General features: G+C 60.0%; 101 protein-coding genes, 4 tRNA genes, 1 pseudogene and 1 riboswitch (2 of these 107 only partly in view). Of the genes and pseudogenes, 47 read left to right on the top strand and 59 right to left on the bottom strand.

The annotated features are described in order from the left end of the window. Positions 1–255 carry the 5' portion of an aminotransferase-like domain-containing protein gene (locus tag ACXX9E_RS14290; RefSeq protein ID WP_458555578.1) on the bottom strand. The gene continues 912 nt to the left of window position 1, outside the view, so 255 of the gene's 1,167 nt are visible here — the first part of the coding sequence; the start codon lies at positions 253–255; the stop codon falls past the left edge of the window. Positions 256–337: 82 nt separating this feature from the next. Here ACXX9E_RS14290 and ACXX9E_RS14285 point away from each other — a divergent pair, with 82 nt between their 5' ends. The 5 genes from ACXX9E_RS14285 (at position 338) to ACXX9E_RS14265 (ending at position 8,984) form a co-directional block, all read left to right on the top strand. Further along, complete coding sequence (locus tag ACXX9E_RS14285; RefSeq protein WP_128616531.1) at positions 338–784, top strand: MarR family winged helix-turn-helix transcriptional regulator; 447 nt, start codon at positions 338–340, stop codon at positions 782–784. Between the two features lie 315 nt (positions 785–1,099). Then, complete coding sequence (locus tag ACXX9E_RS14280; RefSeq protein ID WP_003223176.1) at positions 1,100–2,449, top strand: NCS2 family permease; 1,350 nt, start codon at positions 1,100–1,102, stop codon at positions 2,447–2,449. A gap of 89 nt (positions 2,450–2,538) precedes the next feature. Then, a complete protein-coding gene (locus tag ACXX9E_RS14275) occupies positions 2,539–3,168 on the top strand; it encodes a LysE family translocator (RefSeq protein ID WP_128616525.1) in 630 nt (209 codons plus the stop codon). A 206-nt stretch (positions 3,169–3,374) separates the two neighbouring features. Beyond that, entirely contained in the window at positions 3,375–6,893 is a 3,519-nt protein-coding gene (locus tag ACXX9E_RS14270; RefSeq protein WP_458555577.1) for a calcium-binding protein, read from the top strand. 183 nt (positions 6,894–7,076) lie between these two features. After that, entirely contained in the window at positions 7,077–8,984 is a 1,908-nt protein-coding gene (locus ACXX9E_RS14265; RefSeq protein WP_458555576.1) for a hypothetical protein, read from the top strand. Between the two features lie 143 nt (positions 8,985–9,127). On the opposite strand, the gene uraH is transcribed toward ACXX9E_RS14265, so the two are convergent. Beyond that, entirely contained in the window at positions 9,128–9,481 is a 354-nt protein-coding gene (uraH, locus tag ACXX9E_RS14260; protein WP_003223171.1) for a hydroxyisourate hydrolase, read from the bottom strand. Positions 9,482–9,912: 431 nt separating this feature from the next. On the opposite strand from uraH, the gene puuE reads away from it, so the two are divergent. The 8 genes from puuE to ACXX9E_RS14220 all read left to right on the top strand — a co-directional run bounded on the left by puuE (position 9,913) and on the right by ACXX9E_RS14220 (position 18,047). Further along, positions 9,913–10,839: an allantoinase PuuE gene (gene puuE / locus ACXX9E_RS14255; RefSeq protein ID WP_222833359.1), complete on the top strand. Its 927-nt coding sequence runs from the start codon at positions 9,913–9,915 to the stop codon at positions 10,837–10,839. Beyond that, a complete protein-coding gene (uraD, locus tag ACXX9E_RS14250) occupies positions 10,836–11,351 on the top strand; it encodes a 2-oxo-4-hydroxy-4-carboxy-5-ureidoimidazoline decarboxylase (protein WP_186747529.1) in 516 nt (171 codons plus the stop codon). The genes puuE and uraD overlap by 4 nt, the downstream gene beginning before the upstream one ends. 87 nt (positions 11,352–11,438) lie before the next feature. Beyond that, complete coding sequence (alc, locus tag ACXX9E_RS14245) at positions 11,439–12,434, top strand: allantoicase (protein ID WP_128616521.1); 996 nt, start codon at positions 11,439–11,441, stop codon at positions 12,432–12,434. Positions 12,435–12,555: 121 nt separating this feature from the next. Next, a complete protein-coding gene (locus ACXX9E_RS14240) occupies positions 12,556–13,059 on the top strand; it encodes an ureidoglycolate lyase (RefSeq protein WP_016773758.1) in 504 nt (167 codons plus the stop codon). 51 nt (positions 13,060–13,110) lie between these two features. Next, positions 13,111–14,421, top strand: coding sequence for a urate hydroxylase PuuD (locus ACXX9E_RS14235; protein WP_267804584.1), 1,311 nt, complete (start codon positions 13,111–13,113; stop codon positions 14,419–14,421). A 168-nt stretch (positions 14,422–14,589) separates the two neighbouring features. Next, positions 14,590–15,948 carry a nucleobase:cation symporter-2 family protein gene (locus ACXX9E_RS14230; protein WP_123467409.1) on the top strand — a complete coding sequence of 453 codons (1,359 nt, stop codon included), beginning with the start codon at positions 14,590–14,592 and terminating at the stop codon, positions 15,946–15,948. A gap of 155 nt (positions 15,949–16,103) precedes the next feature. Continuing rightward, positions 16,104–16,889 carry an outer membrane protein OmpK gene (locus ACXX9E_RS14225; protein WP_186747523.1) on the top strand — a complete coding sequence of 262 codons (786 nt, stop codon included), beginning with the start codon at positions 16,104–16,106 and terminating at the stop codon, positions 16,887–16,889. 372 nt (positions 16,890–17,261) lie between these two features. Then, on the top strand, positions 17,262–18,047 hold the full coding sequence (locus ACXX9E_RS14220; protein ID WP_123467415.1) for an outer membrane protein OmpK: 786 nt from the start codon (positions 17,262–17,264) through the stop codon (positions 18,045–18,047). Positions 18,048–18,184: 137 nt separating this feature from the next. Here the strand turns inward: ACXX9E_RS14220 and ACXX9E_RS14215 are convergent, their stop codons facing one another. Together ACXX9E_RS14215 and ACXX9E_RS14210 are read right to left on the bottom strand one after the other, a co-directional pair. Further along, positions 18,185–19,357, bottom strand: coding sequence for a patatin-like phospholipase family protein (locus ACXX9E_RS14215; RefSeq protein ID WP_186747521.1), 1,173 nt, complete (start codon positions 19,355–19,357; stop codon positions 18,185–18,187). Positions 19,358–19,393: 36 nt separating this feature from the next. Beyond that, positions 19,394–20,326, bottom strand: coding sequence for a lipid A biosynthesis lauroyl acyltransferase (locus tag ACXX9E_RS14210; RefSeq protein ID WP_123467419.1), 933 nt, complete (start codon positions 20,324–20,326; stop codon positions 19,394–19,396). Positions 20,327–20,443: 117 nt separating this feature from the next. Here ACXX9E_RS14210 and minC point away from each other — a divergent pair, with 117 nt between their 5' ends. The 8 genes from minC to ACXX9E_RS14170 all read left to right on the top strand — a co-directional run bounded on the left by minC (position 20,444) and on the right by ACXX9E_RS14170 (position 28,496). Then, positions 20,444–21,181 carry a septum site-determining protein MinC gene (minC, locus tag ACXX9E_RS14205; RefSeq protein WP_038367080.1) on the top strand — a complete coding sequence of 246 codons (738 nt, stop codon included), beginning with the start codon at positions 20,444–20,446 and terminating at the stop codon, positions 21,179–21,181. 169 nt (positions 21,182–21,350) lie between these two features. Continuing rightward, a complete protein-coding gene (gene minD / locus ACXX9E_RS14200) occupies positions 21,351–22,163 on the top strand; it encodes a septum site-determining protein MinD (protein WP_096822931.1) in 813 nt (270 codons plus the stop codon). Continuing rightward, positions 22,163–22,417 (top strand): cell division topological specificity factor MinE, encoded by a 255-nt coding sequence (gene minE, locus ACXX9E_RS14195; RefSeq protein WP_003223146.1) that lies wholly within the window; start codon positions 22,163–22,165, stop codon positions 22,415–22,417. Before minD ends, minE begins: the two co-directional genes overlap by 1 nt. Before the next feature lie 91 nt (positions 22,418–22,508). Further along, positions 22,509–23,144 (top strand): RluA family pseudouridine synthase, encoded by a 636-nt coding sequence (locus ACXX9E_RS14190; RefSeq protein WP_007960625.1) that lies wholly within the window; start codon positions 22,509–22,511, stop codon positions 23,142–23,144. A 116-nt stretch (positions 23,145–23,260) separates the two neighbouring features. Further along, the gene (locus tag ACXX9E_RS14185; RefSeq protein ID WP_123467421.1) at positions 23,261–24,550 is read left to right on the top strand and encodes a M18 family aminopeptidase; all 1,290 of its coding nucleotides are present in this window, start codon (positions 23,261–23,263) and stop codon (positions 24,548–24,550) included. A gap of 137 nt (positions 24,551–24,687) precedes the next feature. After that, positions 24,688–24,864, top strand: a complete 177-nt coding sequence (locus ACXX9E_RS14180; RefSeq protein WP_177490707.1) for a hypothetical protein — start codon at positions 24,688–24,690, stop codon at positions 24,862–24,864. A gap of 77 nt (positions 24,865–24,941) precedes the next feature. Next, positions 24,942–27,095 (top strand): mechanosensitive ion channel family protein, encoded by a 2,154-nt coding sequence (locus ACXX9E_RS14175; RefSeq protein WP_123467423.1) that lies wholly within the window; start codon positions 24,942–24,944, stop codon positions 27,093–27,095. 66 nt (positions 27,096–27,161) lie between these two features. After that, positions 27,162–28,496, top strand: a complete 1,335-nt coding sequence (locus ACXX9E_RS14170) for an amidohydrolase (protein WP_429541273.1) — start codon at positions 27,162–27,164, stop codon at positions 28,494–28,496. A 496-nt stretch (positions 28,497–28,992) separates the two neighbouring features. Here the strand turns inward: ACXX9E_RS14170 and ACXX9E_RS14165 are convergent, their stop codons facing one another. Further along, entirely contained in the window at positions 28,993–29,706 is a 714-nt protein-coding gene (locus ACXX9E_RS14165; RefSeq protein WP_123467427.1) for a UTRA domain-containing protein, read from the bottom strand. A gap of 351 nt (positions 29,707–30,057) precedes the next feature. Here ACXX9E_RS14165 and ACXX9E_RS14160 point away from each other — a divergent pair, with 351 nt between their 5' ends. The 6 genes from ACXX9E_RS14160 to ACXX9E_RS14135 all read left to right on the top strand — a co-directional run bounded on the left by ACXX9E_RS14160 (position 30,058) and on the right by ACXX9E_RS14135 (position 35,488). Then, complete coding sequence (locus ACXX9E_RS14160) at positions 30,058–31,125, top strand: ABC transporter substrate-binding protein (protein WP_123467429.1); 1,068 nt, start codon at positions 30,058–30,060, stop codon at positions 31,123–31,125. A 176-nt stretch (positions 31,126–31,301) separates the two neighbouring features. Further along, positions 31,302–32,108: an alkaline phosphatase family protein gene (locus ACXX9E_RS14155; protein WP_123467431.1), complete on the top strand. Its 807-nt coding sequence runs from the start codon at positions 31,302–31,304 to the stop codon at positions 32,106–32,108. Positions 32,109–32,113: 5 nt separating this feature from the next. Beyond that, positions 32,114–32,950, top strand: a complete 837-nt coding sequence (locus ACXX9E_RS14150) for an ABC transporter permease (RefSeq protein ID WP_177490697.1) — start codon at positions 32,114–32,116, stop codon at positions 32,948–32,950. Further along, on the top strand, positions 32,937–33,737 hold the full coding sequence (locus tag ACXX9E_RS14145) for an ABC transporter permease (RefSeq protein ID WP_007965346.1): 801 nt from the start codon (positions 32,937–32,939) through the stop codon (positions 33,735–33,737). The genes ACXX9E_RS14150 and ACXX9E_RS14145 overlap by 14 nt, the downstream gene beginning before the upstream one ends. Further along, the gene (locus tag ACXX9E_RS14140) at positions 33,734–34,723 is read left to right on the top strand and encodes an ABC transporter ATP-binding protein (RefSeq protein WP_458555575.1); all 990 of its coding nucleotides are present in this window, start codon (positions 33,734–33,736) and stop codon (positions 34,721–34,723) included. The genes ACXX9E_RS14145 and ACXX9E_RS14140 overlap by 4 nt, the downstream gene beginning before the upstream one ends. A 111-nt stretch (positions 34,724–34,834) precedes the next feature. Then, positions 34,835–35,488, top strand: a complete 654-nt coding sequence (locus ACXX9E_RS14135) for an HAD family hydrolase (protein WP_123467437.1) — start codon at positions 34,835–34,837, stop codon at positions 35,486–35,488. Between the two features lie 143 nt (positions 35,489–35,631). On the opposite strand, the gene ACXX9E_RS14130 is transcribed toward ACXX9E_RS14135, so the two are convergent. Then, positions 35,632–36,594: a zinc-binding dehydrogenase gene (locus ACXX9E_RS14130; RefSeq protein WP_123467439.1), complete on the bottom strand. Its 963-nt coding sequence runs from the start codon at positions 36,592–36,594 to the stop codon at positions 35,632–35,634. Positions 36,595–36,732: 138 nt separating this feature from the next. Here ACXX9E_RS14130 and ACXX9E_RS14125 point away from each other — a divergent pair, with 138 nt between their 5' ends. Beyond that, positions 36,733–38,817 carry a carboxy terminal-processing peptidase gene (locus ACXX9E_RS14125; protein WP_185015818.1) on the top strand — a complete coding sequence of 695 codons (2,085 nt, stop codon included), beginning with the start codon at positions 36,733–36,735 and terminating at the stop codon, positions 38,815–38,817. Positions 38,818–38,951: 134 nt separating this feature from the next. Beyond that, positions 38,952–40,742, top strand: coding sequence for a bifunctional diguanylate cyclase/phosphodiesterase (locus ACXX9E_RS14120; RefSeq protein WP_458555574.1), 1,791 nt, complete (start codon positions 38,952–38,954; stop codon positions 40,740–40,742). A 78-nt stretch (positions 40,743–40,820) separates the two neighbouring features. On the opposite strand, the gene ACXX9E_RS14115 is transcribed toward ACXX9E_RS14120, so the two are convergent. The 7 genes from ACXX9E_RS14115 to bamJ all read right to left on the bottom strand — a co-directional run bounded on the left by ACXX9E_RS14115 (position 40,821) and on the right by bamJ (position 48,878). Continuing rightward, on the bottom strand, positions 40,821–41,180 hold the full coding sequence (locus tag ACXX9E_RS14115) for a hypothetical protein (protein ID WP_128616336.1): 360 nt from the start codon (positions 41,178–41,180) through the stop codon (positions 40,821–40,823). Further along, positions 41,177–45,943, bottom strand: a complete 4,767-nt coding sequence (locus ACXX9E_RS14110) for an RHS repeat-associated core domain-containing protein (RefSeq protein WP_458555573.1) — start codon at positions 45,941–45,943, stop codon at positions 41,177–41,179. Before ACXX9E_RS14110 ends, ACXX9E_RS14115 begins: the two co-directional genes overlap by 4 nt. A 239-nt stretch (positions 45,944–46,182) precedes the next feature. Continuing rightward, complete coding sequence (locus ACXX9E_RS14105) at positions 46,183–46,590, bottom strand: SEL1-like repeat protein (protein WP_123465962.1); 408 nt, start codon at positions 46,588–46,590, stop codon at positions 46,183–46,185. Further along, the gene (locus ACXX9E_RS14100; protein WP_003223109.1) at positions 46,591–46,962 is read right to left on the bottom strand and encodes a hypothetical protein; all 372 of its coding nucleotides are present in this window, start codon (positions 46,960–46,962) and stop codon (positions 46,591–46,593) included. After that, positions 46,959–47,300, bottom strand: coding sequence for a helix-turn-helix domain-containing protein (locus ACXX9E_RS14095; RefSeq protein WP_123465960.1), 342 nt, complete (start codon positions 47,298–47,300; stop codon positions 46,959–46,961). The genes ACXX9E_RS14100 and ACXX9E_RS14095 overlap by 4 nt, the downstream gene beginning before the upstream one ends. Positions 47,301–47,412: 112 nt before the next feature. Continuing rightward, positions 47,413–47,868, bottom strand: a complete 456-nt coding sequence (locus tag ACXX9E_RS14090) for a YkvA family protein (RefSeq protein WP_123465958.1) — start codon at positions 47,866–47,868, stop codon at positions 47,413–47,415. Positions 47,869–48,161: 293 nt separating this feature from the next. Further along, entirely contained in the window at positions 48,162–48,878 is a 717-nt protein-coding gene (gene bamJ, locus ACXX9E_RS14085; RefSeq protein WP_123465956.1) for a BamJ family beta-barrel-assembly machinery protein, read from the bottom strand. Positions 48,879–49,149: 271 nt separating this feature from the next. Here bamJ and ACXX9E_RS14080 point away from each other — a divergent pair, with 271 nt between their 5' ends. Together ACXX9E_RS14080 and ACXX9E_RS14075 are read left to right on the top strand one after the other, a co-directional pair. Continuing rightward, positions 49,150–50,958 carry a di-heme-cytochrome C peroxidase gene (locus ACXX9E_RS14080; protein ID WP_458555572.1) on the top strand — a complete coding sequence of 603 codons (1,809 nt, stop codon included), beginning with the start codon at positions 49,150–49,152 and terminating at the stop codon, positions 50,956–50,958. Further along, positions 50,955–52,124 carry a catalase family protein gene (locus tag ACXX9E_RS14075; RefSeq protein WP_458555571.1) on the top strand — a complete coding sequence of 390 codons (1,170 nt, stop codon included), beginning with the start codon at positions 50,955–50,957 and terminating at the stop codon, positions 52,122–52,124. Before ACXX9E_RS14080 ends, ACXX9E_RS14075 begins: the two co-directional genes overlap by 4 nt. Positions 52,125–52,326: 202 nt before the next feature. Here ACXX9E_RS14075 and ACXX9E_RS14070 read toward each other — a convergent pair. The 4 genes from ACXX9E_RS14070 to ACXX9E_RS14055 form a co-directional block, all read right to left on the bottom strand. Further along, positions 52,327–52,404 (bottom strand) — tRNA-Asp (locus tag ACXX9E_RS14070). A 19-nt stretch (positions 52,405–52,423) separates the two neighbouring features. Then, a tRNA-Val gene (locus ACXX9E_RS14065) sits at positions 52,424–52,499 on the bottom strand. Between the two features lie 198 nt (positions 52,500–52,697). After that, a tRNA-Asp gene (locus ACXX9E_RS14060) sits at positions 52,698–52,774 on the bottom strand. 19 nt (positions 52,775–52,793) lie between these two features. After that, a tRNA-Val gene (locus ACXX9E_RS14055) sits at positions 52,794–52,869 on the bottom strand. A gap of 159 nt (positions 52,870–53,028) precedes the next feature. On the opposite strand from ACXX9E_RS14055, the gene rdgC reads away from it, so the two are divergent. The 3 genes from rdgC to sugE all read left to right on the top strand — a co-directional run bounded on the left by rdgC (position 53,029) and on the right by sugE (position 55,511). Beyond that, positions 53,029–53,949 carry a recombination-associated protein RdgC gene (gene rdgC / locus ACXX9E_RS14050; protein ID WP_047600223.1) on the top strand — a complete coding sequence of 307 codons (921 nt, stop codon included), beginning with the start codon at positions 53,029–53,031 and terminating at the stop codon, positions 53,947–53,949. A 162-nt stretch (positions 53,950–54,111) separates the two neighbouring features. Continuing rightward, positions 54,112–55,077 carry a bile acid:sodium symporter family protein gene (locus tag ACXX9E_RS14045; protein WP_458555570.1) on the top strand — a complete coding sequence of 322 codons (966 nt, stop codon included), beginning with the start codon at positions 54,112–54,114 and terminating at the stop codon, positions 55,075–55,077. Between the two features lie 119 nt (positions 55,078–55,196). After that, positions 55,197–55,511, top strand: a complete 315-nt coding sequence (sugE, locus tag ACXX9E_RS14040; RefSeq protein WP_123465948.1) for a quaternary ammonium compound efflux SMR transporter SugE — start codon at positions 55,197–55,199, stop codon at positions 55,509–55,511. A 97-nt stretch (positions 55,512–55,608) separates the two neighbouring features. Here the strand turns inward: sugE and ACXX9E_RS14035 are convergent, their stop codons facing one another. From ACXX9E_RS14035 to ACXX9E_RS14020, 4 genes are all read right to left on the bottom strand, one after another. Continuing rightward, the gene (locus ACXX9E_RS14035; RefSeq protein ID WP_458555569.1) at positions 55,609–57,483 is read right to left on the bottom strand and encodes an MFS transporter; all 1,875 of its coding nucleotides are present in this window, start codon (positions 57,481–57,483) and stop codon (positions 55,609–55,611) included. A gap of 99 nt (positions 57,484–57,582) precedes the next feature. Continuing rightward, positions 57,583–58,734, bottom strand: coding sequence for a TDT family transporter (locus ACXX9E_RS14030; protein ID WP_123465944.1), 1,152 nt, complete (start codon positions 58,732–58,734; stop codon positions 57,583–57,585). A 105-nt stretch (positions 58,735–58,839) separates the two neighbouring features. Further along, positions 58,840–59,151, bottom strand: coding sequence for a cupin domain-containing protein (locus ACXX9E_RS14025; RefSeq protein WP_458555568.1), 312 nt, complete (start codon positions 59,149–59,151; stop codon positions 58,840–58,842). Between the two features lie 52 nt (positions 59,152–59,203). Continuing rightward, a complete protein-coding gene (locus ACXX9E_RS14020; protein WP_322374009.1) occupies positions 59,204–60,403 on the bottom strand; it encodes an MFS transporter in 1,200 nt (399 codons plus the stop codon). 91 nt (positions 60,404–60,494) lie between these two features. Here ACXX9E_RS14020 and ACXX9E_RS14015 point away from each other — a divergent pair, with 91 nt between their 5' ends. Together ACXX9E_RS14015 and ACXX9E_RS14010 are read left to right on the top strand one after the other, a co-directional pair. Next, complete coding sequence (locus ACXX9E_RS14015) at positions 60,495–61,037, top strand: TetR/AcrR family transcriptional regulator (protein WP_458555567.1); 543 nt, start codon at positions 60,495–60,497, stop codon at positions 61,035–61,037. A 245-nt stretch (positions 61,038–61,282) separates the two neighbouring features. Next, positions 61,283–64,753 (top strand): hybrid sensor histidine kinase/response regulator, encoded by a 3,471-nt coding sequence (locus ACXX9E_RS14010; protein ID WP_267805523.1) that lies wholly within the window; start codon positions 61,283–61,285, stop codon positions 64,751–64,753. A 34-nt stretch (positions 64,754–64,787) separates the two neighbouring features. On the opposite strand, the pseudogene ACXX9E_RS14005 reads toward ACXX9E_RS14010, so the two are convergent. After that, positions 64,788–66,154 (bottom strand): annotated as a pseudogene (locus ACXX9E_RS14005) (DNA recombination protein RmuC). A 175-nt stretch (positions 66,155–66,329) separates the two neighbouring features. Then, positions 66,330–66,653, bottom strand: coding sequence for an SEL1-like repeat protein (locus ACXX9E_RS14000; protein WP_186748347.1), 324 nt, complete (start codon positions 66,651–66,653; stop codon positions 66,330–66,332). Between the two features lie 1,023 nt (positions 66,654–67,676). Here ACXX9E_RS14000 and ACXX9E_RS13995 point away from each other — a divergent pair. From ACXX9E_RS13995 to ACXX9E_RS13985, 3 genes are all read left to right on the top strand, one after another. Continuing rightward, positions 67,677–67,901 carry a hypothetical protein gene (locus ACXX9E_RS13995; RefSeq protein WP_108589715.1) on the top strand — a complete coding sequence of 75 codons (225 nt, stop codon included), beginning with the start codon at positions 67,677–67,679 and terminating at the stop codon, positions 67,899–67,901. A gap of 276 nt (positions 67,902–68,177) precedes the next feature. After that, complete coding sequence (locus ACXX9E_RS13990) at positions 68,178–68,660, top strand: hypothetical protein (RefSeq protein WP_186748351.1); 483 nt, start codon at positions 68,178–68,180, stop codon at positions 68,658–68,660. A gap of 146 nt (positions 68,661–68,806) precedes the next feature. Then, on the top strand, positions 68,807–70,078 hold the full coding sequence (locus tag ACXX9E_RS13985) for an OmpP1/FadL family transporter (RefSeq protein WP_458555566.1): 1,272 nt from the start codon (positions 68,807–68,809) through the stop codon (positions 70,076–70,078). Positions 70,079–70,210: 132 nt separating this feature from the next. Here ACXX9E_RS13985 and ACXX9E_RS13980 read toward each other — a convergent pair whose 3' ends face one another. From ACXX9E_RS13980 to cobO, 14 genes are all read right to left on the bottom strand, one after another. Further along, on the bottom strand, positions 70,211–70,771 hold the full coding sequence (locus ACXX9E_RS13980; RefSeq protein ID WP_457237443.1) for a glutathione peroxidase: 561 nt from the start codon (positions 70,769–70,771) through the stop codon (positions 70,211–70,213). 54 nt (positions 70,772–70,825) lie between these two features. After that, positions 70,826–70,948: a hypothetical protein gene (locus ACXX9E_RS13975; protein WP_256591474.1), complete on the bottom strand. Its 123-nt coding sequence runs from the start codon at positions 70,946–70,948 to the stop codon at positions 70,826–70,828. Beyond that, positions 70,945–72,153, bottom strand: coding sequence for an MFS transporter (locus tag ACXX9E_RS13970; protein ID WP_123465924.1), 1,209 nt, complete (start codon positions 72,151–72,153; stop codon positions 70,945–70,947). The genes ACXX9E_RS13975 and ACXX9E_RS13970 overlap by 4 nt, the downstream gene beginning before the upstream one ends. A 52-nt stretch (positions 72,154–72,205) precedes the next feature. Beyond that, positions 72,206–72,610 (bottom strand): MarR family winged helix-turn-helix transcriptional regulator, encoded by a 405-nt coding sequence (locus ACXX9E_RS13965; protein WP_123465922.1) that lies wholly within the window; start codon positions 72,608–72,610, stop codon positions 72,206–72,208. Positions 72,611–72,802: 192 nt separating this feature from the next. Then, positions 72,803–73,534, bottom strand: coding sequence for an adenosylcobinamide-GDP ribazoletransferase (locus tag ACXX9E_RS13960; protein WP_447808530.1), 732 nt, complete (start codon positions 73,532–73,534; stop codon positions 72,803–72,805). A 1-nt stretch (position 73,535) separates the two neighbouring features. Continuing rightward, positions 73,536–74,111, bottom strand: coding sequence for an alpha-ribazole phosphatase family protein (gene cobC, locus ACXX9E_RS13955; protein WP_123465918.1), 576 nt, complete (start codon positions 74,109–74,111; stop codon positions 73,536–73,538). After that, positions 74,108–75,163, bottom strand: a complete 1,056-nt coding sequence (gene cobT / locus ACXX9E_RS13950) for a nicotinate-nucleotide--dimethylbenzimidazole phosphoribosyltransferase (protein ID WP_458555565.1) — start codon at positions 75,161–75,163, stop codon at positions 74,108–74,110. The genes cobC and cobT overlap by 4 nt, the downstream gene beginning before the upstream one ends. Next, a complete protein-coding gene (gene cobU / locus ACXX9E_RS13945) occupies positions 75,160–75,681 on the bottom strand; it encodes a bifunctional adenosylcobinamide kinase/adenosylcobinamide-phosphate guanylyltransferase (RefSeq protein WP_340133428.1) in 522 nt (173 codons plus the stop codon). Before cobU ends, cobT begins: the two co-directional genes overlap by 4 nt. A gap of 149 nt (positions 75,682–75,830) precedes the next feature. Then, positions 75,831–77,282: a cobyric acid synthase gene (locus ACXX9E_RS13940; RefSeq protein ID WP_458555564.1), complete on the bottom strand. Its 1,452-nt coding sequence runs from the start codon at positions 77,280–77,282 to the stop codon at positions 75,831–75,833. After that, the gene (gene cobD, locus ACXX9E_RS13935) at positions 77,279–78,271 is read right to left on the bottom strand and encodes a threonine-phosphate decarboxylase CobD (RefSeq protein WP_123465910.1); all 993 of its coding nucleotides are present in this window, start codon (positions 78,269–78,271) and stop codon (positions 77,279–77,281) included. The genes ACXX9E_RS13940 and cobD overlap by 4 nt, the downstream gene beginning before the upstream one ends. Further along, positions 78,264–79,172 carry an adenosylcobinamide-phosphate synthase CbiB gene (cbiB, locus tag ACXX9E_RS13930; RefSeq protein ID WP_458555563.1) on the bottom strand — a complete coding sequence of 303 codons (909 nt, stop codon included), beginning with the start codon at positions 79,170–79,172 and terminating at the stop codon, positions 78,264–78,266. The genes cobD and cbiB overlap by 8 nt, the downstream gene beginning before the upstream one ends. Further along, entirely contained in the window at positions 79,169–79,819 is a 651-nt protein-coding gene (gene bluB / locus ACXX9E_RS13925) for a 5,6-dimethylbenzimidazole synthase (protein WP_128615176.1), read from the bottom strand. Before bluB ends, cbiB begins: the two co-directional genes overlap by 4 nt. A 47-nt stretch (positions 79,820–79,866) precedes the next feature. Next, on the bottom strand, positions 79,867–81,216 hold the full coding sequence (locus ACXX9E_RS13920) for a cobyrinic acid a,c-diamide synthase CobB (protein ID WP_222833382.1): 1,350 nt from the start codon (positions 81,214–81,216) through the stop codon (positions 79,867–79,869). After that, positions 81,213–81,824 (bottom strand): cob(I)yrinic acid a,c-diamide adenosyltransferase, encoded by a 612-nt coding sequence (gene cobO, locus ACXX9E_RS13915; protein WP_123465901.1) that lies wholly within the window; start codon positions 81,822–81,824, stop codon positions 81,213–81,215. Before cobO ends, ACXX9E_RS13920 begins: the two co-directional genes overlap by 4 nt. Positions 81,825–81,905: 81 nt before the next feature. After that, positions 81,906–82,137, bottom strand: a riboswitch (cobalamin riboswitch). 163 nt (positions 82,138–82,300) lie between these two features. On the opposite strand from cobO, the gene ACXX9E_RS13910 reads away from it, so the two are divergent. Continuing rightward, positions 82,301–82,885: a hypothetical protein gene (locus tag ACXX9E_RS13910; protein ID WP_123465899.1), complete on the top strand. Its 585-nt coding sequence runs from the start codon at positions 82,301–82,303 to the stop codon at positions 82,883–82,885. Positions 82,886–82,951: 66 nt separating this feature from the next. Beyond that, a complete protein-coding gene (locus ACXX9E_RS13905; protein WP_458555562.1) occupies positions 82,952–84,265 on the top strand; it encodes a PQQ-dependent sugar dehydrogenase in 1,314 nt (437 codons plus the stop codon). Positions 84,266–84,393: 128 nt separating this feature from the next. On the opposite strand, the gene ACXX9E_RS13900 is transcribed toward ACXX9E_RS13905, so the two are convergent. The 5 genes from ACXX9E_RS13900 to ACXX9E_RS13880 form a co-directional block, all read right to left on the bottom strand. Continuing rightward, positions 84,394–84,930, bottom strand: a complete 537-nt coding sequence (locus ACXX9E_RS13900; protein WP_123465896.1) for a C40 family peptidase — start codon at positions 84,928–84,930, stop codon at positions 84,394–84,396. 219 nt (positions 84,931–85,149) lie between these two features. Then, entirely contained in the window at positions 85,150–85,764 is a 615-nt protein-coding gene (locus ACXX9E_RS13895) for a C40 family peptidase (RefSeq protein WP_458555561.1), read from the bottom strand. A gap of 227 nt (positions 85,765–85,991) precedes the next feature. Then, a complete protein-coding gene (hda, locus tag ACXX9E_RS13890; protein WP_007919828.1) occupies positions 85,992–86,696 on the bottom strand; it encodes a DnaA regulatory inactivator Hda in 705 nt (234 codons plus the stop codon). A gap of 206 nt (positions 86,697–86,902) precedes the next feature. After that, positions 86,903–87,976: an AI-2E family transporter gene (locus tag ACXX9E_RS13885; protein WP_123465892.1), complete on the bottom strand. Its 1,074-nt coding sequence runs from the start codon at positions 87,974–87,976 to the stop codon at positions 86,903–86,905. 35 nt (positions 87,977–88,011) lie between these two features. After that, positions 88,012–89,070 (bottom strand): DUF2066 domain-containing protein, encoded by a 1,059-nt coding sequence (locus ACXX9E_RS13880; protein ID WP_458555560.1) that lies wholly within the window; start codon positions 89,068–89,070, stop codon positions 88,012–88,014. Positions 89,071–89,444: 374 nt separating this feature from the next. On the opposite strand from ACXX9E_RS13880, the gene purM reads away from it, so the two are divergent. The 3 genes from purM to ACXX9E_RS13865 are packed head-to-tail and all read left to right on the top strand — an operon-like array spanning position 89,445 to position 91,875. Then, positions 89,445–90,503, top strand: a complete 1,059-nt coding sequence (gene purM / locus ACXX9E_RS13875) for a phosphoribosylformylglycinamidine cyclo-ligase (protein ID WP_128613558.1) — start codon at positions 89,445–89,447, stop codon at positions 90,501–90,503. After that, positions 90,503–91,153: a phosphoribosylglycinamide formyltransferase gene (purN, locus tag ACXX9E_RS13870; RefSeq protein WP_322374001.1), complete on the top strand. Its 651-nt coding sequence runs from the start codon at positions 90,503–90,505 to the stop codon at positions 91,151–91,153. Before purM ends, purN begins: the two co-directional genes overlap by 1 nt. A gap of 8 nt (positions 91,154–91,161) precedes the next feature. Continuing rightward, positions 91,162–91,875 carry a DUF3108 domain-containing protein gene (locus ACXX9E_RS13865; protein WP_458555559.1) on the top strand — a complete coding sequence of 238 codons (714 nt, stop codon included), beginning with the start codon at positions 91,162–91,164 and terminating at the stop codon, positions 91,873–91,875. 274 nt (positions 91,876–92,149) lie between these two features. On the opposite strand, the gene ACXX9E_RS13860 is transcribed toward ACXX9E_RS13865, so the two are convergent. Both ACXX9E_RS13860 and ACXX9E_RS13855 read right to left on the bottom strand, forming a co-directional pair. Then, a complete protein-coding gene (locus ACXX9E_RS13860) occupies positions 92,150–93,775 on the bottom strand; it encodes a methyl-accepting chemotaxis protein (protein ID WP_186748375.1) in 1,626 nt (541 codons plus the stop codon). Positions 93,776–93,905: 130 nt separating this feature from the next. Next, positions 93,906–94,961: an amidohydrolase family protein gene (locus ACXX9E_RS13855; protein WP_123465880.1), complete on the bottom strand. Its 1,056-nt coding sequence runs from the start codon at positions 94,959–94,961 to the stop codon at positions 93,906–93,908. A 128-nt stretch (positions 94,962–95,089) separates the two neighbouring features. Between ACXX9E_RS13855 and ACXX9E_RS13850 the strand changes: the two genes are divergently transcribed. After that, on the top strand, positions 95,090–95,506 hold the full coding sequence (locus tag ACXX9E_RS13850) for an OsmC family protein (protein ID WP_123465878.1): 417 nt from the start codon (positions 95,090–95,092) through the stop codon (positions 95,504–95,506). Between the two features lie 61 nt (positions 95,507–95,567). Continuing rightward, positions 95,568–96,434 carry a pirin family protein gene (locus ACXX9E_RS13845; RefSeq protein WP_222833388.1) on the top strand — a complete coding sequence of 289 codons (867 nt, stop codon included), beginning with the start codon at positions 95,568–95,570 and terminating at the stop codon, positions 96,432–96,434. A 78-nt stretch (positions 96,435–96,512) separates the two neighbouring features. Here the strand turns inward: ACXX9E_RS13845 and ACXX9E_RS13840 are convergent, their stop codons facing one another. The 4 genes from ACXX9E_RS13840 to ACXX9E_RS13825 form a co-directional block, all read right to left on the bottom strand. Continuing rightward, positions 96,513–97,241 carry a dienelactone hydrolase family protein gene (locus tag ACXX9E_RS13840; protein WP_458555558.1) on the bottom strand — a complete coding sequence of 243 codons (729 nt, stop codon included), beginning with the start codon at positions 97,239–97,241 and terminating at the stop codon, positions 96,513–96,515. A 67-nt stretch (positions 97,242–97,308) separates the two neighbouring features. Beyond that, positions 97,309–99,213 (bottom strand): molecular chaperone HtpG, encoded by a 1,905-nt coding sequence (gene htpG, locus ACXX9E_RS13835; protein WP_123466006.1) that lies wholly within the window; start codon positions 99,211–99,213, stop codon positions 97,309–97,311. Positions 99,214–99,294: 81 nt separating this feature from the next. Further along, on the bottom strand, positions 99,295–99,747 hold the full coding sequence (locus tag ACXX9E_RS13830) for a PaaI family thioesterase (RefSeq protein WP_123465872.1): 453 nt from the start codon (positions 99,745–99,747) through the stop codon (positions 99,295–99,297). Next, entirely contained in the window at positions 99,744–100,220 is a 477-nt protein-coding gene (locus ACXX9E_RS13825; RefSeq protein WP_123465871.1) for a PaaI family thioesterase, read from the bottom strand. Before ACXX9E_RS13825 ends, ACXX9E_RS13830 begins: the two co-directional genes overlap by 4 nt. 158 nt (positions 100,221–100,378) lie before the next feature. Here ACXX9E_RS13825 and ACXX9E_RS13820 point away from each other — a divergent pair, with 158 nt between their 5' ends. Further along, complete coding sequence (locus tag ACXX9E_RS13820; protein ID WP_123465870.1) at positions 100,379–100,615, top strand: hypothetical protein; 237 nt, start codon at positions 100,379–100,381, stop codon at positions 100,613–100,615. A gap of 75 nt (positions 100,616–100,690) precedes the next feature. Here the strand turns inward: ACXX9E_RS13820 and ACXX9E_RS13815 are convergent, their stop codons facing one another. The 11 genes from ACXX9E_RS13815 to sdhD all read right to left on the bottom strand — a co-directional run. Further along, on the bottom strand, positions 100,691–101,092 hold the full coding sequence (locus ACXX9E_RS13815) for an MAPEG family protein (protein WP_458555557.1): 402 nt from the start codon (positions 101,090–101,092) through the stop codon (positions 100,691–100,693). Next, positions 101,092–101,829, bottom strand: a complete 738-nt coding sequence (locus ACXX9E_RS13810) for a DUF599 domain-containing protein (RefSeq protein WP_123465868.1) — start codon at positions 101,827–101,829, stop codon at positions 101,092–101,094. The genes ACXX9E_RS13815 and ACXX9E_RS13810 overlap by 1 nt, the downstream gene beginning before the upstream one ends. Positions 101,830–102,087: 258 nt before the next feature. Further along, positions 102,088–103,401: a branched-chain amino acid transport system II carrier protein gene (gene brnQ, locus ACXX9E_RS13805; protein WP_123465867.1), complete on the bottom strand. Its 1,314-nt coding sequence runs from the start codon at positions 103,399–103,401 to the stop codon at positions 102,088–102,090. Between the two features lie 362 nt (positions 103,402–103,763). Beyond that, positions 103,764–104,645 (bottom strand): succinate--CoA ligase subunit alpha, encoded by an 882-nt coding sequence (sucD, locus tag ACXX9E_RS13800; protein ID WP_007919877.1) that lies wholly within the window; start codon positions 104,643–104,645, stop codon positions 103,764–103,766. Beyond that, positions 104,645–105,811 (bottom strand): ADP-forming succinate--CoA ligase subunit beta, encoded by a 1,167-nt coding sequence (sucC, locus tag ACXX9E_RS13795; protein WP_085732277.1) that lies wholly within the window; start codon positions 105,809–105,811, stop codon positions 104,645–104,647. Before sucC ends, sucD begins: the two co-directional genes overlap by 1 nt. A gap of 202 nt (positions 105,812–106,013) precedes the next feature. Then, positions 106,014–107,450: a dihydrolipoyl dehydrogenase gene (gene lpdA, locus ACXX9E_RS13790; RefSeq protein WP_123465866.1), complete on the bottom strand. Its 1,437-nt coding sequence runs from the start codon at positions 107,448–107,450 to the stop codon at positions 106,014–106,016. A 108-nt stretch (positions 107,451–107,558) separates the two neighbouring features. Then, complete coding sequence (gene odhB / locus ACXX9E_RS13785; protein ID WP_186748379.1) at positions 107,559–108,779, bottom strand: 2-oxoglutarate dehydrogenase complex dihydrolipoyllysine-residue succinyltransferase; 1,221 nt, start codon at positions 108,777–108,779, stop codon at positions 107,559–107,561. A gap of 42 nt (positions 108,780–108,821) precedes the next feature. Continuing rightward, a complete protein-coding gene (locus ACXX9E_RS13780) occupies positions 108,822–111,653 on the bottom strand; it encodes a 2-oxoglutarate dehydrogenase E1 component (protein WP_267805554.1) in 2,832 nt (943 codons plus the stop codon). Between the two features lie 259 nt (positions 111,654–111,912). Beyond that, positions 111,913–112,617, bottom strand: coding sequence for a succinate dehydrogenase iron-sulfur subunit (locus ACXX9E_RS13775; RefSeq protein ID WP_038364054.1), 705 nt, complete (start codon positions 112,615–112,617; stop codon positions 111,913–111,915). An 11-nt stretch (positions 112,618–112,628) separates the two neighbouring features. After that, positions 112,629–114,401 (bottom strand): succinate dehydrogenase flavoprotein subunit, encoded by a 1,773-nt coding sequence (sdhA, locus tag ACXX9E_RS13770; RefSeq protein ID WP_123465862.1) that lies wholly within the window; start codon positions 114,399–114,401, stop codon positions 112,629–112,631. 3 nt (positions 114,402–114,404) lie between these two features. Continuing rightward, positions 114,405–114,605 carry the 3' portion of a succinate dehydrogenase, hydrophobic membrane anchor protein gene (sdhD, locus tag ACXX9E_RS13765; protein ID WP_007919900.1) on the bottom strand. It continues 168 nt past the right edge of the window, so 201 of the gene's 369 nt are visible here — the last part of the coding sequence; the start codon falls outside the window, past its right edge; it ends in the stop codon at positions 114,405–114,407.

Here is a 114,605-nt window from a genome sequence, read left to right as displayed (position 1 = left end):
CAGCACCTGACGCGCCTCACACGCCAGGCCGAGCGCCCTCGCCTCTGCCGCCAACGCCTCGCGCAACGCCGGCTCGCCTTCGCTCATGCCGTATTGGCCAAGCGACAGCGGCATGTCATCCCATTCGACCTTCGGCAGCATGGCTTCAGCCGGGAGGCCACCGGCGAACGACATCATTTCCGGACGCTGGGCGGCGGCAAGGATTTCGCGGATCAGAGAACTTTTAAGGCGCGAGACACGTTCGGAAAAAGCCATGGTGGTCACCGGTAGCGAGGCAGGGAAAAAATGAGTCAAACTGGTTGACTGAAACTACGACAGCTTGAGCGAGTACGTCAATATGCTTGACCTTAAAAATCCAGCTAGCCAGCAACAAGCGATGGAAGCGTTTTTCTTCGGCTATCAGGCCTTCACCGCCAAGGCCGATGAAATGCTCGAGCGTCGCGGCCTGTCGCGGGTGCATCAGCGCATCGTGTTTTTCATCGCGCGCTACCCGAATCTCAGTGTGAAGGAATTACTGGGATTGCTTGGAGTGAGTAAACAGGCGCTGAACATGCCGTTGCGTCAGTTGCAGGAAATGCATTTGGTGGACAGCGTGGCGTCCGAGACCGACAAGCGGAAACGTCTGCTGGCGTTGACCGCTGAAGGCGCCAGGTTCGAGCAGGCGTTGCGGCGTGAACAGGTGAAACTGCTCGAGCGGGTGTTTGCCGAGGCTGGGGAGGCGGCGGTGAATGGATGGTTGGCGGTGAATATGGCCCTCGGGAACACTCAGTCACATCTTGATTGACTGAACCGGCCGCATCGCTGGCAAGCCAGCTCCCACAAAGACAATGGCGTCCGCAGATAGGGAGAAACCCGCAAATCCTCTGGGAGCTGGCTTGCCAGCGATGGGGCACTTGAGGGCGATATATCCCTATCGCCTGATCTTTCGTAAACAAAACCAAAAACAATATTTGCTTTATTTGTACACAAAAGCATAATCCACAGCGTGCGAGTTCCTGACCGCATGGTCAACAAATTCGCGTATGCCTCAAAGGGCCGCTGCCACCCCTCATGGGTCCGGCCCTGGAAATAACAATAAAACTCTTGAGGAGTACTCGCTGTGGAAAGCCGCAAATCCGAAGCATCGACGTTGGAACTCTCACCGCCCTTACGCACCGGCGTGCTGGAGCGCATCTTCAAACTCAGCTTGCACGGCACCACGGTGAAGACCGAACTGATTGCCGGTCTGACAACCTTCATCACCATGGCTTACATCATCTTCGTCAACCCGAACATCATGGCCGATGCCGGGATCGATCACGGTGCCGCGTTCGTCGCCACCTGCATCGCCGCCGCGTTGGGCTGCCTGCTGATGGGCCTGTACGCCAACTGGCCGGTGGGTCTGGCCCCGGGCATGGGCCTCAATGCGTTCTTCACCTACACCGTGGTCGGCACCATGGGCTACAACTGGGAAACCGCGCTGGGTGCGGTGTTCGTCTCCGGGGTGCTGTTCATGATCCTGACCTTCTCGCGCATTCGCGAGTGGCTGCTCAACAGCATTCCAGTCAGCCTGCGCTTTGCGATGGGTGCCGGTGTCGGTCTGTTCCTCGGGCTGATCGGCCTGAAAACCGCAGGCATCGTCGTCGATAGCCCGGCCACTCTGATCAAGCTCGGCTCCCTGCGTGAACCCGGCCCGCTGCTGGCGGCGATCTGCTTCCTGATGATCGCGATCCTCAGCTATCACAAGGTCTTCGGCGCAATCCTCATCAGCATCATCACCGTGACTCTGGCCGGCTGGGGCCTGGGCATTGTGCACTACTCGGGCATCATGTCGACTCCGCCGAGCCTGGCGCCGACCTTCATGGCGATGAACATCGCAGGTGTGTTCAACGTCAGCATGATCAGCGTGGTCCTGGCCTTCCTCTTTGTACACATGTTCGACACCGCCGGCACTCTGATGGGCGTCGCCCAGCGCGCCAATCTGGTCAACGCTGACGGGCGTATCGAAAACCTCTCCCGCGCCATGAAAGCCGACAGTGCCTCCAGCGTCTTCGGCGCCGTGGTCGGCGTTCCTCCGGTCACAAGCTATGTGGAAAGTGCCGCCGGTGTAGCCGCTGGTGGTCGGACTGGTCTTACCGCCGTCACCGTAGGTGTGCTATTTATAGCGGCAATGTTTTTCGCACCGCTGGCCGGCATGATTCCCGCTTACGCCACCGCCGGCGCCTTGATCTACGTTGCGATGCTGATGATGGGTGGCATGGCCCACATCGAGTGGGACGAAGCCACCGATGCCATCCCGGCGATCGTCACCGCGATCATGATGCCGCTGACCTTCTCGGTCGCCGACGGCATCGCGCTGGGTTTCATCACCTACGTGGCGTTGAAGGCCGGTACCGGCAAGTACAAGGAGATTTCCGTCAGCCTGTGGGTGCTCTGCGCGATCTTCATCGCCAAGTTCATTTTCTTGTAAGCGTCACGCGGTTCACGCTTCAAATCAGCCTCACCCCTCCGGGTGGGGCTTTTGCACATTGTTGAGTACAACAAAAAAGGAGCAAAGTGATGAGTCTGGAAACCTGGCTGCTGTTCAGCGGCGCTGCGCTGGTGGTGATCCTGATTCCGGGACCCCTGTCATTGCTGATGATCAGCAACAGTCTGAATTTCGGTTTGCGCCGTTCTTACCCGGCCTTTCTCGGCGGGGTCACCGCGTCGATCTGCCTGCTCAGCGCTTCGGCATTGGGCCTCGGCGCCCTGCTGCTGGCGTCGGAACAGCTGTTCAGTGCGCTGAAAATCGTTGGCGCCCTGTACCTGTTCTATCTCGCCTGGCAGAGCTGGCAGCAATCGCGCCAGCCCTCGGTCGGCGCCGAAGTGCCACAAGCGGCGCCTGTGCCGCGGTTTCGCGCATTGTTCGGGCGCGCATTCGTGCTCGGCGCAAGCAACCCGAAAGACATCCTGTTCTTCGCCGCCTTCCTGCCGCAGTTCCTGAGTGCCGAGCAACCGTTCCTGCCCCAGTTGCTGATCATGATCGCCACCTGGACCCTGCTGGATCTGCTTTGCAAACTGGCGTACGGCCTGGGTGCCCATGGCGCCGCGCGTTACCTGCGCAGCGGCAAAGGACAAAGCTGGTTCAACCGGATCAGCGCCGGACTATTCGGCGGTGCCGGCGCAGCCTCTTTGCTCAGCAGCCACTGACCGGTTGATATCCAGACAAGCCATCCCGACCGACGGGATGGCTTTTTTGTTTCTGCGACCACCCTCCATCCGGGCGCTTGAAACACCCCGGTCGCCGCCACGTGCGCAATACATCGCAACAACCCGCCGATGTACATCAGCTCAAAAATCCCGCCACCATAACCTCGCTTCATTCACACCCATTTGCCAGAACAAGGATGTTCACAATGGCCGTTCTTATCCAGGATGCCTCGATACAAGTTGACGCTGTGGTCGTCACCGACATGGGCTTTCACGCCAACGCACGCACAGCTTCGACCCTCGACCTGAACCGTGTCCCCCAGTCGCAGGCAGGTACAAAGAACAAAAACCGCATCAGGCAATTGCATGTGGTCGACGATTTATTCGGTCCGCTGCACATCGGCTCCGCCTCAGTCACGCGCGCGTATCTTCACGCCCTGGGTGCGACGATTGACGGGCTGCCACTGAATGGCAGAAACACCCTCTTTCGAATTCCCGGACGCGCCTTCATCAACGCGTTGCAATTCAGTCCAGCCAAAATCGAAGCGCAGATAAAGTCCGCCACGGCGCTGAACAGTGACCGACTGTCGACCCTGCTGTTCGAGATCGCCAGCCAGCGCCCGCTCAGTGCACCGCCCATGATCAGGGAAGGCCGCGCCACCCGGCTCGATCGGGAGGGCCATTACCGCAAGCTCGCAAAACTTCTGGATTGCGCACAAAAACTGGACCTCAACCACGCCCGCTTACCCCGGCACACGCCACGCTGGGTGGCGCGAGCCAAGACCTTTGGCGCCTTGGGTTCCAGTGTCGGCGTTCAGTCGTTCGGCATTTTCATGGGGCTGCGCGGTTTGGTCTCGGCGATAAAACTCAATGATCGCGCCGAGATCGCAATCAACACGGCCGGTCTGCTTTCAGAGGCTGGCTCCATCGCCGCCGACATCACCATCACCCAGATCGCGACGCAAATGATGAAGGCCGGACAAGCCGGTTACCGCGACTTCGCCAGAACCCGATTCGCCCTCCGGCTGAGCCGCTCCGGTGGTCTGATCGGCGGCGCGCTGACCCTGCCGTTCGATATCTACACGGCGGTCAGGGCGTTCAATTCGGCCAGCAACGCGACCGGGAAAGCGGCCATGGATCACTATGTGGAAGCCGGATTGAGCATCACCAGCGCTGCCATGACCGTGATCCTCGGTGCTGCGGCGATGGCCGGTTTTTCGTTTGCCGGTCCCGTGGGCCTCGCCGCCGGCCTGATGCTGGCGGTCGGCTCGCAGATTTATGGGGCGGTGCGGCTGGTGGATGACATTGATGACTACATCGAACTCAGCGACGAGGAGCGTTGGCGTACCGGCTGGTTCACCTTCTGCTTCATGAGTCCCGACGCAGAGGTCCAGGATCGCTACACCCTCGCCAAAACGCGGGTCGAACACGCCAGGCAACTGAAGGCCACGGCCAGAAGACTGCTCGATGGCGAACTCAAGGACAGTACCGAAGCCATCGTCAACGGTGCCTGGGACGTGGAACTGAAACCGACCCGGGTGTGGACGCGTAACTGGTGGACCAAACAGGACGCCTGGGAAACCGTCAACGTTCCACAGATCAAGGACGGAGACGACACCCTCGACGCTCGCGCAGGCGTCACCGACAAGACGCCCGGCGCCGAACTGGGTACGGCGGGGCAACACAAGGGTGTCCTGTGGTTCATCGGTGACGGCCGGGATTCGATACAGGGCGTCGAAAAGAAGTCGAACGCCTTCCATTACAAGGCGGGCGTCAAAGACCTCACAGGCGGTGAAAAGGATGACCGCTTTGTCTTCGAGGGCGCCGCCGATCAGCTCAAGGACACCAGCGCGATAACCGCACCTTCGATACTGAAGGGCGGTGCAGGTGAAGACACGTTGTCACTGGGCGGCGCTCACCCGATACGGGCCAGAGGCGAAGCCGGCTACAGCGTCCATTTATCGGCGGGGACATTGCACACGATGAACCCGGACCCCGCTGACCCAGGCCGCAGAAAACGCGTTTTGCACAGTCGCCTGGACAGTATCGAAAACGTGGATACCGTGCCGTTCGGCGCAAGCCACGTCATCGGCTCCGACCAACGCAACATCATCAAGGCCCGCGGCAAGGATTCGATCAACGCAGGTGCCGGAAACGATCAGATCCATCTGTTGCACAAAGAGGTCGCGGCAAACGGCGGCGCTGGCACGGATGAGTATTTCATCGCCCATGAGGCGGCTCGCGTGTGCATCACGGAAGACGGGGAGGAGGAAAGTTTCATCGTCCTTAACTGGCGAATGGACCTGATCAAAAGCTGGTTCATCAAACGCAGTACGCTGGTGATCACCTCTGGCTTCGATTTTCATGATCAGGCCAAAAGCGTGGTCTTCATTCACGACGTCTACCGGAAAGTCGATAAGCAGTGGCGCTTGAAGAACAACAAACTGATCTTCATCACCCGAGATGGCTACCATCTGACCCCTGAGCTGCCGGAGACCGCCAGCGACGACACGTTCGTCGAAATCGAAATGGTCATTACCAAACCGGGCCAACCCGAGCGGCCGATTATTCTCTATGACGCCGAATGCATCATTCAACACCAGAACGACGCACGCTATTACCTCCCCAGAGTGCAGCAACACATTGCTTTCTATTCGGTAGAGCGCGCCAATGCGGTGACAAAACTCTATCTGGACTACTCCAGCAGCGAATTGACCAAAGCCGAAGCGAACTTCCTTGCAACACTCTCGGAAAAAGAGGTTCCTGACGTGATTGTCGGGTGCGACCTGACCTACCACTTCGGTCAGAACACACTGACCTTGAAGAGGTTCTCCCATGCTCGTGGTGGTCAGGACCCCATGAATGTCATCAAGATTCTGCGCACCATGGCCATTCGCAACCAAGCCAGATACGTGCTGATTTTCAACGACGGTGTCGCCCTCAACCCCCAGCTCACCCCGGAAACCGACGCGGCACCGGTCAATGCGCACTATAAGGTGCATGCCCACACGCACTGGACTACGCCCATGTCGTTGCCGCTGGAGTGGCGATCCGCGCGGTTTGCCTTTGAATTGCCCGCCAACGAAGCCCATCACCTCGGCGCAAGAGACGCTTGCGCCAAACTCACCTCTTACCCTGAACAAACGGCCATGGAGCATCTGGTGGGACAAGGTTCTACCTACCTTGTCCACCTTGCCGCCGATACCACCCTCAAAATCAAAACCCCGGGCGCCCTGGCCAGCGCTCCTGTCAGGCTCCCCTTCGCCTCCACCTGGGAGTTCGATGCAACTGCCCTGGGAAATGCCCGGATAACCCTGCAAGACAATCAGCTGCGGATAGGCACGTGTACGGTTCATCTGCCGGAATATGAAAGCGATGACCTGATTGATCAGGTGCGGGTCATATCAGCCAATGGCCTCGTTCACACGATCGACCTTTCCTTCGACAGGGTGTATGTCGAGGGGCTCGATGCAAGATTCTTTGCAGTCCCGGATTCGGCAGTGCCCTTGCCCGAAGGGTTAAGCGCAGTAGCCGACAAACAACTCAAGGTCAGAAACATCGCGCCGCTCGATAACAGCGCCGGAGCGCTGACCTACAGCTTCCCCTTGCAGGGCTGGTTGCTCGACTCCGCCCCCATCGAATACTCACAGTTAAAAATCACCCACCGCTGCAGCCATCAACTGCCCGCCAGGCCCGTGCCCCCCATCAATGTGCCCGCGGCATAACGCGTCCACCTCGCCGGTACGCCGGCGAGGTCCCGGAACCTGCGTAACCCCTCGCATCATTTGAATTCAGCGCAAGACACATATACCGCACGGCACCTCGCCTTTCTGCCGAACATCAACATTGCGCAAGCCACACAGGGCTACCGCGCTTTTTACAACTGCACATGATCAGAGAAAGAATGAATGGCCAAACCACCAAAATCCATTGCCGGTGTGCGCCCGCACGATGCGCCCCCGCTGCAGCGGACGGCGCTCGAACCTTCCTCGAGCCGTCATCTAAACGCCGCAGGCTCCGACGCGATGATGCCGGGTCGCGATCCACTGCCGGGGCCCTCTTCCAGTGCGTCGGCGAGTCATATCGCGCCTTCGTCTTCGGTCACTGTCAGCACAATGCCTGACCCGATCGCTGCCATGCTGGAAAGCAACCTCAGAGCCATTTCCTTGCCGGCGGAGCAGGCTGACCGGTTGCGACCTTCTGCAACCGTTGACGGGCTCTACTCAGACCCGCTGGGGCAACGCTATGCTCGCCTGGAAGACGGCGTTTATTACCGGGCTGAATTGAAGGCCAATGGCGATGTCGAGATCCCCTGGCCCTCTGCGCCGGGCGTGTCGGCGCCGCTGCTGCGAAAGATCGAGGGGCAGCCACGCTGGCGCCTGGAAGCGGACTGGTACTCGCACCAGCCCGTCACTGCAACCTGGATCGCGTCTATCCCTGACTCCGCCCAGACACATCCCCCGGTGTTCCTCGCTCCCCAGTTGAGCGCGCAGCTGACCAGTGCGCACGACACACTGGCCGGCGTGCGCTACGACAAACGCAAGAAAACCTATGTCGATATGGCGGAAGGAACGGTCATGGTCGCCAGGAACAGTGAAGGACACTTCCAGCAGACCTTCGCCAGCGAGCTGACACCTTCCGGATTCCTCGTTGAGCCAGTCCCCGGGACGACGCTTTGGCGACGCAAACCGCAAGGTGTTGCAGGCCGCCAAGAGCCCTCGTCGACAACAACCCGTCGCCTCAGCCGTGTCCCGGACGAACGTCAGTCAGGCACGGGCAAACGCCAGCGACGGGTTGAAACAGACGATATCCACCTTGCGTCTACGCCCCTTGCCAACGCTGACTGGCATTCGTGGGGACATGCCACAAAACCGCAATTGGGCGATTCCATCGAAATCGACGGCAGCCACTATGCGATTGTCGACCAGAACGGCCACCGCAGTGACGCACGGGTGTTTATCAAGCATCCGCAATTTTCCGCCAGCGACTTCAACGCCTTCGAGCAGACACTGGGCAACACACCACACCTGCAACCTCGGAGCGCAGTGAAACACAAAGGCCCCGGGGCAGACGGTCCGATCGACACCTGGCGCGTCGACGACGGCCTGCCGTTCAGACAAACCCTGGCCCGATACATCAGCGATACGTTTCCCTATATCGGCGACCACTCGGCCAGCAGGATCGCCCATGCCATGTTCAATCGAGCCAATCACGCCGAAGCGCTCAATGGTTACGGGCTTAACGATCTGTCTGAAACCTTCCGGCATTGGGCGCAGAGGTCGACAAACCTGTCCGAGCAAAAGGCCAGCCGCCCGGATCTGGTCGATCCGTTGATGTTACTGCCTGCGCTTGCCAGAACCGGCGAGCGCTACATCCCCAAACCCTCCGTCTCCGGCGAGGGGCTTCAGCGGATCGACTTCGATCTCCAGCGCATTCCCCCGCAATGGCGCACCATCGGTGACTCGTATCACATCAGCGAACTGCGGGCGCTGTTCGAGCAGGTGCTGAGGCATCAGGGCTACCAAGTCTCCCCTTCATTCCGGGCGGCACCGGCGCAACGGGATGCGCTGATAATTCAGCGTCAAGGCGTCGATCAGGTATTCATCATGCTGTTCCCGACCTTGATGCAGGGCCATTACCTGGAGTTCGCCAGCAGGACCTGGCTGCGCACCCGAGCCTTGACGAACAAACATGATCCCGCCGACAAGACACTGCTGAACAAGGCGCTCGCCGAAAACAACGTTATCTTCCTGATGGGCGACCTGGAACGGGAGCCGCATGGTCAATCGCGTCTTTTTATTTTTCGTCAGCAATAACCGCGCTGCCAGGCTGGAACCAGCGGCCTGGCGAGCCGCACAGCCCACTCATGCAGACGAAAAAAAGCCCGCAGTGTGAGCGGGCGAAAGACCAAAGAAGCTATATGCGCAGTCGCTTCCCGGTGGGGGCAGCTGCTTGGGGGTCAGCTGCCCCGGTATGTGGAATAGCTGTATGGCGAAATCAGCAATGGCACGTGGTAGTGATCCTGTTCGGCAGAAATGCCGAAACGCAGCACCACCACGTCCAGAAACGCCGGCTCCGGCAACTGCACGCCACGGGCGCGGTAGTAATCGCCGGCGTGGAACTGCACCTGATAGACCCCGGTGCGGTAGTCATCGCCTTGCAGCAGCGGCGCATCGACCCGGCCATCGCTGTTGGTAATCGCACTGGCGACCAATTCCAGATGCGAACCTTCAACGCGGTACAGCTCGACCTTGATCGAACTGCCCGGGCAACCGTGTGCAGCGTCCAAAACGTGTGTTGTCAAACGTCCCATTGATTCTGCGCGCCTGCCTGCGTGGAAGCAGTCAGACTTCGCGCCTCCCGAAGTCAGTTGAAAAGGAGACCGCACCGATTCGGAGCACGAAACGCTGCGGCGAGCGATTGATTAAGACACTTTTAATAAAAATTGTACACAATAAAAACGACATTTTTTAATTCACCCCCGCCATTCGGGCGTTTACCTCTTATTGGCTGCTTAAGCGCCTGTCTATTGAACCTGCGATCCATTAGCTGACTGATCAGGCAGGTTTCTTGCAGGCTCACGCCCTTAACAGCAAAAGATGACAGTCGGTGAAAAATGCGAAAATTCAGGCTTACAAATTGCGAATAAAGTTGTATACAATCAGCCCATCGCTGTGACGCCAGCCTGCTTACTCACCGCCAGGCCGCCACACCCTCTGTCAACGAACAAGAAGGAAGACTGCAGTGAGCGCTGACTACCCACGCGACCTGATCGGTTACGGCAGTAACCCTCCTCACCCCCACTGGCCGGGCAATGCCCGCATCGCCCTGTCGTTCGTGCTCAATTACGAAGAAGGCGGCGAGCGCAACATCCTGCACGGCGACAAAGAATCCGAAGCGTTCCTCTCCGAGATGGTTGCCGCCCAGCCGCTGCAGGGCGCGCGCAACATGAGCATGGAATCGCTTTACGAGTATGGCAGCCGCGCCGGTGTCTGGCGGATCCTCAAACTGTTCAAGGAATTCGACATTCCGCTGACCATCTTCGCCGTGGCCATGGCCGCCCAGCGTCACCCGGACGTGATCCGTGCGATGGTCGAAGCCGGTCACGAGATCTGCAGCCACGGCTACCGCTGGATCGACTACCAGTACATGGACGAGGCGCAGGAACGCGAGCACATGCTCGAAGCAATCCGTATCCTCACCGAAATCACCGGCGAGCGCCCATTGGGCTGGTACACCGGCCGCACCGGCCCGAACACCCGTCGCCTGGTGATGGAAGAAGGCGGTTTCCTCTACGACTGCGACACCTACGACGACGACCTGCCCTACTGGGAACCGAACAACCCGACCGGCAAGCCGCATCTGGTGATCCCGTACACCCTCGACACCAACGACATGCGCTTCACCCAAGTGCAGGGTTTCAACAAGGGTGACGATTTCTTCGAATACCTCAAAGACGCATTCGACGTGCTCTACGCCGAGGGCGCCGAAGCGCCGAAGATGCTTTCGATCGGTCTGCACTGCCGCCTGATCGGTCGTCCGGCGCGTCTGGCGTCGCTCAAGCGCTTCATCGAATACGCCAAAAGTCATGAACAGGTGTGGTTCAGCCGTCGCGTCGACATCGCACGCCACTGGCACGCAACCCACCCGTACCAAGGGGCCGCCAAATGAGCCGCTTTCAAACCCTGCAACCGTCGAGCCTGAGCCGCGACGCCTTCGTCAACGCCTTCGCCGACATCTACGAACATTCGCCATGGGTGGCCGAGAAGGCCTACGACCTGGGCGCGGACGCTTCGATCGACGAGATCGAAACCCTGCACCAGCGCATGAGCGACATCCTGTTGAGCGCCGATCACGCCAGCCAGCTTGCGCTGATCAACGCTCACCCGGACCTGGCCGGCAAAGCTGCCGTCCAGGGCCAGCTTACCGCGGCCAGTACTGAAGAACAGTCTGGCGCGGGGATTCACCAATGCACGGCCGAAGAGTTCCAGCGCTTCACCGAGCTGAACGACGCCTACAAGGCCAAGTTCAAGTTTCCCTTCATCATGGCGGTAAAAGGCAGCAACCGGCATCAGATCCTCGCGGCGTTCGAAACGCGCATTCACAACTCGGTCGACACCGAGTTCAAATGCGCGCTGGCGGAGATCAACAAGATTGCCCTGTTCCGTTTACTGACCCTATAGCGAGCCTGACCCGAGTACATCAAACGCGGAGAGTACCCAGGGTCTTGCAAGCATCCCCAGCCACTTATTTAAAGGCAGACAAGAAGAATGAAAGCTTACGCCGTACCTTTCGAGAAGTTCGTCAACCTGGCCGATGCCCGTCTGGGCACCAAAATCATCTCGGTCACCGATGACTGGTTCGCAGACGCCAATCGTCTGTTTCAGCCGACCCCGGCCGTGTGGAAGGAGGGTGTGTTCGACGACAACGGCAAGTGGATGGACGGCTGGGAATCGCGCCGCAAGCGCTTCGAAGGCTTCGACAGCGCCGTAATCCGTCTGGGCGTACCGGGCTCGATCAAAGGCGTGGACATCGACACTTCATTCTTCACCGGCAACTTCCCGCCATCGGCCTCGCTGGAAGCGTGCTTCCTGGCCTCGGGCGAGCCGGACGAAAACACCCAGTGGACTGAAGTGCTGTCGGCCGTCGAGTTGCAGGGCAACAGCCACCACTACCACGAAATCAGCAACGACAAAGCCTTCAGCCACCTGCGCTTCAACATCTACCCGGATGGCGGTGTGGCCCGTCTGCGCGTGTACGGCATTCCGTTCCGCGACTGGTCGGCGGTTGGCGACAACGAGCAAGTCGACCTGGCTGCAGCCCTGAACGGTGGCCGCGCCCTCGCCTGCTCCGACGAACACTTCGGCCGCATGAGCAACATCCTCAACCCGGGCCGTGGCATCAACATGGGCGACGGCTGGGAAACCGCACGTCGTCGTACCCCGGGCAATGACTGGGTGATCGTCGCACTGGGCCACCCGGGCGAGATCGAAAAAATCATCGTCGACACCCTGCACTTCAAGGGCAACTACCCGGACACCTGCTCGATCCAGGGCGCGTTCGTGAAAGGCGGTACTGACAGCCAGATCGAAACCCAGTCGCTGTTCTGGCGTGAACTGCTGCCGAGCCAGAAGCTGGAAATGCACGCCGAACACACCTTCGTCGAGCAGATCAAGGCACTGGGTCCGATCACCCACATCCGCCTGAACGTGTTCCCGGATGGTGGTGTGAGTCGCCTGCGTGTATTGGGCAAGGTCGCTAAATAAGCAGTGAGGCCATTCGCGAGCAAGCTCGCTCCCACATTTGGAATGCATTCCCCTGTGGGAGCGAGCTTGCTCGCGAAGGCGTCGGTACAGTCAACACAGAATTTTGGATAAGAAGAACAGCATGCGCACACTGACGATTGAACCGCTGACCAAAGAAGCCTTCGCCCCCTTCGGTGACGTGATCGAAACCGACGGCAGCGATCACTTCATGATCAACAACGGTTCGACCATGCGCTTCCATAAACTGGCGACGGTCGAAACCGCTACGCCTGAGGACAACGCGATCATCAGCATTTTCCGCGCCGACGCGCAGGACATGCCGCTGACCGTTTGCATGCTGGAACGCCATCCGCTGGGCAGCCAGGCTTTCATTCCGCTGCTCGGCAACCCCTTTCTGATCGTGGTCGCGCCAGTTGGCGATGAACCTGTATCAGGCTTGGTCCGCGCCTTCGTCACCAACGGCAGGCAGGGCATTAATTACCATCGCGGCGTCTGGCACCACCCGGTGCTGACGATCGAAAAGCGGGATGACTTCCTGGTGGTTGATCGCAGTGGCACAGGCAACAACTGCGATGAGCATTTTTTCAAAGAGGATGAGCGTTTGATCCTCGCCCCCCACCAATAAGAGAAGGTCTGATCACTCGACAACAAGAGTGACAGGCGAGAGGTAAAGACTGTGGAAGCACATCTGTTGGAATGGCTGAACCTGAGCGTGCGCTGGGTTCACATGATCACTGGCGTGGCCTGGATCGGCGCGTCGTTCTACTTCGTCTGGCTGGAGAACAACCTCAACCGCGTCAACCCGAAAACCGGTCTGGCCGGTGACCTGTGGGCGATCCACGGTGGTGGTATCTATCACCTGGAAAAATACAAACTGGCCCCACCGTCGATGCCGGAGAACCTGCACTGGTTCAAATGGGAAGCCTACTTCACCTGGATGTCGGGGATCGCGCTGCTGTGCGTGGTGTTCTACTCCAACCCGACGCTCTACCTGCTGGCTCCGGGCAGCACACTGAGCGGCCCTGAAGGCGTGGCCATCGGTATCGGCTCGCTGTTCCTCGGCTGGTTCATCTACTCCTTCCTGTGCGACTCGGCACTGGGCAAACGCCCTGCTCTGCTCGGTTTCATTCTGTTCGTGCTGATCATCGGCGCGGCGTATGGCTTCAGCAAAGTGTTCAGCGGTCGTGGTGCGTACCTGCACGTCGGCGCGATCATCGGCACCATCATGGTCGGTAACGTGTTCCGCATCATCATGCCGGCGCAACGTGCACTGGTTGCCGCGATTGCCGAGAACCGCACGCCGGATCCGGCGCTGCCAGCCAAGGGTCTGTTGCGTTCGCGTCACAACAACTACTTCACCCTGCCGGTGCTGTTCATCATGATCAGCAACCACTTCCCGAGCACTTACGGCAGCCAGTACAACTGGTTGATCCTCGCCGGGATCGCGGTGTTGGCGGTGTTGGTACGTCACTACTTCAACACTCGTCACGACAGCCACAAGTTTGCCTGGACCTTGCCTGTGGCAGCGGTGGGCATGATCAGTCTGGCGTACGTCACCGGTCCGATGCCGATGTCGACCGCGCCGGAAGTGGCCAAGGCACCAGCCAAAATCGAGTACCAACCGCTGCCGGAAACGGCACTGGGCGGTGGTTTGAAACCGGCTGAAGCGGCACCGGCAGCCCCTGCCGAACCTGCAGCAGCACCGGCGCAAGCCTCCAACGCGGGTCCGGCCTTCGACAAAGTGCACAACGTGATTCAAGAACGTTGCGCGGTCTGCCATTCGGCCAAACCGACCAGCCCGTTGTTCAGCGCGGCGCCCGCCGGGGTGATGTTCGACACCCCCGAGCAGATCCGCCAGAACGCGGCACGCATCCAGGCGCAAGCCATCACCACGCAGATCATGCCACTGGGCAACATCACGCAGATGACCCAGCAGGAACGTGACCTGATCGGTGCATGGATCGCCCAGGGAGCGCAGACCAACTAAGCAGTAAAAGCATCGCTGGCAAGCCGGCTCCCACAGGGTTTTGCACTGCCTGTGTGGGAGCTGGCTTGCCAGCGATTGGCCGCAACGCGGTTGACCTGATGTAAAGAAACAGCTGTGAGCAACCCGGCAGCTGTTCAATCACAAGAATAAAAAGATCCGAGGTGTTGCATGTCCGAGCTGTCCAAAGCGCGCATCCCCGACGCACCCGCCATTCAGCGTTTGCCCCTTTTGCAACTGATCCTGGTCGGTTTGCAACATGTTCTGCTGATGTACGGTGGTGCCATCGCGGTGCCGCTGATCATTGGACAGGCCGCTGGCCTGAGTCGTGAAGAAATTGCCTTCCTGATCAACGCCGACCTGTTGGTCGCCGGTGTCGCCACCATCGTGCAGTCCTTGGGCATCGGCCCGATGGGCATTCGCATGCCGGTGATGATGGGCGCCAGTTTTGCCGCCGTCGGCAGCATGGTCGCCATGGCCGGCATGCCCGGTATCGGCCTGCAAGGCATCTTCGGTGCAACGATCGCCGCCGGTTTCTTCGGCATGCTCATTGCGCCTTTCATGTCCAAGGTCGTGCGCTTCTTCCCGCCGCTGGTGACCGGCACGGTCATCACCTCGATTGGTTTGTCGCTGTTCCCCGTGGCCGTGAACTGGGCCGGTGGCGGGGCCGCTGCGGCGCAATTCGGTTCACCGATTTACCTGGCCATCGCCGCACTGGTGCTGGCGACCATTCTGCTGATCCACCGTTTCATGCGCGGTTTCTGGGTCAACATTTCCGTGCTGATCGGCATGTGCATCGGCTACGTGCTGTGCGGCGCGCTCGGCATGGTCGATCTGAGCGGCATGGCCAACGCGCCATGGATTCAGTTCGTCACCCCGCTGCATTTCGGCATGCCGAAATTCGAACTCGCGCCGATCCTGTCGATGTGCCTGGTGGTGGTGATCATCTTCGTCGAGTCCACCGGGATGTTTCTGGCGCTGGGCAAGATCACCGACCAGGAAGTCTGCCCACGGATGCTGCGTCGCGGCCTGCTGTGCGATGCCGGCGCCTCGTTCGTTGCCGGTTTCTTCAACACCTTCACCCACTCCTCGTTCGCGCAGAACATCGGCCTGGTGCAGATGACCGGCGTGCGCTGCCGCTCGGTGACCATCGTTGCCGGCGGCCTGCTGATCGTGTTGAGCCTGCTGCCGAAAGCCGCGTTCCTCGTCGCGTCGATTCCACCGGCGGTGTTGGGCGGCGCAGCGATCGCAATGTTCGGCATGGTTGCCGCAACCGGCATCAAGATCCTTCAGGAAGCCGACATCGGCGACCGTCGCAACCAACTGCTGGTGGCGGTGAGCATCGGCATGGGCCTGATCCCGGTGGTGCGTCCGGAGTTCTTCGCCCACCTGCCAATGTGGATGAGCCCGATCACCCACAGCGGCATCGCCATGGCCACGCTCAGCGCGCTGACGCTGAACCTGCTGTTCAACATCCTTGGCGGCAAAGAGCGCGCGGCGATCAACGACTGCCACGCGCACCAGCACTAACGAAATAACCCTGTGGGAGCGAGCTTGCTCGCGAAAGCGGTGCGTCATTCAACAGTGATGGCGACTGACACGCCCTCTTCGCGAGCGAGCTCGCTCCCACAGGGGGCAAGCAACCGCTCTGCGCCTCAAACAATAAAAACAAGAGGGAGCACCAGATGATTCGCACGCAAACCAACGTTCTGTTGAGTGGCGGCCTGCTGGCCGCGAGTCAGGCCATGGCCGGCGATTTACTGCTGTGGCAGACCAACAGCCTGAGCTATCTGTATGGCAAGAACTTCGCGATCAACCCGTCGATCCAGCAGACGGTGACGTTCGAACACGCTGACAAATGGAAGTACGGCGACAACTTCCTGTTCGTCGACAAAATCTTCTACAACGGCCAGGAAGACCGCAACAAAGGCCCGCATACCTTCTACGGCGAATTCACCCCACGCTTCTCGTTCGGCAAGATCTTCGACCGCAAGCTCGAATTCGGGCCGATCAAGGACGTGCTGCTGGCGATGACCTACGAGTACGGCGAAGGCGAGAGCGAGGCCTACCTGATCGGCCCCGGTTTCGACCTCAAGGTGCCGGGCTTCAACTACGTGACCCTGAACATCTTCCGCCGCCAGACCGAAGGCCCGCGCCCCGGCGACGGCGTCTGGCAGATCACCCCCGGCTGGTCCTACAGCTTTCCCCTGGGCAATTCCGATGTGCTGATCGACGGCTATCTGGACTGGGTGGTCGACAACGATGAGAACTCGCGCGGCACCTACCACGCCAACCTGCACATCAATCCGCAGATCAAGTACGACCTGGGCAAGGCCTTGGGCTGGAGTCAGAAGCAGCTGTATGTCGGTACCGAATACAGCTATTGGAAGAATAAATACGGCATTGAAAGCAGCCACAACTTCGACACCAACCAGAACACCGCCAGCCTGCTGGTGAAGGTGCACTTTTAAGATGGCCCGCAACCGTGCCCCATACCTGTCGTCGGTGCTCTGTTGCGGGGCACTTGAGAGCTGGCCGAGGAGTCAGTATTCTCCGCGGCCTCTTGAATTCGGTCTAAAAAAAAGCCCGGATTTAATTCCTGACCAGCGGGCCAACTTATCCCGGCCCCGGTCAGTACCGAGGCATCCCGAAAACACGCTCAATCGACTGTTTTTCAGCAGCCGATCGGGCGTTTTTTTGCTTTTCGAACGCCTTGGCTCAGCTCTTGCTAACAGCATCAAAGCTGACCGGTCGGATGACTTTTACAGCAATGAAAAAAGGTGCCACACCAGAGCGCCGATCTTAAAAAAAATAAACGTAGAAACTACTTTGGGAGCAACCGAATGAAACGTATGTGCACCAGCCTGATGCTCGCGGGATCGATGTTGGCCGGCGGCCAGGCCATGGCCGACGGCCTGCTGCAGTGGCAGAACAACAGCCTGACCTACCTGTATGGCAAAGACTTCAAGGTCAACCCGGCGATCCAGCAGACCGTTACCTTCGAGCACGCCGATGGCTGGAAGTATGGGGACAACTTCCTGTTCGTCGACAAGATCTTCTACAACGGCAAGCCGGACGGCGGCGTCGGCAACAACACGTACTACGGCGAGTTCAGCCCGCGCCTGTCGCTCGGCAAGATCCTCGACCAGAAGATCGAGTTCGGCCCGATCAAGGACGTGTTGCTGGCGATGACCTATGAGTTCGGTGAAGGCGATGTCGAGTCTTACCTGATCGGCCCAGGCTTCGACCTGGCGATCCCGGGTTTCGACTACTTCCAGTTGAACTTCTACCAGCGTCACACCGAAGGTTCGCGCCCGGGTGACAACGTCTGGCAGATTACGCCGGTGTGGTCCTACACCATCCCGGTCGGCGACTCGAACATTCTGATCGATGGTTTCATGGACTGGGTGGTCGACAACGACGTCAACAGCAAAGGCGAATACCACGCCAACCTGCACTTCAACCCACAGATCAAATACGACTTGGGCAAGGCGCTGAATTTCGGCGAGAAGCAGCTCTACGTCGGTGTTGAATACGACTACTGGAAAGACAAGTACGGGATCGACGACACCCGTGCATTCACCACCAATCAGAACGTGACCAGCTTCCTGGTGAAGTTCCACTTCTGATGCAGGTGTAGTTGGCGTCTGTGAGGACGCCATCGCTGGCAAGCCAGCTCCCACAGAGTTTTGTGTCGCACACAATTATTGTGTTCACCCAGAAACCTGTGGGAGCTGGCTTGCCAGCGATTTGCTTCACACAAATCTCAGACTGAAACCACCGACCGGGATATCCCCAAAAACCGGCACAACTCCTCACGCTTGGCCAACGCATCCCTTCGCCCCAGATCAATCAGCTCGCTGCAATACCCCGCCTCGAACAGCAGATAACTCAACACCCCTGCCCCACTGGTCTTGGTCGCCCCCGGTCCGCGCAAGAACAGGCGCAACGCCGCTGGCAATTCCTGGCGATGCCGCGCCGCGATCTCATCAATCGGCTGACTCGGCGAAATCACCAGCACCTCCACCGGCGCCACGCCCAGCGTACGGGTCGGCGTGCCTTCGGGCATCAAATGGCTGAACTGGTTGAGACGCTGCAGCAGTTCGATATCGCTCTCCAGACTGTCAATAAACGTGCTGTTGAGCATGTGCCCGCCGATCTGTGCCAGCGTCGGCTGTTGCCCGGTGTAGGCGCGCTCCAGCGGCTGCTGCGGATCGAAACCGCGCGGGTTGCCACTGACGCCCACCACCAGCACCCGGCTCGCGCCCAGATGCAGTGCCGGGCTGATCGGCGCGGACTGGCGCACCGCGCCATCACCAAAATATTCATCGCCGAGTTTGACCGGCGCGAACAACAGCGGAATCGCCGAACTGGCAAGCAGATGCTCCACCGTCAGTTGGGTCGGCACGCCAATACGCCGATGCCGCAGCCAGGCGTCGATCTTGCCGCCGCCCTGATAGAACGTCACGGCTTGCCCCGACTCGTAGCCGAACGCCGTCACCGCCACCGCATGCAATTGCTTGCGCGCGATGGATTCGGCGATGCCGGGCATGTGCAGTTTTTCTTCGAGTAAATCGCGCAAGGGCGAACTGTTGAGCAACGCCACCGGCAATTGTCGACCGAGGCCGAGCAGGCTGTGGCTGACAAAACGACTGGCCTGATGAATGACGCCAGGCCAGTCACTGCGCAGCACACGATGACTGCGAAAGCCTTGCCAGAACAAAGTGAGGCGTTCGATGGCGGCGCGAAAGTCAGTGGCACCGCTGGCCAGACTGACGGCGTTGATCGCCCCGGCCGAGGTGCCGACGATCACCGGAAACGGATTGTCCGCGCCCGACGGCAGCAACTCGGCAATCGCTGCCAGCACGCCCACCTGATACGCCGCCCGAGCCCCGCCGCCGGAAAGAATCAAACCTGTAACCGGTTCAGCTGGGCTCATCGCAACACTCCGGGGTGCTTGAAGGGATGGGGGCAATCAACCGCGTTTGGCGTACAGCTTCGGCTCGCCGGGCGGGCGGCTCTTGAAGCGGCGATGTGCCCACAGGTATTGCTCGGGACAGGCTCGCAGGGCACTTTCCACCCACTGGTTGATGCGGATGCAATCGGCTTCTTCGGTCTCGCCGGGGAAGTCTTCCAGCGGCGGATGAATCACCAAGCGGTAACCGCTGCCATCGGCCAGACGTTCCTGAGTGAACGGCACGACCAGCGCCTTGCCCAGACGGGCAAATTTCGTCGTCGCAGTAACGGTCGCCGCCTGAATGCCGAACAGCGGCACGAAGATGCTTTGCTTGGCGCCGTAGTCCTGATCCGGTGCGTACCAGATTGCCCGTCCCGAGCGCAGCAGCTTGAGCATGCCACGCACATCGTCGCGCTCCACGGCCAGCGAATCGAGATTGTGCCGCTCGCGACCCCGACGCTGAACGAAGTCGAACAATGGATTCTTGTGTTCGCGGTACATGCCGTCGATGGTGTGTTGCTGGCCGAGCAGCGCCGCGCCGATTTCCAGCGTGGTGAAGTGCGCGGCCATCAGGATCACGCCCTTGCCTTCGCGCTGGGCCTTTTGCAAATGCTCAAGGCCTTCAACGTGGGCCAGTTTGGCCAGGCGCTCGCGCGACCACCACCAGCTCATCGCCATTTCAAAAAAAGCGATGCCGGTGGATGCGAAGTTTTCCTTGAGCAGGCGTTTGCGCTCGGCGGCGGATTTTTCCGGGAAGCACAGTTCAAGATTGCGCTTGGCAATGCGCCGCCGGTCGCCGGCCACGCGATACATCAAGGCGCCCAAAACTCGACCGATGGTCAGCAACACCGGATAAGGCAGCTGCACGATCAGCCACAAAAGCCCCAGACCGCACCAGAGCGGCCAGAAGCGTGGAGAAAGAAATGTTTTTCGAAAACGCGGGCGATCCATTAAAGCTTCCGTAAATACAGTGGCCGCGCATTCTACATCGTTCGACCCGGCTTGCGGCCTGCGGGCGTTCTCGTTATAAGTCTCGGCACTTTTAGTGACAAGCCGTTGTATGCCGACATGAGCCAAACCGAACCGTTAGACCAAGATCCCGTATTCCAGCTCAAGGGCAGCATGCTGGCCATTACTGTGCTGGAACTGGCCCGTAACGACCTCGAAAGCCTCGATCGGCAATTGGCCGCCAAAGTCGCCCAGGCGCCGAATTTCTTCAGCAACGCGCCGCTGGTTCTGGCGCTGGACAAACTGCCGCCGAGCGAAGGCGCGGTCGATCTGCCTGGGCTGATGCGCGTTTGCCGTCAGCACGGCCTGCGCACCCTGGCGATCCGCGCCAGCCGTATCGAAGACATTGCCGCGGCCATCGCCATCGACATCCCCGTACTGCCGCCGTCCGGTGCCCGTGAACGGCCGCTGGAAACCCCGGAAGCGGAAGTCAAAAAGAAGCCGGAAAAACCGCCTGAGCCGACCATCAAACCGACCCGCGTCATCACCACGCCAGTACGTGGTGGCCAACAGATATACGCCCAGGGTGGCGATCTGGTGGTGGTGTCGTCGGTCAGTCCGGGGGCGGAACTTCTCGCCGATGGCAACATCCATGTATACGGCCCGATGCGTGGCCGTGCGCTGGCCGGCGTCAAGGGCGATACCAAGGCACGGATTTTCTGTCAGCAATTGAGCGCTGAACTGATCTCCATCGCAGGCCATTACAAGGTTTCCGAGGATTTGCGTCGTGATCCGATGTGGGGCTCGGGCGTACAGGTCAGCCTGTCGGGCGACGTGTTGAACATCATTCGGCTTTAACGGATACTGCCGCATTTTCCAAGCATCTCTAAAACGTAGCGAAAACGGCTCAAACGAAGTAGGAAAAAGGCCAAAAGCCGAATTCCAGCCAAGGCTGTCCGACTGCAGTAGTTTTCAAGAGATGTTTTTCAGGGGCTAAAAAGTCCTTCTTCCTTAGGGGTGAAACACCTTGGCCAAGATTCTCGTGGTTACATCCGGCAAGGGTGGTGTGGGTAAGACCACCACCAGCGCCGCTATCGGTACCGGCCTCGCTCTGCGCGGCCACAAAACAGTGATCGTCGACTTCGACGTGGGCCTGCGTAACCTTGACCTGATCATGGGTTGCGAACGCCGCGTGGTGTATGACTTCGTCAACGTGGTCAACGGCGAAGCCAACCTGCAACAGGCGCTGATCAAAGACAAGCGTCTGGAAAATCTTTACGTGCTGGCCGCCAGCCAGACCCGCGACAAAGACGCGCTGACCGTCGAAGGCGTGGAAAAAGTCCTGATGGAGCTCAAGGAGCAATTCGAGTTCGTCGTCTGCGACTCCCCGGCGGGCATCGAGAAAGGCGCACACCTGGCCATGTACTTCGCTGACGAAGCGATCGTCGTGACCAACCCGGAAGTGTCCTCGGTACGTGACTCGGACCGCATGCTCGGCCTGCTGGCGAGCAAATCGCGCCGCGCCGAACGTGGCGAAGACCCGATCAAGGAACACCTGCTGATCACCCGCTATCACCCGGAGCGTGTTGAAAAAGGCGAGATGTTGGGCGTTGAAGACGTCAAGGAAATCCTCTCGGTAACCCTGCTCGGCGTGATCCCGGAATCCCAGGCGGTGCTCAAGGCATCCAACCAGGGCGTACCGGTGATCCTCGACGACCAGAGCGATGCTGGCCAGGCTTATAGCGATACCGTCGACCGCCTGCTGGGCAAAGACAAAGCACACCGGTTCCTCGATGTCGAGAAGAAGGGATTCTTCGAGCGCCTGTTTGGAGGTAGGTAATGAACCTTTTTGACTTCTTTCGTGCCAACAAAAAGCCAAGTACCGCCTCGGTAGCGAAAGAGCGTCTACAGATCATCGTGGCGCATGAGCGCGGCCAGCGCAGCACGCCGGATTACTTGCCAGCCTTGCAGAAGGAACTGGTCGACGTGATCCGCAAGTACGTCAACATCGGCAACGACGACGTACATGTTGCACTGGAAAGCCAGGGCAGTTGCTCGATTCTGGAACTCAACATCACCCTGCCTGATCGCTGAGTCGATCCGGCAGGAACGACGGCGGTTCAGGGCCATTCCCATGCGGGAATGGCCCTGAACCGCCGTTGGCATTTGTTACGAGGCTGTTTTAATGCCGCTGTCCAACATCCGCATCATCCATCAGGACGCCGCCGTACTGGTGGTCGACAAACCGACGTTGCTGCTCTCGGTGCCCGGCCGCGCCGACGACAACAAGGACTGCCTGATTACCCGCCTGCAGGAAAACGGCTACCCGGAAGCGCGCATCGTCCATCGCCTGGACTGGGAAACTTCCGGCATCATTCTTCTGGCGCGTGACGCCGACACGCATCGCGAACTGTCGCGGCAGTTTCACGACCGCGAAACCGAAAAGGCCTACACCGCCCTGGCCTGGGGTCAACCGGAACTCGACAGCGGCAGCATCGACCTGCCATTGCGCTACGACCCACCGACCAAGCCGCGTCATGTGGTCGATCATGAGTTCGGCAAACACGCGCTGACCTTCTGGCGCGTTTTGGAACGTTGCGGCGACTGGTGTCGCGTCGAGCTGACGCCGATCACTGGGCGTTCGCATCAATTGCGCGTGCACATGCTGTCGATCGGGCACCCGTTGCTCGGTGATGGCCTCTACGCCCACGAGCAGGCGCTGGCGGCATGGCCACGGCTGTGCCTGCACGCGAGCATGCTCAGCTTCACCCATCCGCAAACCGGCGAACGCCTGCGTTTCGAGTGCCCGGCGCCGTTCTGACCAACACCGCAGCCCCCTTGCAGGAGTGAGCCTGCTCACTCCTACAAGGATCCGGTGCAGATTCAATTCCCTGGCCGATGCGTTAAACTCCCGCCCATTGCTGTCTGGAGCTTCTTATGCGCGAAGAGTTGAACCAAGGCCTGATCGACTTCCTCAAGGCCTCCCCTACCCCGTTCCACGCCACCGCCAGCCTTGTTCAGCGTCTGGAGGCCGCCGGTTACGTGCGCCTCGACGAGCGTGAGCCGTGGAACACCGAGGCCAACGGCCGCTATTACGTCACCCGTAACGACTCCTCGATCGTCGCGATCAAAATGGGCCGCAACTCGCCGCTGTATGACGGTATCCGTCTGGTCGGCGCCCACACCGACAGCCCGTGCCTGCGGGTCAAGCCGCAACCGGAACTGCAACGTCAGGGCTTCTGGCAACTGGGCGTCGAAGTCTACGGCGGCGCACTGCTGGCACCATGGTTCGACCGCGACCTGTCGCTGGCCGGCCGCGTGACCTTCCGCCGCGACGGCAAGGTCGAGAGCCAGTTGATCGACTTCAAGGCACCGATCGCGATCATTCCCAATCTGGCCATTCACCTCAACCGTGAAGCCAACCAGGGCTGGGCGATCAACGCGCAGACCGAACTGCCGCCGATCCTCGCGCAGTTCGCCGGTGACGAGCGTGTGGATTTCCGCGCCGTGCTGACCGATCAACTGGCCCGCGAACACGGCCTCAACGCCGACGTGGTGCTCGATTACGAGCTGAGCTTCTACGACACGCAAAGTGCCGCGGTGATCGGCCTGAACGGTGACTTCATCGCCGGTGCCCGTCTGGATAACCTGCTGTCCTGCTACGCCGGCCTGCAGGCCCTGCTGACCGCCGACACCGAAGAAACCTGCGTGCTGGTGTGCAACGATCACGAAGAAGTCGGTTCCTGCTCGGCCTGTGGCGCCGACGGCCCGATGCTCGAGCAGACCCTGCGCCGTCTGCTGCCGGAAGGTGACGAATTCGTCCGCACCATCCAGAAATCCCTGCTGGTGTCGGCGGACAATGCCCACGGCGTGCACCCGAACTACTCGGAAAAGCATGACGCCAATCACGGCCCGAAACTCAACGCCGGTCCGGTGATCAAGGTCAACAGTAACCAGCGCTACGCCACCAACAGCGAAACCGCCGGTTTCTTCCGCCACCTGTGCATGGCCGAAGAAGTCCCGGTGCAGAGCTTCGTCGTGCGCAGCGACATGGGCTGCGGCTCGACCATCGGCCCGATCACCGCCAGCCACCTGGGCGTGCGCACGGTCGACATCGGCCTGCCGACCTTCGCCATGCACTCGATCCGCGAACTGTGCGGCAGCCATGACCTGGCGCACCTGGTCAAAGTCCTGAGCGCGTTCTACGCCTCCCGCGACTTGCCGTAAGCCCCTGCTGTGTGGCGAGGGACTTTGCTCCCTCGCCACACGATCAGCGCAAAACCGGCTCTATTCTGATACACATCAGCCCGGTGCAACGAAAACCGACCTAGACTTGAATCATTCCTTTCGACAAGGCAGTCACCATGATCTCGATGTCTTCATTCCACGCCATGCTGGTGCCCATCCTCACCGGGATGATCATGCTGGCCATCGGCTTCAACTTCCGCGACAAGAATGCCGGCGTCTTTGCCATGTGGGTCGGCATGCTGACGATCCTCGCCACCGTGGTCTACAAGATCCTCGCCAAACTCAACGAATAAATCCGCGCCCGGCTCGCATTGATAATGACGGGCTCGTACACTCCAGCGAATCCGCCCCTTGCGAGGTTGACCGCCTAGTGTTTGCTCGTCTTTTTGCTTTGCCCTGCCTGTTCCTCGTTTGCCTGATGACGCTGCTGCCGCTGGCGCCGGCCCATGCGGTCGGCCTGCCCGGTCTGCTCAACACCAGCAAAGCCCAGCCCGAAGCGCAGGAACCCCTCGGCCAGTCCCTCGACGAAGTCATCAAGTCGCTGGAAAACGACAAGCAACGCGCGCAACTGCTGACCGATCTGAAGAAGCTGCGCGACGCCACCAAAAAAGCCCAGGCCAGCCCCGAAGAAGGCGTGCTGGGCCTGATCGGCGGCACCCTGGCCAGTTTCGAAAAACAGTTCACCGGTGCCGACAGCCCACTGACTCGCTGGGGTAACGAGTTCGACCTGGCCAAGGACGAACTCGACAACCTGATGTTGCCGGCCAGTGAATGGCTGCCGATCATCTTCGCCTTCGCCGTGATCCTGATGGTCTGGAGCCTGCTCGCCGCTGCGCTGATCTGGCTCGGTCACCGGGTGCGCATGCGCTTTGGTCTGACCGAAGAACTGCCCCAGCACCCCAGGGCTCTCGACATGCTGCGCTTTGCCCTGCGCAAGCTCGGGCCGTGGCTGATTGCACTGGTCATCACCGTCTACATGAGCTACGCGCTGCCATCGTCATTGGGCAAAAGCCTGGCGATGGTGCTGGCCTATGCCCTGGTGGTCGGCACCTGTTTCTCGGCGATCTGCGTGATCGCGTTTTCGCTGCTCGACGGCCCGCACCGGCACCGGGCGCTGTACATCCTGCGCCATCAGGCCTTCCGCCCGCTGTGGCTGATCGGCAGCTTCGCCGCGTTTGGTGAAGCGCTGAACGACCCGCGCCTGGTGGACAGCCTCGGCGTGCACCTGGCGCACACCACCGCGACCATTACCAATGTCCTCGCGGCGCTGTTCACCGGCCTGTTCATCCTGCGTTTCCGTCGGCCGATCGCGCACCTGATTCGCAACCAGCCGTTGTCACGGCGCCTGACCCGCCGGGCGCTGAGCGACACCATCGAAATCCTCGGCACCTTCTGGTATGTGCCGGCGCTGGTACTGGTCGGCATCTCGCTGTTCGCCACCTTCGTCTCCGCCGGCGACACCAGCACCGCCTTGCGCCAGTCGCTGATCTGCACCGTGCTGCTGGTCATGTGCATGGTGATCAACGGCCTCGTGCGCCGGCATTCACTGAAACCGCAGCGCGGGCCGAAACGCCATGCGCTCTACTCGGAACGCCTGAAAAGCTTCTTCTACACCCTGGCGCATCTGCTGGTGTGGCTGGCCTTCATCGAACTTGGCCTGCGCGTCTGGGGCAAATCGCTGATCGGCTTCACCGAGGGCGAAGGGCATGACGTCAGCGTCAAATTGTTCAGTCTGATCGGCACGCTGATTTTCTCCTGGCTGATCTGGATCCTCGCCGACACCGCCGTGCACCACGCCCTCACCCGCTCGCGCAAAGGCCTGGCGAATGCCCGCGCACAGACGATGATGCCGCTGATCCGCAACGTGCTGTTCGTGGCGATTTTCATCATTGCGCTGATCGTCGCCCTGGCGAACATGGGCATGAACGTTACGCCGCTGCTGGCCGGTGCCGGTGTGATCGGTCTGGCCATCGGCTTCGGTGCGCAGTCGCTGGTCGCCGACCTGATCACCGGTCTGTTCATCATCATTGAAGACTCGCTGGCGATCGACGACTACGTCGACGTCGGCGGCCACCTCGGCACCGTCGAAGGCCTGACCATCCGCACCGTGCGCCTGCGCGACATCGACGGCATCGTCCACACCATCCCGTTCAGCGAAATCAAAAGCATCAAGAACTACTCCCGGGAATTCGGCTACGCGATTTTCCGCGTGGCGGTGCCGTACAACATGGAAATCGACGACGCGATCAAACTGATGCGCGAAGTCGGCCAGAAAATGCGCACCGATCCCCTGCAGCGGCGCAACATCTGGTCGCCACTGGAAATCCAGGGCGTGGAAAGCTTCGAGTCCGGCAGCGCGATCCTGCGCGCCCGCTTCAAGACCGCGCCGATCAAACAATGGGAAGTTTCCCGGGCGTTCAATCTGTCACTCAAACGCCACCTCGACGAGGCCGGCCTGGACCTGGCAACGCCGCGCATGAGCGTGCAAGTGATCACCGCCGGCGGTGGCCAGCCCAAGGAATAGCACTTGGGCGCGAGGTGCGGGTCACAGGCATGGAAGCCAGAACAACAATAACCAAGGAGAAACCCGATGCAGCTCACCCGCCTGACCCAAGCCCTTCTACTCAGCCTTGTCGCCGGCCACGCCGCTGCCGCCACCCTGGACAGCAGCCGCGAACACATCGCCGCGCAGGCCAAGGCCCTTGAACCGGAACTGCTGGAAACCCGCCGCGACCTCCACGCCCACCCGGAACTCGGCAACAGCGAAAAACGCACCTCGGAGCTGGTCGCCAAACAGCTCAAGGCGCTGGGCCTGGAAGTCAAAACCAACGTCGCCCGCACCGGCGTGGTCGCCGTCCTCAAAGGCGCCCTGCCCGGCCCGACCGTGGCCCTGCGCGCCGACATGGACGCACTGCCGGTCAAGGAAGTCGCCGACCTGCCGTTCGCCTCGCAAGCCAAAGGTACCTACCTCGACAAACAAGTCGACGTGATGCACGCCTGCGGCCACGACGCCCACACTGCGATCCTGCTGAGTACAGCGAAAATTCTTACAGGCATGCGCGACACCTTGCCCGGCACCGTGGTGTTCTATTTCCAGCCCGCCGAAGAGGGCCCGAGCGACTTCATCCCCGACGGCAAAAACACCTGGGGCGCGAAAATGATGGTCGAGGAAGGCGTGATGAAATCACCGAAACCCGACGCCGTGTTCGGCCTGCACGTCTGGGCCGGCGTCCCCGCCGGCCAGATCGCCTACCGCCCGGGCGCCACCCTCGCCAGCTCCGACGACCTGCGCATCAAAATCCTCGGCAAACAAACCCACGCCGGCCGCCCCTGGGACGGCATTGACCCGATCACCGTAGGCGCACAAACCATCGTCGGCCTGCAAACCGTGGTCAGCCGCCGCACCGACATCTCGTCCTATCCGTCAGTCGTGAGCATCGGCACCATCAACGGCGGCACCCGCTACAACATCATTCCCGAATCTGTCGACATGAGCGGCACCATTCGCTCGTACGACTACGGCATCCGCCAGAAACTGCACGCAGACGTGCGCCAGACCATCGAAAAAATCGCCGAAAGCGGCGGCGCGAAAGCCGACGTGACCATCATCGAAAAATACGACCCGACCATCAACAACCCGGCATTGACGGAAAAAATGCTGCCGACGTTGAAATGGGCAGCCAAGGATGACGTGGTGAATGCACCGCTGGTGGGGGGCGCGGAAGACTTCTCGTTCTTTGCCAAGGAAGTGCCGGGGCTGTTCGTGTTTCTCGGGGTGACACCGCGGGATCAGGACATGAGCAAAGCCGCGCCGAATCACAATCCGGGGTTCTTTGTGGATGAGTCGGCGCTGGTGGTGGGCGTGAGGACGATGGCGTCGTTGGCGACGGATTATTTGTATGCCAATGCGGGGGCAGGCAAGTAGGTTTGAGGTGACTGTGGGGGCGCTTTCGCGAATAGGCTCGCTCCCACATTTGGACCGTGTGCAGCCTGCCAGAAATTGGTCGGCTGTCAGGCCGCCATCGCTGGCAAGCCAGCTCCCACAGGGATTGAGTTCACCGTTAGATATTCGTATCACTTCGGCTTCTCACCACTCAACACAATGAGCGTTAGCTCGAGTACCGTTTTTGATCTTGATCCACGGGCGACGTCGGAAGGCTGAGTGGAGGGATTGATCCGGGGTGGGAGCGCAGCGACCGTTTGGCGCAGCCAAACACAGCGAGAGGAGGTGCAGCGAAGCAAACCGTAGGCGCTGCGCCCGGATCGTTCCCGGAGCGAAGGAACCCCGAGCTTTAGCGAGCGGGCCGGACGTAGGAGCAAGCCTTTTCGGTTACTTTTTCGGCGTCTGGAAAAAGTGACCCGCCGTAAGGGCGGAACCCTAATCAGCAACACCCGAAGCAACGGATATGCCCCCAAAACGATCAAACCACATCAACCGATACGTGAATCGCATCATGCCGCCAAAACTCCAGATCACAATCAATCAACCGCTCATGCTGATCATAATTGACCCGAGCAATCCTCAACCCCGGGCTCCCGACAGAAACACGCAACGCCGCCGCTGCATCCACCGACAATGAAGTCGGCACAATCTCGAACCGCACCCGCCCATAGTGCAAATCGTAATGCCGCGCATACAACTCGGTGATCGACTGATTCAAATCAAACCCCAGAATCCCCGGAAAAAACTGCGGATTCAGATAGTGCTCCACATACAACACCAGCCGCCCGTCAATCCGCCGTGACCGGCAAATCTGAATCACGCTGGACAGCGCCGGCAACTGCAACCACTCACACACCGCCGCCGACGCCGGTTGCAGGCGCGCCGAAATCACCTCGGTCGACGGCACCCGCCCCTGCGCACTGACCATCGCGTGAAAGTGACTGCGCTGCATCAGGTTGTACGCCAGGCGCGGCGGCGAAACGAACCAGCCACGCCGCTCCTCACGATAAATCTGCCCTTGCGCCTCCAGTTGCAACAACGCCTCGCGCACCGTAATCCGCGTCGTACCAAACAACTCACTGAGCTTGCGCTCGGCCGGCAACTTGCTGCCGGGCGCGAGAAGTCCGTGGTCGAGTTGCTCCTGCAACACCTGGCCAATGGCTGTCACCGCTTTTGTTGCCTCATCGCGCATCAACGTTACCTATCTGGACTAGACCAGCACTGTTTCGGGGCAAAACCTGGCGGCCAATGAACCGTTTCCGTGTGTGGCAAGCCTAGGCAGTGCAGATGACCGAAAGATGACAAAGCTGCCGAACGGTCGTACTCACGGCTTGCAATACATCGGCCAAGTCCCTTGCCGGCCGGGCCTTTGAGCCTGGTCTACGCTTACGGGGCAGTCACCGATCCAGCGCAATTAAAACGCCTGAAGCAGGGCCGCCGACATCAAAGTGTCATCCAGCCCCCTTAAATTGGCTCAGGTATTGCTGACCTAGACCAACACAAACCGCAATCGCAGCGTTGAACACGACCAAGGAGCTTCGGAATGAAACAGCTTTTCCTGGCAACACTGTTAGGCTCGACCATTGCAATGTGCACCGCCGCCATGGCGGCCGACACCGACCTCAAAACCCTCGAAGCCGCTGCGAAAGCGGAAGGCGCCGTCAACAGCGTCGGTATGCCCGATGACTGGGCCAACTGGAAAGGCACCTGGGAAGACCTGGCCAAGACCTACGGCCTGAAACACATCGACACCGACATGAGCTCGGCCCAGGAAATCGCCAAGTTCGCCGCTGAAAAGGACAACGCCACCGCCGACATCGGCGACGTCGGTGCCGCCTTCGGCCCGATCGCGGTCAAGCAGGGCGTGGTGCAACCGTACAAGCCAAGCACCTGGGAGCAGATTCCGGCATGGGCCAAGGACAAGGACGGCAACTGGGCGCTGGCCTACACCGGCACCATCGCCTTCATCGTCAACAAAAAGCTGCTGCACGGCTCCGAAGTACCGACCAAATGGGCTGACCTCAAGGGCGGCAAATACAAGGTTTCGATCGGTGACGTGAGCACCGCCGCGCAAGCCGCCAACGGTGTACTGGCCGCGGCCCTGGCCAACGGCGGCGACGAGAAGAACCTCCAGCCGGCCCTGCTGCTGTTTGCAGACATCGCCAAGCAGGGTCGCCTGTCGATGGCCAACCCGACCATCGCCACCATGGAAAAAGGCGAGATCGAAGTCGGTGTGGTCTGGGACTTCAACGGCCTGAGCTACAAGGCCAAGATGGCCAACCCGGATGACTACGTGGTGCTGATCCCGTCCGACGGCTCGGTGATCTCCGGCTACACCACCATTATCAACAAGTACGCGAAAAACCCGAACGCCGCCAAGCTGACCCGCGAATACATCTTCAGCGACGCCGGCCAGACCAACCTGGCGCGCGGCAACGCCCGTCCGATCCGCGCCGAGCACCTGCAACTGCCGGAAGACGTGAAAGCCAAGCTGCTGCCGAACGAGCAGTACAAGAAGGTCACGCCGATCAAGGACGCCGACGCGTGGGAAAAAACCTCCAAGGCCCTGCCGCAGAAGTGGAACGAAGAAGTCATCGTCGAGATGAAGTGATGGCTTGACCCACTGTTTGATCCGACAAAGATCCCTGTGGGAGCGAGCTTGCTCGCGAATGCGGTTATTCATTCAGCATTGATGTTGGCTGACATGACGCCTTCGCAAGCAAGCTCGCTCCCACAAGGGATTGAGTTGATTTCGGAATATTTGAATTTCGCGGAGTTGTTGCCCCTATGAAACACAACGTCATCCTTGTCGTGCTCGACGGCCTCAACTACGAGGTCGCACGTCACGCCATGGGGCATCTGCAGGCTTATGTTGGCGCAGGACGCGCCGCGCTCTACCAGTTGGAGTGCGAGCTGCCGGCCCTGTCCCGACCGCTTTACGAATGTATCCTCACCGGCGTACCGCCAATCGACAGCGGTATTGTCCACAACGATGTCTCGCGCCTGTCCAACCAGCGCAGCATCTACCACTACGCCCGCGACGCCGGCCTGAAGACCGCCGCTGCGGCCTATCACTGGGTCAGCGAGCTGTACAACCGCTCGCCATTCGTGGCCGCCCGCGACCGTCACACCGACGATCCGGCGCTGCCGATCCAGCACGGACATTTCTACTGGAATGACCACTATCCGGATTCACACCTGTTCGCCGACGCGGAAAACCTGCGCCTGCGCCATGCGCCGAACTTCCTGCTGATCCACCCGATGAACATCGACGATGCCGGCCACAAGCACGGCCTCGACACCCCGCAATACCGCAACAGCGCCCGCTTCGCCGACATCATCCTGGCCGACTACCTGCAAGGCTGGCTCGATGCCGGCTATCAAGTGCTGGTGACTGCCGACCACGGCATGAACAACGACCGCTCGCACAACGGCCTGCTGCCGGAAGAACGCCAAGTGCCGCTGTTCGTCCTTGGTAACGCCTTCAGCCTCAACACTGACGCCGCGCCGAAACAGATCGACATTTGCGGCACGGTCTGCGAACTGCTCGGCGTGCCCCACGACAAACCTGTGTGCCGGGAGCTGCTCAAGTGAATGCCATGACTCGCGGCAAATGGCTCGCGGCCCTGTGTCTGGTGCCCTTCGCCCTGTTCTTTATCGTGTTCGAAATCGCCCCGCTGGTCTGGGTGATGATCAACAGCCTGCAGTCGGAAGAGTTCGGCTGGGGCTTCGCCAACTTCAGCAAGATCTTCAGCTCGAAGTTCTATTTGCAGGCGATCCAGTACAGCCTCGAGATCAGCTTCTGGTCGAGCGTGTTCGGCATCATCATCGCCGTGCTCGGTGCGTATTCCCTGCGCCGGGTCGATTCGAAACTGCGCAACTTCGTGAATGCCTTCGCCAACATGACCAGCAACTTCGCCGGCGTGCCCCTGGCCTTTGCGTTCATCATTCTGCTCGGGTTCAACGGCAGCATCACCCTCATGCTCAAGCAGGCCGGAATCATCGAGGATTTCAACCTGTACTCGAAAACCGGCCTGATCATCCTCTACACCTATTTCCAGATCCCGCTCGGCGTGCTGCTGCTCTACCCGGCCTTCGACGCCCTGCGTGAAGACTGGCGCGAATCCGCCGCGCTGCTCGGCGCCAACGGCTGGCAGTTCTGGCGCCACATCGGCTTGCCGGTACTGACCCCGGCCCTGCTCGGCACCTTCGTGATCCTGCTGGCCAACGCCCTCGGCGCCTACGCCACGGTGTACGCGTTGACCACCGGCAACTTCAACGTGCTGCCGATCCGCATCGCGGCGATGGTCTCCGGCGACATTTCGCTGGACCCGAACCTGGCCAGCGCGCTGGCCGTGGTGCTGGTAGCCCTGATGACCATCGTCACCGTCGTGCATCAACTGCTGTTGAAGAGGAGCTACCATGTCTCGCGCTGAATCCGGCCCGGCCGGCGTCTACCACCGCGTCGTGGTTTATCTGCTGTTCGCGATCCTGTTGCTGCCGCTGGTAGGCACGCTGATCTACTCGATCGCCAGCAGCTGGTCGGCGACCATCCTGCCCAGCGGCTTCACCTTCAAGTGGTATCTGCAGTTGTGGAGCGACCCACGCTTCCTGCACGCTTTCGGCCAATCGTTGCTGGTGTGCGTCGGCGCGCTGGTGCTGTCGGTGGTACTGATCCTGCCGCTATTGTTCGTGGTGCATTACCACTTCCCGAAACTCGATGCGCTGATGAACATCCTGATCCTGCTGCCCTTCGCAGTGCCGCCGGTGGTGTCGTCGGTGGGGCTGTTGCAGCTCTACGGTTCCGGACCGCTGGCGATGGTCGGCACGCCATGGATCCTGATCGGTTGCTACTTCACCGTGGCGCTGCCGTTCATGTACCGCGCAATCACCAACAACCTGCAGGCGATCAATCTGCGCGACCTGATGGACGCCGCACAACTGCTCGGCGCCAGCACCTTTCAGGCGGCCTTCCTGGTGGTGCTGCCGAACCTGCGCAAAGGTCTGATGGTCGCGTTGCTGTTGTCGTTCTCGTTCCTGTTCGGTGAATTCGTGTTCGCCAACATCCTCGTCGGCACACGCTACGAAACCCTGCAGGTGTATCTGAACAACATGCGCAACAGCAGCGGTCACTTCACCAGTGCGCTGGTGATCTCGTATTTCTTTTTCGTGCTGGTCCTGACCTGGATCGCCAACATCTTGAACAAGGACAAAAGCGAATGAGCTATGTCAGCGTCCAGAACCTGAAGAAAAACTACGCGGGCACCACGGTGTTCAGCGACATCAATTGCGAAATCAACAAGGGCGAATTCGTCACCCTGCTCGGCCCGTCGGGTTGCGGCAAGTCCACGCTGCTGCGCTGCATTGCCGGCCTGACGCCGGTGGATGGCGGCAAGATCCTCCTTGATAACGTCGACATCGTGCCACTGAGCCCGCAAAAACGCGGGATCGGCATGGTGTTCCAGAGCTACGCGCTATTCCCCAACATGACCGTCGAGCAGAACGTTGCCTTCGGTCTGCGCATGCAGAAGGTCAATGCCGACGACAGCCATAAACGCGTTGCCGAAGTGTTGAAACTGGTTGAACTGCACGACTTCGCCAGTCGCTATCCGCACCAGCTCTCCGGCGGTCAGTGCCAACGTGTCGCCCTCGCCCGTTCGCTAGTGACCCGCCCGCGTTTACTGCTGCTGGATGAGCCGCTGTCGGCCCTTGATGCACGAATTCGTAAACACTTGCGTGAACAGATCCGCCAGATCCAGCGCGAACTCGGCCTGACCACAATCTTCGTCACCCACGATCAGGAAGAAGCGCTGACCATGTCTGACCGGATTTTCCTGATGAACCAAGGGAAAATCGTCCAGAGCGGCGACGCCGAAACCCTGTACACCGCGCCGGTCGATCTGTTCGCCGCCGGTTTCATCGGCAACTACAACCTGCTCGACGCCGAGAGTGCCTCGAAACTGCTGCAACGGCCGATCAACCACCGCATCGCGATTCGCCCGGAAGCCATCCAATTGAGCCTCAACGGCGAACTGGATGCGCAGATCCGCAGCCACAGCCTGCTCGGCAACGTCATCCGCTACCGGGTCGAGGCGCGCGGCGTGGAACTGGTGGTGGACGTGCTCAACCGCTCGGCGGCGGATCTGCACCCCGACGGTCAGCGCCTGGCGCTTTCCATCGATCCGACAGCCCTGTGTGAAGTCGCTTGAAAGCAGCTGCAAGCTTCGAGCTACAAGCCTCAAGCTGTAGACTGCGGCGAACCTGATTCCCATTCTTGCAGCTCGAAGCAAGTAGCTCGCAGCTGTTCTCGGAGAGAACCGATGGCTTTGGCAATTTTTGATCTGGACGAAACCCTGATCCACGGCGACTGCGCCACCCTCTGGAGCGAACAGATGGGTCGCCTGGGCTGGGTCGATCCCGAGTCGTTCATGCGCAAGAACAACGAACTGATGGACGCCTACAGCCATGGCAAATTGCGCATGGAAGAGTACATGGCGTTCAGCCTCGAGCCGCTGATCGGTCGTACCCCGGAAGAGGTCGAGCATCTGGTCGGTCCGTGGGTGGAAGACTTCATCGAACCGATCATCTTCAGCGACGCGACCAAAACCATTGCCGCCCATCGCAAGGCCGGCGACCGGATCCTGGTGATCTCGGCCTCGGGCACGCACCTGGTCAAACCGATTGCCGAACGTTTGGGCATCGACGAGATCCTGGGCATCGAACTGGACGTCGCCCATGGCGTTTACAGCGGTCAGACCGTCGGCACCCTGACCTACCGCGAAGGCAAGATCACCCGCTTGCTGGAATGGCTGGATGCCGAGGAAGAGAACCTCGAGGGCGCAAGCTTCTACTCCGACTCACGCAATGATCTGCCGTTGCTGCTGAAGGTGGATTTCCCGCACGTGGTCAATCCGGATCCGGTGTTGCTGGAGCATGCCGAAAAGGCCGGTTGGCCGATCCATCTGTGGAAATGACAAAGATTTAATCTGCACAGGCTGGCTGATATTCCAAACCTGAGTTCGACCCGATGCATCAGGTCGATGTAGCCCAGCAGAACAACCCGGTCAGTACCCTCTCCCTTTGGGAGAGGGTTAGGGTGAGGGGCTTTTCCCTGCTGTCAGCTCAGACTTTCGTCAATCACCAACACCAATTTCCCGGAAACCGTATTACTCGCTAACTCCGCAAACGCCGCCTCGGCATCCTTCACCGGGAAAGCCTTGGCCAACTGCGGACTCAAGCGCCCCTCTGCAAACAACGGCCACACCTGCTGGCCCAGATCACTCAACAAATCCGCCTTGAACTGATCATCGCGACTGCGCAACGTCGAGCCCAGCAGTTGCACACGCTTGGCCAAGACCTGCGCCAGATCCAGTTTTGCCTCACGGCCGCCCATCAAACCGATCAATACCCAGCGCCCATCCAGCGCCATCAGCTTGAGGTTGAGCGCCGAGTAGTTGCCTCCTACCGGATCGAGAATCACATCGAACGGGCCGAAATCGCGCAGGCTTTCCAGATCGTCGGTACGCACGACCCCGCCCTGGGCCCCCAGCGCCTCACAGTAAGCCAGCCGCTCGGCAGAACCGACGCTGACCCAGCACGGATTGCCAAAGGCTTTGCACAGCTGAATGGCGGCTGAACCGATTCCACTGGCGCCAGCGTGCAAAAGAACTTTCTCACCCGGCTTGAGCGCCGCAAGTTGAAACACATTCAGCCAGACTGTTGCATAAACCTCAGGCAATGCGGCAGCCTCGATCAACGACACGCCTTCGGGCACGGGCAGCACATGCCGTCCGTCGACGACCACCTCTTCGGCCATCCCGCCCCCGGCCAACAAGGCGCAAACCCGATCGCCGACCTGCCACGAACTGCCCGCGCCGACCTCGCTGATCACCCCCGAGCACTCAAGGCCGAGCACTTGGCTGGCGCCAGGCGGTGGCGGATAGAGCCCGGCTTTTTGTAATAAATCGGCGCGATTGAGGCCGGCTGCCGCCACGCGGATGCGGACTTGTCCTACATCACATGTAGGACTCGGCTCTTCAACCCATGCCACTTGACCTTCAACGCCTTGCAATGCCTTCACAGTGCCTCCATAGTGAGTCTGGACTGAGCCCGAAGCTGTAGCGCCGGGCTTTTTGCATTATGCGACCGGCTCTCGTAGAACCGGCGACTTCAAAGACGGCCTAATATGCGTTATCAATTGTCCCCGCGTCGAATCAGCATGAAGCATTTGCTCCCCAGCACCGCCCTCGCTCTTTTCATCGGTATCGGTTTGTTGCCGGTGTCGGGCACCACATTCGCAGCCAACAGCTGGGACAAGTTGCAGCCTGATCGCGATGAAGTCATCGCCAGCCTGAACGTCGTCGAGTTGCTCAAGCGTCACCACTACAGCAAGCCGCCGCTTGACGATGCGCGCTCGGTGATCATCTACGACAGCTACATCAAGCTGCTGGATCCGTCGCGCAGCTACTTCATGGCCAGCGATATCGCCGAATTCGACAAGTGGAAGACCCAGTTCGACGACTTCCTGAAAAGCGGCGACCTCAACGCCGGGTTCACCATCTACAAGCGCTATCTGGACCGCGTCAAGGCGCGTCTGGACTTCGCCCTTGCCGAGCTGAACAAAGGCGTCGACAAGATGGACTTCACCAGCAAGGAAACCTTGCTGATCGATCGCAAGGACGCCCCTTGGCTCAAATCCACCGCCGAACTCGACGACCTGTGGCGCAAACGCGTCAAGGACGAAGTCCTGCGGATGAAGATCGCCGGCAAAGAGCCGAAGCAGATTCAGGAAACCCTGACCAAGCGCTACAAGAACCAGTTGGCGCGCCTGGACCAGACCCGTCCGGAAGACATCTTCCAGGCGTACATCAACACCTTCGCCATGTCGTACGATCCGCACACCAACTATCTGTCGCCGGATAACGCGGAAAACTTCGACATCAACATGAGCTTGTCCCTCGAGGGCATCGGTGCCGTGTTGCAGAGCGACAACGACCAGGTGAAAGTCGTACGTCTGGTGCCGGCAGGCCCGGCCGACAAGACCAAACAGGTTGCCCCGGCCGACAAGATCATCGGCGTTGCCCAGGGCAACAAAGAAATGGTCGACGTGGTCGGCTGGCGTCTGGACGAAGTGGTCAAACTGATCCGTGGTCCGAAAGGCACTGTGGTCCGCCTGGAAGTGATTCCGGCGAGCAATGCGCCGAACGACCAGACCACCAAGATCGTGTCGATCACCCGTGAAGCGGTGAAGCTCGAAGATCAGGCGGTGAAGAAGTCCATCCTCAACCTGAAACAGGACGGCAAGGACTACAAGCTCGGCGTCATCGAGATCCCGGCCTTCTACCTCGACTTCAAGGCGTTCCGTGCCGGTGACCCGGATTACAAGAGCACCACCCGTGACGTCAAGAAACTGCTGACCGAACTGCAGAAAGACAAAGTCGACGGCGTGGTCATCGACCTGCGCAATAACGGCGGCGGTTCCCTGCAGGAAGCCACCGAGCTGACCAGCCTGTTCATCGACAAGGGCCCGACCGTGCTCGTGCGTAACGCCGATGGCCGTGTCGATGTGCTCGAAGATGAAAACCCGGGCGCATTCTACAAAGGCCCTATGGCGTTGCTGGTCAACCGCCTGTCCGCCTCGGCTTCGGAGATCTTCGCCGGCGCCATGCAGGACTACCATCGTGCGCTGATCATCGGTGGCCAGACCTTCGGCAAGGGCACCGTGCAGACCATCCAGCCGCTGAACCATGGCGAGCTGAAACTGACCCTGGCCAAGTTCTACCGAGTGTCCGGTCAAAGCACCCAGCATCAGGGCGTCCTGCCAGACATCGACTACCCGTCGCTGATCGACACCAAGGAAATCGGCGAGAGCGCCCTGCCGGAAGCCATGCCGTGGGACACCATCCGCGCGGCGATCAAACCGGCGGCCGATCCGTTCAAACCGTTCCTGGCCCAGCTCAAGTCCGAGCATGACACCCGCACCGCCAAGGATGCCGAGTTCGTGTTCATCCGTGACAAGCTGGCGCTGGCGCAGAAACTGATGGAAGAGAAAACCGTCAGTCTCAATGAAGCCGAGCGTCGTGCCCAGCACACCGACATCGACGCCAAACAACTGGCCATGGAAAACATCCGTCGCAAGGCCAAAGGCGAAGAACCGCTCAAAGAGCTGAAAAAAGAAGATGAAGACCTCATCGCGGCTGCCGACCCGGACAAGGTCAAACCGGAAGACGATGCTTACCTGAGCGAAACCGGGCGCGTGCTGCTGGATTACCTGAAGCTGAGCAATCAGGTGGCCAAGAAGTAAGGTGATGGCAATTTAATGGTGATGATCCCGGGATCGTCATCAAACAGTCATCATTCTGTCGTGCAATAAAGGACTGGGAGCCACTCTTTTCATCGAGAGCGCTCCCAGTCCTTTTTTTATCGCCAGAGATTGCCATGACCACGACCGAACAGCTGAGTGCCTTGAGCTCGATCTTGAGTCAAAGCGGCTTACACAGCCTGTTCCAGCCAATCATCTGCCTCTCTGAGCGACGCATACTCGGTTACGAAGCCCTCACCCGTGGCCCGTCCAACAGTCCGCTGCACTCACCCATTGCCCTGTTCGCCGTGGCGCGTCAGGCCGGGCGCCTGAGCGAATTGGAGATTGCCTGCCGACAATCGGCCTGCCGCCGTTTCAATGAGCAGCAACTGCCGGGCAAACTGTTTCTCAACGTCTCGCCAGAGTCGCTGCTCGAAGCTGCCCATCAACCGGGGCGCACCCTACAGTTGCTACAAGACTTCGGTATTCCGCCGAGCCAGGTTGTGATCGAACTGACCGAGCAGACACCAATCGATGACTTCCAGTTACTGCAAACCGCGCTGCATCACTACCGGGCGATGGGCTTTTCGATTGCGCTGGATGATCTCGGTGCCGGCTACTCCAGCCTGCGCCTGTGGTCGGAGCTGCGTCCGGATTACGTGAAAATCGACCGCCACTTCATCGACGGCATTCATCAGGATGCGTTGAAACGGGAGTTCGTCGGTTCGATCCTGCAGATCGCCAAAGCCTCACGCGCGCAGGTGATTGCTGAAGGCATCGAACTGCCAGAGGAGTTGGCAGTGTTGACCGAAATGGGCGTGGATCTGGTGCAAGGATACTTGCTTGGTCGCCCACAAGAGCACCCGCCCCGCGACGCCCGTGCGATGATGCCCAAACATGACAGCAGCACCGTCGCGCTGAACGACGAAGGCAGCGACCTCAGCGCCCTGCTCAACGACCAACCGGCTGTGGGGCGCGACACGCCAACCGCTACGGTGCTGGAAGCGTTTCGCCGTCAGGCCAATCTGAACTCGCTGGCCGTGCTTGACGAACAAGGCCAGCCGTGCGGCATCGTCCACCGCCATTCCTTGTCCGATGCCCTGCTCAAACCCTTCGCCACCGACCTGTTCGCGCGTAAACCGATCAGCCGCTTGATGAACGACGACTTCCTCGCCGTGGAAATGAGCCAGTCGCTGCAACAGGTCAGCCGCCTGATCACCAGCCGCGCTCGCCAGCGCATCGAAGAAGACTTCATCATTACCCTCAACGGCAGCTACCTCGGCCTCGGTCGGGTGATCGACGTGCTCAAACTGATCACCGAACTGAAGATCCAGCAGGCCCGCTACGCCAACCCGCTGACCCTGCTGCCCGGCAATGTACCGATCCAGCAATGCCTGACCCGTCTGCTGCAACAGGGCCGCGAATCGGTCATCTGCTACGTCGACATCGACAGCTTCAAACCCTTCAACGACATCTACGGCTACGGCCGCGGCGACGAAGTCCTGCTATGCCTGGCGCAATGCCTGAACGAACGCGTCGACCCGTCCCGCGACTTCGTCGGCCACATCGGCGGCGACGACTTCCTCCTCGTCCTCGGCCCGGAAGACTGGCGCAAACGCCTCAACCAGTTGCTCGACGACTTCCAGAGCCAATGCCGCCGCTTCTATCGCCCCGAACACCTCGATGCAGGCTGCTTCATCGCCCCGAATCGCCAGGGAATACGGCAGGAGTTTCCGCTGTTGTCATTGTCCATCGGCGTAGTGCACCTGCATCCCGAAGCCTGCGCACAGCTGGACGCCAGTCAACTCGCGGAAATGGCGTCGCAGGCGAAGCATCATGCGAAAAATGTTCCGGGGTATAGCGTGCATGTGATTGATAGCCTAACTTCCACCGACCTCCATCCCCCACAACTAATCGGTCAGCGCTGATTCCCCAAACAACAGAACTCCCTGTGGGAGCGGGCTTGCCCGCGAAGGGGTCAGTTGAATTAGCCCAGTTTTTCGGCCTTACCCCATATCTGAATCATCGACGTGATATTTCAATAAACAACTCAACAAAACCTGCATGAACTGACGCTGATCCTCTACGTCATCGTCAAAATAAGTTGTGATTCTTGTAAACACCTCATCAAAGCTATCACCAGCTTCCAAGTAGTACTTCAGTGTGTCGATACACCACTCGCGCTCACCAACACTATAGGATAGAAACTCAGGCTTCATAAGAATATCAAACAGCTCAGCAAGCTCTTGCTTATCATTGACGTTCTTCGAGACGATGATTTTTTCACGAGCATCATCATGAGTATTTTCTATATCAAATAGAAAAAGCAGACCACGCAAAACAAAATATTCAGGCTTACGTTTCAATTCACAAACTCCGTATAAGAGGTTATAGGCTCAGCTGCCTTATTGAGAATTACTACCGCATGTGTTTGCTGTCCATAAACGACTCCTCCCCTCTTGTACCCCTCGCCAACAACCTTACCCATATTTATAGGTTCTTTGGACGCAAGTTGGCCATTTCGTCTGAAAACAAGCTGAGCACGATGTATGGCATTAAGTTGATCTCGATAACTAAAAAAGTGAGTAGCGGCACTGGGTATTTTGGGCTGCCCTGCTCGTCTCCCATTGCTATAAACCTCAATAACTCCAGTTGTGGGATTTCTTCCCGTCATTGAGCGTTCTTGCTGAGAAGCTAACGTGGTCTGTTTGCCATGTTTCTCTAAGAAGTGCGCGTCTTGTGTGGCTTTCTCCATTTCAACCAAACGCCGATGAGCATTTTCTTCTGCCACCTCATCAAGCCTCGCCCGCCGCTCCTGCGCCGTCATCTTTGGCAGCGAAGGCGCTCCCTCTTCGACGACCACGCGACCGGCCTCGTACCGCATTGGACGTCGTGGCTCCGGCGGCGGGCAACTGCAGCTCAACCCCAACGGATCCACCCACCCCGTCGGATTCGGCACGTACTGGTACTGATTCAACCCTCCGGCCAGCTTCACCGGATCGGGCGTCAGGTACCGCCCCAGCCGCGGGTCGTAATACCGGTGCCGGTTGTAATGCAGTCCGCTCTCCGCATCGAAATACTGCCCCTGAAACCGCAGCGGCTGGTCCAGGTAGTCCTCGCCGGCCAGGGTGATCGCCGCGACTTTGCCGTAGGCGTCGTATTGCGCCGACCAGACGATTTCGCCGCTGTAGTCGGTCAGTTCCTGCGGCGTGCCGAGGTGGTCGAGCTGGTAGTAGAACGGGCAGGCCTTTTTCGGGCCTTTGCCGTCGAGCAGCGCCAGCGGGCGGAAGGTGCCCGGTTCGTAGACGTAGCTACGGTGCTGGGTTTTGCTGCTTTCGGCGACGAGGTGGTCGCCTTGCCAGAAGTACTCGGTGCTGACGCCGTCGACGGTTTTGCGGATGCGTCGGCCGAAGGCGTCGTAGCGATAACTGGCGGTTTTGCCGTCGGGGCGGGTCAGGCCGATCAGGCGGTGCTGGCTGTCGTAGCGGTATTCGGTGACCAATTGCTGGTCGCGGCCACGGCGTTCGCGGATCAGGTTGCCGAAGGCGTCGTAGTCGTAATGGCGGTCGCCCTGCATCAGCAGGCGGTTGCCCCTGATTTGTGTCGGGCCGGGGCGGTCCTGCATCAGCAGGTTGCCGGCCGGGTCGTGGGCGAAGGTTTCCGGCAGTTCGTCGCGCGAGTGGCGCACGCGGATCAGGCGGTCGAGGGCGTCGTAACCGTAGGTGCGCTGGCCGTGGCGGCTGTCGGCAATGTGCTCGAGGTTACCGTTGGCGCTGTAGGCATAATCGCGGCGGTACAGCGAAGCGTGCTGATGGCCTACAGCGTGGGCGAGTAAACGGCCCTGGTCGTCGTAGGCATATTCGCTGAGCAGCAGGCCTTGCTGACGTTGTTGTTCGCGACCGGACTGGTAGACGTGGCGGGTCAGCGATGCGCCGTTGAGGTCGATGGCGGTGAGCGCGCCGCCCTTGGCATAGTGATAGTCGAGCTTGCTGTTGTCCGGCAGGCGCTGGCGCTTGAGCTGACCGCAGGCGTCGTAGGCGTAACGCAGGGTGCCCCAGCCCTGATGCTCGGTGATCAGCCGATCCTGCAGGTCGTATTCGAAGGCCAGCGAATGTTTTTGCCCGTCATCGACGCCCACCAGACGCCCGAGGCGGTCGTAGCGGTATTCGACCTTGACCCCGTCGGGCAGGGTCTTGATCAGCAGTCGCCCGGCGGTATCGCGCTCGTAAGCCGTGACCCACGTCGAACCGTCATCGCCGAACTCGGTCTTTTCCAGCAGATGCCCGTTGAGGTCATAGGCATACGCCGTACGGCGGCCGTCGAAGCCGGTTTCCTGTCGGATCAATCCGGTGGACGTGTAGTCCAGGCGGTATGTTTCCCCGGACTCGTTCTCGATCTCGGTGAGCAACAACTGCGCATGGTCGTAGCGGTACTGCACCCGCGTGCCGTCGGGGTTGATCTTGCGCGAGACCAAGTGCAGGTCATCGTCATACTCGTAACGGGTGATGCGCCCGAGTTCGTCACGCTCGGCGGTGACCTGACCGTAGGCGCCGTAGCTGTAGGCGCGGGTGGCACCGGTAGGCGCCGTCGTCTGAACCAGCCGGCCCAGTGCATCCCACTGCTGGCGCGTGACAGCGCCATGTTCGTCGCACGTGGTGGTCCGTCGCCCCAGCGCATCGTAGGAAAAGCGCCGCACGCCGCCGTCGGGCAAGGTCTCTTCAACGAGCTGGCCGAGGTCGTTCCAGACCCGCACATGGCGGCTGCTGTCCGGGTAACGGATCGACAGCAACCGCCCACGGGCGTCGTAGTGGTAATGGGTGACATGGCCGTCAGGGTCGACCGTTTCGGTGACATCGCCCTGGGCATTGCGCCGCCAGGTCCACACCGCCTCGCCCCGTGCACGGCTGTGCAGGAAACCGTTACGGTATTCGTAGGACGTCGGCTCATCGTCCGGCGCAAGCAGCGCCACCAGCCGTCCGGCCTCGTCGTAGCGGTATTCGGTGATCGCGCCTAACGCATCTTGCTCGGCGACCAAGCGCCCCGAGGAGTCGTAGGCCTTGAGCTGTTCGCCACCGTTGGCCTCGACCTTGCGCACCAGGCGTGCGCGGTCATCGTGGACGTAGGTTTCCTCGGTGCCATCGACGTAATGCACCGCCACGCTGCCGTCGTCATTCCAGACATAACGCGTGTCCACCTGCGAGAACGACGCCCAGTGGCGCACGCAGCGGGCCGCCTTGCCGGACCGCTCCCACTCCCAGAAGAAACTGGCGCCCCCGGTCAATTGCCGTTGCAGGATGACGTGTTGATCGTCGTAGTCGTAACGCTCGCTGTCGCCGGCGGCGTTGGTTGCCTCGATCAGTCGCTGTTGGGCGTCGTAGCGGTAACTGACCAGGGGCTGTTCGGTGTGCCAGTCACCTTCGCGAAAAATCTGGTACTCGACACCGATCAGATGCGCACGCTCATAGCGCAACAGCAGCGACCGACCCGCGCCGTTATCCAGTCGCTGAACCCTGTCAGACCGATCCCGTAAAACACGCAGCCGGTTGTCGTACGAATCGCTGACCGCCGTCAGCCGCCCGGCGCGAAAGTGATAAAACCGCGCCGCGTCCCCCGCCAGCGCAAGAATCAGCTCCTCGGGCTCTTCGCCCAGAAAAATCGCCGCCCGAGACAGGCTGTTGTGAATCGCCGGCCGTTCAACGCTGGGCAACGGAAAGCGTGTGCGGCGGTTTTCGTGATCGACCCAGACCACCACATCGCCATCGAACTCCAGGCGATGCGCCAGCGAATGACTCCAGCCAAAGCCCAGGCCGACATCGTTCTCAACCGCGCTGGTGCGGTACAACCGGGTGAACTCGAACGGCAGCAAGCCATCGAGCGTGCCGTCGGTCAGGGTCAGCAGTTCTTCGCCGGTGACCATCGACACCGGACAACCATTGGTGCAGGTGCGCGACACGCAATCGGCGCTGTCGCCGTTGGGGTTTTTCGCTTGATCCGACTTATCGTCGTGGTGTTCGCCTTTCTTCAGCGAGGTATTACGCCGGGCATTCCAGCGCAGTTGCATGCGACCCTTTTTCACCCCTGCGACGATGCCGCGTGCGGCGACGGTTTTGTATTGATCGACGTACTTGATGAACCCGCCGACGATGCCGAACAGCGCCTTGACCAATCGCATCACCGCCGACAGCAGTTGCACCGCACGATCCGCGAGTCGCAGCGTCAGATAGGCGATCCCGGCACCACCACTGGCGAAGGTCAGGACGATACTGATCAGCACATCGAGCAGCAGTTGCACGATCATCATCGACGCCGCTTCAGCGGTCTTGCCGGCAATTTCACTGGGCGGCAGCATCTCCAGCCAAAGACTGGCCGTACGCAGCAGCAAACACAGCGCCGCCTCATCACTGACCAGCAACTGCAACTGTTGCATGACCTCGGGAGCCGTCGCGGCCAGGTTCATCAGATCGGTCGCGCCACTCCCCAGTCGATCCACAAAAGCGCCGGGGTTCTTGAGAATCTCCGACAGCATTCCAATGCTGTCCCATACCCCTTCAATGGCTGCCCAGCTCCCGGCCAGCGTGCCGTTGCCCGCGGCGGTGGCGACCGACTGCGACCACTGAGGCTTGAAGCCCTGCCACTCGCTGCGCAGCCAGTCCTCCAGCTCAAGAGCCAGACCGTCATAGGATGCAAAAAGTTGTTCGACCTGTTTCGGACTGACGCCACCGTGCACTTGCACCCGGTAGAAATTACCGGGCTCGCCACGAAATGCGCCCTCGCCGCGCGCATCAAGCGTGACAGGCGTGACGGCCCCGCCATCCACCGCCACCACATCGACCACGATGTTGCCCAGTGGAATGTCATAGACGGATTCAAACTTGCTCTCGATCAGCATCAATCCGCCCAGGGGGCACTGGACGACGCCGGAGACGAATTCGCTGTCGCCAGTGCTGACGGCGGTGCTGCGATCACCGAAGCGGATAATCCGCTCCATGCCCATCAGCGACGGCAGATCGGCCGCATGACTGACCTGATCAGCCGTGCTGCTCAACCAATGCTCAAGCTGCTGGCGATAGAGCGTGAGGGTGTCGGGAAAGCTGTCGAGTTCCTGCTCGATACGAGTGACGGCTTGCATCAACGCACGTCGGCGTGCAGGACGAACTGAAAAACCGGGTCAAACATTGGCGTTCCCTCGCGCAAAAAGTTAGGCGCGGGAACTGTGCGGGGGATCAATCGGGAAAGAAGTCAGGCAAGTAGGCACTTGCTGTAGGACTAATCTGCAATAAACCGTTTACTACAAAACGTACAGACAAAAACGAAAACGTGGCGAGAGGTTTCCCTCACGCCACGTTTATCTGATCGACACAAATGGATTTACTGCGTTGAATCCCGCGCGTTCAGCTCTTTCAGTTTGAGCTCGGCCAGCGGGTGTCCGGCCTTGGCGGCCATGCCCCACCAGCGGGCTGCGTCCGCCGGGTCCGGTGCTTTGCTCGGGGTGCCTGCAAGACTGATCACACCGACCTGATAGGCCGCTTTGCCATCCCCGGCCAATGCCGCGAGACGCAACAAACGCACGCCTTCTTCACGTGCGCCGAGGCCAACACCACGGAAGGTCAGGATGTGCCCGTAAAAGCTTTGCGCACCGATGTCGCCAAGATTGGCCATGCGCGCGAACTGGCCTTCAAGCCAGCGCCAGCCTCGCGGCTGACGGACAAACCACGACCAATGAAAAAGCCGGCGGGCCAGCCAGTAAGCGGCACGCGCCTTGAGTCGCAAAAACACTCAGGCCTCCGCCGATTCCGGGTATTCGTACTCGAAGACTCTGACCACTTCCGATGCATGCCAAGAGGCAGCGGCAACACCATCGGACGGCCCCGAAAAACGCCCCAGACGTTCAACGCATTCAAAAAAACCGGTGCGCGGCAGGCGACTGGCGCCCTGACTGATCACCAGCGAACTGCGCAACGGTTGTTCGGCCTTGGCGTCCAGTGCCGCCAGATGTTCCAGTGCAGCGGTCAGGGTTTGCATCGCCGGCGTCGGCAACTGCAAACGTTCGAGCAAGGCTCGGTAGGTCAGAAGATGGCGCTGCCGGCGCGCCTGATCCAGTTCTCCCAGCAATCCGTCCCAATGTTGACGACTGATGCGTACGCTCACGATTCATCCCTCCAACCTGGCACCGTCAGTTCCCAGGCCAGGCTGCGACGAATCGCGGCGTCAGGCTGACGCTCGCCGCTTTCGATCATGGCCAGATAAGACGGGCTGATGCCTACCGTGCGGGCCAGCGCCTCGATGGCGATGCCCTTCCCTTCGCGCAAACTGCGTAGTTGATCCAGACCTGGAAGAATCGGGTCCAGTGTGGTCGCGAGCGGCGCTTGAGCCTGCTGCGACGGTGTTTCATTGATCCCTGCTGCTTTCAGTAGAGCCTGATAGTGAGCCCAAGGCAGAACTGCGTATTCGGGCTCGCCATCGCGTGCAATTATCTGAATATCCATGACTACCCCGTAGGACAACAACACTTAGCGAGTCGGCACTTTTCCCTAGAAGTGTAATCCTAACAGCGGCCAAGGTCGCGGGGGGTATCTATCTGCAGAGCGACTTCGTCAATCAGGGCTTTTTCGGCCCCTGAAGCTGCAATTGCTCAGGGGTATCAGGCAGGCGTTCAACCACCGCCAGTTTTTCCGGCTGCTGGCGATTGCGCCAGAGACGGAAGGCACTGAGTTCATCATCGAGGGTTTTCATCAACCAGGCGAGAACGGCGATATCGTCGAGCATGCCGAACATGGGAATGAAATCGGGAATGGCATCTACCGGGCTCAGGAAGTACATCAGGCCAGCGACCACGGAGATCAACGCTTTCGGGCTGATCGCACGGTATTCGCCGCGCCAGTAGGCCAGGCACAATGCCTGCAACAAACGCAGGTCGTCCTTGAGTTTGCCGAGGCGATTGCCCTGTGCCGCGCCTTTGCTGGCGACGGCAAACAACAGGGTCGGCAAGCGTCCACGCGCCAGCAGACGGCCGGCCAGGGGCAGGAATCGAGCGAAATTCCACGGAGCTTTCATCTATTCCTCCCATTGAAATGTTATCCACACAAATTGTGGATAACCTTGTGAACAGAGCTGCATTTCAGCGCTGGGAGCCCCGTTTTATAAGGGCTGCGCTCAGATCGGGCGTTTTTTACTCACATAAAAAAGCCCAATATTTCATTGACTTGGCGGCTCAGGGCGTCTAGTACGGGCAGCCTCAAAGGTATGACTGTGCTGACCGGCATCGGTTCGCTCTGTTTACCCTTGCCATCCGCCAGATGCAACAACGCCCCGCATAAGCGAGGCGTTGTTGTTGAAACCGGAGCCGATTACTTGGCAGCGGCGTCTTCTTTGGCTGGATCCTTGATGGCCAGCAGTTCCAGGTCGAAGACCAGAACCGAGTTGGCCGGGATTGCCGGGCTTGGCGATTGCGCGCCGTAAGCCAGATCGCTAGGGATGTACAGTTTGTACTTCTCGCCAACGTGCATCAGTTGCAGGCCTTCGACCCAACCCGGAATCACGCCGCTTACCGGCAGATCAATCGGGCTGCCGCGCTCGACGGAGCTGTCGAATACGGTGCCGTTGGTCAGCTTGCCGGTGTAGTGAACGGTCACTACGTCAGTCGGCTTGGGCTGTGGGCCGTCGGCTTTCTTGATCACTTCGTACTGCAGGCCGGAAGCGGTGGTGGTGACACCCGCTTTCTTGCCGTTTTCTTCGAGGAATTTCTTGCCGGCAGCTGCCGACTCTTCGCTCATCTTGGCCATGCGCTCTTCAGCACGCTTTTGCAGCGCGGCGAAGGCTTCGACCAGTTCTTCATCTTTCAGCTTCTGTTCTTTCTTGCCGACGGCATCTTCGATGCCCTGGGCTACCGCTTTGGAGTCCAGATCATCCATGCCTTCCTGAGCCAGGCTCTTGCCCATGTTCAGGCCGATACCGTAGGAAGCTTTTTGCGCCGGGGTTTTCAGCTCTACGCTGGTCTGCGAATCACAACCCGCGAGGACCAGGCTAACCAGGGCTACCGCCGCCGCCAACCGATGCTGTTTCATGCTATTTCCTTGTTCATGCGCCGAATAGGGCAATCGAGTAAAGCCGCGAGCTTATCAGGCCGCCACGACCAATGGCTACCGGCATGAGAGCAGTAAAGCGACGATAAGTTCAGGGATTAAAACGCATTTGGGCGAAGACACGATGAAGCTTCTGTCATCTGCTGCTGACAACCGTAGCCTCCTCTTCCCACAACATCTGGCGTAATGGCCACTTGCCGCATAGGGTCAGGCTCAGGCATAACAACACAACAACTCGACAAGGATGTTTATCTTGCGCCTCTTACTCCGCGTGCTGACCCTGATCATCGTGCTGTCGGGATTGGTCCTGGCAGTGGTTCTGTACTACGTCGCCAACCCGAAATTGCCTTTCTACACGCCCGTGCAGCAGGTGCATTACCTGGATCAGTGGACGGAACAAGAGCGGCAAACCTATTACTTCACCCCTCAGGGCACCCAGGTCAAAGGCCTGCGCTACGAGTGGTTCCAGGCGCTGGAGTTGCCTTTCTCAGAGCAACGCTTCGCGGCCCCCGACTACCTCGCGCGCTTTGGTTTTCTGATCGACCCGCTGCAAACAGCCACACCGGACAACCCCGGCAATTTGCCCGTCGGTTTTGCCCGACATCAGAACGCCGGCAGCACCGAGCAATATCTGGACATCACCTGTGCCGCTTGCCACACCGGCGAATTGCACTTTAAAGGCCAGGCCGTGCGCATCGACGGTGGCACGGCGCAGCATGTATTGCCTTCGAGTGTTCCTACACTGCGCGGCGGCAGTTTCGGACAGGCATTGGTGGCAAGTCTGACCTCGACTTACTACAACCCGTGGAAATTCGAACGCTTCGCCCGCCACGTACTGGGCGATGAATACGACGCGCGCCATGCGCAACTGCGCAAGGATTTCAAACAATCGCTGGATACGTTTCTCAAAGTGGCGTGGAACGACACCCATCGCGGCCTCTACCCGACCGAGGAAGGCCCGGGGCGCGCCGACGCATTCGGGCGGATCGCCAATGCGACGTTCGGTGATGCGATCTCCCCTGCCAATTACCGCATCGCCGACGCTCCGGTGGATTACCCGCAACTGTGGGACATGTGGACATTCGACTGGGTGCAGTGGAACGGTTCGGCGCAACAGCCGATGGCCCGCAATATCGGCGAAGCGTTGGGCGTTGGCGCCACCCTGAATTTCTTCGATACCAACGGCCAGCCGCTGCAAGGCGATGCGCGCTATGCCTCCAGCGTGCGCGTGCGCGATCTGCACAAGATCGAGGAAACCCTGCAGAAACTGCGGCCACCTGCCTGGCCGGAGGCCTTGTTCGGTGCAGTCGATAAACCTCTCGCGGCCAAAGGACGCGCGCTGTTCGCGGAAAATTGCGCCGGCTGCCATGTGCCACGCAAGACTCAGGAAGGCGAGCGCTGGGTGCAGCGCTTACCCCTGTTGCCGGTGGACGTCATCGGTACCGACCCAAACGCCGCCAACAACATTGCCAGCCACCGCTTCGACCTGACGGCCCTGCAATGGGACCTGAAAGAACTGGAAAAAATGGACGTCAAACTGCACCCGACGCCCGAGGAGCCGCTGGATCTGAGTCAGTTGTCGGTGGCCAAGGGCCTGGCGTACGTGACCGCCTTCGTCGAAGGCCGTGCCTATCGCGAGGCTCAGGTCACGCCCGAGGAGAAGCCGCGCCTCGACGGATTCGGCTTGCCGATCGGTGTTCGCGAAAAAGTCGCGTACAAGGCGCGACCGCTGGCCGGCGTCTGGGCCACCGGGCCATTTCTGCATAACGGTTCGGTGCCGAGCCTTTATCAACTGCTGTCACCGGAGGATGAACGCGCCACCACCTTCTATAAAGGCACCTTCGAATACGACCCTCGGCACCTGGGCTATCGCACCGAAGCCTTCACCAATGGCTTCCTGTTCGACACGCGGATCAGCGGCAATCACAACAGTGGTCACGAGTTCCGTGCCGGCGAACGCGGCAATGGCGTGATCGGCCGCCTGCTGCTGCCGGAAGAACGCTGGGCGCTGCTCGAATACCTGAAAGTCCTCGGCGGCCCTCTGGAGGCGCAACTGCCATGATGTTATCGACCTTCAATAAGCGCCTGTCATTGCTGGCGCGGATCTGGTTGTGGCTGGGCCGCCTGGTGGGCAGAACCTTGCTGCTTTTGCTCGTTATTGGCCTGATTGGCTGGGCCATCGGCACGGCGTGGTGGGCCTGGCAGCATCGCGGACCGGTGTCGGCTCTGGAACAGATTCCCTCCGGTGAAGCCGGCATGACACAAGGCGTGATCCAGACGGCCGTGCGCATCGTCGATCAACACCGTGAAAGCACGCGTTTCCTGCGCGACGCGCATGCCAAGGCTCACGGCTGCGTGAAGGCTGAAGTGCAGGTATTGCCGCAACTGGCGCAATCGCTGCGCCAAGGGGTCTTCAGCGAACCGGGACACACCTGGCAGGCGATAATTCGCCTGTCCAACGGCAATGCTTACCCGCAGTTCGACAGCATTCGCGACGCACGGGGCATGGCGATCAAGCTGCTCGACGTACCCGGCAAGCAGTTGTTGGGAAATCGCCAGGAACAGCACGAGCAAGACTTCGTGATGTTCAGCCACCCCAACTTCTTTGTCAGCGATGTCGCCGAGTACCGTCAGAATGTGGCGGCGCAGGCTGACGGCAAGAAGATCCTGGCGTTTTTCCCCGGTTGGGATCCGCGCACCTGGCAGGTCCGTCATCTGCTTATCGCGCTGGCGACGCTGTCGCCGCCACCGGACAGTCCGACAGGGACGACTTACTTTTCGGTTTCGCCCTACAAGCTCGGTGAGGCGAATGCGAAGTTTCGCGTGGCACCGGATCCGGACAGTTGTCCGGCTTACACCCTGCCAAAACAGAACCACGACCTGCCGAACTTCCTGCGCAGCGCGTTGAATCAGCAGTTGTCGACGGATCGCGTGCCGGCCTGCTTCGTCTTGCAGATTCAGCGTCAGGATGCGAACAAGTACATGCCGATCGAGGACACCAGCATCGAATGGCGCGAGCAGGATTCACCCTTCGAAACCGTGGCGCGGATCACCCTGCCGCCACAGGATTTCGATACCCCGGCGCTGAATCTGGCCTGCGATAACCTGTCGTTCAATCCGTGGTTTGGTGTCGAGGCCCATCGGCCGATTGGCGGGATCAACCGCCTGCGCAAGGCGGTGTATGAGGCGGTGAGCGATTATCGGCATAGCCAGAACGCCACGCAGTAAGCAGCGGCCTGTGGCGAGGGGATTTATCCCCGGTGGCTTGCGCAGCGGGCCTCGGTTTTAAAAGTCGGGCCGGCTTCGTAACCCAACGGGGATAAGTGCCACAGAAGCAATGCAGAAATTGTCGAATCGCAGATAGCACAAAGCCCGCACAAGGCGGGCTTTGTGTGGTTATCTGGCGTTCAGTGTTCCAGATAACCGAATATGGCGCAGCGGACGGGGACTCGAACCCGCGACCCCCGGCGTGACAGGCCGGTATTCTAACCGACTGAACTACCGCTGCGCGAAACGCTTGAAACGAATGGTGGGTGATGACGGGATCGAACCGCCGACATTCTGCTTGTAAGGCAGACGCTCTCCCAGCTGAGCTAATCACCCTTCGCTTCGTTACGGGGCGCATTATGCCACAAGTTTTCGTAAAGTGTTGATTTAATTGAATTTTTTTTCAAATAAATCCGAAAACCGGTGAAACGACACAACCCGATGGAACAAGGTACAAACGTGAGACAGAAAAAAACCCGCCTCAGCGGGTTTTTCCGTGGTGACCTGGCGTTCAGTGGTCCAAGTTACCGAATATGGCGCAGCGGACGGGACTCGAACCCGCGACCCCCGGCGTGACAGGCCGGTATTCTAACCGACTGAACTACCGCTGCGCTAAACACTTGAAACGAATGGTGGGTGATGACGGGATCGAACCGCCGACATTCTGCTTGTAAGGCAGACGCTCTCCCAGCTGAGCTAATCACCCTTCGCTTCGGTGTGGCGCGCATTCTACGGAGCGACCCAACCTCTGGCAAGCACTTTTTTAAATAATTTTCTCAGGCCTTCCAAAGGCTTAGAGAAGGGTTGGCCTACGGCACGGCGAAGACAATAATGCCCCCCTTTGTATAAAGGAGAGACTCACCCCATGTGGTTCAAAAACCTGCTTATCTATCGCCTGACCCAAGACCTGCCTGTCGATGCCGAGGCGCTGGAAACTGCACTGGCCACCAAACTGGCGCGTCCATGTGCAAGCCAGGAGTTGACCACCTACGGTTTCGTCGCGCCGTTCGGCAAAGGCGAAGATGCTCCACTGGTGCACGTCAGCGGTGATTTCCTGCTGATCGCTGCACGTAAAGAAGAACGCATTCTGCCGGGCAGCGTCGTGCGTGACGCCGTCAAGGAAAAGGTTGAAGAGATCGAAGCCGAGCAGATGCGCAAGGTCTATAAGAAGGAACGCGATCAGATCAAGGATGAAATCATCCAGGCCTTCCTGCCGCGCGCGTTCATTCGTCGCTCGTCGACCTTCGCCGCCATCGCGCCGAAACAGGGTCTGATTCTGGTCAACTCGGCCAGCCCGAAGCGCGCCGAAGACCTGCTCTCCACCCTGCGTGAAGTGCTCGGCACCCTGCCCGTCCGTCCGCTGACCGTGAAAACCGCGCCGACCGCCGTGATGACCGAATGGGTCACCACCCAGCAAGCCGCCCCGGACTTCTTCGTACTGGACGAGTGCGAACTGCGCGACACCCACGAAGACGGTGGCATCGTGCGCTGCAAGCGTCAGGACCTGACCAGTGAAGAAATCCAGTTGCACCTGAGCACGGGCAAAGTCGTGACTCAACTGTCGCTGGCCTGGCAGGACAAACTGTCGTTCATGCTCGACGACAAAATGACCGTCAAGCGCCTGAAGTTCGAAGATCTGTTGCAGGATCAGGCGGAACAGGACGGCGGCGACGAAGCGCTGGGCCAGCTGGATGCGAGCTTCACCCTGATGATGCTGACCTTCGGCGACTTCCTGCCGGCGCTGGTTGAAGCGTTGGGCGGTGAAGAGACGCCGCAGGGGATCTGACGAAAACCTGTTCCATCTGAAGGAACAGGATCAACTGTGGGAGCTGGCTTGCCAGCGGTAGCGGTGTAACAGATGACTATAGTGGCGTCTGACACACCGCCATCGCTGGCAACCCGGCTCCCGCATGTTTTAGGGTGTTCATTTAATAATAAGGATCAAGCCATGCGCGCACTGGCTGCACTCAGCCGCTTTGTCGGCAATACCTTCGCTTACTGGGTTCTGATTTTCGCCGTGATCGCGTTTCTGCAACCGGCGTGGTTTCTCGGTCTCAAGGGCGCCATCGTGCCGCTGCTTGGCCTGGTCATGTTCGGCATGGGCCTGACCCTCAAGCTCGACGACTTCGCGGCCGTCGCCCGCCATCCGTGGCGCGTGGCGCTGGGTGTGGTTGCGCACTTCGTGATCATGCCCGGCATGGCGTGGTTGCTCTGCCAGATTTTCCACCTGCCGCCGGAAATCGCCGTCGGGGTGATTCTGGTCGGCTGCTGCCCGAGTGGCACTTCTTCCAACGTCATGACCTGGCTGGCCCGCGGTGACCTGGCGCTGTCAGTGGCGATTGCCGCCGTCACCACCCTCCTCGCTCCGCTGCTGACCCCGGCCTTGATCTGGCTGCTGGCCTCGGCATGGTTGCCAGTGTCGTTCATGGAGTTGTTCTGGTCGATCCTGCAAGTGGTGTTGCTGCCGATCATCCTCGGCGTGGTTGCACAGCGCTTGCTCGGTAACAAGGTGCGCCATGCGGTGGAGGTGTTGCCGCTGGTGTCGGTGGTCAGCATTGTGATCATCGTCACTGCGGTGGTGGCTGCCAGTCAGGCGAAAATCGCCGAGTCCGGCTTGTTGATCATGGCGGTGGTGATGCTGCACAACAGCTTTGGCTACCTGCTCGGTTACTTCACCGGCCGCCTGTTCAACCTGCCATTGGCCCAGCGCAAGTTGCTGGCACTGGAAGTGGGCATGCAGAATTCGGGGTTGGGCGCCGCGCTGGCCAGCGCGCACTTTTCGCCATTGGCGGCGGTGCCCAGTGCGCTGTTCAGTGTCTGGCACAACATTTCCGGGGCTTTGCTTTCCACCTACTTCCGGCGCATGAGCGAGAAAGAAGATCGCGAGACGCTGGCCGGGCAAGCGACCGACTGACCGCGAAACTTGATCCCCGGGTTAATGCTCGTCAGACTATTGCGCTACGCGGGGACGACCCTGCGACTCGCTCGAGTGCTTAATCTGGGGACGACCCCGTCAAACGATGGAGGTCTTTCATGTCCTGGATCATTCTGTTTTTCGCCGGTCTGTTCGAAGTCGGCTGGGCCGTCGGCCTGAAATACACCGACGGCTTCAGTCGTCCGCTCCCCACTGCACTGACCGTTGCGGCGATGGCCATCAGCCTTGGCCTGCTCGGCCTGGCGATGAAGGAACTGCCGCTGGGCACGGCCTATGCGATCTGGACCGGGGTCGGTGCCGTGGGCACGGTGATTGCCGGGATCATTCTGTTTGGCGAGTCGATGGCGTTGATTCGGCTGGCCAGTGTGGCGTTGATCGTTACCGGGTTGATCGGCCTCAAAATCAGCGCCTAAGCCTCTACCGCTATCGCGAGCAGGCTCACTCCTACAGGAGGACGCATTTCAAATGTAGGAGTGAGCCTGCTCGCGATGAGGCCAGATCAGTTGGCAACTATCGAACGCTGCCGCGCAACGCCCCCACCACCCCCTGCAACTTCGCCGGCTCCGCCGCCTCAACCGCTACCGCCGAACCTGCCACCAAGGTCACGCGCGACCACAACCGCTTGAACAGGCCCTTGTTCGGATCACGGCTGAAGAAACTGCCCCACAACCCTTGCAACGCCAGCGGAATCACCGGCACCGGGGTCTCCTCGAGAATCCGCGTCAGCCCCCCCTTGAACTCATTGATCTCGCCGTCAGTGGTCAACTTGCCTTCCGGGAAGATGCACACCAGCTCACCGTCCTTTAGATACTGGGCAATCCGGGTGAAGGCCCTTTCATAGATCTGGATGTCTTCGTTGCGCCCGGCGATCGGAATCGTCCCTGCGGTGCGAAAGATAAAGTTCAGCACCGGCAGGTTGTAGATCTTGTAGTACATGACAAAGCGAATCGGCCGACGCACCGCGCCACCAATCAGCAAAGCGTCGACAAACGACACGTGGTTGCACACCAGCAGGGCCGCACCTTCGTCGGGAATCGCCTCCAGGTTGCGATGTTCGACCCGGTACATGGAATGGCTGAGCAGCCAGATCATGAAACGCATGCTGAATTCGGGAACGATCTTGAAGATGTAGGCGTTGACGCCGATGTTCAGCAGCGACACCACAAGAAACAGCTGCGGAATCGACAGCTTGGCCACACTGAGCAACACAATCGAAACGATCGCCGAGACCACCATAAACAGCGCATTGAGAATGTTGTTGGCAGCGATCACCCGCGCCCGCTCATTCTCCGCGGTGCGCGACTGGATCAACGCATACAGCGGCACAATATAGAAGCCGCCAAAAATGCCGAGGCCGAGAATGTCGACCAACACCGCCCAGGTGTGCACGAAGCCCAGCACTTCAATCCAGCTGTGGCCCGTGACGCTTTCCGGGATACCGCCGGAATGCCACCACAACAACAGACCAAACACGGTCAGACCGAACGAGCCGAACGGCACCAGACCGATCTCGACCTTACGCCCGGAGAGTTTCTCGCACAGCATCGAACCCAGTGCGATACCGACCGAAAATACGGTAAGAATCAAGGTGACCACGGTCTCGTCGCCGTGCATCCACTCCTTGGCGTACGCCGGGATCTGCGTCAGATAAATCGCCCCGACAAACCAGAACCACGAGTTGCCGACAATCGAGCGCGACACCGCTGGCGTCTGCCCCAGACCGAGTTTCAACGTCGCCCAGGACTGGCTGAAGATGTTCCAGTTCAGGCGCATTTCCGGGGATGCGGCTGCGGCACGAGGAATACTGCGGCTGGCCAGATAGCCCAGCACGGCAATCCCGACAATGGCGGTCGAGACCAGCGGCGCGTAATGGGTCGATGACATGATGACCCCGGCGCCAATCGTCCCGGCGAGAATTGCCAGAAACGTGCCCATCTCCACCAGGCCGTTACCGCCTACCAACTCATCCTCACGCAGCGCTTGCGGCAGGATCGAATATTTCACCGGTCCGAACAGCGCCGAGTGCGTGCCCATGGCGAACAGCGCCACCAGCATCAGCGACAAGTGATCAAAGAGAAACCCGACCGATCCTACGGCCATGATGGCGATTTCCGCGAGTTTGATCAGACGGATCAGCGCGTCCTTGGCGAATTTTTCGCCAAACTGCCCGGCCAGTGCCGAGAACAGGAAAAACGGCAGAATAAACAGCAGCGCACACAGGTTGACCCAGATCGAGCGGTCGCCTTCGATGGTCAGGCGGTAAAGAATGGCGAGGATCAACGACTGTTTAAAAACGTTGTCGTTGAACGCACCGAGCGACTGGGTGATGAAAAACGGCAAGAAGCGCCGGGTGCGCAGCAGGTTGAACTGTGAGGGGTGACTCATCTTCCGTGTGTCCCTGATGTTTAAGGTAGAGAGGCCTGGGTACTGCTTATTGGAATCTCGAACCGCGATCCAGGCCACACCTTACCTAAACTTTCCAGGTTATTTCTTCAAACCTGCAATGCAGGGCGAGACAAACAGCTCGCCGCGCCATGCGCCTTGCACGGTACGTTTGCCGACAATCAGCCACATCACTGCCAGTAAAGTCACCAACACCGTGCCGACGACATTGAAAAACGCCAGATTGAGAACGCTGGCCAGTTTCAGCGTCGCCAGCGAATACACGCCCAACGGAAAGGTGAAGCCCCACCAGCCGAGGTTGAACGGGATACCGTCGCGCAAATAACGCGCGGTAATCAGTAATGCCATCAACATCCACCACAAGCCGAAGCCCCACAGCGTGATACCTGCCACCAGGCCCAGGCCCGAAGCAATTTCACCGACACCCGGCAGACCGTTGGCGGCAAAGATCGCCGGCGCGTCGCCCCCCAGCAACAACATGCCCAACGCTCCCGTGCCGATCGGACCGAGCGCCAGCCAGCTCGACGCGGCCATGTTTTCGTGGGGCAGCTTGTGCAGGGCCATACGCAGCAACAGGATCGTCAGGATGCTGAACGCCACCGGCAGGGAAAAGGCCCAGAGCACGTAGCTGGTGGTCAACACCACCAGTTGCGCATGGGCATCGGCGAGATGCGGTGCGAGCAAGCCGCCACTGGCCGCTGACACTTCTGCGGCCACCACGGGCAACAACCACACAGCGGTCATCTGGTCGATGCTGTGCTCCTGACGGGTAAACATCATGTAGGGAATCAACACGCCGCAGGCCAGCGACATGCCCACATCGAGCCACCACAGCACTTCGGCAAGGTGAATCACACCTTCCCCCCAGCGTGGCAGGCCGAACAGCAGAACGCCGTTGATGATCGTCGCCAGGCCCATGGGAATGGTGCCGAAGAACATCGACACGGTGGAATGACCGAAAATCCGCCGCGCCTCGTCAAAGAACAGGATCCAGCGCGCGGCGTAGGCGAAGGTAAACAGGGTGAACAACAGGATGTTGAACAGCCACAGCCCTTCGGCAACGGTGTGTAATCCGGGAATAGCCAGCGGCAATTGCGCCAGCGCCAACGCCAGCACACCGGTGCCCATGGTTGCGGCGAACCAGTTAGGGGTGAACTGGCGGATCACTTCACGCGGATGCTGAAGCTGGCTGAATGGCTTGAGGCCGGTTTTGACGCTGTTGGGGCAAATCATCATGAACTCCTGTCCTCTGGTGAGGTTGAGTCCATGGTAGATCTGAATCGAATATCTATATAACGGGTAATATCTCTAACTGTTATCTGTTTTATGGATAAGCCGTCAGACACTGCCTTCGCTTTCTATCACCAGAATCCGCGCCGCGCCCTGCGGATGCGCCACATGCTCAGTGCCGACCGAGGCATAAAAAATATCGCCGACCTCCAGCACCACCTGCTTTTCTTCACCTCCCTCGCGATAGCGCATCTGCACCCGGCCATCGAGCACCACAAACACTTCCTCACCGTCGTTGACGTGCCATTTGTACGGCTGATCCGTCCAGTGCAGGCGCGTGGTGATGCCGTTCATGTTGGCGATGTCCAGCGCGCCCCAAGCGCGGTCGGCGGTGAAGGACTTGCTGCGAATGATCTTCATGAATCGTTCCGTGAGCAGATTGACTACGCAAGGCTAACCGAAAGCGCTGCGCTTATGGCGCGCGACACACCTTGGCCGGTGCCGGACGCAAGCTGAGCAACAATGCCGCCACGGCCAGCACAATCAATACCGCGCCATAACCATCGGTGGTCACCAACAACCCCAGGCTGCGGGTCAGGTGCCCGGCCAGCAACGCCGGCAAACAGAATGCCAGGTAACTCAGCACGTAATATGCCGACATCAGACCGGCCCGCTCATGGGGCAAGGCCAGCGGTACCAGGCTGCGCACGGCGCCGAGGAATCCCGCACCGAACCCACAACCGGCCACCAGCGTGCCGAGGAAAAACAGCGACAGACTGGCGCTGTGCACGCCGAGCAGAATCAGCACCAGGCCGATCGGCAGCAGACTCGCGCCCCATTGCAGCGCGCGGGCGGCGGGTCGATTGCGCATGGTGAAAATCATCAGCGCTCCGGTCACAGTCAGGGCCGCCACGGTCGCGCCACCGATCAGGTTGGAGGTCGAACCGGTGGCGGTGCGCACCAGCGACGGGGCCAACGACGCGTAAAAACCGCCGAGCGCCCAGGTCGCGGTGTTCAGCGGCAGCACTCGCCACAGGGTCGGGCGTGCCTGCAACGGCACATGCAGCGTCGGTCGCAGCGACGCCCACGCCCCCGCTTGGCGGGTGACCGTTTCCGGCAGGCGCCAGACATACAGCGCCTGCAACACAAACAGCGCAAGTAATAACCAGTAGGTCAACTGCAGCGGCGCCGGGGCGAACTCGGCGAGCAAACCGCAGCCCATGCCACCCAACGCCATGCCCAATAATGGCGCGACGCTGTTGATCAATGGCCCTTGCTGACGATCCGTATCGAGCAGTGTTGCGCTTAAAACGGCGGTGGCCATGCCGGTGGCGAAGCCTTGCAGCACCCGTGCGCTGATCAGCCAGGTCACGCTGTCGGCCCCGATAAACAACACCATCGCCAAAGCGTTGAGCAGCACGGCAGTAAAAATCACCGGTTTGCGTCCGAGGTGATCAGACAGCGAACCGACGGTCAGTAACGCCGCCAGCAGACTGAGGGCATAAACGCCGAAAATCAGGGTCAGCACCGCTGCCGAGAAGTGCAACTGATCCTGGTACAGGTGATACAACGGCGTCGGCGCGGTGGAAGCGGCGAGAAAACTGAGTAAGGTGATCGCCAGAAACCACAGGCTGGAACGGTTGGAAGCGCCGTTATTAAAAGGGCTGGTCATGTGCACACTCCGCAAAAGCTAATTTTTTGCTTTTGCGGAGTGTGCTACCGCCTCACGCTTAAAGCAAATTCTTTGTGTTAAGGTCTGCCCCATGGCTATTAAAGAAGGTTTACGCCCCGGTGGCCGCAGCGCCCGGGTGCAAGATGCAATTCATTCGGCGGTCCGTGCACTGCTGCAGGAACAGGAACGTTCGAGCGTGACCGTGCCGCAGATCGCCGCGCGCGCCGGGGTCACGCCATCGACGATTTATCGACGCTGGGGTGATCTGGCGGCGTTGCTGGCGGACGTCGCGCTTGCCCGCATGCGCCCTGACAGCGAACCGGCACAAACCGGCAGCCTGCGCAGCGATATCCGCGCCTGGGCCGAGCAATACCTCGACGAGATGAGTTCCGAGCCCGGGCGCAACATGATGCGCGACGTGCAGGCCAGTGCCACGCCGGGGTACTGCGTGACCATCCTCGGCGCGCAGCTGCAGACCATCATTGACCGCCACCCGGATGAAGCGGCGCCGAGTATTGATCGGTTGATCAATCTGGTGGTGGCGCCAGTGGTGTTCCGGATTCTGTTTTCAGCGGCGGCGCTGGAGGTTGAAGAGTTGCATCGCCTGATTGATATCGCGTTGCGTCAGGACTGACGCCATCGCTGGCAAGCCAGCGCCCACAGGATCTGTGAGGTCACGGCGTCTGTGCCACTGGAGATTTTTGTGGGAGCTGGCTTGCCAGCGATGAGGCCTGAACGGTCACTGCAAAAACCACCCGGTTCTTGCGCTGCGACACCCCGCCACGCCACGACCTTGGTCGACACTGACTAACCGCCGCGCACATGCGAGACTGTCCGCCCGGGCAGGAATGCCAGGGAGTCTTCTGTCGGGAGTGTTGCATGTCGTTGTCCACCGGGCTGATCGCCGCCGTCGCCCTGGCCTATATGGCCATCATGTTCGCCATCGCCTTCTACGGCGACCGTCGCAGTGCGCCGTTGCCGCCGCGGATGCGCGCGTGGGTGTACAGCCTGTCGCTGGCGGTTTACTGCACCAGCTGGACGTTCTTCGGCGCCGTCGGTCAGGCTGCCGAGCAACTGTGGTCGTTCCTGCCGATTTACCTCGGGCCGATCCTGCTATTGGTCGGCGCGCCGTGGGTTCTGCAAAAAATGGTGATGATCAGCAAACAGGAGAACATCACCTCCATCGCTGACTTCATTGCCGCGCGCTACGGCAAATCGCAATCGCTGGCGGTGGTAGTCGCGCTGATCTGCCTGGTCGGCGTTCTGCCCTACATCGCCCTGCAACTCAAAGGTATTGTCCTCGGCGTGAACCTGTTGATCGGCGCCGGTGCCGATGCCATGGGCACTCGCGCCCAGGACACCGCGCTGATCGTCTCGCTGGTGCTGGCGCTGTTCACCATTGTCTTCGGCACGCGCAACCTCGACGCCACGGAACACCACCGTGGCATGGTGCTGGCGATTGCCTTCGAATCGCTGGTCAAGCTGTTTGCCTTTCTCGCCGTCGGTGCCTTCGTGACGTTCGGCCTGTACGACGGCTTCGACGATCTGTTCAATCAGGCGATGCTCGCCCCGCGCCTCGAGGAATACTGGAAAGAGACCATCAACTGGCCGTCGATGGTGGTGCAGACCGGCGTGGCGATGATGGCGATCATCTGTTTGCCGCGGCAATTCCACGTCACCGTGGTGGAGAACATCGACCCGCAGGATCTGCGCCTGGCCAAATGGGTATTTCCGGCGTACCTCGCCCTGGCCGCGCTGTTTGTCGTGCCGATCGCCCTTGCCGGGCAGATGCTGCTGCCCGGCGACGTATTGCCCGACTCATTCGTGATCAGCCTGCCGCTGGCCCAGGCCCATCCGGCACTGGCGATGCTGGCATTTATCGGCGGTGCGTCGGCTGCCACCGGCATGGTGATTGTCGCCAGCGTGGCGCTGTCGACCATGGTGTCGAACGACATGCTGTTGCCGTGGTTACTGCGGCGCAATAATGCCGAGCGGCCGTTTGAGGTGTTCCGCCAGTGGATGCTCTCTGTGCGCCGGGTGAGCATCGTGGTGATTCTGTTGCTGGCCTATGTCAGCTACCGCCTGCTCGGTTCGACCGCGAGCCTGGCAACCATCGGCCAGATCGCCTTTGCCGCGGTGACGCAACTGGCACCGGCGATGCTGGGCGCGCTGTACTGGAAACAGGCCAACCGTCGTGGCGTTTTCGCCGGACTCGCAGCCGGGACCTTTCTGTGGTTCTACACACTGGTTCTGCCGATTGCTGCGCACAGCCTCGGCTGGTCCCTGAGCAGTTTTCCGGGGCTGGCATGGCTGCACGGTAATCCGCTGAACCTGCCGATCACGCCACTGACCCAAGGCGTGGTGCTGTCGCTGGCCGGTAACTTCACTTTGTTCGCCTGGGTCTCGGTGCTGTCGCGCACGCGAGTATCGGAGCACTGGCAGGCCGGGCGTTTTATCGGACAGGAAATCAGCGCCCGGCCGAGTGCGCGCTCGATGCTTGCGGTGCAAATCGACGATCTGCTGCAACTGGCCGCACGCTTTGTCGGTGAAGAACGTGCGCGGCAAAGCTTCATCCGTTTTGCTTATCGCCAGGGCAAAGGCTTCAACCCGAACCAGAATGCCGACAGCGAATGGATTGCCCATACCGAACGGTTGCTGGCCGGGGTGCTCGGAGCGTCTTCGACCCGTGCAGTGGTAAAAGCCGCCATTGAAGGCCGGGAAATGCAGCTTGAGGACGTCGTCCGGATCGCCGACGAAGCCTCGGAAGTGCTGCAATTCAACCGCGCCCTGCTGCAAGGCGCGATCGAGAACATTACCCAGGGCATCAGCGTGGTCGACCAGTCGCTGAAACTGGTGGCCTGGAACCGTCGCTATCTGGAGCTATTCAACTACCCGGACGGCTTGATCAGCGTCGGCAGGCCGATCGCCGACATCATTCGCTACAACGCCGAGCGCGGCTTGTGTGGCCCCGGCGAAGCGGAAGTGCATGTCGCCCGGCGTCTGCACTGGATGCGTCAGGGCCGTGCGCACACCTCGGAACGTCTGTTCCCCAATGGCCGGGTGATCGAGCTGATCGGCAACCCGATGCCCGGCGGCGGTTTCGTCATGAGTTTCACCGACATCACTGCGTTCCGCGAAGCCGAACAGGCGCTGACCGAGGCCAACGAAGGCCTGGAGCAACGGGTCACCGAGCGGACTCAGGAACTGTCGCAACTCAACGTCGCCCTGACCGAGGCCAAGGGCACCGCCGAGGCCGCCAACCAGTCGAAAACGCGCTTTCTGGCCGCCGTCAGCCACGACCTGATGCAACCGCTGAACGCCGCGCGCCTGTTCTCCGCGGCCCTCTCCCATCAGGACGACGGGCTGAGCAGCGAGGCGCAGAAACTGGTGCAGCACCTCGACAGTTCGCTGCGTTCGGCCGAGGACCTGATCAGCGACCTGCTGGACATTTCCCGCCTGGAAAACGGCAAGATCAATCCCGATCGCAAGCCGTTTGCCATCAACGAACTGTTCGACACCCTCGGCGCCGAATTCAAGGCGCTGGCGCAGGAACAAGGCCTGAGCTTCCGCGTGCGCGGCAGCCATTTGCGCATCGACAGCGACATCAAGTTGCTGCGGCGGATTCTGCAGAACTTCCTCACCAACGCCTTCCGTTACGCCAAAGGTCCGGTTTTGCTGGGTGTGCGGCGCCGTGGCGACGAATTGTGTCTGGAGGTGTGGGATCGCGGACCGGGCATTCCGGAAGACAAACAGCAGGTGATTTTCGAGGAGTTCAAGCGCCTCGACAGCCACCAGACCCGCGCCGAAAAGGGCCTCGGGCTGGGTTTGGCGATTGCCGATGGTCTATGCCGGGTACTGGGGCATACGTTGCGTGTGCGATCGTGGCCGGGGCGCGGCAGCGTGTTCAGCGTCAGTGTACCGTTGGCCCGCACGCAAACCGTGCCGGCCAGCACCACTACCGAGTTGAATGGCAAGTTGCTGGGCGGTGCGCAGGTGCTGTGCATCGACAATGAAGACAGCATTCTGATCGGCATGAACAGCTTGTTGACTCGCTGGGGCTGCCAGGTCTGGACTGCACGCAATCGCGAGGAATGTGCGGCGTTGTTGAGCGAGGGGGTGCGCCCGCAATTGGCGCTGGTGGACTATCACCTCGATCACGGCGATACCGGCACCGAGTTGATGGCATGGTTACGCACCACGCTGGGAGAGCCGGTGCCGGGAGTGGTGATCAGTGCCGATGGCCGGCCGGAAACCGTGGCGCAGGTGCATGCGGCAGGGCTGGATTACCTGGCCAAACCGGTGAAACCGGCGGCGTTGCGGGCGTTGCTGAGCCGGTATGTGCCGCTTTAAGCGCACTCATGAGCCCTTGCCACAGAAGTCCGGGTTACTCTGGCAGTTCCACCAGCCCATCGACATCGGTCATCGCCCGCTCCAGCAGATCAGCCGGCAAGCTCTTGCTCGCCCGCGCGCCCAGCAATTTGAGCTGCTCACTGCGACTGACCAGATTGCCGCGTCCCTCGGTCAGCTTGTTGCGCGCCGAGCTGTAGGCTTTGTCCAAGCTGCTGCAAGCGATTGCCGACCTCGTCCAGATCCTGAATGAACAGCACGAACTTGTCATACAGCCAGCCCGCGCGCTCGGCGATTTCCCGGGCGTTCTGACTCTGTCGCTCCTGCTTCCACAGGCTGTCGATCACCCGCAACGTGGCCAGCAAGGTGGTCGGGCTGACGATAACGATATTGCGGTCGAAAGCCTCCTGAAACAGGGTCGGCTCGGCTTGCAACGCGGCGGAAAATGCCGCTTCGATCGGCACGAAGAGCAGCACGAAATCAAGACTGTGCAACCCCTCCAGACGCTTGTAATCCTTGCCGGCCAAGCCCTTGACGTGATTGCGCAGGGACAGCACGTGCTGCTTGATCGCGATCTGCCCCAGGGTGTCGTCTTCAGCGGCCACGTATTGTTGATACGCCGTGAGGCTGACCTTGGAGTCGACCACCACCTGCTTGTCGCCCGGCAGATAAATCACCACATCCGGCTGGAAACGCTCGCCATCCGGCCCCTTGAGGTTGACCTGGGTCTGGTACTCGCGGCCCTTCTCCAGCCCGGCGTGTTCGAGCACCCGCTCAAGAATCAGCTCGCCCCAGTTGCCCTGGGTTTTCTGGCCTTTGAGGGCGCGGGTCAGGTTGGTCGCCTCGTCGCTCAGACGCAGGTTGAGCGCCTGCAAGCGTTCCAGTTCCTTGGCCAGCGAGAAGCGCTCGCGGGCTTCGGCCTGGTAGCTTTCTTCCACGCGCTTTTCGAAGGACTGAATGCGCTCTTTCAACGGATCGAGTAACTGCCCGAGCCGCTGCTGGCTGGTTTCGGCGAAGCGCTGTTCGCGCTCATCGAAGATCTTGCCCGCCAGTTCGGCGAACTGTGCACGCAGCTCATCGCGCGAACCTTGCAGGTCGTTGAGGCGCTGTTGATGGCTTTCCTGCTGCTCGCGCAGTTCGGCATTCAGCGAAGCGGCCTGTGCATCGAGGCGACGCAGTTCGGCTTCCTTGTTGGCGCGTTCAAGGTTCCAGGCGTGGGAAGCGTCGCGGGCGTCATCGCGTTCGATTTGCAGCAACTCGACTTCGCGGCGCAGGGCGGCCAGTTCGGCTTGCTTGGCGGCGTTGGCCTGCCCCAGGTCGGCGATTTCGTCGCGGCTGGGCATCCAGTTGTGCGTTGAGCCCGTCCTGCGACAGTTGCGCCATGGCCAGCCGCTCTTCGAGCAAGGCGACCTCGGCCTGCCTGTCACTGGCCCGGCGCTGCAGCTGCCAGGCCAGTGCCAGCAGCGGCAACCCCGCCGCTGCGAGACCGAGCAATACGCTGGTCAAGTCCATAGCCATAGCGACTCCTGCCAATCTTATAAAGCCTGAAGGTTAACCAAGGCGTCAGGTCTTGGACAGCTCAGTCTGCGATGAGCCCGAGTTCCTCTTGCGCACGACGGTCGCCGGCGCGGGCGGCCTGACGCAAAAGATCCTGACCGATACGCCGGTCCCGGGCATTGCCGCATTCACGGCACATCAACTGGCCGAGACGGCTTTGCGCTGCAACCACACCTTCACGCGCCGGCTGCTTGAGCAGGCGACCGGCCAGGTGCTTGGCATTGTGGCTGGCGCTCAGGCGCGGGCTGTCGAGCAGCCACTCGGCCACACGCACGGAAAATCGCTTGGGCGGGGTAACAGGAAGTGGTTGTGAGGTAACAGAGTCTGATACTGAGCGAAACTTCATAAAACACTGTGGGACAGATCGGAAGGCGCGCCACTCTACTCTCTTTTTCCTACAGGTAAAGTCGAAAAATAACCCGGCACGCCCGTGCTAGAGCAAGCGCTCGGGACAATCCACAGAAGCTGTGGATAACTCAGTGGACAACCGCCCTCCAACCCGCGCAAAGCCTTATGGAATGGGGCTCGCAGTCAAACTGACGATTTTTTCACCAACAAAAAAAAGCGATGGTTTTCATTGACTTAAACTTTCGATACAGGCAGTGACCGGGGTCAGGATTGTTATGACAGCGCCGTTACAGGCTGCGCAACTAATGTGCACAAGTACCTGTTACCCGGTTATATCGGTGCGCTTTTTCGGGTCGTTTTGCATCCCGAACGGGAGATAAGCGGCTTGGCGCCGGAAATGGCTGCACGCTTTTGTGGCGACCGACGGTTGATCGGGCGAGACTCCTTCGCCAGCAGACTCGCTACCCCACCAGACCGCGATCGCAGTGGAAGCGAGCCTGCTGGCGAAGAGGCCTGTCCTGTCACCCGTGATCCGCGCGACCGCACGTCATCTTTTTAACGATGGGTTTGCATAACCCGCAACGATTGGTTAGTATCCGCGGCGTTAGTACCAAGCTGAAAGTCAATTCCGGTCGAACACATCCCCACGGTCAACCTTCTTCCAAGAAGCATCTACCGAAAAAAGCGGGAAACGACCCCTCGATGGTTTCCAGGTAAATCTTGCGACGACACGCCTTTGAATGAATACAAAGGGTGTTGCGAAGAACACTTACTCTGACCGAACCAACCTGCAAATTGATCAGGATCTTCACCCCGGGCCCAGAACCTTTGCCCTCGTTGTGATGCCTGTCCTCCTAAGTACCTACCTGCCAGCCCAAGCGCGCCAACTTATTCAGCGCTTGCAAACTGGCTGCTTTGTTCCAGTCGGGTTCTTCGTTCGACCAACGGTGGTCGACGTTACTGGAACGTTTTAACGTTGCACGGTTCTTATCCGTGTCATTTGTAGGAACACCTAATAACTATGTCTACTCAAATCCAGACTCAGGATGCCATTCGCACCCTAACCAACGCCTTCGCACCGATGAACTGCCTGATCATGGCCGCTCGCAAAGGCTGCTTCAGCTTCACCGTAGTCAATGAACACGGGATCGCCCGCCACAGCGAGCGTCTGTACCCCGATCAGTACTCCAGCGCCGAACCGCTGCAGGCCGTGATCGATCGTACACGTCAGGCCCTGGTTGCCTGAGAGCCGAAAAGGCTGCAAAAAGCAAAAGCCCCGCCTGAAACGCGGGGCTTTTTATTGCCTGATATTTCAGTTTTTGCCCGTCGCGCCTAAGCACCTTCGGATATAACGGTTATAACTCGAAGCTGGAAATATTTTAAAAACAGACCTTTACATCGCGAATATGACACTACACTTCAACTCAAGCGGCTTGATCCGCTTGCGGCGAGCCTGAGTCGATCCACCGCTGCCAAGGCCCCCTTCAGGACTCGCCGAACCATTACAAGATCCGAGGGTTTTATGGGTATCGCTGCCAGCGAACTGTGCCGCTATGTGATCCGTCCTACATTGATCTACCTGGGACGCCACTGCGCAACCGCCGAATCCCTGCTGCTGGGCATCGCCGCCAGCCAGTCCGCCCTCGGATCCGCCCTGCATGACCGCCGTGGCCACGGCCTCTACCGTATTGCCGAGCATCGCCATCAGGCCCTTTGGGATGACTATCTGGCCCTCGACCCGGAGCGCGCCAGCCTGGTGCGCGGCCTCGCCAGCCAGCATGCTTTCCTCAGCGGCCCACACCTGGAATTGACCGTTAATCTGCGTTACGCCACTGCCATTGCCTGGCTGCTGGTCGAAGAACAAAACCCCACCCTCCCCGACCCGAACGACTTGCTGGGAATGGCGCGCATCTGGCGTCAGACCTTTCAGCCGCAGGGACGTCTGCGTGATTTCACTTACGCCTGGCAGACCTGTGTTTCACCGCTGAATCAGGTCGCCTGTTAAACCGTCCGCTTTGCAAGATCGCTCATCAGGTAGCGAATTTGGTCGGATTGTCCTACAAAACCGCTCTAACTCAAGGCATACGGACTATAGCGCTGGGACGAAAATGTTGGTAATTTTCGCCCCGGTGATCACCAGGAGTTCTAATAATGAAAAAAGTCATGCTCAAAACCACCCTTAGCCTCGCCGTTACCATGGCATCCACCCAGATCTTCGCAGCTGGCTTTGCCATCAACGAACACAGTATCAGCGGGATGGGCACCGGTTACGCTGGGCGATCCTCTTCTGCCGACGACGCAAGCACTGTTTATGGCAACCCTGCCGGTATGTCGCGCCTCACGCGCGAACAAGTCACGGGCGGTGTTGCATTCCTCGATGCCAAAACCGATATCAGCGACGCCAGCTCCAGCCCTAACGGCGGCAGCAACAAAGGCGACATGGTGCCCTTCACCTCTGTACCTATGGGCTTCTACGTCAAACCGATTGATGAGCATTGGGCATTCGGCCTCGGCGTTTACGTGCCGTTCGGCCTGATTACCGACTACGAAAAAGGCTTTGCCGGCCGCTACTTCGGCAGCAAGTCCGAAGTACAGGTCATCACCTTCCAGCCGACTGTCAGCTACAAGTTCAACGACGTGGTGTCGGTAGGTTTCGGTCCGACCATCAACCGCATCGACGGCACACTGGAATCCAACCTGTCGATCACTCAGGCTGCGCCGGACGGCAAGGTCAAGATCAAGGGTGACGACACCGCGCTGGGCTACAACGTCGGCGTACTGGTGCAAGCCACCGACACCACGCGCCTGGGTCTGACGTACCACTCGAAAGTCGACTACAAGCTCAAAGGCGACACCAAGGTCAACTATGGCCTGCTCGGCGCAGTCGGCCTGGGCGCCAACCAGAAGTACGACGCTTCGCTGAAGATCACCACGCCTGAATCCATCGACTTCTCGGTCACCCAGGCGATCAACGATCGCTGGAACGTCTACGCCGGTTCGACCTGGACCCGCTGGAGCCAGCTGGAAAAAATCACCGTCAAGAACTCCGGTGTACAACCGCTGCTGGCCGGTCAGTTTGGCGAGATCACCGAAGACCAGAACTGGCACGATTCCTGGGCTTACGCTGTGGGTACGTCGTACCAGTTGAACAAGGAATGGGTACTGCGTACCGGCCTGACCTTCGACCAGTCGCCGACCAACAACGTCGACCGTTCGCCACGCATCCCGACGGGTGACCGGACCATCTTCAGCATCGGCGCTGGCTGGAGCCCGACCGAAGACCTGACCATCGACGTCGCTTACTCGTACCTGAAGGAAGAGTCGGTCAAGATCCGCAACGAAAACGCACGTGGCCAGACCTACGACGCCAAGTATGAAAACTCGGCAAACGGTTTCGGTGTCGGCGCGACCTACCGCTTCTGATGCTGCCGGGCGGGGTTAACCCCTCGCCCACTAAAAAGCCCCGCTCTCTTGTACAGAGGCGGGGCTTTTTTAATGACTATGCGAGACTCATGTTGAAATACAACACAGGCTCCCACCAAAGCACTCAACGCATCAGGGCTTCAGCGGTTTCGAAGCGATGGCCTTCTCGATTGCCGCAATAAACTCCGGATCATCCGGCTTGGTCAGGCTTGAAAAGTTGGCGATCACCTTGCCCTGGCGATCGACCACGTATTTGTAGAAGTTCCACTTCGGCGCGCTACTCTGCGCAGCGAGCACCTGAAACAGATGCGTAGCGTCATCTCCCCGAACTTTTTGAGGTTCGGTCATGGCGAAGGTCACGCCGTAGTTGGCGTAGCAGACCTTGGCGGTCTCTGCGCTGTCCTTGGACTCTTGCTTGAAGTCATTTGAAGGAACCCCGAGCATTTGCAGCCCTTGCGCCTTGTAGCGCTGATTGAGCGCCTCCAGGCCTTCGAACTGCGGGGCAAAACCGCAGAAGCTGGCAGTGTTGATCACCACCAGCGGTTTATCGGCGTACTGCCGGCACAGGTCGATGGACTCCTTGGCCCGCAATTTGGGCAGCGAACCTTGCAGCAGATCGGGACAGTCAGCGGCCTGGGCCAGGCCAGTCAACGCCATCAGCAACGCAGGAACAGCACACCAGCGCATCAGCATGTCGAGCATCCTTAAGCAGTCATCAGACTTCGACGTTACTCGCCACGCCCCGTTCTAGCAAATGCTCATGCCCAACTGCATCAAGGCCAGGCCGCCCTGATGCCAGCCCCACCACACCAACGCCAGCAGAGCAGCACCGAGAGCAGCGAAGACGAAACGCGGCCAGAGTCGGCTCATGCGGCGTGCGCACGGGGTTGCAGACGCGCGACAGGTCGCTCGCGCACCGGCCAGTTCAACGCGGCGGCCAACAGGCTCAGAAGAATTGCCACTTGCCAGATCAAGTCATAACTCCCGGTACGGTCATAGACCACCCCGCCCAGCCAGCCGCCCAGAAACGAGCCGAGCTGGTGGAACAGGAACACGATGCCGCCAAGCATGGACAGATTGCGCACACCGAACAAGGTCGCCACCGTACCGTTGGTCAACGGTACGGTCGACAGCCACAGGAAGCCCATGGCCATACCGAACAGATAGGCCGAGGTGGTCGTCACCGGTAGCCAGAGGAACAGCACGATCACCACCGCACGCAACAAATACAGAGCAGTGAGCAGACGCGGCTTGGACATGCGCCCGCCCAGCCACCCGGCCGTATACGTGCCGAAGATATTGAACAGACCGATCAGCGCCAGCACAGTGGTGCCAACGGTGGCCGGCAAATGTTGATCGACCAGATACGCCGGCAGGTGCACACCAATGAACACCACTTGAAAACCGCAGACGAAAAACCCGAACGCCAGCAGCCAGAAACCGGAATGCGAACAGGCTTCGCGCAACGCTTCGGACAGGGTCTGTTCATGCCCCGACACTGGCAGCGGCTTGTCCTTGAGCATGCTCACCAGCGGCACAATCAGCGCCACCAGCAGGCCGAGTACCAGCAACGCCGCCGACCAGCCGAGCCAGCCGATCAGGCCGAGCGTGCCCGGTAACATGGCAAACTGGCCAAAGGACCCCGCCGCACTGGCGATACCCATGCCCATGCTGCGTTTTTCCGGAGGTACGGCACGGCCGACCACACCGAGGATCACCGAGAACGAAGTGCCGGACAGACCGATGCCGATCAACAGACCGGCACTCAAGGACAGGGTCAACGCCGAATCGGACAACCCCATGCATACCAGGCCCAAGGCGTAGAGCACGCCGCCGATCAGCACCACTTTCGCCGCACCGAAACGATCGGCCAACGCGCCGGTAAACGGCTGCGCCAGACCCCAGATCAGATTCTGCAAGGCAATGGCGAAGGCAAACACTTCGCGCCCCCAGCCGAACTGCGCGCTCATCGGTGACAGAAACAACCCGAAGCCGTGTCGCACGCCCAATGACAACGCCAGAATCAGCGCACTCCCCAGCAACACCCAACCGCACGTACGCCACATCGTCGTCATTGTTATTCTCCAGTCGCGGGTATATACCCGCTTGAACCCGAAAAAACCGGCATCAGGCCAGTTCGTCCAGCAATTTCAGCAAGGTTTCACGCTTCTCGGCACCCAGACGGTCGATCAACCGTTGCTGCGCCGCTTCCCAGGCTGGCAGTGCAGCAGCCAGACGTTGCGCGCCGGTTTCGGTGAGCCGGACGATGCGGTTGCGCATGTCTTCGCCCTCGGCCAGCGCCACCAGACCGTCGCCTTCCAGCACCCGCAGATTGCGGCCCAGGGTGCTGCGATCCAGACCCATGGCTTCGGCCAGTTCCGAGATGCTCGGCTGATCCAGACGCTGCAGGTTACACAGCAAAGAATACTGGGCAACGTTGATCCCGAAGCCGTCGAGGGCGCCGTCGTAATGCCTGCTGACGCCACGCGCGGCGCGACGCAGGTTGGTGCACAAACACTGAGAAGGAAGCATGATGCGTGTATATACCCGCGACTGTGTTAAATCAAGTTACACATGAGTTTATCAATAAGATTTGTGGCGTCTGCCCCACCGCCATCGCTGGTCCCACAGTTTTTGCAAGTCGTCACAAAATCTGCAAACGCCCTCAATACCTGAGGGCGCTGGCTTGCCAGCGAAGAGGCCATAACATTCACCACAAACCGGTCAGACCAACGCCAACCCCACCAGCACCGCCATCTCCAGCAATTCCAGCAACGCCCCCGCCGTATCGCCCGTAGTCCCGCCCAACCGCCGCATCATCACCTGCCGCAGCCAGACAAACATCCCGAACGCAACAACCAGCGCAACAACCGCTTCAACCCCGGCGATCAGCAAAGAGCCCAGCATACTTGCGCCAAGCACCCACCATCCTGCCCTGCGCGGCAGATGATCGGCCAACGCCTGCCCCAACCCTCCCGCCCGCACATACGGCGTGGTCAGAAACAACCCCAACAGCGCCGCACGCCCCAGCATCGGCACGATGAGCAACACCACGCCCTGCTGTTGCCCGATCAGCGCCAGCAATGCGGCAAACTTGAGCAGCAACACCAACACCAGCGTGACCACCGCAATCGGCCCGCTGCGCGGATCCTTCATGATTGTCAGGGTGCGCTCCCGATCACCGAAGCCACCAAGCCAGGCGTCAGCGCTGTCGGCCAGTCCGTCGAGATGCAGCGCGCCGCTGAGCAGCACCCACACGGTCAGCAACAGCGCCGCATGCAACAACAATGGTGCGCCGGCCAACGCCAGGTTCAACCCCCAGAGCATCACCCCGAACAGCAACCCCACCAGCGGATAACACAGCAACGAACGGCCGAGCTGCTCCGGCTCCGGCATCCCCGGCAGACGAATCGGCAGACTGCTGAGAAATTGCAGGGCGATCCACAGTGGCAACATGTCAGTGACCTTCCTTGAGCGAACCATTGGCTTCGACCGTCAGGGAAAACACTGATGCATGCGCGACCTCGACACTCAGCAACTGCTCACGGGGCAGCCCCCGCGCCTGCGCCAGCAACAGGCGCATCACGCCGCCGTGACTGATCAGCAAGACGCGCTCGCCAGCATAGGCCCGATGCAGGCGCGCAATCGCGCCGAGCACGCGAGCCGCAAAATCGCTGACCGCCTCACCCTGTGGCGGGGTGAACGCATACGGGTCCGCCCAGAACAGCCCCAGCGCCTCGGCATCGGACTCCATGAGCGCTGCGGCACTTTGCCCTTCCCAGGCGCCGAAATGCAGTTCCTGCAGATCCTTGTCCAGTTGCACCGGCAGATTCAGTTGCTCACCCAATTCTGCAGCGAACCGTGCACAACGCTGCAGCGGCGAGCTGACCAGCCGATCCCACGGCCCGCCTGCGACCACTGCCGCGCGCATCTGCGCCCAGCCTTGTTCGGTCAGCGCATCATCGAGACTGCCGCGCAAACCACCGCCCAGTTCAGTCTCACCGTGACGCAGCAGATCCAGACGCAAGGTCATGCCGGACGATCCGCCACCGCCGCCTCGGCGAAGGTCGCCATCTGTCCGTGCAGGTCGCACGCCAGACGCAACAACGGCACCGCCAGCGCTGCCCCGCTGCCCTCGCCCAGACGCAAGCCGAGTTCCAGCAGCGGTTCGGCGCCGAGGGTTTCCAGCACATGGCGATGGCCCGGTTCGGCACCACGATGACCGAACAGCAGCCATTCGCGGCAGGCGGGATTCAAACGCACGGCAACCAGCGCGGCGACGGTGCAGATAAAGCCGTCGACCAACACCGCAACGCCTTCCTGGGCTGCCGCCAGATACGCACCGACCAGCGCCGCAATCTCGAAACCGCCGAGGTTGAACAGGGTTTGCAGCGCATCGCCACGCTGTGCAGCGTGCAGGGCCAACGCGCGCTCGATGACTTGGGCCTTATGGCTGACACCTTCGGCATTCAAACCGGTACCCGGACCGGTCAAGTGGGCCACCGGGCAATCGAGCAAGGCACAGGCCAGCGCACTGGCAGCGGTGGTGTTGCCGATGCCCATTTCGCCGCCGATGAACAGCTGCGTACCCACCGCTTTCGCCCGCAACACGCTGTCGCGACCGGCCTGCAAGGCGAGTTCGCCCTGCGCTGGAGTCATCGCCGCGTCCTTGACGAAGTTCGCCGTGCCCGGACCGACATTCAGGTGCAACACGCCCGGCAGGTTCAACGACGGCGTCACGGTGCCCAGGTCCACCACTTCCAATTGCGCACCGAGTTGGCGCGCCAGCACACTGATCGCTGCGCCACCACTGACGAAATTGAGCAGCATCTGCCCGGTGACTTCCTGAGGGAACGCAGACACCCCTTCGGCGACCACGCCGTGATCGCCGGCAAAAATCGCGATCCAGATCTGCTTTAGCGTCGGCTTGACCTGCCCTTGCAGGCCCGCCAGTTGCACCGCCACGGTTTCCAGGCGACCGAGGGAGCCGGCCGGCTTGGTCAATTGCTGTTGCCGCGCCGCCGCTTGGGCGACAACCTCGGCATTCACCGGTTTGCACGGATTGAGCCACCAGGTTTGAGTCATAACGCAGGTCCTTTCAGAGTCAGGGGCAGGCCGGCGACGGTCAGGACGACACGCTGACAGCGCTCAGCCAGAGCTTGATGCAGCCAACCGGCTTCATCGACGTAGCGGCGAGTCAATTCGCCCAGCGGCACGACACCCATTCCGGTCTCGTTGCTGACAAAAATGATTTCCCCCGGCAATGACGCCAGGCCGTCCAGCAGGGCGTCACGCTCAGCGGCCAGACGCTCTGCGTCATCGAGCATCAGCAGATTGGTCAGCCACAGAGTCAGGCAATCGACCAACAGGCAGCGCTCGGCACTGGCAGACTCGCGCAGCACGCGGGCCAGTTCGAGCGGCTCCTCGATCAGGGCCCATTCCACAGGACGGCGGGCGCGGTGATGGGCGACGCGGTCGCTCATTTCGCCGTCCAGCGGTTGGCTGGTGGCGATATAAGTGACCTGCAACTGGCTGTCGCTGGCGAGTTTTTCCGCCAGGCGACTTTTGCCGGAGCGGGCGCCGCCGAGGATCAGTTGGAGCATTTTTTTATCCAGAAAAGGTTTAGTGAGATCACCGGCCTCATTGCGGGCAAGCCCGCTTCCGCAGGTTTCAGTGGTGTTCACAAAAATATGTCCCCGACATCAAACCCTGTGGGAGCTGGCTTGCCAGCGATGGGGCCTGGACAGGCCACTCAAATCCCACAGAGCTGACGCAATAGCCCGGTATCCAGATGCTTTTCCACCAGATCCGCCAGCCGTTCGATATCGCGCTCGCGCAGTCCGTGGTAATCCACTTCCTGCACATCGCTCAAACCGGCCCAACGCAACAGCGCCGCACAGGCTTGGGGCGATTCGAACAGACCGTGCAGATACGTGCCGAACACCTGCCCGTCCAGACTCTGCGCACCGTCGCAACGACCGTCATCCAGATGCACCGCCGCGTTTTCCAGCGCCAGCCCCACCGTCACGCCTGCATGGATTTCATAGCCGCTGACCTCGGCGTCTTCCAGCGCCAGCCGCCCACGCACGTTGCGCAATTGTTTATCGGCTTCCAGCGTCGTGTCGAACGCCAGCAAGCCCAACCCGGCGCTGGAACCTGCGGCCCCTTCCAGCCCCAGCGGATCATGCACCTGTTCGCCCAGCATTTGCAGACCGCCGCAAATCCCCAGCACTTTGCCGCCGTAGCGCAAATGCCGGTTGATGGCTGCTTCCCAGCCATTGGCGCGCAGATACGCGAGATCGCTGCGCACACTTTTCGACCCCGGCAGGATGATCAGATCGGCGGCAGGAATCGCCTGCCCCGGGCCGATGAATTGCAGGTCCACTTGCGGGTGCAAACGCAGCGGATCGAAATCGGTGTGGTTGCTGATGCGCGGCAGCACCGGCACCACCACTTTCAGCACCTGTTCGGCCTTGTCGGTCTGGCGCTGATCGATGCCGTCCTCGGCCTCCAGATGCAGATCCATCACATAGGGCAAGACGCCAACCACCGGTTTGCCGGTGCGTTGTTCCAGCCAGTCGAGGCCTGGTTGCAGCAAGGCGATATCGCCGCGAAAGCGGTTGATGATGAAGCCTTTGACTCGCGCCTGCTCGCTCGGCGACAGCAGCTCCAGCGTGCCGACCAGATGCGCAAACACCCCACCGCGATTAATGTCGGCTATCAGCAATACCGGGCAATCCACCGCTTCGGCAAAACCCATGTTGGCGATGTCACCGGCACGCAGATTGATCTCCGCCGGCGAGCCTGCACCTTCGACCATCACCAGCGGATACGCTGCAGTGAGGCGTTGGTGCGAAGCGAGCACCGCCTGCATGGCGATGGCTTTGTAGTCGTGATACGCCACGGCGTTCATGCTGGTGACGGCGCGGCCGTGGATGATCACTTGCGCGCCGGTATCGCTGTTGGGTTTGAGCAGCACCGGGTTCATATCGGTGTGCGGCTCAAGAAACGCCGCCTGCGCCTGCACCGCTTGCGCACGGCCGATCTCGCCGCCGTCGGCGGTCACCGCGCTGTTGAGCGCCATGTTCTGCGGTTTGAACGGCACGACCGCCACGCCCTGACGGGTCGCCCAGCGGCACAGCGCTGTCACCAGCGTGCTTTTGCCGGCGTCGGAAGTGGTGCCCTGCACCATCAGGGTGGTCATTTCGATTCCTTGGTAAAGGCTTGCAGCGCTTTTTCGAGCCGCGCCTCTTCAGCCGCGTCGGCGGGCAGGCCGAAACGCAGACTGCTGTTGTGGGTGAAGAGACGCAGGAGAATGCCGCGGCGGGCCATGAATTCATGCAACGTCGCCGCATGCTCGGTGCTCAGCCACTGGAACAGCGCGCAACCACCCTGCGGCTTGAAACCATAACGCTCAAGCAACGAGGCCAGGCGCTCGCTGGCTTCGTCGCTGCGAATGCGTTGACGTGTATGACCTTCAGTGTCTTGCAGACAGGCCTGCCCGAGCACCCGCGTCGGTCCGCTGACGGCCCACGGCCCGACCTGTTCGGCGAGCAATCGGAGCAGCCGGCGTTCGGCCAGGACAAAGCCGAGGCGAACGCCGGCCAGACCAAAAAACTTGCCGAACGAACGCAAGACAATCAGACCGACCAGATGAGTGTGCGCAGCCAGACTCAGCTGCGGCGTGTTGTCCATGAACGCCTCATCGACCACCAGCCAGCCGCCACGCTGGGCGAGCCGCGCGTGCCAGTCGAGCAGACGCGCCGGGGTCAGGCTCAGGCCGGTCGGATTGTTCGGATTGACCACCACCAGCACATCGAGGCTGTCGAGAAAAAACTCGACTTCCTGTTCCAGCACTTCGCGCACGATATAGCCGCTGCGCCGCCACGCTTCGGCGTGTTCGGCATAACACGGCGACAACACACCGACCTTGCCGGCGCGGCGCAAACGCGGCAACAACTGGATGGCCATCTGCGAACCGGCCACCGGCAATACCTGCGGTGCGCCATAGTAGTCGCACGCAGCCTGCTCCAGACCGTCATCGGTTTCCGGCAGGCGCGCCCAGGCGCGCAGCGGAATCGCCGGGACCGGAAACGGCCACGGCGCCAGACCGCTGGACAGATCGAGCCAGTCGGCCTCGGCGATACCGTAATCGAGTGCAGCCTTGCGCAGCCGGCCACCGTGCTCAAGCATAGAATTCAGCCCCCACGCAGAGAATCAGCAGCCATAACCATACCCCGCGCTGGACCAATTGCCAGCCGCGATCAATGGAATCGGCATCGGCCGGCACACCTTCACCAAGTTGTGGACGCTCGTGCAGTTCGCCGTGGTAGATCGCCGGGCCGCCCAGCTCCACGCCCAGCGCGCCAGCGCCGGCCGCCATGACCGGGCCAGCGTTGGGGCTGTCCCACTTGGGCGCCTGGCTACGCCAGCACTTCCAGGCCAGTCGGGTATTGCCGAGCAACGCGTAGGTCAACGCCACCAGACGCGCAGGAATGTAGTTGAGGACGTCGTCGATTTTCGCCGCCGCCCAACCGAAGCGCTCGAAGCGTTCGTTGCGATAGCCCCACATCGCGTCGAGCGTATTGCTCAAACGATAGAGCACCACGCCCGGCGCACCGGCGACGATAAACCAGAACAGCGCGGCGAACACCGCGTCGCTGCCGTTTTCCAGCACCGATTCGGTGGCGGCGCGAGCGACGGCGGTGCTGTCCAGTTCACAGGTCTGGCGGCTGACCAGATAGCCGACGCGCTTGCGCGCCTCTTCCAGATCATCGCTGCGCAGGGCTTTGGCTACGGGCTCGACGTGTTCGCCAAGACTGCGCATGCCGAGGGCGCAATACAGCGCGAGAATCTCGACGAGCCAGCCCACGTACGGCGCCCAGGAAAACGCGGTGGCGAGCAGCGTCAGCGGCAGCACGGCGATCACCCACGCGGTGACCCCATGACTGCGCCAGCCGCGCCCGCCCGCATTGAAACGTTGCTCGATGCGCCCGGCGAAATTGCCGAACGCCACCAGCGGATGCCAGCGTTTCGGTTCACCCAGCAGCGCATCCAGCGCCACGGCGGCGACACTCAACAACGCCACACTCATTGACTCACTCCCCAAAAATTTTCAAACAGCAACTCATTCAGCGGACGCGCCTGCGCCCACCCTTCGAGGACCAGCATCGGTGCCGGATAAAATGCCTTGACCGGCCCCAGACACAACACCGCCAGCGGCTTGGCCCCGGCCGGCAGTTGCAGCAGATCGGCCAGCGCCTGCGGTTCGAACAGCGACACCCAGCCCATGCCCAGGCCTTCGGCGCGAGCGGCCAGCCACAGGTTCTGGATCGCACAGGACAACGAGGCCATGTCCATTTCCGGCAATGTGCGGCGACCGAAAATATGTTTTTCGCGATCGTCCATCAGCGCCGCGACCAACACCTCGGCGCAGTCGTTGATGCCTTCGACCTTGAGCTTCATGAACTCATCGCTGCGCTCGCCAAGGGCTTCGGCAGTGCGGATGCGTTCTTCTTCCACGAGGTTCTGGATCTGCCCGCGCAAGGTGCGATCACTGATGCGGATGAAGCGCCACGGCTGCATCAGACCGACGCTCGGCGCCTGATGGGCAGCCTCCAATAGACGGCGCAACAGCTCCGGTTCGACCGTGCCACCGGTGAAGTGACGCATGTCGCGGCGTTCGGCGATGGCTCGATAGACGGCTTGGCGCTCGGCCTCGGTAAATGCGTTGTCGGTCATGGCCTCTTCGCGAGCAAGCTCGCTCCCACATTGGACGGGGTGCTTGCTCAAGAAACGCGATCCCCTGTGGGAGCGAGCTTGCTCGCGAAGGCGGCGTCACGATCTGGCGCAAACAATGCGGCAATCGCAGCAGGATTCGACGGAAAATAAAAGTGCACATACGAAGCCGTCATCCGCCCCTCGCGATAAACCGCCTCGGCCCCGCGTCCGCCATTCGGGCTCAAGCCACGGGCAATCGGTGTCAGCTCAGTGGTGGTCAGCGAATGATGATAGGTGTGGCCGCGCAACGAACCTTCCGGCAGGTCCACCGCTTGCAGCGCCAGTGCCGCCAGACGTTTTTGCATCACCGCATCACCGCGCAGCAGCCCGAGCAGTTCGGCACGGCGGCCTTCGACATCGGTCAACGAATCAAGCAGATAGAGCATGCCGCCACATTCGGCGAGCAACGGCTTGCCGGCCGCATGGTGCGCGCGGATCGCGTCGAGCATTGCGGTGTTTTGCGACAACGCCGCGTGGTGCAGTTCCGGGTAACCGCCAGGCAGATACAGGCTGTCGGCCTCGGGCAATTGCGTGTCGCGGATCGGCGAGAAAAAACTCAACTCGGCGCCCATCGCCCGCAACAGGTCGAGGCTGGCGCCGTAGATAAAGGCAAAGGCTTCATCGCGGGCGACGGCAATGCGCACGCCTTCGAGCAATGGTTCGGCGGTGATGACTTCAGGCGCGGCAAATTCCACGGCCGGTGGCAGCGCTACCTCGCAACTGCTGGCCAATGCTTCGGCGGCCGCGTCGAGACGCAGATCCAGGTCATTGAGCTCACTGGCCTGCACCAGACCGAGGTGCCGGCTCGGCAACTCGATTCCGGTTTCGCGGGAAAGCGCGCCGTACCAGCGCAGGCCTTCAGTGAGGCTGCCTTCGAGCAATTGCGCGTGACGCAAGGTGCCGACGCGGTTGGCCAGCACGCCAGCGAACGGTAGATCCGGTTGATACTTCGCCAGGCCCAGCGCCAACGCACCGAAAGTCTGCGCCATCGCGGTGCCGTCGATCACGCCAAGTACCGGCACGCCGAAATGCCGCGCCAGATCGGCGCTTGATGGCGTGCCGTCGAACAGGCCCATCACACCTTCGATCAGGATCAGATCGGCCTCGGCGGCCGCTTCCCACAGCAAACGCCGACTGTCCTGCTCGCCGACCATCCACATGTCCAGTTGATACACCGGCGCACCGCTGGCGCGCTCGAGAATCATCGGATCGAGAAAGTCCGGGCCGCACTTGAAGACGCGCACCTTGCGCCCCTGATTGCGATGCAAACGCGCCAGCGCAGCGGTGACGGTAGTCTTGCCCTGACCGGAGGCCGGCGCAGCGATCAACACCGCCGGGCAGTGACGTGGCTGATTCAAAGTTCGACGCCTTTCTGCGCTTTGATGCCGGCCTGGAAGGCATGTTTGAGCATGCCCATTTCGGTGACGGTGTCACCCATCTCGATCATTTCCGGCTTGGCTGCGCGGCCGGTGACGACCACGTGCTGCATCGGCGGACGCGCCTGCAAGTCGCTCAGTACCCGATCGAGGTCGAGGTAGCCGTGCTTGAGGGCGATGTTCAATTCATCCAGCACCACCAGGCCGATCGACGGATCGCGCAACAGCTCGCGGGACACTTCCCACGCCGCTTCGGCGGCGGCGATATCGCGCTGACGATCCTGGGTTTCCCAGGTGAAACCCTCGCCCATCACATGAAAGCGCACTTGCTCCGGGAAGCGGCGGAAAAACAGCTCTTCGCCGGTGCTGTTACGGCCCTTGATGAACTGCACCACGCCGCACTGCATGCCGTGGCCCATCGCGCGGGCAAGCATGCCGAACGCCGAACTGCTTTTGCCTTTGCCGTTGCCGGTCAGCACCAGCACCAGACCGCACTCATCGGGCGAGTTGGCGATGCGCTCGTCGATCACGGCTTTTTTGCGCTGCATGCGCGCCAGATGGCGTTCATCACGCTCGGGGGAATCAGTCATGGGGGAGCTCTCCGTTGAGGCTGAATAACGGCGGGCAGGCACAAGAATAGACGGCAAAAAGCCTGGCATCGCCCACCGTGATGCCGCTGGATGGATCAGGCCGGTCTCCGGGCTCATGAGCGGCGATGCGCCTGGCTGCGCGCCTTCCCGCTTCTGTCGAGGCAGTGGCTCAAGGCGCAGCTTTTACTCATTTACCGTTGCGGGGGCAGCGCCGGGATTGTGGTGGCTCTTCGCGCGAAGACAACCCTCACCGGCTTCCCTGTTTCACTCTGTCGACGGGGTGTCACAGAGCACCTGAAACAAGCCGCGAAGGTTAGAGGGTTGGGGGTGGAGCGTCAATTAAAGAGGGGGACATCGGTCGAATAACTGCCGTCGATCAATTATCTGACGCCAATCTTGTGCCACACTGATACAAGTGATATCAAAGAGCCATGCTTTTCCCGGAAAAGCCCATCACAACAATAAGGATGATGACGATGCAAGGCATGATCATCAGCAACCCGCGCCTGGAATTCCTGCGCCCGGTGCTTGAACGCTGGTTTGACTGTATCGACCGTTACAACGCCGTGCGCGGCGACAGCGACACGCCTTACTGGCATGACGAGAACGCCAATCTCGGATTGCTCTCGGCGGCAGCCTGGATGGCCGAACTGGTGACCCTCAGCCAGACGCCCACCCGCAAACAGAACGAGGATGGCGAGCGCAACGCCCGCGCCGATCTGTTTATCGCCGGGACTGACGACCGCGCCTTCATTCAGGCCACGCAGCGCTGGCCACGGGTCAACAACCTCAACCTGACCCAGGCCCTGCAGGACATTACCAGCGACGCCAAACGCATCAGCTACGCCAGTGATCTGCGGCTTGGCTGCCTGTTCGTCGCCCCGCAAAAGGCCCAGCACAGCGCCAGCCCTGAAGAATTGCAGGACATGGTCGACGATCTGCAAAAGGAACACACCTGCGCGGTCGCCTGGTACTTCCCTTACGCCTACCGAAAACTGCGCAGCGAAGCCGGCAACTATCACCCGGGCATCGCCGTGCTGTTCAAAGAGGCCCGTGGCTAAGCGGTTGAACCATCGGGCGCGTCAGCTCCTCTATGATTAGGAATGCATTCATAGGGAAGATCAGTAATGCGCAAAACCCGACTCGCTTTCGTCATCGCCCTCGCCGGAGGGCTCACCGCCTGCGGTGAATCCTCTAGCCTGCAAGTCTCCGACGGCACCGGCCCGTCACCGAAACTGCCCGAACCGAACAAGACCCTGATCCCGACAGTGAACATCGCTCCGGCAGTCGGCTGGCCCGCCGGCGGCAAACCAACCGCTGCGGCCGGCACCCAAGTGGCCGCGTTTGCCGAAGGCCTCGATCATCCGCGCTGGCTTTACGTACTACCCAATGGTGACGTGCTGGTAGCGGAAACCAACGCCCCGCCGAAACCGGACGACAGCAGCGGCATTCGTGGCTGGGTCATGAAAAAAGTCATGGGCAAGGCCGGTGCCGGCGTGCCGAGCCCGAACCGTATCACCCTGCTGCGCGATGCCGATCACGACGGCGTAGCGGAGACCCGCACAGTATTTTTGCAAAACCTCAACTCGCCGTTCGGCATGACACTGGTGGGCAATGACCTGTATGTCGCCGACACCGATCGCCTGCTGCGCTTTCACTACGAACCCGGCGCGACCGAGATCAAGACGCAGCCGATCAAGGTCACCGATCTTCCGGGCGGCACGCTGAATCACCACTGGACCAAAAACGTCATCGCCAGCAAGGACGGCAGCAAGCTGTACGTCACCGTCGGCTCGAACAGCAACGTCGGCGAAAACGGTCTGGATAAAGAAGAAGGACGCGCAGCGATCTGGGAGGTGGATCGCGCCACTGGCAATCACCGGATCTTCGCCTCGGGCATCCGCAACCCCAACGGCCTGGCCTGGGAACCCACCACAGGCGCACTGTGGACGGCAGTCAACGAGCGTGACGAAATCGGTAGCGACCTGGTGCCGGACTACATCACTTCGGTCAAGGACGGTGGTTTCTATGGCTGGCCATTCAGCTATTACGGGCAGCATGTGGATGAGCGCGTGAAACCGCAAAACCTTGATCTGGTGGCCAAGGCCATCGCCCCGGACTATGCCGTAGGCCCGCACACCGCTTCGCTGGGTCTGACGTTCGCCGAGGGCAATAGCCTGCCGGCGCAGTTCAAGGAAGGCGCGTTCATTGGGCAGCACGGCTCATGGAACCGCAAGCCGCACAGTGGCTATAAAGTGATTTTTGTCCCGTTCAGCGCAGGCAAACCGAACGGAACACCGGTGGATGTGCTGACCGGTTTCCTCGACAAGGATGAGAATGCGCTAGGTCGCCCGGTGGGCGTGGTGATCGACCAGCAAGGGGACTTGCTGGTGGCCGATGATGTGGGCAACAAAGTGTGGCGAGTATCGTTCGCCAAATAACTTTTGCCTGAACCAAAACAACTGCAGGAGTGAGCCTGCTCGCGATGACAGCGTCATCTTCAACATCACTGTTGATTGACTGCTATCGCGAGCAGGCTCACTCCTGCATTGGATTGTGAGTCATTGAACTAAGGGTTACGCGCCAGGTGCTCAGGTTGCAACACGCGCTTGGCACTCAGATACGCTTTCTGCCAATACGCCTTCGACAGGCTGTCCAGCTTCACCGTACCGCCGGTTGCCGGCGCATGCACGAAGCGCCCTTCCCCGACATAAATCCCCGCATGACTGACCTGCGAACCGCCATTGGTGGCAAAGAAGATCAGGTCACCGGTCTGCAAGCCTTCCTTGCCGACATTCGGCGCCTGCATCACGATCATCTCTCGCGTGGAACGCGGCAAGCTGATACCCGCCGCATCACGGTAGACGAAACCGATCAGACCACTGCAATCAAACCCGGAGTCTGGTGTATTGCCGCCCCAGCGATAAGGCGTGCCAACCAGGCCCAGGGCGCGAAACAGCACGTCTTCAGCAGCGGGCGAGAATGACTGGGAGGGTCCGAACACTACCGGGGCGCGCACCACAGGCGCGGGCGGTGGTGTGCGACTGGCGCAGGCGCTGAGCAGCGCTGCGCAGAAGATCAAAGCAAGGCGGGCCGACATCGTCATAAGCAGAACATCCTGATCTGGCTGCGGCTTTCTCTGCCGGATGGACAGAAAACAAAACCGCCTGCGGAGCACGCAGGCGGTTTGCCATCAATATAGATACAGGATTCTAGCGGCTATACGACAAACTTCAAGTAAGACTTTAACTTCACCTTGTAAAGTCTGGGTCTACTCGGCTGCCGGCGCCGTTTTGGTCGCCACGGACGTGGCGACAACGGGGAATTACTTGCGAGCGGTGACCACGGTCGGAGCCATCGCCAGGGCGCGCTTGGCTTCAATGAAGGTTTTGCTCCAGTAGCTGTCACCCAGGCTGTCGATGCGAACACCGCCGCTGCAACGACTGCTGGAGTGAATGAACTGGTTGTCACCCAGGTAGATCCCGGCGTGACTCACACGACCGCGACGACCGTTGGTGGCGAAGAACAGCAGATCGCCCGGCTCGAGGTTACTGCGCGAAACCAGCGGGGCATCCACGTTGATCATTTCGCGAGTGGAGCGCGGCAGGTTCATGCCGGCTTCTTCGCGGAACAGATAGCCGATGAAACCGCTGCAATCGAAACCGGCTTCAGAGGTGCCGCCGAAACGGTAACGGGTACCGATCAGGGACATGCCGCGTTCGAGAATGCTGTCGGCCAGAACAGGCAGCTCATACGGCTTCTTGTTGAAGTCCGACAGCTCTTTTTCGGTGTCCAGCTCTTCCTGGTAAATAACGGAAGACTGGGCAGTGGCAGAATTTTTAACCTGTTGAGGCTGCTCTTGAACTGGAGAATGAGCAGCGCAACCGAACAACAGGGTGACGAGTGCGAGAGGCACGAGGGGTGCGAAGCGATTTAGCATGGGCACGACCGTGGCTGATAGTTGTAAAGAAGCCGAGACTATGCCCGCTATCGACCTCATTTGCAAATTCAATCGACCTTTTTGTGACTTCTCGGTTTCTCGTTTACATCTAAGCGCTTAAGCCCATTTGAACCGATACGCAGCCTGCCAACCGTGCAGGAAAGCGGATTTTCTGACGCCTGAAATATGGCAAAACCCGCTGCAAGCCGCAGTTTCAGCGGGTTTGGCTACCAGCCCAGGGTTTCTTTGAGGAAAGGAATAGTCAGCTTGCGCTGGGCCTGCAAAGAGGCCTGATCGAGTTGTTCGAGCAGATCGAACAATGCACTCATGCTGCGAGTACCGCGCGTCAAAATAAAATGACCGACCTCATCGGTCAGGTGCAGACCGCGACGGGATGCGCGCAATTGCAGCGCACGCAATTTGTCTTCATCGGAAAGAGGACGCATCTGGAAAATCAACGCCAGGGTCAGGCGCGATTTCAAGTCCGCCAGTTTGACGGGCAACTCACGCGGCGAAGTAGACGCGGCGATCAGCAGGCGCCGTCCGCTGTCACGCAAGCGGTTGAACAGATGAAACATCGCCTCTTCCCAGTCAGCCTTGCCGGCGATCACCTGCAGATCATCCAGGCAAACCAGTTCGTACTGCTCCAGGTTGTCGAGGATTTCAACGCCGCGATCCATCAACTCGGCCAGTGGCAGGTACACCGCCGGCTCGCCCATCTGCTCGAAACGCAGGCAGGCCGCCTGCAACAGATGCGTACGCCCTACGCCGTGTTTGCCCCACAGGTAGATCAGGCTTTCTGTCCAGCCGGCGTCGGCTTCGCATAGGCGCTCGACATAGCCGAGTGCAGCGGCATTGGCGCCTGGGTAGTAGTTGATGAAGGTGGCGTCGTCACGCAGACGCACACCTAGGGGCAGCTGAATCGGTTTCATGCTGACTGAACAGTTCTCAAGGAACCGTTAGTGGCCTCTGTGTAAAGTTTGCGAAGTTTATACCCGTGAAGCTGAGCGCACAATGCGACAGAGTCCAAGCAAAATCAAAGGTTTGCGTTAACACGCTGGTTTTATGACAGATTCTTTGGCGCCAAGGCCTGCAGGACACGGGCCAACCCGGCGCTTCGCCGGGTTGGCCCTCTCCTCTACAGCTCTGGCTCATCCACGCCACTATAGATGTCGGAATCCTTGTACAAGTCGTGCACATGGCGCACCAGCACCATGATCACCGCCGCGACCGGCAGCGCCAGCAGCACACCGGTGAAGCCGAACAACTCGCCACCAGCGAGGATGGCAAAGATCACCGCAACCGGGTGCAGACCGATGCGATCGCCGACCAGTAGCGGCGTCAGCACCATACCCTCGAGCGCCTGACCGACCATAAACACCGCGACAATCCCGATCATCGGATACAGGTCGCCACCGAACTGGAACAACCCGGCAATCAGCGCCGCGCCAATCCCGATCACGAACCCCATGTACGGCACGATCGCCGCCAGCCCCGCAATCAAGCCAATCAACAGACCCAGTTCCAGGCCGACGATCATCAACCCCGCGGCATAGATCACGCCCAGCGCCAGCATTACCAGCAATTGCCCGCGCACAAACGCGCCGAGCACCTCATGGCATTCACCGGCCAGCGAGACGATGGTCTCCTCACGATCACGCGGCAACAGGCTGCGGATCTTGGCCATCATCACGTCCCAGTCGCGCAACAGGTAAAAGCTCACGACCGGAATCAGCACCAGATTCGCCAGCCAGCCGATCAGCGCCAGGCTGGAAGCCGTGGCCTGACTCAGCACCACACCGACAATGTCAGTGGTCTGCCCCATGTGCTCGCTGATCGCCGCCTTGACCTTGTCGAACTTCCAGAAGCCGTCTGACAGCCCCAGTTTCGACTGCGCCCACGGCAACGCCGTGTGTTGCAGCCAGTCGAGCATCTGCGGCGCCAGTTCATACAAACGCAGCAACTGCTTGGCGAGCATCGGCACCAACACCAGCAACAGGGTTGTGACGATCAGCGTGAACAAGGCAAAAACCGCGATTACGCCCCAGGTCCGCGACAGGCCGAGCCGCTCAAGACGATCCACCAGCGGATCGAACAGATAGGCCAGCAGCAAGGCCACCAGAAACGGCGTGAGGATCGGATGCAGCAACCAGACAAACGCGCAAAGCAGGACTACCCCACCGAGCCAGAACCAACGCCGCGAATCGGCCATGTACCCACTCCTGTTGCTTCTATATAAGGAAAGACTTACCAGCGAAACCGCAACGATGGCGCCACAGGTGCCGGAGCCGCAGCGACAACCGGCGCTGCACCGGCAACCGTCGGTTGTGGCGCCGCCGCCGGTGCCGGCGCTTCAGCCGGCAATTCCTGCAACTTCGCCAATGACAATTGCGCACGCAACTGATCGGCACTGCCGTTGACCCGATACACGATGCGATCACCCTCGACACTTTGCAGACGCACACCGAACGGCTCGAGTAACCGCAGCAACGTGGCGTAGCGCTCCAGATTCATCCCCTGCACTTCCAGGGTCTGTTGACCCGACACCCCAGGCTTGGCAACAAACCGCGGTGCCAGACGCTCGGCCACCGCCAGCATCACCGCGTCGGCCACCGCCGCCTGGTCGGCGCCCTGCACGCTGCCGGCCTCTTTCTGATCCCCCAGCCACAGATGCCATTTGGCCTGCCACTGCCCGCCCTCTTCACGCGCATGCACCGCCAGCAAGGCGTCAGCGCTGTAACGTTCCGAAGCGCCACGCAGTGGTGCCGGATCGGTGCCTTCCAGCGCGGGTGCGGTAGCCACCAGTTGCTCGCTCAGATCCGCCAGCGGCAAACGCAGCGGTAATCCGCGATGCTGGGCAGCGGTGCGCAACGGCGCAGCTGCGGCCTGACCGTCTCCCACCAGGCTTGAGCCTTCAGCCGAATCGTTCAGCCACCAGCTCAGAATCGAGGGACGACTGGCACCCCACAAAGACAACCCGGCACGGCGCAGCGCCTGCTCGGTGGTGGCCGGATCGAAATCGACTTTCAGCACCTCCGGCGGCCCGGCATCGAAACCGAACTGACTGATGATCTGCTGCGGATCCTTGCGAATGGCCGCCAGCCCCGGATTTTGCACAGCCTTCGGGTCGCCGGTCAGGCGCAGCACCAACGTGTCCAGCGCGGCTTGCGTGGCGCGATCACGTTCTTCCGGCGCCTGACCGTGGACCGGCTCACGCACCTGATAAAGGCCTTTGAGGTTTTCGGCATGACTCGCCAGGCTGACCAGGGACAAACACCCCACAAACAACAATTTACAAAAACGCATGGAAAATTCCCGTCGACAGGAGCGGCTGGAACAGGCCGCGTGAACCGGTTGAGCAAGGCTGTGACAATCTGCCATCGCAAAACATTCACACGGCGGCGGTAAGTTTTTGCACAGTGATAACGATAGACGGTTAATTGAGCCACCTTATACAGGCACCCGCACGCCTCAATTGCAAAAAATTTCCGCTGATATGGCTCTGCCCGTCGGTGCGAGGATGGCCGCTGCCCCTCAAGCCTGATAAAATCGCGCGCCTTCGCAGACCGGCAACAGCCGGGCACCCCGAACTTCGCGTGAGGCAATCGCCCCTGTCGGATTCGGCGTTCCCGCTGAACTCGGTCGTTACCCCTGAATCCCCTCCCCTAAAGGCCTGGATCATGAGCAAGCAACCCTCCCTGAGCTACAAGGACGCCGGTGTAGACATCGACGCCGGTGAAGCATTGGTCGAACGCATCAAGAGCGTCGCCAAGCGCACTGCGCGCCCGGAAGTCATGGGCGGCCTGGGCGGTTTCGGCGCCCTCTGCGAAATCCCGGCCGGCTACAAGCAGCCTGTACTGGTTTCCGGCACTGACGGTGTCGGCACCAAGCTGCGTCTGGCGCTGAACCTGAACAAGCACGACAGCATCGGCATCGACCTGGTCGCCATGTGCGTCAACGATCTGGTGGTGTGCGGCGCTGAGCCACTGTTCTTCCTCGACTACTACGCCACCGGCAAACTGAATGTCGACACCGCTGCCCAGGTTGTGACCGGCATCGGCGCCGGCTGCGAACTGTCCGGTTGCTCGCTGGTGGGCGGCGAAACCGCTGAAATGCCAGGCATGTACGAAGGCGAAGACTACGACCTGGCCGGCTTCTGCGTCGGCGTCGTGGAAAAATCGGAAATCATCGACGGCTCGAAAGTCGCCACCGGTGACGCCCTGATCGCCCTGCCATCGTCCGGCCCGCACTCCAACGGCTACTCGCTGATCCGCAAGATCATTGAGGTATCCGGCGCCGACATCGAAAACATCCAGCTCGACGGCAAACCGCTGACCGACCTGCTGATGGCCCCGACCCGCATCTACGTGAAGCCGCTGCTCAAGCTGATCAAAGACACCGGCGCCGTCAAAGCCATGGCCCACATCACCGGTGGCGGCCTGCTGGACAACATCCCGCGCGTTCTGCCAAAAGGCGCTCAGGCCGTGGTCGACGTAGCAAGCTGGACTCGCCCTGCCGTGTTCGACTGGCTGCAAGAGAAAGGCAACGTCGACGAGACCGAGATGCACCGCGTGCTGAACTGCGGCGTTGGCATGGTGATCTGCGTGGCTCAGGAGCACGTTGAAGTCGCCCTGAACACCCTGCGTGACGCCGGCGAACAGCCTTGGGTCATCGGCCAGATCGCCGTGGCCGCCGAAGGCGCCGCTCAGGTTGAGCTGAAGAACCTCAAGGCTCACTGATGTCCAAGACCTGTGATGTTGTGGTGCTGTTGTCCGGCACCGGCAGTAACTTGCAGGCTCTGATCGACAGCACGCGGACCGGCGACAGCCCGGTCCGCATCGCTGCGGTGATTTCCAACCGCGCCGACGCCTACGGCCTGCAACGTGCCAGCGACGCGGGTATCGCCACCCGCTCGCTGGATCACAAGGCTTTCGAAGGTCGCGAGGCCTTCGATGCTGCCCTGATCAAACTGATCGACGAATTCAACCCCAAACTCGTGGTACTGGCCGGTTTCATGCGCATTCTCAGCGCCGATTTCGTGCGCCACTACCAGGGTCGCCTGCTCAACATCCACCCCTCGTTGTTGCCCAAATACAAAGGGTTACACACTCATCAGCGGGCGCTTGAGGCCGGCGACAGCGAACATGGCTGCTCCGTGCATTTCGTCACCGAGGAACTCGATGGTGGACCACTGGTCGTACAGGCAGTAATACCGGTAGAGTTGCACGACACGCCGCACAGTCTGGCGCAGCGAGTCCACGTTCAGGAACACCTGATCTACCCGATGGCCGTACGCTGGTTTGCCGAAGGCCGGCTGGCACTCGGTGAACACGGTGCTTTACTGGATGGCCAGTTACTCGCGGCCAGCGGCCACTTGATTCGACACTAGGAGATATTATGCGTCGCGCCCTGCTCTTCGCTTGCGCTCTGCTCGCCCTGCCCTTCGCGCAGGCTGCGGACCTTCAACCGTTCTCCGCCAGCTACACCGCCGACTGGAAGCAGTTGCCCATGAGCGGCACCGCCGAGCGCAGCCTGACCAAGGAAGCCAACGGCACCTGGAAACTCAGCTTCAAGGCCTCGATGATGATCGCCAGCCTGACTGAAGAAAGTACCCTGACGCTGGACAAGGACACGCTGCTGCCACAGTCCTACCACTTCGAACGCGGCGGCCTGGGCAAAGCGAAAAAGGCCGATCTGGACTTCGACTGGACCAACAAGCTCGTCACCGGCACCGACCGTGGTGACGCGGTGAAGATCCCGTTGAACCGTGGCATGGTCGACAAGTCCACCTATCAACTGGCGCTGCAGCACGATGTCGCCGCCGGCAAGAAGACCATGAGCTATCAGGTGGTCGATGACGGTGAAGTCGATACCTATGACTTCCGCGTGCTCGGTTCGGAGAAAGTCGAGACCAAGGCCGGCCAGATCGATGCGATCAAGGTCGAGCGCGTACGCGATCCGACACAAAGCAAGCGCATCACCGTCCTCTGGTTCGCCAAGGATTGGGATTACCTGCTGGTTCGTCTGCAACAGGTTGAAACCGACGGCAAGGAGTACAACATCATGCTCCAGGACGGCACGGTCAACGGCAAGGCTGTCAAAGGCAACTGATCCGCCGCTACAGCAAAAAGCCCCGCGAAATGCGGGGCTTTTTTTCGCCTGCGTTTAACCCGGCTTTTTGTGCCACCTTTGCCCCTCACCCCAGCCCTCTCCCGAGGGAGAGGGCTCTGACCGAGATGTCTGACGCTATGTATCGACCTGAAAGATCGAGTCGATTATGGATTCACCCAGGCAGTTTCAGGTCGACGGATGTACAAAGCATCGCACGGTCGGTCCCCTCTTCCTCCGGGAGAGGGTTAGGGTGAGGGGCTTTTGAAGGCGAAACTCAAACCGAAAATTTCGCCACCATGCTGTTCAAATCCACCGCCAACCGCGACAACTCCTGACTCGCCGCACTCGTCTGATTCGCCCCCGCCGACGTCTGCATCGCCAGATCTCGAATGTTCATCAGGTTGCGATCCACCTCCCGCGCCACCGCTGCCTGCTCCTCCGAAGCACTGGCTATCACCAGATTCCGCTCATTGATCAGGGTAAATGCCGAGGCAATCTCTTCAAGTGCAGTCCCGGCGGCCTTGGCTAACTCGAGCGTCGAACGCGCACGCACATTGCTTTGCTGCATCGAATTGACCGCCGAATCGGTGCCCTGTTGGATGCCACCAATCATCTGTTCAATCTCCTGCGTTGACTGCTGGGTGCGATGGGCCAACGCCCGCACCTCATCGGCCACTACCGCGAATCCGCGTCCGGCATCACCGGCCCGCGCGGCTTCAATCGCGGCGTTCAATGCGAGCAGATTGGTCTGCTCGGCGATTGAACGAATCACATCCAGCACTTTGCTGATGCCATGAACCTTCTGCGCCAGATCTTCGACCTGCGACGCATTGTTGGTCACGTCTTCGGCGAGTAACTCAATCGACGAAACGGTTTGCTGCACTTGTTCGCGACCATGCTGGGCGATGCGGTCAGACTCGCGCGACGCCTCGGAAGTCGCCACCGCATTGCTCGCCACCTCTTCCACGGCAGCAGTCATCTGATTCACCGCCGTGGCGGCCTGCTCAATCTCCAGGCTCTGCTGATGCAAGCCGCGCGTCGCGTCTTCCGTGACGCAGCTGAGCTCCTCCGACGCCGACGCCAGTTGACTGGACGACTCGGAGATCTTGCGAATGGTGTCGCGCAGGTTGTGTTGCATGCTTTTCAGCGCATGCAGCAGCCGCGCCGGCTCGTCCTTTCCGGAGATGCTGATGTCGCCGGTCAGATCGCCGCCCGCCACCACTTCGGCAACACCCAGCGACTGCGCCAGCGGCAGCACAATGCTACGGGTCAGCAGCAGCGCCAGTCCGATCGTAATCAGCGCCGTGACACCGATCATGACCCCGACCCACAACCGCGAATTGATAAACACCAGTCGCGCCGCCTCGGTGGCGAGACTAGCATTGTGTTTGTTCAGCTCGACCAGTTCTTTGAGGGTCACCGCCATCTCATCGGCCAAGGGACTCATCTCGCCGTTGAGAATCGCAGCGGCTTCCTCCACGCGGTTTTGCGCGGACAACTGCATGACCTGCGCCTGCAACTCCAGGTACTTGTGCTCGGCAACCTTGAAGCGGTCAAACAGCTTGCGCTCCTCGGGCAGCACGATCAGCACGTCATAACGCTGCTGGGCCTCGCTGAGTACCCCCCGCAGATCATCAAGCTTGGCGACATTCTGCGAAAGCGCTTGCGGATCGCGATTGAGCAGCAGCCGCATGGTCAGGGCCCGCAAGCGCAGTATGTCCTGACTCATCTCGCCCACTGCCATGACGCTCGGCAGCCAGTTGTTATCGACTTCATCGGATTGCGCCCGCATGTTCGACATTTGCAGCAAGGCGAAAGCCCCCAAGGCAAACACCATCAAACCCAGCAAGCCAAACCCCAGCCCGGCGCGCGGGGCAATATTGAGACTTCGGATACTCATTACGCTGGTTCCTTCCAAAAGCGCTGCATCAACCCTGCAGCTGGTTGCTTTAGAAGGTATCGGCCCGGCGAAAATTTGCGTAAGACCAAAAGGTGATATCAAAAGGCCTTAATACTTCGAACCTTTGGCATTAACGTTTCAGCGAGGTTTTCCCGGACTTAGCCGCTGTTCGCGGCAATATAGCCAGGAAGTTATCCCGGGCGACTTTACGGGCAACGTCTTCGGGCAAGGCATCAAGAAAGGGCGTGAAACTGTGCATCTCTCGGCCGAGCTTGTTGAATCGGCCGACGACGTCAGAGCCGAGCATGAAGCGCTCCGGGTATTTCTCCACCAAGGCCAGCCATTCCGCACGTGGTCTGCCCTGCTCATCCAGCAGATACGGCGTGAGCATGCTCCACGACAGATCGACGAACAGATTCGGATAAGCCTCAAGCAACCGGCTGACGGTGGGCAGAAGAAATTTCAGTTGCGTCTGGTGCCGATGAATTTCCGCGCTCGTCCCCGCGTGCGCCCAGATAAAGCGCGTATGCGGATGATTGCGCAGCGGCTCTTCGATTTCCTTCAGGTACAGCGGATTCTTCTCACGCTTGGAGGTGATGTTCGAATGCAGCATCACCGGCAGATCGTTTTCCGCCGCCAGGTGATAGATCTTCGTCATCGCCTCATTGTTGGCACGCGGCGTGTCACCGGAGGTCAGCGCCGTGAGATCGTCGTGACGCGTAAACACCTCGCCAATGCCCTGCCACAGCCCCGGATACAGATCGAGCATGCGCTGGATGTGCGCAGCAGAGTTCTTGTCGTTGGGATTGAACCCCGAGAGGAATGGGTGAAAGTACGGGCGCTGCTCCGGGGCGAGTTTTTGCACCGCATCGGCGATGATCACATCGGTGGCGCTGTACCAATAGGCATCAGCGTCATCACCGGCGTAATAGCGCGGGCGCTTGGGCTCGTCTTCATGCCACTTCTTCGCAACCGGAATACCGGAAATCATCACGTGCTCGACGGAGTTGTCCTTCATCGCTGTCAGCAGTTTCGCCATACCCGCGGTCTCCTGGAAAAAATCCACGTAGTGCAGGTGCGCATCGCTGTAGGTGTAATCGCGGGCACTGGCGGCGCCGGCAAATACCAGCAAGCAGGCAAGACTCAAACGAAACAAGGGCACAAGTAATCTCCGGCAGGTAGACATAGCCTAGACCCCGAGCCGGCGACAAGGGTTCATCCTGCAGGAAAGTGGAACGCGCCTCTGTAGGAATGCTCTATAACTGCAAGGTCTTTTTTGATCGAATGACTTTTCCTACTGCCAGTGAGGTTGCCATGACCGTTACCGTCAATACCGTCTCCGCCGAAGGTTTTCGTCACACCGTACAGATCGACGACCACGAATTGTTTGCCGACGTACCGAAGTCTGCCGGTGGCGAAGGCTCGGCGCCCGAGCCACACGATTATTTCGATGCCGCACTCGGTGCCTGTAAAGCCTTGACCCTGAAGATGTACGCGAAGAAGAAAGACATCCCGCTGACCGGCGTCGGTGTCGAGGTCAAACGCGACAACAGCGAAGAGCAGAAAGGCAAATATGTGCTGCACGTGACGCTCACCCTTAAGGGCGTCCTCACCGATGCCCAGCGTGAAGAGCTGCTGCGCGTAGCGGATCGCTGCCCGATCCACAAGCTGATGACCACCAGCGAAGTGACCATCGAAACCCACGCCCCACAGGGCTTCGACAGCCAGTAATCACCCTCTTGCCAGCGGCGGGTTATGCTTCTGGCATCACCCGCTCAGCCTGGAATGCACCATGGACACGCAACCTCTGATCATCCGCCCGCGCGCCGAAGACGTCGAAGGCCAGCCGATTCTGCGCCCGTTGCCGTCAGCCAAATGCCGCAGCGTCGGGCCTTTCGTGTTTTTCGACCACATGCTTGAAACGGTTTATCCGACAGGCAAAGGCATGAATATCCGACAGCATCCGCACATTGGTCTGTCGACACTCACCTATTTGTTTGAAGGGCAGATCCAGCACAAGGACAGCCTTGGTTCCGACCAGGTGGTCCAGGCCGGGGATGTCAGCTGGATGACCGCCGGCAGTGCGATCGCACACGTCGAGCGCACACCGGAAGCGTTGTGGGAACAAAGCTTCACGATGCACGGCTTGCAGATCTGGTTGGCCTCGCCCAAGGAACACGAACAAGGTCCGGGGCATTACAGCCACTATCCGGCGGCAACTTTGCCGGTCAGCGATAACCTTGGCGTACAGATCCGCATGATTGCCGGGTCAGGCTTTTGCCTGGAATCGCCGGTGCCGGTGCTTTCTCCTACGCTGTACGCCGAAGTGCAGATGCAAACCGCGACCACGCTGCTGATTCCCGCCGAGCACGAGGAACGGGCGGTGTATGTGTTAAGTGGCGATGCGCAGTTGAACGGTGAAGTGATCGAACCGCATGCGCTGGTGGTATTGCCGACAGGCGAAGAGATGAGTCTGTTTGCCGACAGCAATGTACATGCGGTGGTGTTCGGTGGCGCGGCGCTGGACGGCCCGCGGCGGATCAACTGGAATTTTGTCGCGAGCGATCCGGCGGCGATTGATGAGGCGCGGCGCAAGTGGGCGGCCGGGGATTGGCCGACGGTGCCGGGAGAAATCGAGCGGATCGAATTGCCGCGTTAAGCCTTGACCCTCACCCCAGCCCTCTCCCAGAGGGAGAGGGTCAGGTGGGCGGCGTTCCGATGAGGGGCTTTTCGCTTTTCAGCCCTTGAACACTTCATCCAGCAAATCATGCATCGACTTGAACGCGCGCTTGGCGGTTTTTGCGTCGTACATCATCTTGCCCGGCACATTGGCATGCGGATCGGTGAACGAGTGCACCGCACCGCCATAGCTCAGCAACTGCCAATCCACGTTCGCTGCGTTCATCTCATCTTCAAATGCCGGCAATTGCTCTTTCGGCACCAACGGATCGGCAGCGCCGTGCAGCACCAGCACCGAGCCCTTGATGTTCTTCGCGTCTGCCGGGTTCGGCGAATCCAGCGTACCGTGGAACGACACCGCCGCCTTCACCGGCACGCCCGTGCGCGCCAGATCCAGTGCGCAGCAACCGCCGAAGCAGAAACCGAACACCGCCAGTTTCGAGGTATCGACCGCCGCCTCGCCCTGCTTTTGCAACTGCTCGAACGCCGCCTGCATGCGCTTGCGCAGCAGTGCGCGGTCGTCCTTCAACGGCATCATCGCGGCGCCTGCCTGATCCGCGTTTTGCGGACGCACGGCCTGACCGTACACGTCGGCAATCAACACCACGTAGCCCTTGGCCGCAACTGACTTGGCGATTTCTTCCGCGCCAGCGCTGACGCCCATCCAGTTTGGCGCCATCAACAGGCCCGGGCGTGCGCCCTTGTGCTCGGCGTCAAACGCCAGACGACCTTCAAAAGGCTGGCCATCAAGCTGATAGACCACAGAACGTACAGTGACTTGGCTCATTTCTGACTCCTGAATGTTAAACACCAGAATGAAAAAACCCGCCGAAGCGGGTTTTTCTACAACGTGATTAAGCTGACAGCTCAACCAGCAGCTTGTTCAGACGGGTCACGTAAGCAGCCGGGTCTTTCAAGCTTTCGCCAGCCGCCAGAGCGGCCTGATCGAAGAGGATGTGCGACAGGTCGCCAAAACGCCCTTCGTTCTGCTCGCCGTCGAGTTTCTCGATCAGCGGGTGGCTCGGGTTGAATTCGAAGATCGGCTTCGAATCCGGCACTTTCTGGCCGCTGGCTTCAAGGATCTGGCGCATTTGCAGGCCCAGGTCCTGTTCGCCGATGGCCAGAATAGCTGGCGAGTCGGTCAGACGGTGGGACACGCGAACCTCGGCAACGGAATCGCCCAGCGCGGTTTTCAGGCGCTCGACCAGACCTTCTTTGGACTTGGCGACTTCTTCTGCGGCCTTCTTGTCCTCTTCCGAGTCCAGGTTGCCCAGATCGAGATCACCGCGTGCCACGTCAACGAAGGTCTTGCCGTCGAATTCGCTGAGGTAGCTCATCAGCCACTCGTCGATGCGGTCGGTCAGCAGCAGCACTTCGATGCCTTTCTTGCGGAAGACTTCCAGGTGCGGGCTGTTCTTGACCTGCGCGTAGGTTTCGCCGGTGAGGTAGTAGATCTTGTCCTGACCTTCCTTGGCGCGGGCCAGGTAGTCGGCCAGACCGACGATCTGCTCGCCGTCGTCGCCATTGGTCGATGCGAAACGCAGCAAACCGGCAATTTTTTCCTTGTTGGCGAAATCTTCTGCCGGGCCTTCTTTCATGACCTGACCGAAGTTCTTCCAGAAGCCCTTGTATTGCTCAGGCTCGTTTTTCGCCAATTTTTCCAGCATGTCCAGTACGCGCTTGGTCAGCGCGGTTTTCATCGAGTCGATGATCGGGTCTTTCTGCAGGATTTCCCGCGACACGTTCAGCGACAGGTCGTTGGAATCGACCACGCCTTTGATGAAGCGCAGGTACAGCGGCAGGAACGACTCGGCCTGGTCCATGACGAACACACGCTGCACGTACAGCTTCAGGCCTTTCGGCGCTTCACGCTGGTACAGGTCGAACGGTGCACGGGCCGGCACGTACAGCAGCGAGCTGTATTCGAGCTTGCCTTCGACCTTGTTGTGGCTCCAGGCCAGCGGGTTTTCGAAGTCGTGGGCAATGTGCTTGTAGAACTCCTGGTATTCCTCGTCCTTCACCTCAGTGCGCGGACGGGTCCACAGGGCGCTGGCGCGGTTGACGGTTTCCCATTCAACTTCAGGCTTCTCTTCGCCTTCGGCAGCAGCCACTTCTTTCGGCAGCTCGATCGGCAGCGCGATGTGATCGGAGTACTTCTTGATGATGTTGCGCAGACGCCAGCCATCAGCGAACTCGTCTTCACCGGATTTCAGGTGCAGGACGATGCGGGTACCGCGCTCTGGCTTGTCGACAGTGGCGACTTCGAACTCGCCCTCGCCTTTTGACGACCAGTGCACACCTTCGCTGGCCGGGGTGCCGGCGCGACGGCTGTACACGTCAACTTTGTCGGCAACGATGAAGGCAGAGTAGAAACCGACACCGAACTGGCCGATCAGGTGCGAATCCTTCTTCTGATCGCCCGAGAGATTCTTCATGAAATCGGCGGTGCCCGATTTGGCGATGGTCCCCAGGTGGGTGATCACATCGTCACGGTTCATGCCGATACCGTTGTCTTCGAGCGTGACGGTCTTGGCGTCCTTGTCGAAGCTCACACGGATTTTCAAGTCAGCGCCACCTTCGAGCAACTCAGGCTTGGCCAGGGCTTCGAAGCGCAGCTTGTCGACAGCGTCAGAGGCGTTCGAGATCAATTCGCGAAGGAAGATTTCCTTGTTGGAATACAGCGAATGGATCATGAGGTGCAGCAGCTGCTTTACCTCGGTCTGGAAGCCCAGGGTTTCCTTTTGAGTTTCCACACTCATGGTCATCAAACTCCAATCAGATGGCATTGGCCGCGACCCGAATGGTCGGCGGCGGGTTGTTCACTGAGTTGGGGGCAGCGTTCAGGATTTCAAGGGCTCATCAATTTTGAAGTGCGCGCGGGCGGTGGCAATCGGCTCGCTTTCGGTACTTTGCCAGGCGGTCACGGCAACGTTGGCGACGCGTCGCCCCTGGCGGCAGACCTGACACTTGGCCCAGGTGTCGCGAAACTGCCCGGCCCGCAGATAATCAAGGGAGAAGTCGATAATCTTCGGTACCCCCGGTGCGCCGGTGAAGATCAACAGATGCAGGGCGGCAGCCAGTTCCATGAACCCGGCAATCACCCCGCCGTGGATCGCCGGCAGTAAAGGGTTACCAATGTTGTCCTTGTTCGCTGGCAGCTTGAACAGCAGCTCATCGCCGACCCGCGAGCATTCGATGCCGATCAAGCCGGCATACGGAATCAGCTTCAGTAACGGTGCGTAATCACCCTGAGCGTGAGCGGCTTGCAACTGTTGTTTCAGGTCGTCACTCACTGCCCCTCTCCTTTTATTTTGCCGCCAAAGCCTTGAGCGCCCTTGATGCCCTTGCCCATGCGCATAAACGTGCCGACCACGTGGGCAATGGGTGTGTCGGGATCGTCCTGATAGGCAAAACCGCGAGCGAAGATCACATCGGTGGTCACCCGATAGCATTGGGCGAAACCGTAGACATCCTTGTGCGGTTCAGCGGCGTGCATGTAGTCGATACGCAGATCGAGGGTCGGGCAGACTTCAAACTCCGGCAGCACGCACAACGTTGACATGCCACAAGCCGTGTCCATCAACGAGGTAATGGCGCCGCCATGAATCACTCCGGTCTGTGGATTGCCGACGATTTGCTGGCTGTACGGCAGGATAACGGTGAGCCCTTCGCTGGAGGCGCTGTGCACCTTCAAGCCTAGGACCTGACAGTGGCGCAAGGCGGAAAGAAATCGTGTCGCGCGCTCAAAAACGGGGTTTTCGGCCATTGGATAATTACCCTCGCTGGAGCCTTTTGCCAGTAGTAGGAAACAGCGCAAAAGTTCCGCTGCAAAACAAACTTATATATCTGAAAGAAATGAGGAACTTAACCCTCACGACCGAGTTCTTAAGGCCAGTAGTTATTTTCCATAAGGAGAAACACCCCATGCGTAAGACTTTAGCTATTGCCTTGATGTTGACCGCTTCCCTCGGTCTCGCTGCCTGCGATAAAAAATCCGAGGACAAAGCTCAAGATGCCAACCAACATGCTGAACAAGCTCAGCAAGACATGAACAAAGCTCAGGATAAAGTGAACGACGCAGCAAAAGAAAACGCCGAAGCTGCCAAAGCTCAGGCTGAATCGAATCAGGCTGCACAAGACGAAGCTGCCAAGAAGCAATAATTGCGACTTGATGCAGAAAAAGAAAACCCGCCAAGTGCGGGTTTTCTTTTGCCTGTGATTTAGCGGTCATCCGCGTTAGAGCAAAACAGTTCTAAAAGTCGGACTAATCATCAGTAACAAAGAGCAAATGAGGCCGACCAGCCACGTCAGACTGCGCAGGGACGGTTTATCAGCCAGGTACAACCAGATGTAGAGAATCCGCGCCATGACAAAGATGATCGCCAGGGCATCAATCAACCATCCTTGGGTTTGCGTGGTGTGCGCCATCAGCACGCCGACGGCAAACAGGATGAACGCTTCGATGCTGTTCTGATGGGCCGCCAGTGCCCGCGCACCGTAACCGGTAAGTTGCGCCTGTTGCTGGCGCGGCAGGTGATTGTTGTAACCGCCCTGCTCTTTCATGGCCTTGCCGACCGGCATGCGGGCGATGTAAATCAACAAGGCACTGATAAACACGCACCAGAACGGAATACTCATCAAGCAGCCTCTTTAGTCGCTTCGGGCAACGGCGCCTCAGTAGGGGTATAGACCATCACGTCGAGAACGTCGGAATGAAATTCGCGACGATACAAAACCAGCACGACGCCGGCACTCATCAACATGAACAGCCACGGGCTGACAAACCACGCCAGCATGCTCATGCCGAAATAGTAAGAACGCAGGCCGAAGTTGAACTGGTTGGCCGCCATCGAAATAACTCGCGCCGCCCGTAATGCAAACGCCTTGCGCTCCTGCTCGGACACCTGACGCTCGCCGATCATCGGTGCCGAACCCACCAGTACAGCGGCAAAGTTGTATTGGCGCATGCACCAGCTGAACGTAAAGAAGGCATAGACGAACACCAGCGCCAGGCACAACAACTTGATCTCCGACATGCCTTGAGAGGCTTGTTGCACCATCGGAATATCCGCCAGCAAGGACACCGCCCGCTCCGACGCGCCCAGCACGGTCAGAATGCCAGCCAGGATGATCAGGGTGCTGGAGGCGAAGAACGAGGCGTTTCGCTCCAGATTGCCGATCACGCTGGCATCGGCAATGCGGTTGTCACGTAGCAACATGCGGCGCATCCAGTCTTCGCGGTACAGGTGCAGTACGCTGGCCAGGCACGCGGTGTCGCGGGCCTTCCAGCTGGCATAGCGGGTGTAACCGCCCCAGCAGGTGACAAACCAGAGCGCGGCGAGCAGGTGGATCAGGTTGGCTTGGATGAACGACATGCAATTCCCTGTGGAGTGTGAACACGGTACCTGTAGCAGTGAGCCTGCTGGCGATAGCGGTTTGTCAGCCAACTTCAATGGTGACTGACACAGCGTGATCGCAAGCAGGCTCACGCCAACATTAATTCAGTGCAGTGCTTCGACGTTAGCTCAGGGAAAAAGACACTGCCTCACGCACATAAAAAATGCCCCGTATCGTTTGATACGAGGCATTTCTGTTCAAGCGTTCAAGCCCCGCTTGTGGCGGGTCAGGGAACGTCAGGCAACGGCTTCGCTGCGCTTGCCCAGCAGGCGATCGCAAACCACCGCGACCACCAGGGTCATCACGCACGGCACCAGCCACGCCAGGCCCTGCTCGCTCAGCGGCAGGTGGGACAGTTGCGACGGCATCCAGTCGGCCAGGCCGGCACCTTTCAGTGCGTCGATCATGCCGAACACGAACGACACCAGCATCACCGGACCGATGATGCGGCCATGCTCATGCCAGAAGTCTTTGCAGAAGCTCAGCGCCACCAGCACGATGCACGGCGGGTAGATCGCGGTCAGGACCGGGATCGAGAAGGCGATCAGCTTGGTCAGGCCCAGGTTGGACACCAACAGCGAGAACGCCGCCAGAATGATCACCAGGGTCTTGTAGGACAGTGGCAGCACACGGCTGAAGTATTCGGCACAGGCGCAGGTCAGACCGACCGCCGTGACCAGACACGCCAGCGAAATCAGTACGGCGAGGAAACCGCTGCCCAACGAACCGAAAGTATGTTGCACATAAGCGTGCAAGACCGCGGCGCCGTTGGTGGCGCCAACAGCCACTTCGTGGCTGCCGGAACCGAGACGGAACAGGCTGACATACACCAGCGCCAGACCCACGCCGGCAATCAGCCCGGCGATGATCGCGTAACGGGTGATCAACGCTGGCGATTCAACGCCGCGAGAGCGGATGGCATTCACGATGACGATGCCGAATACCAGCGCACCCAGGGTATCCATGGTCAGGTAACCATTGATGAAGCCCTGGGAGAACGGCGCGGCGACGTACTCTGGCGTGCCTTGACCGATATCACCGGCCGGCAAGGCGAAGGCAGCGATGCCGAGAACGGCCAGTGCAATGATCTTCAACGGCGCGAGGAAACGGCCGACAGTGTCGAGCAAACGGCCCGGATACAACGAGATGAAGAACACCAGCAGGAAGTACACCGAGCTGTAGAGGAACAGCGCCAGCGGGCTCTCGCCGGTCAGCGGCGCCAGGCCAACTTCGAAGGACACGGTCGCGGTACGCGGCGTGGCGAACAACGGGCCAACTGCCAGGTAGCACGCCGCCGCGAGGATGCCGCCAGCGACCTTGCCGATCGGGCTGCTCAGTGCGTCCATCGCCCCGCCGACCTTCGCCAGCGCAACGACGGTGATGACCGGCAGGCCGACTGCAGTGACCAGAAAGCCCAGCGCCGCCATCCAGACATGAGGCCCGGCCTGCAAACCGACGATAGGCGGGAAGATGATGTTGCCGGCCCCGACGAACAGGGCAAATGTCATAAAACCAAGTGCCAGGATGTCCTGACCTTTCAAAACTTTCATTAAGGAAATACCACACTACTGAATCGGAATTTAGAGGGGGATTTCCCTGTGGGGTTAGGGAAATGCTGTCAGTCCGTATAAGACTGACCCGTTTAGCGCGTTGCATGCCTTGTGGGCGGCAGACGCAAAAATGGCTGCTAGCCTAACGAATTTGTCTGACAAACGCACTGTTTGAGGGCGAACTATCCGATACGCGACGTTTCCGTGTCGCGTTTATGTATGAAAAGCAGCCGCAAGCTGCAAGTTTCAAGCGACAAGCGTTTGTCTTGCCGCTAGCAGCTTGTCGCTTTCAACTGCTCTTGAACGACAAAGGCCACCCGAAGGTGGCCTTTGCCTGGTGAAGCGTCAGCTAAGCGCGAGGCTTACTTGACAGCCCAACCGGTCAGCTCGGCCAGGGCCTTGCCGATGTCTGCCAGCGAACGCACGGTTTTTACACCGGCGTCTTGCAGTGCAGCGAACTTCTCGTCTGCAGTGCCTTTGCCGCCAGAGATGATTGCGCCAGCATGGCCCATGCGCTTGCCCGGAGGAGCAGTCACACCAGCGATGTAGGAAACAACCGGCTTGGTCACGTGTGCCTTGATGTAGGCAGCCGCTTCTTCTTCAGCCGAACCGCCGATCTCACCGATCATCACGATCGCTTCGGTCTTCGGGTCTTCCTGGAACAGCTTCAGGATGTCGATGAAGTTCGAACCCGGGATCGGGTCACCACCGATGCCGACGCAAGTCGACTGACCGAAACCGGCGTCAGTAGTTTGCTTAACAGCTTCGTAGGTCAGGGTGCCGGAACGCGAAACGATACCGACCTTGCCTGGCAAGTGAATGTGACCTGGCATGATGCCGATCTTGCATTCGCCTGGGGTGATCACGCCTGGGCAGTTAGGGCCGATCAGGACTACGCCCAGCTCGTCGCACTTAACTTTAGCGTCCAGCATGTCCAGGGTAGGAATGCCTTCGGTGATGCAGACGATCAGCTTGATGCCGCCGAATGCCGCTTCCAGGATCGAGTCCTTGCAGAAAGGAGCCGGAACGTAGATCACGCTGGCGGTAGCGCCAGTGGCCGCGACTGCGTCTTTAACGGTGTTGAACACTGGCAGACCCAGGTGCTCGGTGCCGCCTTTGCCCGGAGTTACGCCGCCAACCATCTTGGTGCCGTATTCGATGGCTTGCTGGGTGTGGAAACTACCTTGCGAACCGGTAATACCCTGGCAGATAACTTTGGTGTCTTTATTGATCAGGACGCTCATTATTTGCCCTCCGCAGCTTTGACAACTTGTTGAGCAGCGTCGGTCAGGCTGGTAGCAGCGATGATGTTCAAACCGCTTTCTGCCAGTACTTTAGCGCCCAGCTCAGCGTTGTTGCCTTCAAGGCGAACAACAACCGGGATTTTCACGCCGACTTCTTTCACGGCGCCGATGATGCCTTCGGCAATCATGTCGCAGCGAACGATGCCGCCGAAGATGTTGACCAGTACTGCAGCGACGTTGGTGTCGGACAGAATGATCTTGAACGCTTCAGTAACGCGTTCCTTGGTAGCACCACCACCTACGTCGAGGAAGTTGGCTGGCTTGCCGCCGTGCAGGTTGACGATGTCCATGGTACCCATGGCCAGACCGGCACCGTTGACCATGCAGCCGATGTTGCCTTCCAGGGCTACGTAGTTCAGTTCGAACTTGGCAGCGTGCGCTTCGCGCGGATCGTCTTGCGACGGATCGTGGAAAGTCTTCAGCTTAGGCTGACGGTACATGGCGTTGGCGTCGATGTTGATCTTGGCGTCCAGGCAGTGCAGATCGCCGTCAGCCTTGATCACCAGCGGGTTCACTTCCAGCAGCGCCAGGTCGTGATCCTTGAACAGCTTGGCCAGACCTACGAAGATCTTGGCGAACTGAGCAACCTGCTTGCCTTCCAGACCCAGCTGGAATGCCAGCTCGCGCCCCTGGAATGGCTGAGCGCCAACCAGTGGATCGATAGTGGCTTTCAGAATTTTTTCTGGAGTGTCGTGAGCGATTTTCTCGATGTCCACGCCACCTTCGGTGGAAGCCATGAACACGATGCGACGGCTCGAACGGTCAACGACAGCGCCCAGGTACAGCTCTTTAGCGATATCAGTGCACGATTCAACCAGGATCTTGGTGACAGGCTGACCATTGGCGTCAGTCTGGTAAGTCACCAGACGCTTGCCCAGCCACTGCTGTGCGAAGGCTTTGGCGTCTTCTTTGCTGCGAACCAGCTTGACGCCGCCCGCTTTACCGCGACCACCGGCGTGAACCTGGGCTTTGACAACCCACTCGTTGCCGCCGATTTTGTCGCAAGCTTCTGCTGCTGCTTCCGGGGTGTCTACTGCATAACCAGTGGATACTGGCAGGCCGTATTCAGCGAACAGCTGCTTACCCTGATACTCGTGAAGATTCATGCTTTTTACCGTCTTCGTTAGGTACTGCGCATTCGGCGCTGCGCTCTTGATGAGTGCCGCGCCACCTGTGACTGCTGCTTGCGTAGCCTTTCCGGGTACCCGGTGCAGCTACGCAAGACTGCGTCCAGCGGACATTCCGCGGTGAGACTTGCTCGCAAGGCTCACGACGGGCCGTTACCGCCGTGGTTTCTTATTGTGTGTCTTAACGCTTCTTGCGGTTGGCAATGTGGATGGCGCCGCCATTCACAGCCAGAGCAGCTTCGTGCAAGGCTTCAGACAGGGTCGGATGGGAGAAAACCATCATGCCCAGGTCTTCAGCGCTGGTGCCGAATTCCATACCGATCGCGCCCTGCTGAACCAGTTCTGCAGCGCTCGGACCAATCACGTGCACGCCCAATACGCGGTCAGTCTTGGCATCAGCGATGACCTTGACGAAACCACCGGTATCGTTGGCGGCCATGGCACGGCCGGAAGCGGCGAACGGGAAGGTGCCGACGTTAACTTCAACGCCTTCAGCTTTCAAGGCCTGCTCGGTTTTGCCAACCCACGCGATTTCCGGGTGAGTATAAATAACCGAAGGGATCAGGTCATAGTTCATCTGGGCTTTGTGGCCCTTGATGCGCTCGACAACCATGATGCCTTCTTCGGATGCCTTGTGCGCCAGCATCATGCCGCGAACCACGTCACCGATGGCGAAAACGCCCGGTACGGTGGTAGCGCAGTGATCGTCAACGTGCACGAAACCGCGCTCGTCCAGGGTCACACCGCTGTCGGCTGCCAGCAGATCAGTGGTCACCGGACGGCGACCAACGGCTACGATCAGCTTGTCAAACGTGATGGTCTGTTCGCCGTTGGCATCGGTATAGTTCACCACGACTTCGTCGCCGTTCACTTTGGAACCGGTTACGCGAGCGCCCAGCTTGATGTCCAGACCCTGTTTGGTCAGGGTTTTCAGCGCTTCCTTGGAAACAGCGGTGTCCGCTGCCATCAGGAAGGTGTCCAGGGCTTCCAGGACAGTCACTTCTGCACCCAGACGCGACCAGACCGAACCCAGTTCCAGACCGATCACGCCAGCGCCGATCACGCCCAGACGCTTCGGTACGGATTGGAATTCCAGAGCACCAGTCGAATCAACGATGACTTTCTGGTCGACCGGAGCCGGTGGAATGTCGATCGGACGCGAGCCTGGTGCCAGGATGACGTTTTCAGCTTCGATGACTTCAACCGAACCGTCTGGCTTGGTGACTTCGACTTTCTTGCCGGCCAGCAGTTTGCCGTGGCCCTGAATCGAAGTAACGCCGTTGGCCTTGAACAGCGTGGCAACGCCGCCGGTCAGGTTCTTGACGATGCCAGCCTTGCGGCCAACCATCGCAGCGACGTCCATTTTGACTTCGCCAGTCGAGATACCGTGAACGTTGAAGCTTTCTTTTGCTTCCTTGTATTTCCAGGAGCTGTCCAGCAGCGCCTTGGAAGGAATGCAGCCCACGTTCAGGCAGGTACCGCCCAGGGCTTGCTTGCCTTCGGCGTCGGTGTACTTCTCGATGCAGGCAGTGGTCAGACCCAGCTGCGCGGCCTTGATGGCAGCTACGTAACCGCCAGGGCCGGCACCGATCACTACTACGTCAAATTTCTGCGACATTCAAAAAATCCTCTTTAGCAATAAAGCTACAAGCCGCAAGCCAAAAGCTACAAGCCAATCCGCTCGTATTGAGCTTGAGGCTTGTAGCTTGACGCTTGCAGCTGCTTTTTAGATATCCAGCAACAGACGAGCCGGATCTTCCAGCAGGTTCTTGATGGTCACCAGGAAGGTCACAGCTTCTTTGCCATCGATCAGACGGTGATCGTAGGACAGTGCCAGGTACATCATCGGACGGATCACGACCTGACCGTTGATGGCCATCGGACGCTGGATGATGTTGTGCATGCCCAGAATCGCTGCCTGCGGCGGGTTGACGATCGGGGTCGACATCATCGAACCGAAGGTACCACCGTTGGTGATGGTGAAGGTACCACCGGTCATCTCGTCCATCGACAGTTTGCCGTCGCGGGCTTTTTTGCCGAATGTTGCGATGCCGCCTTCGATTTCAGCCAGGCTCATCAGCTCGGCGTTACGCAGAACCGGTACCACCAGACCACGGTCGCTGGAAACAGCAACACCGATGTCGGCGTAGCCGTGGTAAACGATGTCGCCGCCGTCGATCGACGCGTTGACAGCCGGGAAGCGTTTCAGCGCTTCGGTGGCAGCCTTGACGAAGAACGACATGAAGCCCAGGCGTACGCCGTTGTGGGACTTCTCGAACAGATCCTTGTACTTCGAACGCAGAGCCATGACTTCGGTCATGTCGACTTCGTTGAAGGTGGTCAGCATCGCCATGTTCGACTGAGCTTCAACCAGACGCTTGGCCACGGTGGCACGCACGCGGGTCATCGGCACGCGCTTCTCGATGCGGTCGCCAGCGGCGAACACAGGAGCGGCGGCAGCTGGAGCAGCAGCCTTGGCAGGCGCGGCAGCCGGAGCGGCTTTCTTGGCGGCAACAGCAGCCACCACGTCTTCCTTGGTCACACGCCCGCCTTTGCCGGTGCCGGCAACGGAAGCGATGTTGATGCCGTTTTCTTCAGCCAGCTTGCGCGCGGCAGGAGCAGCAACAGGATCGTCTTCGCCTTCAGCAGCGGCCGGGGCAGCGGCGGCCGGAGCAGCAGCTGGAGCAGCTGGAGCAGCGGCAGCAGCGCCGCCTTCAACGATGGAGCCCAGTACTTCGTCGGACAGGACGGTTTCGCCCTCGCCCTTGACGATTGCGCCCAGCACGCCATCAGCAGTAGCCAGAACTTCCAGTACGACTTTGTCAGTTTCGATGTCGACGATCAGTTCGTCGCGCTTGACGGCGTCGCCCGGTTGCTTGTGCCAGGTGGCAACGGTGCCATCGGCAACCGATTCCGGGAAAGTGGGGGCTTTGATCTCGATAGCCATTATCTGTAGTTCCTTAAATTCGGTTTCAGGTGCGCGAAGGCGTTAAACGGTAAACGCGTCTTGCAGCAGTTTTTCCTGCTGCTCGGCGTGCATCGAAGCGTAACCACAGGCTGGGGCAGCAGAAGCCTCACGGCCCGCGTACTCAAGTACGAGAGACTTGTCGAGGTTGCTGATGCTACGGCGCAAGTGATGCTGGCTGCAGTACCAGGCACCCTGGTTCATCGGCTCTTCCTGACACCAAACGGCATGTTTGACGTTGGTGTACGGCGCCAGGACTTCTTTCAAGTCGTCCTCAGGGAATGGATACAGCTGCTCGATACGCACGATGGCGATATCTTCACGGCCTTCGGCACGGCGTTTTTCCAGCAGGTCGTAGTAGACCTTGCCGCTACACAGAACAACGCGCTCGACCTTTTTCGGATCCAGGGCATCGATTTCCGGGATAACGGTCTGGAACGAACCTTCAGCCAGATCTTCCAGGGTCGAGATGGCCAGTTTGTGGCGCAGCAGCGACTTAGGTGTCAGAACAACCAATGGTTTGCGCAGCGGGCGAATCACCTGACGACGCAGCAAGTGGTAGATCTGCGCCGGGGTAGTCGGCATGCACACCTGAATGTTGTGCTCGGCGCACAGCTGCAGGTAACGCTCAAGACGTGCCGAGCTGTGCTCAGGACCCTGACCTTCGTAACCGTGTGGCAACAGCATGGTCAGACCGCAGAGACGGCCCCACTTGTGCTCGCCGCTGGTGATGAACTGGTCGATGACAACCTGTGCACCGTTGGCGAAGTCGCCGAACTGGGCTTCCCAGATCACCAGCGCGTTCGGCGTGGTGGTCGAGTAACCGTATTCGAATGCCAGTACCGCTTCTTCCGACAGGAACGAGTCGTACAGGTCAAAACGTGGCTGACCGTCGTACAGGTTCTGCAGCGGAATGTAGGTGCCCGCGTCTTTCTGGTTGTGCAACACAGCGTGACGGTGCGAGAACGTACCGCGGCCGATGTCCTGACCGGTCATGCGAATCGGGTGACCTTCGAACGCCAGGGTCGCGTACGCCATGGTTTCGGCGTAACCCCAGTTGATCGGCAGGCCGCCGGCTTGCATCTTCTGACGGTCTTCGTAGATCTTCGCGACCTGACGCTGAACCACGAAGCCTTCCGGAATCTCCAGCAGCTTGGCGGACAGTTCTTGCAGGGTCTTCAGATCGAAGCGCGTGTCGTGACGCGCAGTCCAGGCATGGCCCAGATACGGACGCCAGTCCACGAACAGCTCTTTGTTCGGCTCTTTGACCAGCGACTTCACCACGTGCAGACCGTTGTCCAGCGCGTTGCGGTACTCGTCGACCTTGGCCTGAACGCGATCAGCGTCCAGTACACCGGCCTGGGTCAGGCGATCAGCGTACAGCTCACGGGTGGTGCGCTGCTTGGTGATCTGCTGGTACATCAGCGGCTGGGTGCCGCTTGGCTCGTCGGCCTCGTTGTGGCCGCGACGACGGTAGCAGACCAGGTCGATCACCACGTCACGCTTGAACTGCATGCGGTAGTCGATGGCCAGCTGGGTCACGAACAACACGGCTTCCGGATCATCGCCATTCACATGGAGAATCGGCGCCTGGATCATCTTCGCAACGTCGGTGGCGTACTCGGTGGAACGCGAGTCCAGCGGGTTGCTGATGGTGAAACCGACCTGGTTGTTGATCACGATGTGCACGGTACCGCCGGTCTTGAAACCGCGGGTCTGCGACATCTGGAAGGTTTCCATGACCACACCCTGACCTGCGAACGCAGCGTCACCGTGGATGGAGATCGGCAGCACCTTCTCACCGGTAGCGTCGTTACGACGATCCTGACGGGCACGAACCGAACCTTCAACCACCGGAGAAACGATTTCCAGGTGGGACGGGTTGAACGCCATGGCCAGGTGAACTTCACCGCCGGCGGTCATCACGTTGGACGAGAAGCCCTGGTGGTATTTAACGTCACCGGAACCCAGCTCGACCTTCTTCTTGCCTTCGAACTCGTCGAACAGCTCGCGCGGGTTCTTGCCGAAGGTGTTGACCAGGACGTTCAGACGGCCACGGTGAGCCATGCCGATGACGACTTCCTTCGTGCCGTAGGAACCGGAACGCTGGATCAGTTCGTCGAGCATCGGAATCAGGCTTTCGCCGCCTTCCAGACCGAAACGCTTGGTGCCCGGGTATTTGGTACCCAGGTATTTCTCCAGGCCTTCACCGGCGGTCACGCGCTCAAGCAGGTGGCTCTTGATGTCGGCGGAGTACGTCGGACGACCACGCACGCTTTCCAGACGCTGCTGGAACCACTGGCGCTGCTCGGAATCGGTGATATGCGTAAATTCAGCGCCGATGGTGCGGCAATATGTCTGCTGCAACGCTTCGTGAATTTCGCGTAGGCTCGCTTCCTCTTTGCCGATGAACAGGTCGCCGGCACGGAAGGTCGTATCAAGATCGGCATTGGTCAAGCCGTAATGATTGATCGACAGGTCTGCAGGTGCAGGACGCTGCCACAGTCCCAGCGGGTCAAGCTGGGCTGCCTGGTGGCCACGCATACGGTAGGCCTGGATCAATCGCAGCACTTCAACTTGCTTCTTCTCGTGCTCACTGCTCACGCTGCCGGCGGAAACCGGTTGGGCGCGGCGCTGGTTCTTTGCCAGCAGCACGAAATGATCGCGAATTGTGGAGTGCGAAACATCAGTGGCAGAGTTGCCGTCGGCAGGCAACTTCTGAAAGTAGGTGCGCCACTCTTCTGGCACAGCGTTAGGGTCGTGCAGGTAGAGCTCATAAAGCTCTTCCACATAGGCAGCGTTTCCACCTGAAAGGTAGGCGCTGTTCCACATGCGCTGCATCACGCTTTCTTGCATGCTTGGTCACCCTCGGTTAGGGGAACACCATCGGCGTCGACACCGAGCAAACTTGCAGAAGTCCGAATGCAGCGACCAAAACAAGCCACTTAGGATCACGCTGATAGTCCGGGTACCAGCCCGGATGCCCCTGCTTGTCTCATTTCTTCAAAATAAGAGCTGCAGCTTGTGACTACGGCTCTGGTTATAGCCATGACGCGGGTTGAAGCCCGCGCCACAGCCTCTTCGGTACAGCGGTTCTACGGTTACAGCAGCTGAATCACACGCCGCTCGAGAGCAACATGTTACGGATGTGACCGATGGCCTTAGTCGGGTTCAGGCCTTTCGGACATACGTTGACGCAGTTCATGATGCCCCGGCAGCGGAAAACGCTGAACGGGTCATCGAGCGAAGCCAGACGCTCGTTGGTCTTGGTGTCACGGCTGTCTGCCAGGAAGCGGTAGGCTTGCAGCAGCGCAGCTGGACCCAGGAACTTGTCCGGGTTCCACCAGAAGGACGGGCACGAGGTCGAGCAGCAAGCGCACAGGATGCACTCGTACAGACCGTCGAGCTTTTCACGCTCTTCAGGGGACTGCAGACGCTCGATGGCCGGAGCCGGCGTGTCGTTCTGCAGGTAAGGCTTCACCTTCTCGTATTGCTTGTAGAAGATGCTCATATCGACGACCAGGTCACGAATAACCGGCAAACCTGGCAGCGGACGAACGATCAGCTTGTTGCCTTTTACGACAGCGGACAGGGGCGTGATGCACGCCAGACCGTTTTTGCCGTTGATGTTCATGCCGTCGGAGCCGCAGACACCTTCACGGCAAGAGCGACGATAGGAGAAACCCTCGTCCTGCTCTTTGATCAGGGCCAGCACGTCCAGCACCATCAGGTCTTTACCACCGGTATCGACCTGGAATTCCTGCATGAACGGCGCAGCGTCCTGATCAGGGTTGTAACGATAAACACTGACTTGCAACATGGCGGTCACCCTTAATAAGTCCGGACTTTAGGTTCGAAAGTCGGAACAGTCTTCGGCGAGAAGTTAACGGCACGCTTGGTGACGCGCTTGTCACCCGGGAAGTACAGGGTGTGGCACAGCCAGTTTTCGTCGTCACGGTCTTCAAAGTCTTCACGGGCGTGAGCGCCGCGGGACTCTTTACGTACTTCGGCCGCGATGGCGGTAGCTTCAGCCACTTCCAGCAGGTTTTGCAGTTCCAGCGCTTCGATACGTGCAGTGTTGAACGCCTGCGACTTATCGTTGATCTTCACGTTGGCGATACGCTTGCGCAGATCGGCCAGCTGAGCGATACCCTTCTGCATGTATTCGCCGGTACGGAATACACCGAAGTAGTTCTGCATGCAGCTTTGCAGCTCGCGACGCAGAGTAGCGACGTCTTCGCCATCGGTACGGCTGTTCAGCGCGTTCAGACGCGACAGGGCTGCTTCGATATCGGCTTCGGTAGCGTCGTCGTATTCGATGCCGTCGGTCAGCGCCTTTTCCAGGTGCAGGCCGGCAGCGCGGCCGAATACCACCAGGTCGAGCAGCGAGTTGCCGCCCAGACGATTGGCACCGTGAACCGATACGCAAGCCACTTCACCTACCGCGAACAGACCAGGAATGATCTGGTCCACGCCTTCAGCGTCCTGGGTGATCGCCTGGCCGTGAATGTTGGTGGCAACGCCGCCCATCATATAGTGGCAAGTCGGAACAACCGGAACCGGCGCAACCACCGGGTCAACGTGTGCAAACGTCTTCGACAATTCGCAGATGCCTGGCAGACGGCTGTGCAGCACTTCCTCGCCCAGGTGGTCGAGCTTGAGCATTACGTGGTCGCCATTCGGACCGCAACCGTTGCCGGCGATGATTTCTTTAACCATCGAACGAGCAACCACGTCACGACCAGCAAGGTCTTTCGCGTTCGGAGCATAACGCTCCATGAAACGCTCGCCGTGCTTGTTGATCAGGTAACCACCTTCACCACGGCAACCTTCGGTCACCAGTACACCGGCGCCGGCGATGCCGGTCGGGTGGAACTGCCACATTTCGATGTCTTGTACCGGCACGCCAGCACGCAGTGCCATGCCGACGCCGTCACCGGTGTTGATCAGGGCGTTGGTGGTGGAAGCGTAGATACGACCTGCACCGCCGGTAGCCAGTACGGTGGCCTTGGCGCGGATGTAGGTGGTTTCGCCGGTTTCGATGCAGATCGCGATCACACCGACGAATTCGCCTTCCTGGTTTTTCACCAGATCGACAGCGTAGTACTCGTTCAGGAACGTGGTACCGGCTTTCAGGTTGCCCTGATAAAGGGTGTGCAGCAGCGCGTGACCGGTACGGTCGGAGGCTGCGCAAGTACGGGCAGCCTGGCCACCTTTACCGTAGTCCTTGGACTGACCACCGAACGGACGCTGGTAGATACGGCCTTGCTCGGTACGCGAGAACGGCAGACCCATGTGGTCCAGCTCGAAAACCGCGGCCGGGCCTTCCTGACACATATATTCGATAGCGTCCTGGTCACCGATGTAGTCGGATCCCTTGACGGTATCGTACATGTGCCAGCGCCAGTCATCGTTCGGGTCAGCCGACGCGATGGCGCAGGTGATGCCGCCCTGGGCGGACACAGTGTGCGAACGGGTCGGGAAAACCTTGGTGATCACGGCAGTCTTGTGACCACCCTGTGCCAGTTGCAGCGCAGCGCGCATGCCGGCACCGCCACCACCAATAATGATGGCGTCGAAAGAAATCGTTGGAATGTTAGCCATGAATCAGATACCCCAGAGAATCTGCACACCCCAGACGAAGTAAGCGAACATCGCGATGCCGCAAACTGCCTGGAAAAGGAAACGTACTGCGGTCGCGGACTTGCCCAGCGCCATTGGCGTCAGGTAGTCGGTCGCGATGGTCCACATGCCGACCCAGGCGTGAGCGCCCAGGGCAACGAGGGCCAGCAGACTGAAGATACGCAT

It is taken from the genome of Pseudomonas sp. GNP014 (genome assembly GCF_054344005.1).
The sequence above is the reverse complement of the archived record's forward strand: the minus strand, read 5'-3'. Positions and strand labels throughout refer to the sequence as shown.

Excerpts from the sequence above, each read along its gene's own strand:
- ACXX9E_RS14135 (WP_123467437.1), top strand. The coding sequence starts at position 34,835 with ATGGCTTTGGCAATTTTTGATCTGGACGAAACCCTGATCCACGGCGAC.
- ACXX9E_RS14095 (WP_123465960.1), bottom strand. The coding sequence starts at position 47,300 with ATGGATATTCAGATAATTGCACGCGATGGCGAGCCCGAATACGCAGTT.
- ACXX9E_RS14035 (WP_458555569.1), bottom strand. The coding sequence starts at position 57,483 with ATGAGTCACCCCTCACAGTTCAACCTGCTGCGCACCCGGCGCTTCTTG.
- ACXX9E_RS14075 (WP_458555571.1), top strand. The coding sequence starts at position 50,955 with ATGATGTTATCGACCTTCAATAAGCGCCTGTCATTGCTGGCGCGGATC.
- ACXX9E_RS14030 (WP_123465944.1), bottom strand. The coding sequence starts at position 58,734 with ATGATTTGCCCCAACAGCGTCAAAACCGGCCTCAAGCCATTCAGCCAG.
- ACXX9E_RS14090 (WP_123465958.1), bottom strand. The coding sequence starts at position 47,868 with ATGAAAGCTCCGTGGAATTTCGCTCGATTCCTGCCCCTGGCCGGCCGT.
- cobC (WP_123465918.1), bottom strand. The coding sequence starts at position 74,111 with ATGACCTTGCGTCTGGATCTGCTGCGTCACGGTGAGACTGAACTGGGC.
- ACXX9E_RS14185 (WP_123467421.1), top strand. The coding sequence starts at position 23,261 with ATGCGCGAAGAGTTGAACCAAGGCCTGATCGACTTCCTCAAGGCCTCC.
- sugE (WP_123465948.1), top strand. The coding sequence starts at position 55,197 with ATGTCCTGGATCATTCTGTTTTTCGCCGGTCTGTTCGAAGTCGGCTGG.
- ACXX9E_RS14285 (WP_128616531.1), top strand. The coding sequence starts at position 338 with ATGCTTGACCTTAAAAATCCAGCTAGCCAGCAACAAGCGATGGAAGCG.
- cobD (WP_123465910.1), bottom strand. The coding sequence starts at position 78,271 with ATGCTTGAGCACGGTGGCCGGCTGCGCAAGGCTGCACTCGATTACGGT.
- ACXX9E_RS14165 (WP_123467427.1), bottom strand. The coding sequence starts at position 29,706 with ATGCGCGATGAGGCAACAAAAGCGGTGACAGCCATTGGCCAGGTGTTG.
- cobO (WP_123465901.1), bottom strand. The coding sequence starts at position 81,824 with ATGACTGATTCCCCCGAGCGTGATGAACGCCATCTGGCGCGCATGCAG.
- ACXX9E_RS13995 (WP_108589715.1), top strand. The coding sequence starts at position 67,677 with ATGTCTACTCAAATCCAGACTCAGGATGCCATTCGCACCCTAACCAAC.
- brnQ (WP_123465867.1), bottom strand. The coding sequence starts at position 103,401 with ATGAAAGTTTTGAAAGGTCAGGACATCCTGGCACTTGGTTTTATGACA.
- ACXX9E_RS13810 (WP_123465868.1), bottom strand. The coding sequence starts at position 101,829 with ATGTCGTTCATCCAAGCCAACCTGATCCACCTGCTCGCCGCGCTCTGG.
- ACXX9E_RS14170 (WP_429541273.1), top strand. The coding sequence starts at position 27,162 with ATGCAGCTCACCCGCCTGACCCAAGCCCTTCTACTCAGCCTTGTCGCC.
- ACXX9E_RS13775 (WP_038364054.1), bottom strand. The coding sequence starts at position 112,617 with ATGTTGCAAGTCAGTGTTTATCGTTACAACCCTGATCAGGACGCTGCG.
- ACXX9E_RS13880 (WP_458555560.1), bottom strand. The coding sequence starts at position 89,070 with ATGCGTTTTTGTAAATTGTTGTTTGTGGGGTGTTTGTCCCTGGTCAGC.
- ACXX9E_RS14110 (WP_458555573.1), bottom strand. The coding sequence starts at position 45,943 with ATGCAAGCCGTCACTCGTATCGAGCAGGAACTCGACAGCTTTCCCGAC.
- ACXX9E_RS13900 (WP_123465896.1), bottom strand. The coding sequence starts at position 84,930 with ATGACGATGTCGGCCCGCCTTGCTTTGATCTTCTGCGCAGCGCTGCTC.
- ACXX9E_RS14155 (WP_123467431.1), top strand. The coding sequence starts at position 31,302 with ATGAAACACAACGTCATCCTTGTCGTGCTCGACGGCCTCAACTACGAG.
- ACXX9E_RS13820 (WP_123465870.1), top strand. The coding sequence starts at position 100,379 with ATGCGTAAGACTTTAGCTATTGCCTTGATGTTGACCGCTTCCCTCGGT.
- ACXX9E_RS14215 (WP_186747521.1), bottom strand. The coding sequence starts at position 19,357 with ATGAGCCCAGCTGAACCGGTTACAGGTTTGATTCTTTCCGGCGGCGGG.
- hda (WP_007919828.1), bottom strand. The coding sequence starts at position 86,696 with ATGAAACCGATTCAGCTGCCCCTAGGTGTGCGTCTGCGTGACGACGCC.
- ACXX9E_RS14160 (WP_123467429.1), top strand. The coding sequence starts at position 30,058 with ATGAAACAGCTTTTCCTGGCAACACTGTTAGGCTCGACCATTGCAATG.
- ACXX9E_RS14045 (WP_458555570.1), top strand. The coding sequence starts at position 54,112 with ATGCGCGCACTGGCTGCACTCAGCCGCTTTGTCGGCAATACCTTCGCT.
- ACXX9E_RS14140 (WP_458555575.1), top strand. The coding sequence starts at position 33,734 with ATGAGCTATGTCAGCGTCCAGAACCTGAAGAAAAACTACGCGGGCACC.
- ACXX9E_RS13815 (WP_458555557.1), bottom strand. The coding sequence starts at position 101,092 with ATGAGTATTCCGTTCTGGTGCGTGTTTATCAGTGCCTTGTTGATTTAC.
- ACXX9E_RS14190 (WP_007960625.1), top strand. The coding sequence starts at position 22,509 with ATGCCGCTGTCCAACATCCGCATCATCCATCAGGACGCCGCCGTACTG.
- ACXX9E_RS13980 (WP_457237443.1), bottom strand. The coding sequence starts at position 70,771 with ATGCTGATGCGCTGGTGTGCTGTTCCTGCGTTGCTGATGGCGTTGACT.
- htpG (WP_123466006.1), bottom strand. The coding sequence starts at position 99,213 with ATGAGTGTGGAAACTCAAAAGGAAACCCTGGGCTTCCAGACCGAGGTA.
- ACXX9E_RS13865 (WP_458555559.1), top strand. The coding sequence starts at position 91,162 with ATGCGTCGCGCCCTGCTCTTCGCTTGCGCTCTGCTCGCCCTGCCCTTC.
- ACXX9E_RS13850 (WP_123465878.1), top strand. The coding sequence starts at position 95,090 with ATGACCGTTACCGTCAATACCGTCTCCGCCGAAGGTTTTCGTCACACC.
- purN (WP_322374001.1), top strand. The coding sequence starts at position 90,503 with ATGTCCAAGACCTGTGATGTTGTGGTGCTGTTGTCCGGCACCGGCAGT.
- ACXX9E_RS13910 (WP_123465899.1), top strand. The coding sequence starts at position 82,301 with ATGCAAGGCATGATCATCAGCAACCCGCGCCTGGAATTCCTGCGCCCG.
- sucC (WP_085732277.1), bottom strand. The coding sequence starts at position 105,811 with ATGAATCTTCACGAGTATCAGGGTAAGCAGCTGTTCGCTGAATACGGC.
- ACXX9E_RS14265 (WP_458555576.1), top strand. The coding sequence starts at position 7,077 with ATGGCCAAACCACCAAAATCCATTGCCGGTGTGCGCCCGCACGATGCG.
- ACXX9E_RS14150 (WP_177490697.1), top strand. The coding sequence starts at position 32,114 with ATGACTCGCGGCAAATGGCTCGCGGCCCTGTGTCTGGTGCCCTTCGCC.
- ACXX9E_RS13780 (WP_267805554.1), bottom strand. The coding sequence starts at position 111,653 with ATGCAAGAAAGCGTGATGCAGCGCATGTGGAACAGCGCCTACCTTTCA.
- cobT (WP_458555565.1), bottom strand. The coding sequence starts at position 75,163 with ATGACTCAAACCTGGTGGCTCAATCCGTGCAAACCGGTGAATGCCGAG.
- ACXX9E_RS14275 (WP_128616525.1), top strand. The coding sequence starts at position 2,539 with ATGAGTCTGGAAACCTGGCTGCTGTTCAGCGGCGCTGCGCTGGTGGTG.
- minC (WP_038367080.1), top strand. The coding sequence starts at position 20,444 with ATGAGCCAAACCGAACCGTTAGACCAAGATCCCGTATTCCAGCTCAAG.
- ACXX9E_RS14000 (WP_186748347.1), bottom strand. The coding sequence starts at position 66,653 with ATGAAGTTTCGCTCAGTATCAGACTCTGTTACCTCACAACCACTTCCT.
- ACXX9E_RS14015 (WP_458555567.1), top strand. The coding sequence starts at position 60,495 with ATGGCTATTAAAGAAGGTTTACGCCCCGGTGGCCGCAGCGCCCGGGTG.
- ACXX9E_RS14020 (WP_322374009.1), bottom strand. The coding sequence starts at position 60,403 with ATGACCAGCCCTTTTAATAACGGCGCTTCCAACCGTTCCAGCCTGTGG.
- uraH (WP_003223171.1), bottom strand. The coding sequence starts at position 9,481 with ATGGGACGTTTGACAACACACGTTTTGGACGCTGCACACGGTTGCCCG.
- ACXX9E_RS13905 (WP_458555562.1), top strand. The coding sequence starts at position 82,952 with ATGCGCAAAACCCGACTCGCTTTCGTCATCGCCCTCGCCGGAGGGCTC.
- sdhA (WP_123465862.1), bottom strand. The coding sequence starts at position 114,401 with ATGGCTAACATTCCAACGATTTCTTTCGACGCCATCATTATTGGTGGT.
- ACXX9E_RS14180 (WP_177490707.1), top strand. The coding sequence starts at position 24,688 with ATGATCTCGATGTCTTCATTCCACGCCATGCTGGTGCCCATCCTCACC.
- ACXX9E_RS13860 (WP_186748375.1), bottom strand. The coding sequence starts at position 93,775 with ATGAGTATCCGAAGTCTCAATATTGCCCCGCGCGCCGGGCTGGGGTTT.
- ACXX9E_RS13960 (WP_447808530.1), bottom strand. The coding sequence starts at position 73,534 with ATGTTGCCACTGTGGATCGCCCTGCAATTTCTCAGCAGTCTGCCGATT.
- ACXX9E_RS13895 (WP_458555561.1), bottom strand. The coding sequence starts at position 85,764 with ATGCTAAATCGCTTCGCACCCCTCGTGCCTCTCGCACTCGTCACCCTG.
- sucD (WP_007919877.1), bottom strand. The coding sequence starts at position 104,645 with ATGAGCGTCCTGATCAATAAAGACACCAAAGTTATCTGCCAGGGTATT.
- odhB (WP_186748379.1), bottom strand. The coding sequence starts at position 108,779 with ATGGCTATCGAGATCAAAGCCCCCACTTTCCCGGAATCGGTTGCCGAT.
- ACXX9E_RS14025 (WP_458555568.1), bottom strand. The coding sequence starts at position 59,151 with ATGAAGATCATTCGCAGCAAGTCCTTCACCGCCGACCGCGCTTGGGGC.
- ACXX9E_RS13840 (WP_458555558.1), bottom strand. The coding sequence starts at position 97,241 with ATGAGCCAAGTCACTGTACGTTCTGTGGTCTATCAGCTTGATGGCCAG.
- cobU (WP_340133428.1), bottom strand. The coding sequence starts at position 75,681 with ATGCTCCAACTGATCCTCGGCGGCGCCCGCTCCGGCAAAAGTCGCCTG.
- uraD (WP_186747529.1), top strand. The coding sequence starts at position 10,836 with ATGAGCCGCTTTCAAACCCTGCAACCGTCGAGCCTGAGCCGCGACGCC.
- ACXX9E_RS14010 (WP_267805523.1), top strand. The coding sequence starts at position 61,283 with ATGTCGTTGTCCACCGGGCTGATCGCCGCCGTCGCCCTGGCCTATATG.
- ACXX9E_RS13990 (WP_186748351.1), top strand. The coding sequence starts at position 68,178 with ATGGGTATCGCTGCCAGCGAACTGTGCCGCTATGTGATCCGTCCTACA.
- ACXX9E_RS13855 (WP_123465880.1), bottom strand. The coding sequence starts at position 94,961 with ATGTCTACCTGCCGGAGATTACTTGTGCCCTTGTTTCGTTTGAGTCTT.
- alc (WP_128616521.1), top strand. The coding sequence starts at position 11,439 with ATGAAAGCTTACGCCGTACCTTTCGAGAAGTTCGTCAACCTGGCCGAT.
- ACXX9E_RS13985 (WP_458555566.1), top strand. The coding sequence starts at position 68,807 with ATGAAAAAAGTCATGCTCAAAACCACCCTTAGCCTCGCCGTTACCATG.
- ACXX9E_RS13965 (WP_123465922.1), bottom strand. The coding sequence starts at position 72,610 with ATGCTTCCTTCTCAGTGTTTGTGCACCAACCTGCGTCGCGCCGCGCGT.
- ACXX9E_RS14220 (WP_123467415.1), top strand. The coding sequence starts at position 17,262 with ATGAAACGTATGTGCACCAGCCTGATGCTCGCGGGATCGATGTTGGCC.
- ACXX9E_RS14145 (WP_007965346.1), top strand. The coding sequence starts at position 32,937 with ATGTCTCGCGCTGAATCCGGCCCGGCCGGCGTCTACCACCGCGTCGTG.
- ACXX9E_RS13940 (WP_458555564.1), bottom strand. The coding sequence starts at position 77,282 with ATGACCACCCTGATGGTGCAGGGCACCACTTCCGACGCCGGCAAAAGC.
- ACXX9E_RS14210 (WP_123467419.1), bottom strand. The coding sequence starts at position 20,326 with ATGGATCGCCCGCGTTTTCGAAAAACATTTCTTTCTCCACGCTTCTGG.
- ACXX9E_RS13825 (WP_123465871.1), bottom strand. The coding sequence starts at position 100,220 with ATGGCCGAAAACCCCGTTTTTGAGCGCGCGACACGATTTCTTTCCGCC.
- lpdA (WP_123465866.1), bottom strand. The coding sequence starts at position 107,450 with ATGTCGCAGAAATTTGACGTAGTAGTGATCGGTGCCGGCCCTGGCGGT.
- ACXX9E_RS14230 (WP_123467409.1), top strand. The coding sequence starts at position 14,590 with ATGTCCGAGCTGTCCAAAGCGCGCATCCCCGACGCACCCGCCATTCAG.
- rdgC (WP_047600223.1), top strand. The coding sequence starts at position 53,029 with ATGTGGTTCAAAAACCTGCTTATCTATCGCCTGACCCAAGACCTGCCT.
- ACXX9E_RS13975 (WP_256591474.1), bottom strand. The coding sequence starts at position 70,948 with ATGAGCCGACTCTGGCCGCGTTTCGTCTTCGCTGCTCTCGGTGCTGCT.
- ACXX9E_RS14270 (WP_458555577.1), top strand. The coding sequence starts at position 3,375 with ATGGCCGTTCTTATCCAGGATGCCTCGATACAAGTTGACGCTGTGGTC.
- ACXX9E_RS13970 (WP_123465924.1), bottom strand. The coding sequence starts at position 72,153 with ATGACGACGATGTGGCGTACGTGCGGTTGGGTGTTGCTGGGGAGTGCG.
- bamJ (WP_123465956.1), bottom strand. The coding sequence starts at position 48,878 with ATGAAACAGCATCGGTTGGCGGCGGCGGTAGCCCTGGTTAGCCTGGTC.
- ACXX9E_RS14225 (WP_186747523.1), top strand. The coding sequence starts at position 16,104 with ATGATTCGCACGCAAACCAACGTTCTGTTGAGTGGCGGCCTGCTGGCC.
- ACXX9E_RS14120 (WP_458555574.1), top strand. The coding sequence starts at position 38,952 with ATGACCACGACCGAACAGCTGAGTGCCTTGAGCTCGATCTTGAGTCAA.
- purM (WP_128613558.1), top strand. The coding sequence starts at position 89,445 with ATGAGCAAGCAACCCTCCCTGAGCTACAAGGACGCCGGTGTAGACATC.
- ACXX9E_RS14125 (WP_185015818.1), top strand. The coding sequence starts at position 36,733 with ATGAAGCATTTGCTCCCCAGCACCGCCCTCGCTCTTTTCATCGGTATC.
- ACXX9E_RS14240 (WP_016773758.1), top strand. The coding sequence starts at position 12,556 with ATGCGCACACTGACGATTGAACCGCTGACCAAAGAAGCCTTCGCCCCC.
- minE (WP_003223146.1), top strand. The coding sequence starts at position 22,163 with ATGAACCTTTTTGACTTCTTTCGTGCCAACAAAAAGCCAAGTACCGCC.
- ACXX9E_RS13885 (WP_123465892.1), bottom strand. The coding sequence starts at position 87,976 with ATGGCCGATTCGCGGCGTTGGTTCTGGCTCGGTGGGGTAGTCCTGCTT.
- ACXX9E_RS13845 (WP_222833388.1), top strand. The coding sequence starts at position 95,568 with ATGGACACGCAACCTCTGATCATCCGCCCGCGCGCCGAAGACGTCGAA.
- bluB (WP_128615176.1), bottom strand. The coding sequence starts at position 79,819 with ATGACCGACAACGCATTTACCGAGGCCGAGCGCCAAGCCGTCTATCGA.
- cbiB (WP_458555563.1), bottom strand. The coding sequence starts at position 79,172 with ATGAGTGTGGCGTTGTTGAGTGTCGCCGCCGTGGCGCTGGATGCGCTG.